Here is a 112669-nt window from a genome sequence, read left to right as displayed (position 1 = left end):
CATGGTGTCGGTCTCTACGCTGGCGGTCAGGCCGAGCGCTTGTCGCGCCACGTCGGTTTCGCTCACGCCATCGATGCGGACCTTCCGGTTGAGTTCGCGCATCTGCGCTTCGTCGATAGTGCCGGCCATGGCGTCGAGTGCGGCAATCGCCTTGGCCGGCAGGTCGCGACGATAGAGTAAGGCGGCGTCGTAGCGCGGGAAGAACGCGCGGTCGTCCTGCAGCACCACCAGGTTGTAGGCGGCGATCTCGGCATCGGTGGTATAGACGTCCGTCACGTCGATCTGGCCGCCGGCGAGCGCGCGATAGGCAAGATCGTGGTCGATGCCGCGCACCTTGACGGCGTCCAGGCCATAGGCGGCCGACAGCGCGCGCCACCCGTCGCCGCGATCGACGAACTCGTTGGAGACGGCGACGTTCAACTCCGGATGGCGAGCGAGGTCGGACAGTTTGTTTACGCCGAGGCGCTTCGCCGTGTCGGCGCGGATTGCCAGAGCATACCCGTCGCTGAACCCAAGGGGACGCGAGAGCGCCAGCCCGCGTTGTGCCAGCAGTGCGGCGAGGGCGGCATCGTCGGTTAGCTTGCGATCGGCGAAGATCTCGTACCGCAGCGTGCCGGTGTACTCGGGGTACGCGCTGATCTCGCCCCCGGATACCGCGTCGAACAGGATGCGACTGCCGCCCAGTTCGCGCCGGTGCTGCGCTGGAACGCCAGCCTGCTCGAGCTTGAGGCGCGCGATCTCGGCGAGGATGATGCTCTCGGTGAACTTTTTCGAGCCGACGGTGACGGTCTTGGCGTATGCGAGCGTGGGCGTGAGGCAGGCGACAAGCAGCAAGGTGAAAAGGACCAGCCAACGCAGGCACCAAACCCCTATCTCGTCATTCTCGCGAGCGCGAGACTCCGTCTGCGAACCATCCGGCGCGGCTATACCCCCGTTCGGGACATCGTGGCAGGATAGGGGTTCTCGCCGTTGCAGGAGTGACGAGGGACAGAGGGCAAGGCCCGAAGCGAACGAGGTCACAACGCCGCCTCAGCTGCGAGGAATTCGGCCACGAAGTCATCCGCCGGGTTTGCCTCCAACGCCTCGATCGAGCCTTGCTGCACCACTCGTCCGTCACGCATCAGCAGCGCGCGCCCGCCGAAGAACCGCGCCTCTCGCAGCGAGTGCGTCACCATCACCACCGTCATGCCCAGCCGCGCGAAGATGTCGCGCAGCTCGCCCGCCAGACGCAGCCGCGTCACCGGATCGAGCGCCGACAGCGGCTCGTCCAGCAAGAGCACGTCCGGCCCCAGCATCAGCGCCCGCATCATCGCGACCCGTTGCCGCTGCCCACCCGAAAGCTCGGCGGGAAAGCGTGCGAGCTGCGCCGCGTGCAGCCCGACCAGGTCCGCCAGCTCGGCGGCCCGCGCATCGATCCGGCTGGCATCCCAACCGAACTCGCGTGCGGCGAGGATCACGTTTCCCCGGGCCGTGAGGTGGGGAAACAGGCCGCCCTCCTGGATCACGTAACCCAGCCGCCGACGTACCGCAGTCCAGTCGCTTACCGGCTCGCCCCTGAACCGCAGCGTTCCCTCGAAAGGTGACAGGCCGATCAGGCAACGCAGGAGCGTGGACTTGCCCGAGCCCGATGGTCCGAGCAGCATCAGGGTCTCGCCGGTGGGGATCGAAAGGGTGGTGGCGGCGAGAGCCTCTACCCCGCCAAATGACACGCGTATCTTGTCGAGTTCATACATCGATAGCGAAGGTAGCAGCATTTTCCCGCAGGCGTCACCGGCAAGCTGGCGCTCGGGCACGGACAAGCTCAGGCTGCGCAAGGATCACAGGTAATAAGCGCCGGCCATAGGATGAGGCCGCGTCCCTATAAAAATCGGCAAAAAGCCTTGTGTGGCTAATCAGCAACACCACATACCGGTCCAGCACATTCCGGCTCAGGAGGAAGCGACCCGCCATGAATCTCGAAAAGTTCACCGATCGCGCCAAGGGGTTCCTGCAGGCCGCGCAGACCACCGCGATCCGCCTCAACCACCAGCGCATCACGCCAGAGCACATCCTGAAGTCGCTGCTCGACGACGGCGAGGGTATGGCGGCCGGCCTGATCCAGCGCGCCGGTGGTAATGCCAAGATCGCGCTCGATGGCGTGAACGCCGCGCTGGAGAAGATCCCCGCCGTTAGCGGATCGGGGGCGCAGACGACGCCGGGGCTCGACAATGATGCCGTGCGCGTCCTGGATCAGGCCGAGCAGCTCGCCACCAAATCCGGCGACGCCTACGTCACGGTCGAGCGCTTGCTGCTCGCCTTCACGCTGGCGCAGACCACGGCGGCGGGTAAGGCGCTCGCGGCCGCAAACCTCACCGCGCCTGCGCTGGAGGCGGCGATCAGCCAGCTTCGTGGCGGCCGCAACGCCGACTCTGCCGGAGCCGAGAACGCCTATGATGCGATGAAGAAGTACGCGCGCGACCTCACCGAGGCGGCGCGCGCGGGCAAGCTCGATCCGGTCATCGGCCGCGACGAGGAGATCCGCCGCACCGTGCAGATCCTCGCGCGCCGCACCAAGAACAACCCCGTCCTGATCGGTGATCCCGGCGTCGGCAAGACCGCCATCGCCGAAGGCCTCGCGCTGCGCATCGCCAATGGCGACGTGCCCGACAGCCTCAAGGATCGCGCGCTGATGTCGCTCGACATGGGCTCGCTGATCGCCGGCGCGAAGTATCGCGGCGAATTCGAGGAGCGGCTGAAGGCCGTGCTCGACGAGGTGAAGGGCGCGGAAGGCCACATCATCCTCTTCATCGACGAGATGCACACGCTGATCGGCGCGGGCGCCTCCGAGGGTTCGATGGATGCCGGCAACTTGCTAAAGCCCGCCTTGGCGCGGGGCGAACTGCACTGCATCGGCGCGACCACCCTCGACGAGTACCAGAAGTACGTCGAGAAGGACGCCGCCTTGCAGCGCCGCTTCCAGCCGGTGTTCGTGAACGAACCCACGGTCGAGGACACGATCTCGATCCTGCGCGGGCTGAAGGAAAAGTACGAGCTGCACCACGGCGTGCGGATCACCGATGGCGCGATCGTGGCGGCGGCGACGCTGTCGAACCGCTACATCACCAATCGCTTCCTGCCGGACAAGGCGATCGACCTGATGGACGAGGCCGCCAGCCGCATCCGCATGGAAGTGGAGAGCAAGCCCGAGGAGATCGAGAAGCTCGACCGCCGGATCATCCAGCTCAAGATCGAGGACATGGCGTTGTCGAAGGAGAGCGACACCGCCTCGCGTGATCGCCTCACGAACTTGCGCGACGAACTGGCGAACCTCGAGCAGCAATCGAGCGAGCTGACGACCCGCTGGCAGAACGAACGCGACAAGATCGCCGCCGAGGGCAAGCTGAAGGAACAGCTCGACGCCGCGCGGCTCGAGCTGGAGCAGGCGCAGCGTCAAGGCGATCTCGCCAAGGCGGGCGAGCTGTCCTACGGCACGATCCCGGCGCTGGAAAAGCAGCTGGCCGATGCCGTGGCGCAAGCCGACAACGCACTGCTGCGCGAGGAAGTGACCGACGACGACATCGCCGGCGTCGTCAGCCGCTGGACGGGTGTTCCGGTCGACCGGATGCTGCAGGGCGAGCGCGAGAAGCTGCTCAACATGGAAGCGGCGATCGGCGCGCGGGTGATCGGCCAGAGCCAGGCGGTGACCGCCGTCTCCAAGGCGGTGCGCCGGGCCCGTGCGGGTCTGCAGGATCCGAACCGCCCGATGGGCTCGTTCCTGTTCCTGGGCCCCACGGGCGTCGGCAAGACCGAGCTGACCAAGGCGCTGGCGAGTTTCCTGTTCGACGACGACAACGCGATGGTGCGCATCGACATGAGCGAGTTCATGGAGAAGCACGCCGTCAGCCGCCTGATCGGGGCGCCCCCAGGCTATGTCGGTTACGACGAGGGCGGTGTGCTGACCGAGGCGGTGCGGCGCCGGCCCTATCAGGTCGTGCTGTTCGACGAGGTCGAGAAGGCGCACCCGGATGTGTTCAACGTGCTGCTGCAAGTCCTCGATGATGGCCGCCTGACCGACGGCCAGGGCCGGGTGGTGGACTTCACCAACACGCTGATCATCCTCACCAGCAACCTGGGCAGCCAGTACCTCGCCAACCTCGACGAAGGTCAGGAAGTGTCGACCGTCGAGCCGCAAGTGATGGAGATCGTGCGCGGTCATTTCCGGCCCGAGTTCCTCAATCGTCTGGACGAGATCATCCTGTTCCATCGCCTGGGCCAAAGCGAAATGGGCCCGATCGTGGAGATCCAGGTCGGTCGCGTGCAGAAGCTGCTCAAGGACCGCAAGATCGTGCTGGACCTGACCGACGCCGCCAAGCGCTGGCTGGGCCGGGTAGGCTACGATCCGGTCTACGGCGCCAGGCCCCTAAAGCGCGCGGTACAGCGCCACCTGCAGGACCCGCTGGCCGAAAAGCTCCTCGGCGGCGAGATTCCCGACGGCAGCGTGGTGCATATCGACGAGGGGGATGGCGCGCTGGCGATTAGGGTGGGTTGAGGCCAAAACAAAATACGGGCGGCTCCTTGCAGAGACGCCCGTATTTATTTTTTCATTCAGCCTAAGCCAAACCGATAATTCTATTAGAACTTTGCGACTCCCGAGATGCGAAACGAACGGCCGACGATCCCAGAGTAGTACGTCGTGTTCTGCTCATAGGCGCCAACGTACGGGAACGGTGCTTTACGGTCGGCGATGTTGTCGACGATGAACTTGAGTCCGAAGTCCTCGTTGACGTCGTAACCGACCGTCGCATTGAATACCTGCCAGTCGCCCACGCCCATGATGTTACGCGCGTTGTCGGCCTCATCCTTGTCGAAGCGGCCCTTGCCCACGTACTGCATCTGGAGAAGCGCGTTGAAGCCGTTCTTCTCGTAAGTGACGTTGACCGTACCGGCATGACGGGGGTTGCCGATCTCTCCTGCGAGGTGATCGATGTCGCCGGTGCCGACGCGGGTCTGCAGCTTGTGGCGATAGAGGTAGTTCACCGCTAGGCCGAACGTGCCGACCGGAGTGGCGCGGCGATAGCTGATGTTCGCCGTAAGGCCCTCAAAGGTATACGAAGCTGCATTGAAGTAGCCTTCGCGGATGAAGCTGATCTGCCCGTCCGAATCGCGATCGATCAAACCGCAGAAGGCGCTCGTGAGGCCGCTGCCATCATAGCAGGCATTGAGGATGTCGTCGCCGGACAGTGACCTGATGGCGTTCTTCAGCTTGATGTTGACCCAGTCGACCGCGATCGCAAGGCCTGGGGTGAAGGGCGGCTGGATGATGGCGCCCACCGTCCAACTGTTCGCCTTCTCGTTATCGAGCGATGGATTGCCCGAGACGCTGACGGGAACCGTGAAGTCCGAATAGTCCGAGACGAAGTTGCTCGGATCGGCGATACCTGCAGCAACGCAGTTCGCGCGACGGTTGGCGGGGTTAGGGCCGCTGTCGACATATCGGCCATCGCAAGGATCCGAACCGTTGTCGAACGCCTGCGAGGTCGGGATGAACACTTCAGTGATCGCAGGGCTGCGGATCGACCGGGTGAAGTTGCCGCGGAAGGTCAAGCCAGTGAAGAAGCCAAGCCGGCCGCCGGCTGTCCAGGTCAGGTCGCCGCCGCTGAGCGAGTTGTTGACATAGCGGGCCGCACCATCGACTTCGACGACCTTGAGGAAGCTGATGCCAGTCTCGGGCGAGACGAGCGGCGCGGTGAGCTCGCCGAAGACTTCGTTCGTGTGGAACTTACCCGCGATCGCACCGATAGGAATGGTGCGGCCATACTGGACGTAGGTGCCATCGTCCTGCAACTCACCGGCGTAATATTGGCCCGGATCGAAGTTAGTCTTCTCACGGCGATGCTCGTAGCCAACCGAGACCTGGAAGTCTCCGCCGGGCAGCGTGAACAGGCTGCCCTGCACGTTGGCGTTGAATACGAACTGCGAATTGGTGGAGACCGGCCGCGCTTCGGCGAAGATGTAGTTGCGTGCGGCCTGGCTCGCATTGCCGACACCGAAGATGTTCAACGGCGCGCAGGTGCTGCTGCCCGTTGCGATCGAGGCGTTGGTGTATCCTGGGCGGCAGGTGATCTGTCCGTCCGCGCCGACAATGGCGTCGAGAGCATTGGCGAAGTTCTGCTGCACCAGCTCGAAGTTCTTGCCGGTGGTCTTCGAATGCCCGTAGTTGCCGGAAACCTCCCACTTGAACTCCCGCTCCCCCACGGCGAAATCACCTGCGAAGCCGCCGACGAAGCGATAGGTCTCGACAGTTGCCTGCGAGCGGCCGGTGGTCAGATCGCTGAGTGCCCGGCCCACGTAGAACGTGTCCTGACCGGGAGCCAGGTTGGCCGAGATCGTCGCGCGATCGGCGGCGCTCAGGTACGGGTTGTTGATGTTGATGGCCAAGTTGCCATCAGCCGAACCGCCGGGTCCGAACAGCGCGGTGTTGTAATTGGGCTGATCGATGATGTTGGTGCCGCTGCTGTGCGAATACCAGGCCTCGCCGAACGCGCGAACGTGATCGCTGAACTCGTAGCTGGCGAGCGCCGTGCCGATGTAGCGTTCGCTGCTCGTCAGCAGGTTGTTCTGCGCCGGCAGGTTGAAGCCGTTGCCGCCGCTACTGATATAGCCCTGGCGCAGCACCGTACCCAGATCGAGCGGTACAAGATTGCCGCTGGGACCGAACTGGAGGGGATTGCCGGCGGCATCCAGAATGCCAGATCGGCTGACGAGGAAATCGTCGTCGTTGAATGGAACGCCACCGGATGTGAAGGCGCTGTAGCGCTGGTCAGGATAGAGCAGGCGAGCGAAAGCACCCGGGGTGGGAGGCGTTCCGAAGCGTTGACCCGCCGCTGAGATCGCACGATCCGAGGCCGTAAAGCCCGTCACCCGATTGTATTCGCCCGAAAGCGTGATGTTGCCACGGCCTTCGGAGAAGTTCTTGCCGACCAGAGCGCTGATGCGGCGATCCGGCGCGTCGCCGCGCTGGGAAATGCCATAGGAAGCACCAAGTTCGATGCCTTCATAATCCTTCTTGAGGATGATGTTGACGGTACCCGCGATCGCGTCCGAACCATAGATTGGCGCACCACCGACGGCCACCACGTCCACGCGATCGATGAGCGTCACGGGGATATTGTTCAGGTCAACCTGGGACCCGGCGGCTACCGGACCGAAGATGCTCGCGGTGTTGGACGAGACAAAACGGCGGCCGTTCACCAGCGTCAGCGTGCGCTGGGAGCCCAGGCTGAAGAAGTCCACGAAGCTTTGTGCCGGGCCAAACGATGATTGGGCGCCGACACCGCTGTTGCCCGGAGGTCCGAAAGCGGGAAGCTGCTGCAACGCCTGGGTCAGGTTGGTGTAGCCGCGGTCCTCGAACTGCTGCGCACCGATTACCGTCGTTGGCTGGATGGTCGAGAGTTCCGGGCGCGCGATACGCGAGCCCGTTACGACGATCGTGTTCTCGGCATCCCCAATGTCTGCACGATCGGTGGGTGTTGTCGCGGCCGCCTCAGCCGGAGTGCTGGAGGCCGTACTTTGGGCACATGCGGCCGTCGAAGCAAACCCCAAAGCAGTCAAGAAGGTTGCGCTGCATAGCGCGGCCCGGGTGATGGATGATGTCACTTACGTGTCCCTTCGAGCGGTCCCGTCGCCTGTTTACGCCTTAGACGGTCGGGCCGGAAATGGCTTGAGTTGCATCAGCACCTCAACAATGCCGTCTGTGTTGCTCTATGGGTACGCCAAGACAATCGCAAAAAGAGCAGCGTGAAAAATGCCCCGATAGGTGTGGCTATCTCGCCACACTGCTGTCGTATTTGCCCGGAATACAAGAGCTTCGGCGCGCTTCGACTTCAATGTCGCTAGTCTTGCTGACCCCGTAAGATGTGAAGCGCGTGATAGACATAGTTCGTCGCAATGGGTCGTGGCGAAATGGCCGCGAAGTGTGATGGTGACCGTATAGTACGCGACGATCCAACCAAACGTCTCGTCGATGCTGACGGCGCTTGGGTTTGCTTGTCGTTCGTACATCAGCGTATTGATTAGGGTAGTCTTCTGGCCAAGGATTTGGCCGCCGGTGTAGTCACGCCCTGCCGGAAATGACGCTGCGCCCATTCGTTAATTGACCAAGCGGAAGGTGCCGCTTAATCGGTCGGTTAAATCAGCTTCCAGAAGACCGTGCGTTCGGCCAAGCCAATCGCATGCGATCTCAGCATAAGGACACACGCATGAATCTCGACAGCAGCGTTGCAGCGATCGTCACGGGTGGCGCGTCCGGGCTAGGTGCGGCGACCGCGAGGGCGTTGGCGGGCCGTGGCGTGAAGGTGGCGATATTCGATCTGAATGCCGAGGCGGGCGAGGCGATTGCGGCGGAGATCGGCGGCGTGTTCTGTGAGGTCAACGTGACCGACGATGCCAGCACCGACGCCGGTTTCGCCAAGGCTCGTGCGGCCCACGGGCAGGAGCGGGTGCTGGTCAATTGCGCCGGTATCGCGCCTGCGTCCAAGACGGTTGGCAAAAACCGTGAAACCGGCGCACCGCGTGCGCATGACATGGGCCTGTTCGAGAAGGCGATCGCGATCAACCTGGTCGGTACGTTTCGCTGCATCTCCAAGGCGGCGGCGGGGATCGTGACTCTCGATCCGGTGGATGCGGCGGGATCGCGTGGCGCGATCGTCAATACGGCTTCGGTCGCGGCGCAGGACGGACAGATCGGCCAGGCGGCTTATGCGGCATCGAAGGGCGGCGTGCTGGCAATGACACTGCCGGTAGCGCGAGACCTGATGAACGACGGCATTCGCGTCAATACGATCCTGCCCGGCATCTTCGAAACGCCGATGATGGCGAGCATGCCGCAGCAGGTGCAGGATGCGCTCGCCGCGATGGTGCCGTTCCCCAAGCGCCTGGGCAAGGCGGACGAGTACGCCAAGCTCGCGCTGTTCATGCTCGAGCACGATTACCTCAACGGTGAGTCCGTCCGCCTCGACGGAGCGATCCGTCTCGGCCCCAAGTAAGCACCGCGATGCCTGAGCGCGTTGTCCAGGGCATCGGTCTCGCCGTTCCTCCAGGGGCGCGCGAGACCTTGCTCGACACCGCCAGCGCCATCATGCGCGAGGGCGATATCGTCGACATCTCGCTGTCGGAACTGTCGTTGCGCTCGGGGCTGAACTCGGCGTTGGTGAAATACTACTTCGGCAACAAGGCCGGGCTGCTCAAGGCCCTGCTCGACCGCGACTGGGCGGCGATCGTGCGCAGCGTCGACGCGCTGGTCGCCAAGGACGACATGGAGCCCGAGGCGAAGTTGCGGCGCCACATATCGAAGGTGATCGATACCTTCTACGCGGTGCCCTACCTCAATCGCCTGACCATGCGGATGGTGCGCGAAAGCGATGATGCCGAGGCGCGCCGTATCGCCGATTGCTACCTCTCGCCGATCTACCGCGCCTACGAACAGCTGATCGGCGACGGCGTGCGGGCAGGAGTGTTCCGCAGCATCGATCCCCAGTTGTTCTATTTCACCGTCACCGGCGCGGTGGACCGGTTCTTCTCGACCCGGCTGGTGATGAAGTACTGCTTTGACCAGGACACCCTGACCGAAGAACTGCGCGACCGCTATCGCGAGCACACGCTCGACATCATCATGGCGGGCATCCTCGCGCGTTGACGTCTCTGCGCCTGTATCGGGCCGGTGCGGGCGTGGCGGCTAGTTCGCGCCAGGACCGCCGCCCGAAAAAGCGTCGGCGATCGAGCAGGCTGCGGGCCCGAGGATGACGATGAACAGGACCGGCAGGATGAACAGGATCAGCGGGATGGTCATGATCGCGGGCAATCGCGCGGCCTTTTCCTCGGCGCGCATCATGCGTTCGTTGCGGAATTCGGCCGAGAGCACGCGAAGTGCGGATGCGAGCGGCGTGCCATAGCGTTCGGTCTGGATCATCGTGGTGACGACGCCCCGCACGGATTCAAGATCGACGCGATAAGTCAGATTTTCAAACGCTGAACGTCGGTCGGTCAGGAATGCCAGCTCGATCGACGTGAGCGAAAACTCCTCACCGAGTTCCGGGTAGGCACGGCCGAGCTCGCGGGCCACGCGCTCGAACGCCGCGTCGACGGTAAGACCTGCTTCGGCGCAGATCACCAGCAGGTCGAGCGCATCGGGCAGACCCTTGCGGATGAGGTGGGTACGCTTTGTGACCTGGTTCTGGATGTAGAGGTCCGGGCCCTTGTAACCCAGGCCGACTGCCGCGGCGAAAGCCATGAAGCGCTTGAAGCTGCTCCATTCGGGAAAGTAGTCGGACCAGTAGACCAATGCGGCCACCAACAGGCCTAGCACGATCGGCGTGATCAGTCGTGCCGCGATGACCGCGACGGCGTATTCCTTCTTGCGGATTCCGGCCTGTGCGAGCTTCTGCTGAACGGCCTTGATCTGGCTGTCCTGAAGCATCTTGAAAGAGCCGAGCGTCTTGGTCAGCTTGTCGGTCGTCTCGTTGCGGCGAACCAGGCTCTGGCGTTTGCGCGGAGCCACGGCGATGCCGGCCTTGAGCTGTTCGCGCCGATCGTTCAGTGCCTTCACCCGGCGCGCCATCGGATCGCGAACGGTGATCGCCGCGTAGATCGCGAGCGCGACGGCGGCTGTCGCTACAGCCACCAGGATGGTGCCGACGAAGACGACATCGAAACCCAGCAGAGTGGGACCGGCGGCTTGGTTCATCATGATGGGTGGTCTCTTCCGCTCAGATCTCGAAGCTGACCATCTTGGCCATGATGAAGACGCCGATGCCCATCCAGGTCAGTCCGCCGAGCCCCGCGATGATCAGGCGGTCATCGAGGAAGAACTTGCCGATATAGCCGGAGTTGACCCAGTAGATCATGAGGAACACGATGAACGGGAGCGATCCGACGATATAGGCGGATGCTTTCGATTCCGAACTCATCGCCTTGATCTTGAGCTTCATTTGCGCACGCTTGCGAAGAACGTCGGAGAGGTTGGCAAGCGTCTCGGCCAGGTTGCCGCCGGTTTCGCGCTGGATCGCCAGGGTTATGCAGAAAAAGCTGAACTCGGCCATGTTGAGCCGGTTGGCGGTGTCCTGAAGCGCATCCTCCATCGATTTGCCGATCTTGATGCGTTCGGTGACGACTTTGAACTCCTCACCGACCGGCCCGCGTACTTCTGTCGCGACGATGCTCAGCGTTTCCGAAACCGGCAGGCCCGAGCGCAGGCCACGCACCAGCAGATCGATGGCGTCGGCGAACTTGACGGTGAATTGGGTCGTGCGCCGGTTGATAAGGAAATTGACCACGAAATGGGGGATCCCGGCCGCCGCGAAAGTGCCGACGACAAGCGCGAGGATCGGCGCGCCTGATTTCAGCAGGACGATCGCGAACACGAAGGCGAAGATGCCGATCGAGGTGTAGATGTACTGCTGCAAGGTCCAAGGCTTGCCGGTTCGATGCAGCCGCAACGCGAGCGCTTCGATCCGCGATGCCGAGCCGGCGACCTGGTGCACCTTGGGCTGGCGCGCGGCGACGGCCTTGCGCATCTGCATCTCGACTCGATCGACCGCACTTTCGGAATGCCGGAAGCGGATCTGCCGAAGCCTGCGCGCCGACTCCTTCTTCGCTGACGGTCCCGAAAAGGCCAACCAAACCAGCGCCATCGCAGCGGTGAGGCCGGTCGCGCCCAACAGGATCGAGATAATGTCCATAGCGGTCGATAGCTTTCAGAAACGACGATCCGAGCGGCAGCCGGGCTGCAAGGTCATGGTAATCAGCGGCTGGTCTTGGGCGCGGCCTTCGCCTTGCCTGCGGGAGCGGGCGCCTTGTCCTTCTTGGCGAGCAGCGACTTGAAGTCGAATTTGCCGGACTTGGGCTTCTTGCCCGTCGTCGGTGCTTCCATGTCGCCTCCGGAGCCGATGACCGCCTGTGCCAGTTCGGTCAGGATGCTGCCGGCCTTGCTGGCGCGGTTCGCTTCCGCGAACGTCTGACCAAGCTTTGCGCAGTTGCTCGCAGCCTTGATGTCGTACGGGACCGACAGGGTGATCTTGCGCTCGATCGAGGCTTCGAAATCCGCCTTGCTGATTTCGGACAGGCCGGGCTGGACCTTGTTGGCCACGATGATGACCTGGGCGTGGGGTGCGTTGTTCTTGAGCCAGGAGAGGAGGCGGATGGTATCGCGCGCGGACGCCAATGTCATCTCGGTCGCCAGAATGACAACGTTCACGTCGCCGATCAGCTGGGGAAAGTTGACCAACATGTTGCGTGGCAGATCGATCACGGTCATGTCGAAGGCCGCGCGAAATTCTTCCTCGAGCTGCATGAACGCTCCGCCATCAGTCAGCAACGGCGTGTGGATCGGCGCTTCTGCGGACAGCAGCGCAAGGTTGTCGTTCGCGCGGATCATCGCGCGTTCGATGAACAGGCCATCGATGCGACTGGGGTTCTCGATCGCATCGGTCAAGCCGCGACCCGGTTCGAGATCCAGGCAGAGCGCACCGGTGCCAAAGTGGATGTCGAGGTCGAGCAGAGCGGTCGATAGCTTGTGGTTGGCGCTGAACAACCAGGCGAGCGACGTCGCGATGGTCGATGCGCCCACGCCACCGCGCGTACCGATGACCGCGGTCGAAACGTGCTGCTTCACCGCCTGGGCATCGAGGTTCTTCGGTGTGGAGAATGTCGTTTGTGCCTGCAACAGGGCATCACGCACGGTTGCGGATGAAAGCGGCTTGAGCAGGTAATCGTGGATGCCGCTGGTGATGAGGTCACGATACAGGCGAACGTCGTTCACCTGGCCGACCGCCAGCACGACCGTTCCCGGTTCGCAAACCTCGGCAAGCGCATTGATGTCATTCAGCGGGTCGCCGCTTTCCGACAGATCGACCATCAGGATATTGGGGCTGGCCGCGATCGACAGTGATTGCACGCCGCTGCGAAGGCCGCCTTTAATGCACTTTTCCGGCTGCCATCCCAATTCGATGACGATCGGACGCAGCACGTCGAGCGAAGCCTCGTCGCACATGTAGGCGGCGAACGAGTCGCGCCCCTGCGAGCCGGCTTTCCAGGGTGCGTTCATGGCTTACTGTCCCGTGCTGGCGGTTTGCTTGAGCTCTTGGGCTCCGGTCGGCGCCTTGGTGCGATAGGCGCCGATCGCCTTGTTCGAGCTCATCGTGACGGTGTCGCCGGTCGAGCCGTCGCCCTTCAGCAGATGCTCGGGGTCGGCGACCATGGCGGCCAAGTTGCTGTTCGTCGCACAGCCATAATTACGCGACAGGGCATTCCCGGGGTTGGCGTCCGAGTGGGCGCTCCAGTCGGGGCAGCCATGCACGACCGCCTTGCTGCGCGTAACGACGACGCGGGTCGTGCCTGCCTCGACGAAGCCGACGCTGGTCGGGATCTCGTCCGTTATCGACAGACTGTATTGCTGCGCGAGAGCCTCTACCGACGCGTGCGTGGCGGGGCTCTGCAGGGGATCCGACAGCGCGATCCGATCGCCGTAGCGCAGGCCGAGCTGCGCGAACCATCCTGCCAGGCGTTCTTGCTCGGAATAGGGGAGGCCACCGTTGCCCGTAGCCAGATCCAGCGTGTAGTTTGTCCGCTCGACCACCGGCTGGTGGATCGAGTTCAGAGTGCGGTTCGTCGGAACGCCCCCGCAAGCGGCCAATGACGGGCTCATCGCCAAGGCGGCGATGGCGAGAATGCGCTTGTTCATCATCTTGTCCCTCAAAACCGGGTCGAGAAGCCGGGCGCGGCGCCGGCGCCGGCGCGCTTGCCGGGTTTGCCCGGCTTGTCGGATGCGACCGGCGCGGCGCCGACACCGGGCGCAGGCACCGGTTCGACGGGCGCGGCACTGGGACGGGCGCGATCGGCGCTTTTTCCGGCGAAGCTGTCGCTTTCCATATGGCCCAGCAGCCGTTGGAGGTCGTCGGGCGCGCTGTAGCCATCGGTGGGCAGCACGATCTGGTTGCCGTCGACAGGATTGACCAAGTACGGCGTGACCACGATCACCAGTTCGGTCTCGCCCTTGCGATAGCTGGTCGAACGGAACAGCGATCCCAGGATCGGCAAGTCACCGGCGCCGGGCAGTTTCTGGATGGCATTCTGCGAATTGTTGCTCAGCAGGCCGGCGATCATGAAGCTCTGGCCGGAACCGAGTTCCACGGTCGTTTCCGTGCGGCGCACCGTGATACCGGGGATGGAAAATCCCCCGAGGGTTACCGAGCCTTGTGTCGTCAGTTCGGAAACTTCGGGTCGGACGCGCAAGGAGATACGACCGTTAGACAGTACCGTTGGTGTATAGCTGAGACTGACGCCGTACTTCTTGAACTCGACCGAGGTGGCGCCAAGACCTTGCGAAAGGGGGATCGGGAATTCACCACCTGCGAGGAAGTCTGCTGTCTCGCCGGAGAGGGCAGTGAGATTTGGTTGAGCCAGCGTTGTCACTAGGCCAACGTTCTCGCCCGCATCAAGAGTGCCAAGTATGTTGAGGCCAAAAAGCTTACCCATACCTGCCAAGGTTGTAAGGCCGTCGACGGGTGTTATGTTCGTGCCCGGCGCGGCAACGACTTGCCCAGTGATCGGACTGATAGTATAGCCTTGAATGGAAGTGCCGCCAGTCCCGAGAGGAAGACCCGGGCTTGTCGTGACCGTTGACGCGGCTCCTCGTCCCTGCCCAAGCCCGAACTTGAAGCCTCCGGTCGTGTCGATCGTGCTCAAATTCGAATTTAGCGTCTTCACCAGCGAGCGGCTGACTTCGGCAAAGCGGACCTGCAGGTTCACCTGCAGCGGCGTCGCGGTGCGCACGCGGCTGATGACGTTCGCTTCCTTACCAACGTAAGCCTGGACGAGGCGCTCCGCCTCGGCCGCATCCTCGGGAGCCTTTACGGTGCCGGTCAGCAGGAAGGTGTTCGATCCCATCGTCGAAACGCCGATCTTGGCATCCGGCATCGCCAGCCGCAGCATCGAATCGACGCTGTCGAGGTTGGAACCGACGCGCACGTTGCCCGACCACACGACATCGCCTCTGGCGTTGCTGGCATAGACCGTAGTGAGCCCGCCGCTCTTTCCGAAGACATAGAACTGACGCTGAGACTTGACCTGAACGTCGGCGACGGCATCGTTCGAAACGAACACGTCGCTCATCGTGCCCGGAATGCTGATCAGCTGGCCGCCACCGATCGACAGCGAGATGTCTTGCGCGGGTTTGTTCATCGCCTGGGCCATGGCTGGCACGGCTCCAAGCAGCGTCACCGGCGCTAGCGCACAGGCAGCGAACAGCGCGGACCTGATGGTACGGAAGGTCATGGTCGAACCCTTTTGGGCGATGGATCGGATGATCGGAGCAGGGCGCATTCTACTTGCCCGCCGCTTCGTCAGTGGTGGTCTTGCCGCGCGAGACATGCACGACGGGTCCCGACGGACGCGCCGCAGCCGGGACGCTGGTGCCGCCATTGGCGGGGGCCGCCATCATCTGCCCGGCCGGAGCGGTCGGGGAAGGTGGGATGTAGCGCGATGGCTGAAAACGCGAAACATCCCCGCCGGTCACGAACGTCGAGGTGCCTTCGATCGGGCGGTTCATGGCGGCGCGCATGAGCTGGTCTTCCTGCTCTTTCGAGGCGCCCTCGGGCACCTTCAACTCGCCGCTGGCCAGCACGCGCTCGAAGTCCGCCTGATTGTCTGCCAGCGGCCGCAGGCTGAGGCTCAGCTGGCCGACGGTTTGCGCCACCGAGATCTTCTCGGCGATGCGCGGGGTGACTTCCAGGGTGACCGTGCGAGAGGTCTTCACCACGCTCTTGCCCTCGACGGTCTCGGTCGAGGTTGCCTGATCGGTGGCGAGCACGCGCAAGTTGCGCAGGAAGGTTTCCGCCGCCTTCAATTCCTGCGAGCCATCGGCGCCACTCTTTACGTTCTGCGTGAGCATCAGATCGACCCGGTCGCCCGGAAAGACGAACCCGCCGACGCCCGAAGTGTCGGAAACCGGGATGGTGATTGCCCGCATGCCCGGTCCCAGCGCCGCGGCAAGGAAGCCACGATCGCCGGGGGCGACGAGCGCTCCCTGGGTCAGCGGCTGGCCGGCGGTGACAGGAAAACGGACGACCGTGCCCAGCAGTTTGGACATGTCCGCCTCACCGTTCAGGAAATAGGCGTCCTTGACGAGTTCCGCGGGCCAATCCTGAAAGGACACCGCATCGGCGGTGAGGATCGTGCCGGTCGGCAAGGCGCGTTGCGCGACCAGGACCTTGGGGCCCATCGGCGTCACCGGTACCGCCTGAGCCATGGGCGCGGCAGAACCTCCCGAGAATACCGATCTCGCTGCAAAGGCTGTCGTCACCGCGATGAGCAGTGCGGCGGCCAACAGCAGCAGCTTCTTCTTATCCATGGTATCCCGGCACCCTCGTAATCCCCGAATTGCAGTGAACAATCTGGCGTAAATTGGTAAAGATCGCGTTCACTGTGGCTCTTATCTTTCAAGCGAGGGCCAGCAGCGCGTCGGGGGCGGTATTTCGAAACAGGACCCACAACCCGGCGGCAGCGATGGCCACGCCATACGGAATGGCGATTTCGCCGCGCTGGCGGCGGAAGATATGGCGCATGCCCATCAGGAACAGGGCGACAAGCCCCAGGCAAAGCGCGATCAGCAGCCAGCCTTGCGGCAGGTGCGCATTGACCGTCCTGGCCGCGTCGATGTCGATGAACGCGCGCCCGGTCGCGGTCGAATAGGCGATGGCGCTCGCTCCCATGACCCACATCGCCGCGACGCAAGTGGACAAGGCGTTGCTCACCGCCTCGCCAGGTAGCCGGCGCATGTTGAAAACCGCCATCGCGATCGAGGCGCCGCCGCCGACCACGCCCATGATGACGATCACCTGGACGAAGCTGCCAGGTACGAACCACAGCGCGAGCGCGGTAAGCAGCTTGACGTCGCCACCGCCCATCTGGCGCATCGCGAACAGCGCGCAGGCGACCGCGAAAGTCAGCAGGGCCAGGCCGATCTGGAACAGCACCGTCAGCCAATCGAGGCCTGCCGCAAGCCAGTAGAGCGGAGCGGCAATTGCGATGGCGGCATTGAGCCAGTTGTCGATTTCACGACGGCGCAGATCGGTTATCGCGGCGTAGAGCAGCGCGGTTGCCAAGGCGGCAAGCAATGCGTACGAAATCAGCCCGCCCAGCATACGAAAACGTCCCCTTTTCGGGCCCTTCATTAGCGATCATGACTTACCGAAAAGTAACCACGCGAAGCAGCACCGTGAGGGACGCGTGACCTCCGCAGCGACTCCGTCGCCATTCGACGGCCGCGCGATCCCTGAGGCCGCGCGTGAAACGCCGTGGAGCGCCGGCGATGGTCACCCGATCCGGCGGATCGACTGGGCTCATCCTGCGGGTTCCGTGGTGCGGGGATCGATCCTGTTCGCGCCCGGCCGGGGCGATTGCTATGAAAAGCATCTGCAGGTGCTCAACCACTGGTATGATGAGGGGTGGAACGTCTCCTCGTTGGACTGGCGGGGTCAGGGCATGTCCGGAAGGTTCGGCGCGGACGCGACCACCGGACACATAGACAGCTTCGATGGCTGGCTTGCCGATCTTGCCGCATTCTGGAAAGACTGGCGCAGTGTTACGCCCGGGCCACATGTCTGCATCGGGCACTCGATGGGCGGGCACATCGTGCTGCGTGCGGTTGCCGAGAAGCTGATAGCACCAGACGCCGTGGTGCTGGTGGCGCCGATGCTGGGGCTCAATCCCGGATGGATCCCCGCCCGTGCGCTTCATCCGCTCAGCCGGCTCATCACCGCGCTGGGAGATCGCCGACGACCGGCATGGAAGGTCAGCGAGCTGCCGCTCTCGCTTGCAGCGACGCGGATGCTGTTGCTGACGCATGAAGAGGTACACTACGCCGACGAGGCATGGTGGTACGAACATCGGCCCGACCTCGTGACAGGTCCGCCAAGTTGGGGATGGATCGCGGCCGCCATCGATTCCATCCGCAAGCTCGACCGCCGGGGGGTGCTGGAAAATGTCACCATCCCCGTCCAGATCCTCGGTACCAGCGCCGACAAGCTGGTGGCCTGGCGTGCCATTCGGCGCGCAGCCGCGCGCTTGCCGCAAGCGGAACTCGTGGCGTTTGGTGCCGAGTCGCGTCACGAAATCCTGCGGGAGAGCGCGCCGGTGCGCGAGAGGGCATTGCAGGCCATTGCCGACTTCATGGACCGCCGAGCGCCGGGTCGGCCCCAGACGTGAGCGATGCTCGCTTCGATGTCGTGGTCATCGGGGCCGGAATGGCCGGTGCTTCGCTGGCCGCCGAACTGGCAAGCCGGGCGCGCGTTCTTGTTCTGGAAGCAGAAGAGCGGCCCGGCTATCACACCACCGGTCGATCGGCGGCGTTCTGGACGGAAAGCTACGGTGGGCCCGGCGTGCAGCCGCTGACCAGTGCGTCGGGACCGCTGCTCCACGATCTCGGCGTGCTGACGCGGCGTACCGCGCTCACCATCGGCAGGTCCGAGCAGGCGAAGCGGGTGGAAGCCTTCGCGCGCACATACGGCGATCTCGGGATCGAGGTCGAACTGCTGGATCGCGATCGACTTCGGTCCCGCGTACCGGGGCTTCGGCCGGAGTGGACGTCGGGCGTTCTGGAACCAAGCTGCAGCGATATCGATGTCGCGCGGTTACACGCGTATTACCTAGGCCGGCTGCAGGAGCAGGGCGCTCAGCTTTGGTGCCGCGCTAGCGTCGCCTCCGCGACGCGAGATGCGTCTGGTTGGCGGTTGGGCCTTAAGGATGGTCGAACGGTCTGGTGCGAGATCCTTGCCGACGCAGCGGGCGCATGGGCGACGCGCATCGCCCATCTTGCGGGTGCCGCACCGATCGACATCGCGCCCTTGCGCCGTACCATCGCACAAGTGCGGGTCGCCCCGCAGGCGCCCGCTGATCTGCCGCTGGTTCTCGACATCGCCGAACAGTTCTACTTCAAGCCCGACGCTGGTCGGCTCTGGCTGAGTCCTCATGATGAGACGCCAAGCGACCCTTGCGATGCGGCGGCCGAGGAGATCGACGTGGCGGTAGCGGTCGCCCGGCTGGAAACGGTCGTGGACTGGACGGTCGAACATGTGGAGCATCGCTGGGCAGGCTTGCGCAGTTTCGCCCCCGATCGCCTTCCGGTGTTCGGCTTCGATACGATGGCGCCGGGTTTTTTCTGGTTCGCCGGTCAGGGCGGCTTCGGCATCCAGACCGCGCCTGCCGCGGCACGCATCGGTGCCGGCCTGATCCTTGGCGAGGCATGGGGCGCGGTCGACCCTGCGCCTTACTCGCCTTCGCGATTTGCTCGGTAGCGATCCACCAGACCGGCTTTGTGCGGTGCGATCGCATGCCAGGCAAGCAGGACAGGTTCGAGCAGGGCCATGCCGATCAGGATGCTCAGCAACCTGTTCACGCCCGGATCCATGCTGGTCTGGCTATAGCTGTCGGGCACCAGCACCACCAGGATCGCCAGCGTAAACTGCAGCCCGATGTAAGGCGCCCGCGCCACGCCCGTTTCGAGATGACGGCCGATGAGGATGCCCAGGCATGTTCCGGCCACGAGTACCGAGACGGAGCCATGGGCCAGCAGCAGAACCGCCACCGCCATGCCTCCACCGGCAAGACAGCCAAGCGCACGATGAACCAGCCTGCGGGTGACCGGCACCAGACCGCTTGCGCCAAGGCCGGTCACCGGGACGATCATCACCGCCATGATCGTGACGCTGGCCTGAGCGAGCTCGGGTATGCCGGTGAACTGGCGCAGGAGCGGCAGCAGGGCCAGCGCGATGCCCGCTTGCGCGGCATGACGGGCGGCGGCCGGGTGCCATCGCATGCGGGGCTGGGTGGGCAGGGGGGCGGATGCGATCCGGGCCCGCGTCAGCCATGCGGCAGCAAGGCTCACCATTACGCAGGCGACGGTACCGGCGGCGACTTCCAGCAGCCGCGTATGCGCAAAGGCGATGGTGTCGAGCGCGGGGTGTTCGAGCTTGTCCATCAGGATCATCTCGAAGGTGAGGCCGAACAACAGCCAGGCATAGGCACGCCGGGCGGTGAGCATGCCGTACAGGCCGATCGCACCCACCAGCGCCGCCGCGGTCATCGCGATCGGCAGCGAGGCGGCGGATGGCGGTGCCAGCAACAGCGCCAGCCCGGCGCCCGATGCAGTGCCGACGATGCGCAACAGACCCCGCAGCATCGTCTCTGACGGCGATCCCCGCATCAGCACGAAGGCGGTGAACGCTGCCCAGCTCACCATTCGCGCGCCGATCCAGTGCGCGAAGACGATCGCCAGCATCACCGAAGCGATGCAGGCGAGTTCGTCGACGAGCCGGGGGCCGGGAGTCACCAGCGCGCGGGCTTCATCCGCTATCTTGCGTCGTGCGCGGGAGGGATCGAGGGCCATTATCGAAGATTGGAATGCTGGTTGCCGTTGGCAGGGCGGCTCGTCCCGCCGGGGAGGTCGAGCAAAGCCAGAATTTTCAGCGGCGCCGCATCACCGACAAGGCGGCATCGCTTGCCAGCTTGTCGGCGCGCTCGTTCTCGGCATGGCCGTCGTGGCCGCGTACCCATTTCCACGACACCTTGTGGCGATTACACGCCTCGATCAGCTCATGCCACAAGTCGGCGTTGCGCACCGGCTGCTTGCTGGCGTTGATCCAGCCCTTCTTTTGCCAGCCCTGGATCCATTTCGTCATGCCATCGATCACATAGCGGCTATCGGTGCACACGGTGGCTTCGCACGGTTCGGTCAGCGCATTGAGCGCTCGCACGACGGCGGTCATCTCCATGCGGTTGTTGGTTGTTTGGGGGTCGGAGCCGGACATTTCCTTTTCGTGCACGCCCATGCGCAGTATGGCGCCCCAGCCGCCAGGCCCGGGGTTGCCCTTGCAGGCACCATCTGTGAAAATCTCGATCGTCTTCAAGTTCGCCCCGGCCGTTTCAGGCATTCCCGAAGACGCCCGCATTGCAGGGCTCGGCGTAGAAGGCAAGTCTGCGGGCGAAGGCCATCGGGTCTTTGGGAGTCACCAGCGCGTCTGCGGGCGTGTTCGTCCAGTCATAGGCCCGTGTCGCGAGGAACCGCATCGACGCCGCGCGCGCCAGCAGCGGCAAGGCAGCGCGTTCTTCGTTCAGAAGGGGGTGGACCGACTCGTAGCCCTCGATCAGAGCCGAAGAGAGTTCGGGCAGGAACTGGGTGCCATCGCTGGTGAAGCACCACGCCGCGTGGGTCACGGCCACATCGAACGCGGTGATGTCGACGCAAGCGAAATAGAAGTCGATCAGCCCGGTGACGCGATCGCCCAGCATCAGGACATTGTCCGGGAACAGATCGGCATGGATGACCGATCGCGGCAGGTGATCGGGCCATTGCGCGGCGATGATGGGCAGTTCGCGATCCACCATCGCGCGCAGTTCGGGGTCGATCGCCGCCAGGCCGGCCGGGCCGCAATCGTCCAGCAGCCGGGTCCACGCCCGATGGCCCATACTGTTGTCACGATGCCCGCCAAAATCGCGACCGGCCAGATGCACTTGCGCCAACGCGGCTCCCACCGCGCGGGCCTGTCCGGGTGTCGGCTCGGTGACCGAGACACCGGACAGAAACTCGATCAACGCCAGCGCCTTGCCGTCGTGCAGCCGATAGGACGCGCCGTCCCGGTCGTGGATCGTGCGTGGGACGGGGCAGCCGTGCGCCGAGAGATGGTCGAGCAAGTCGAGGAAGAACGGCAGATCGTCCACCTCGACCCGGCTTTCGTACATCGTCAGGATGAAGCGGCGGGCATGTTCGAAGCATTGCGTCTCGACCAGCCAGTTGCTGTTCGACACGCCTTCCGCAATGCCCTTGGCAGAGATCAACGTGCCCACATCGAAGGCCGCGATGATGCGTGCCATCTCTTCGGCGCCAAGCCGCGTATAGACCGCCATGTCGGTACTCAGTCGGCGAGTTGACGTGGCAGCTTGAAAGTGATGCGCTCGCGCGCGGTCACCACTTCCTCGCTGCTGACCTCCCGCAGTTCACGCAAACGGGCGAGGACTTCGTCGACGAGTGCCTCGGGCGCGGACGCGCCAGCGGTGATGCCCAGCGTGCTCACGCCCTCGAGCCATGCGGGATCGATTTCTGTCGCTCGCTGAATCATGTGGGATGGCGTTCCGCAACGCTCCGACACTTCGACCAGCCGCAGCGAGTTCGAACTGTTGGGCGCGCCGATGACCAGGACCAGCTCGCATTTGGGTGCGATTTCCTTGACTGCGGACTGGCGGTTGGACGTGGCGTAGCAGATGTCCTCCGCCTTGGGCGCCACGACCTCAGGATACCGCGCCGTTATGGCGGCGATGATGGCCGCTGTGTCGTCGACCGAGAGCGTGGTTTGCGTCAGATACGACAGGGCCGTGTCAGCGGGGAAGGGAAGGCGGGCGACGTCATCCACTGTTTCGACCAGAGTCATGGTGCCTTCGGGAACCTGACCCAAGGTTCCGACGACTTCGGGGTGCCCGGCGTGGCCGATGAACAGGATGTGGCGCTGCGCCTCGATCTGCCGCTCGGCCTGACGATGCACCTTGCTGACGAGGGGGCAGGTCGCGTCGAGCCAATCCAGACCGCGCGACGTCGCTTCGGCCGGCACCGCCTTGGGCACACCGTGCGCGCTGAAGATCACGGGCACGCCGTCCGGCACCTCGTCGAGTTCCTCGACGAAGATCGCGCCCTTGGCTTTGAGGCTGTCGACTACGAACTTGTTATGCACGATCTCGTGCCGCACATAGACCGGCGCGCCATAGCGCTGCAGCGCCAGTTCGACGATCTCGATCGCTCGATCGACTCCGGCGCAAAAGCCGCGCGGTGCGGCGATCAGCAGATGGAGCGGCGGACGGGGAGCTTGAAAGGGCGCGTTCATGCATGGGCCTCTAGCGCTTTGCCGCGCGCGTCGCTAGGGCAAGCGCATATCTGCCAGTCATGGCCGACCAAGGATGCTTCGATGATCGCACGTCGCCTGCCCGCTTACGCCCTCGGCGCCGCTTCGATGCTGGCGCTGCTTGGCGGTTGCGCGAAAAAGGGTGAGATCGTCGTCGACGAGGGCGTCGGCATTACTGCGATCCGATCGAAATGCCCGGCTGTCGGCGTGCCCGACTATACCGGCGACATCACCACCTTTCGCGTGCCCGGCGACAAGACGGCCGGCAACATCGACATCGTCGCCTCGATGACCAACGTCCGGGTTCAATGCAATGAGAACGAAGGCGAGAAGGTCTATGCGACCGTCACCTTCGACGTGCTGGCCAAGCGGAGCGACACGGGTGCCGCGCGCCAGGTGTCCTTGCCTTATTTCGTTACGGTTCTGCAGGGTGGCGCCACGGTGGCATCAAAGAGGGTCGGCACGGTGACCATCGATTTCGCCGCCGGCCAGGATCGCGCGCAGGCGAAGGGCACCGGGGCGGCCTATGTCGATCGCGCCGCGGCGACGCTGCCTGAGGATATCCGCGAACGCATCACGCGCAAGCGCAAGCCTGGCGATACCGATGCTGCCGTCGACCCGCTGGCGGATCCCAAGGTTCGCGCCGCAGTCGCACGTTCCACTTTCGAGCTGCTCGTGGGCTTCCAGCTTACCAACGACCAGTTGACTTATAACGCGACGCGCTGACCGATCTGCGCCGCGATCGCCGCATGGGCGGTGGCGGCGATCGCCTTGCGTCCATTGCGCTGATCGCTGGTAAGCGGCGGCAGCAAATGCGTCGTCACCGTGAAACGGCCGGGGCGCGATAGGATCCGCCTGGCATTGGCCAGTCCCGGTTCGGTGCCCGCCCAGGCGAAGACGCCGGCAAGCGCGCCATAGTCGATATAGACCGGGCGGATCGCCACCAGGTCCGAGCTATGCTCCACCGCAGCCAGAAGTGAGGACTTGAAAACCTGCAGTTCAGGGCCGTCGCCCGTCGTCCCTTCCGGAAACAGGGTTAGCACACCGCTCTTGGAAAGGCCGTCGCGTACCTGATCCACCTGTCCGGCGACGCTTGCCCGATCGCTGCGGGCGATAAAGATGGTCTGGTTCAACCGGCACAGAAATCGCATCGCGCGATTGCCGGCGAGCCCGTCGTGCGCGACGAAGGCGCTGCCGGTCGCCTTCGCAAGCGCAGGGATATCAATCCAACTCAGATGATTGGACAGCAGAATGCTGGGGACCGTCACTGGATCGCCCCGTACCACCAGTTCGCCGCCCACGATCCGCAGGATGCCGCTCAAAAAGAAGCGGGGCACGCGGTTGCGGCCGGGAAGCGGCGCAGCTGCGAAGTACAGAACCAGGCAGACAAGCAGGAACACGGCCAGCGCGGAAGAACGCGCGAAGATGCGGATGTTTCCGATCAAGCCGATCGTTTCAGTAGCGGCTTTACGCATCCGCCGATGTGCTCAGCGGTCTCCGCCTTCGCGCTCTACCTTGACGCCGAACAGTTCCATGCGGTGATCGACGAGACGAAAACCCAGGCGTTCCGCAACCTGTCTCTGCAGGGCTTCCAGTTCGGGATCGACGAATTCGATGACATTGCCGGTCTCGACGTCGATCATATGGTCATGATGCGCCTCGGGTGCGGCTTCGTACCGCGAACGACCGTCACCGAAATCGTGACGATCGAGAATGCCGGCCTCTTCGAATAGGCGCACCGTGCGATACACGGTGGCGATCGAGATACCGGGGTCGACCTGGGTCGCCCGTTCGTGCAGCTTTTCTACATCGGGGTGGTCCCTGCTCTCCGATAAAACGCGCGCGATGACGCGGCGTTGTTCGGTGATGCGCAGGCCACGCTGGGCGCAGAGGGCTTCGATATCGATAGGCTGATGCACGTCGTCTCCATGCGCGATGCGGCGGCGCCATCCTATCTAGGTCGGCGCCGCTACAATCACAACCTTGACGTCATCATTGATCGTGCAAAGCCCTCAGGCGACAGCAGGCGCAGCCTTGGGGCGACGGCCACGACGCACGTTGGGCTTACGGCCGAGGCCGATCTTCTTGGCAAGCTCGCGCCGCTTTTCGGCGTAGTTGGGCGCTACCATCGGATAGTCGGACGGCAGATTCCAGCGCTGGCGGTAGTCCTCGGGCGTCATGTTGTAATGCGTCATCAGGTGACGCTTGAGCATCTTGAGCTTCTTGCCGTCTTCAAGGCACACGATGTAGTCGGGCTTTACCGAAGCACGGATCGATACCGCAGGCTCCGGCCTTTCCTCAACCACCGGCTCCACTCCGCCAAGCCCGGCGAGAGCACCGAAAACATTGCTGATGAGGGCGGGCAGGTCTTCTATTGGCACGTTGTTGTTGCTGACGTGCGCCGCAACGATATCCGACGTGAGTGTGATAAGTGTTTCATTCGTGTCGAGTTCGACGTTCTGCATTTCTATTACCTCAAAGCGACCATTTGGGCATTACCCAGGCTTATACGCCCGTTATGGCCGCCATTGAAGCAGTTTCGCGGCTATGACAAGAGTATTCAGTGTATCAAGGTTGTAACCCGCTCGTTGCTTGGCTGTAACTATCGATTATCAAGCGTTTGGAACAATTTCGCGGGCGAAAGTGATTGCATTGATGCGCTCACCGCTTGCCTTGCGATAATAATCTTTTCTCTCGCCGATCACGTGGAATCCGAACCTACGGTATAGCTGTTCGGCCGGATTGCCTTGGCGCATCTCCAGCAACAGCCGCTTGGCGCCGCGCGCCTCGGCGTTGACAATCAGTTGCTTGAGTATCGAGGATCCTACGCCGAAGCGGCGGTACTCTGGCAGTACCGCGAACAACAGCAGCTCTTCTTCCTCGTATCCGGTACGCGACAACGAGAAGCCGGCGATCAGATCACCTTGCGTCAAGGCGCTTCCGCAGGGGGCGACAAGGTGGGCGTGGCAATTCCCAAGTAGAAGGGCGTCCTCTACTTGCCGGCGTGTCCACGCCTCGCCGTATTGTGGATCGAACGCTGCTGCCATCACCGCCATGATCTGGTCGACGTGATCACCCGGATGATCGGCGGACGTCATGCGCCGGCGACTTTCGCGTCTGGTGCACGGCCATAGATCGGGGCCGGATCGGCCAGCAGCGCGCTGCTTGGCAGCAAGGAAAAGGCGCGCGCATCCGGTAATATATCCAGGGCCTGCCCGAACCCCCTTGCGGCAACCAGCGCCTCCGCTTTGTTGCCGGCCACCAATGTATCAGGACAGGCTTGCGCCGCGTTCGAAGGCGTAAGCGATTCTTCGATCCGGACGACCGAGCCATCGGACGCGAAGCGGGCGGTGAACCACTCGCCATGGCCGCCGGCCATCGCCACCGCCACCGGTTGTCCGCCGGTCCTGGCGCGCGCCATGGCTGCTACGAGTGCCAGAGTGGGGTATCCGACGACTTGTACGTTCCAGGCAAAGCCCAATCCGCGCGCAGCGGCTATGCCGACGCGGACTCCGGTAAAGCTGCCCGGTCCTACCGACACCGCGATGCGGTCGGCCTTACCGCCATCAGGCAGCGCGGCGATCATCGGGATCAGGTTTTCGGCATGACCCCGACCAAGCAGCCGCCAGTCGCCGGCGACATTTTCGGAGCCTTCGATCAACGCGACCGAACAGGCATCGGTAGCTGTCTCGATGACCAGCGTGCGCATGCGAGAGGAGGAGGGCTTGTCCAAATGGCGCCTAGGCCGCGCGGACTTCGGTGACCTCTGGCACGTAATGCTTCAGCAAGCCCTCGATCCCATGCTTGAGCGTGGCCGAAGATGACGGGCATCCCGAGCATGCGCCCTGCATGGTAAGATACACGACACCTTCGCGAAAACCGCGATAAATGATGTCGCCACCATCGTTGGCGACCGCCGGACGCACCCGGGTGTCGATCAGGTCACGGATCTGCGCGACGATATCGGCATCCGCCGGATCGTCCGAGGCTCCTTCGAACGTGGCGTCCTCATCCGCGGGAACGGCGAACCCTGCGGCATCGCCCCCGGCGAACAATGGTGCCCCGGACACGAAATGGTCGAGCAGGATCGACACGACCTGCGGCTTGAGGCTGGGCCAGTCGGAACCGGGGGCAGCGGTGACGGAAACGAAATCCTGACCCAGGAACACGCCCGTCACATCGCCAAGATCGAACAGTGCCTCTGCCAGCGGCGATGTCGTGGCGGCCTCCGGAGACGTGAACTCCCGCGTGCCCACTGTCATCACCTGCCGACCGGGCAGGAACTTGAGGGTCGACGGGTTGGGCGTGGTTTCGGTTTCGATGTACATGAACGTCGATGTAGGCAAAGCCACTCGCGGGTCAAGGGCGCGCAGGCGCGCATCTTGAAGCAGGCCCGGTGCCTATTCACTAGCCCTTAAGCCGGACAGCTCCTATACCGTAAGGATGCACACCTCTTCGCGCGCCGTCCGGTCGCTCGCCTGCTTCCTGCTCCTGTCCACCGCAACGCTCCAGCCGGTCATGGCTCAGGAAGCGAAGCCGCAGCCGGTCGCGACATCGGCTACCAAGCCGGTTCAGGGCACTGTCGCGCCCGGTAGCGTCACCAAGGTGCCGTGGCTTTACAAGGGCAGTGACGTCCCGCCTGACCTTGAATGGAACTTCGGAGAACTGTCGAACGGTTTGCGCTACGCCGTGCGAAAAAACGGGGTACCGCCAGGGCAGGTGTCGATCCGGGTTCGCGTCGATGCCGGTTCCTTGTATGAAACCGATGCCGAGCGCGGCTATGCGCATCTGCTGGAGCATCTGGTTTTCAGGCAGTCCAAGTATATCGTCTCGGGAACGGCGATCGCCACGTTCCAGCGGCTTGGCGCCTCGTTCGGCACGGACACCAATGCCGAGACCAGCACAACGCAGACCGTGTTCAAGCTCGACTTGCCCAATGCGACCCCGGTGTCGCTGGACGAGACCTTCAAGCTGTTGTCCGGCATGGTTGCCGCTCCGACCCTGAGCGCCGATAACCTCAAGGCCGACCTGCCGATCGTGCTCGCCGAGATGCGCGAGCGTGGCGGCGCCGCCAAGCGCGTGCAGGACGCGATGCAGGAGGTGTTCTACGAAGGGCAGCCGCTCGCCGAGCGTTCACCGATCGGCACTGTCGGCTCCCTGCAGGCTGCTACCCAGGAGTCGGTGCGTGCCTTCTACAAGCGGTGGTACCGGCCCCAGAACGTGGTCGTCATCGTTTCCGGCGATGCCGAACCGGCCGAGCTGGAATCCTATGTGAAGAAGTGGTTTTCCGACTGGAAGGTCGCGGGCAAGCCTGCGCCGGCGCCCAGCTTCGGCGATCCCGTGCCACCTGCACAGGGTGCGCCGAATGGCGATGCCAAAAGCCCGATCGGCAAGACCGCGGTTCTTGTCGAGCCCGACCTGCCTCCCGCGATCACCTATGCTATCCTGCGGCCCTGGCGCCAGGTCAACGATACCATCGTCTACAACCAGGGCCTGATGACCGACGCCCTGGCGCAGGCGATCATCAATCGTCGTCTGGAGGCCAAGGCGCGTCTGGGCGGCAGTTTCCTGACGGCGCAGGTCAACCAGCAGGACGTGGCGCGGTCGGCCGATGGCACCTATGTTTCGATCACGCCGCTGGGCGATGATTGGAAAGCGTCGTTGCATGATGTCCGCGCGGTGATCGCCGATGCGCTCACGCGGGCGCCGACCCAAGCCGAGATCGATCGCGAACTGGCCGAGCTCGACGTGGCCTTCCAGGTTCCGGTCGAGCAGCGCCGCCTGCTTCCGGGCGCCAAGCTGGCTGACGATCTCGTCAACGCTCTGGATATCCGCGAGACTGTGGCCTCACCCGAAGCGGTGCTGCGCATCTTCCGCGAATCGAAGCCGCTGTTCACCCCCGCTGCGGTGCTCAAGCATACGCAGCAGCTGTTCCAGGGCACGGTAAGTCGCGCCGTATTCATCACCCAGAAGCCCGGCATCGCCACGGATGCAGCGTTGCGGCAGGCCTTGGCCGAGCCGGTAAAGGCCGATCAGCAGGTTCGCATGGCCTCGTCCGGCCCGCCGGTGTCGTTCGACAAGCTGCCGCCGATCGGCGCGCCGGGCAACGTGGCGCAGTCGCAGGCCACCGGATTGCTCGGTATCCAGCAGCTGTCGTTTGCCAATGGGGTGAAGGCGATGCTGTGGCCCGTGCAGGAAGAGCCGGGGCGCGTGACCGTGAAGGTACGCTTCGGCGGCGGCTATCGCGAGATTCAGCCGCAGGACGCGCCTTACGTCTCGCTGGGGCAGATGGCACTGGTCGGTTCCGGTGTCGCCTCGTTGGGTCAGGACGACCTCGATCGCATCTCGACCGGGCGCAAGATGGGCTTCGATTTCAACGTCGATGATGCCGCTTTCGAATTTACGGCGGAGACGCGCCCCGCCGATCTCGCGGACCAGCTGTATCTCTTCGCCGCCAAGCTCGACATGCCGCGCTGGGACAAGGCGCCGTTCGACCGTGCGAAGGCGGCGGCGAAGATCCAATACGACACGTACTCGACCTCGCCCCAGGGCGTACTCAACCGCGACCTGCAGTTCTACCAGCGTGGTCAGGACGCACGTTTCGAGACCCCGACCCCCGCTGAAATCGACAAGACCGACGCAGCAGGGTTCAAGCGGGTCTGGGAAAAGGCTCTAGCGAGCGGTCCGGTCGAAGTGCAGATCTACGGCGACTTCGATCCCGCGACCACCGTCGCTGCGCTTCAGCGCACCTTTGGTGCGTTGAAGCCTCGCGATCCCGCACCCGTGCCGGCAAACACGGCCGATGTGACCGTTCCCAAGCCGTCCGATCAGGCGATCGTGCTCACGCATCATGGTGATCCGGATCAGGCCGCAGCGGTGATTTCGTGGCCGACCGGCGGCGGAGCGGTCGGTCTGCCGGAGTCTCGCCAGCTCGAGATCCTGACGCAGCTGTTCACCAACCGCCTGCTCGATGCCTTGCGTGAAAAGCTTGGCGCCTCGTACGCACCTTCGGTGTTCTCCACCTGGCCGGTCGATTTCAAGGCCGGCGGATCGATCACCGCGCTCGCGCAAGTCGATCCCAAGGCGGTGCCGGTGTTCTTTCAAACCGCTGACCAGATCGCGCAGGACCTTATCACCAACCCGCCGACGACCGACGAACTGGCGCGCGTGATCGAGCCGCTTCGTCAGCAGATCACGCGTGCTGCATCCAGCTCGGCGTTCTTCATGCAGCAGCTCGAAGGCGCGACCACGGACCCGACGCGGATCAACTCGGTGCGCACGGTGCTGACCGACTATACCGAGACGACCCCTGCGGCGATGCAGGCGCTGGCGGCGAAGTACCTGGGCAAGGATGCTTCGTGGCGCCTCGAAGTGGTGCCCGAAAAGGACGCAAAGGTCGCGGCCAAGTAAGGTCGCGATTACAGTCTTCGTCAAAGCCTACTTTGCATTCCTTGTGCCTGCGGGCTATGGCGCGCGCCTTGCATTGCGCCGGCCCCTGCCGGTGAGGAGTACATGACGTGGCGAGCAATTGGACACCGGAAGGCTGGAAGGCGCACGAGGCACGGCATCTGCCGGCTTATGGCGACGCGGCGAAGCTTGGCGAGGTCGAGGCCACGCTGACTCGGTTTCCGCCCCTGGTATTTGCCGGGGAAGCGCGCGAACTGAAAAAGGATCTGGCCGAAGTCGCGGCGGGACGTGGTTTCCTGCTTCAAGGCGGTGATTGCGCCGAAAGCTTCGCCGAGTTTCATCCGGACAACATCCGCGATACGTTCCGCGTCCTGCTGCAGATGGCGGTGGTGCTCACCTTCGCCAGCAAGCAGCCGGTCGTCAAGGTTGGGCGCATGGCGGGCCAGTTCGCCAAGCCTCGTTCGGCACCCACCGAGACGATCGGTGGCCAGGAGCTGCCGAGCTACCTTGGCGACATCATCAACGGGATCGAGTTCGAAGCAGGCACGCGACAGAACGATCCCGAGCGTATGCTCAGGGCGTTCACGCAGTCGGCCGCGACGCTCAACCTGATCCGCGCCTTTGCCAGCGGCGGCTATGCCAATCTGCGCCAGGTGCATCAGTGGACGATGGATCACATCGGCCGAAGCCCATGGGGCCAGCGCTTTTCCGAAATGGCGGATCGCATCAGCGAAGCGCTCGACTTCATGGCCGCTTGTGGCGTCGATCCGAAGACGGTTCCGCAGTTGCAGGGCACCAGCTTCTACACGAGCCACGAAGCGCTGCTGCTGCAGTACGAGCAGGCGCTGACCCGGCGCGATTCGCTGACGGGCGACTGGTACGACTGCTCGGCGCACATGCTGTGGATCGGTGATCGTACGCGGTTCGAAGGGTCGGCCCACGTCGAGTTTCTGCGCGGCGTCGGTAATCCGATCGGGATGAAGTGCGGGCCCAGCCTTGAGCCCGACGCGCTGCTGCGGATGCTCGACACGCTGAATCCTGGGCGCGAAGCCGGGCGGATGACGCTGATCACGCGTTTCGGTCACGACAAGGTCGAGGCCGGGTTGCCCAAGCTCGTGCGCGCGGTGAAGGCTGAAGGGCATCCGGTGGTGTGGTCGTGCGATCCGATGCACGGCAATATCATGAAGACCGAATCCGGCCTCAAGACGCGTCCGTTCGACCGTATCCTGGCCGAAGTTCGCGGCTTCTTCGCCGTCCACCGCGCCGAGGGTACGCATGCCGGCGGCATTCACATCGAGATGACCGGCCAGGACGTGACCGAGTGCACTGGTGGTGCCATCGCCATCACCGACGAGACGCTGTCCGACCGCTACCATACGCATTGCGATCCCCGCCTGAACGGTGCGCAGTCGATCGAACTGGCATTCATGATGGCCGACATGCTCAATTTGGAAGCGGTCGAGCGGCACAAACAGGCCGCCTGAACCTTTGGCGTCATACCGGTTGGGCGCGGTATGACGCCAATAATTATCGGCCAGATGGGGCGGGTGGCGTTACCTTATCTGCCCGCACGGCCTTGCCGAAAAGAAAGCCCTGACCTTCGTTGCAGCCGAACGCCTGCAGGACGTCACGTTGCTCCGGTGTCTCGATACCCTCTGCCAAGACCGACAGGTCGATGCGCCGACCAAGTTCTATCAAGGTCGACACGATCGCCACGCTTTTTCCGTTGGTAAGCATGTTCGCCACGAAGGTGCGATCGATCTTCAGGCGATTGACCGAGAGCGCGTTGAGAGCGGTCAGCGAGGCGGATCCAGTTCCAAAATCCGCAAGTGCCACTGATACGCCGAGCCGCCGCAGAGCGTGAACGGTAGCTGCGGCGCGGTCCAGATCGTGGAGCGCATGACGTTCGGGGATCTCGATTTCCAACGTCTCGGGGGCGATCGCATGCGTGTCGAGCGTCCGCTTTACGTCGTCGACAAGCGCCGGCCCAAGCCGATCGGGGAAGATGTTGGTCGCCACACGCAGCCGGGGTTTCAGGCCGTTCCACCGCGCCGCCTGCGCGGCGGCGGCTTCCAGAACCCATAAATCGATACGCCGCGCTGCCGACGTCTGCGCGAGGCTCGCGATGAAATCCTCAGGCATCAGGATTCCCAAGACCGGGTGATTCCAACGAACGAGCGCTTCCACGCCGACGATCCTGTCGGTGGTGAGATCCACCTGTGGCTGATAGTGCAACTCGAACTGTCCATCCGCCTCGGCGCGTTGCAGATCCTGACGCAGGCGCGCCCGTCGCATGGCATCCTCCTGCATGTCGGCGCTGAACGTGGCGCAGCGCGTCGTTCGTTGCCGCCTGAGCGATATGAGGGCCAGTTCGGCACGCGAGAGCAGGTCGGCGTAAGTCGAGCCATGGTCGGGTGAGACCGCCAGTCCGCCACGAAGATCCAACGGCACCGACACGCCCTCCGCGCTTTTGACACAAAACGGACTGGCGACAACCTTCTTCGCCAAGCGCTCTGCCTCGTGCAAGCTGGCGAGGGCAGGAAAGATCACGGCAAGGGTTTCGCGTCCGAGCCGGGCGATCCGCGTGTCGACCGGCAAATCGGTCGCCGACGAGAGCAGGGCGTCATCCGCGGCCCGGCAATCGGACCCTGCCGTGCCGCCATCGAAGTGTTCGCTCAGGTGCGGCACGTCGAGGATCAGCAATCCCACCCGGTGATTGCCACTACGTTGGTCTATCGCGTCCTCTATCAGGCTTTTTCCCGCCTGTGAGCTAAGCAGGTCGGCGCCTTGGGCTGCAAAAGGCGATGGGTTGGTTTGGGGCCGACGAGGCCAATTCATGTTCACAGGCGGCGCCTCCTTGCAGGTTGGTTGGAGGTCGCGACCGACACCTTGTACGCCTGAATGCCTGGGAAAGCGGCGGGTCGATGATAACTGGCTGACCTCGTGCGTGATCTCTTAACCGGTCTTTGGTTTATGCCATGTCGGATTGACGCTCGACGTGGGAAATTAAGATATTCCTAAGCCCGTCGGATAACCCGGCCTTAACCATCCGCTCTCTGGTCATAGCCCGCGCGCGATGGCTGACAGCGTCAGGCGCGTGGTTCGGCGAACGTCTTCGATCGCAGATGTTTCCCCCAAAGAGAGGTCGAGCCATGCTGCATGCGCCCGGCCGAACCCCAATGTTCCGCAAAGGCCCGCCAGGCGATGCGCTTCCGCCTTGTCGATCACGATATCGGGGGCTGTAACAGCGACGGTGCAGGCGGCGTCCAATTTGGCTCTTGCAGCATCGAGACGTAACGCCAGACGCTCGATCATGCCGGCGATCGGTCCGGCACCGAACATGCCCGCGATGCGCCGCGTGGACTCCAGCGATACGGGCCTCCAGCTTTCCATGACCGCCACCATCGAGTCGACATCATCGTTGTCCGCTAAAACCGCATCGAGGGCGCGGGGTAATAATCCACTTTCGAGTAATTGATGGGAGCCGATTGCGAGGATGGGTGCTGCTGCGATCGGGGCGTGAGATGCGCGGATCGACGAACTGATCTGCCAGATCTTCGCGGCATCGTCGGTCTGAATCAATAGCAGGGAATTCGGCACTTCTGCGGCGATTTCCTCAGCGTTTCGGGCATCCTGAGCGTATTGTATGCACCACCCCAACCGTTGCAGAGCAGTGAGCATCCCGGCGTGCCGATCTGCTCGATCGGCAACAAGTAACATGACCGGCATATCGCAGGCCAACTGGCAAACTTCCGTCATTATGGCGCAACCCGTTCAGGCGATGTCGTTAACTGCACGCCCACGGAACATTTACTGCTTTACAGCGCGCTGGCAAAACAGAATTCTGCATATTCGATGAATAGGATTGCGGCATCGCACCCGCTATCGAAACGGATGTAGAAACGGGTATGCGCCAGATCAGTATAAATGCGGATATCGATAGGATGGGGTGGCCGCCTGGCTTTGCCTATGCGGTGTCATTATATTTGGGAATTGGCGCGGTTCAACGTCGACCCGGCATTTCACGGCTTCCGACAGTGCCTGCAGCTGCGGCGTGATGGGCCGCTTCTCCTCGCCTGCTTTGCGCAAGCCGCGTTTGTGGATGTATGCGATGGCGGCGGTCTTGCTACCCTGTTTGCTTGTCGCCGTTGGTGTTTGGCTCGATGGCGAATATGCGCGCATGCGCCGCGCCGGCGACCTTGTCGGCGCGATCAGTGAGCGGCGGGTCCGCGCTCTCGATATGTTGGGCAATCTACGCAAGGCAGAGACGGTGCAACGCGGGTTCGTCATCACTCGCAATCGGGCGTTTCTCCAACGCTACGAGCCTTCGCGCGAGGCTGTTCTTGACGATTTGACGAAGCTGGGCACGCAATTCGCAAGCGACAGGTTCTCCCATGATCGGCTCGCCAGCGCGCGATCCCTTATCCTCGCCAAGTTCGCGGAGATGGATGAGGTGATGGAGGTCATGCAAACAAGGGGGCAGGCGGTCGCCGTCGAGCGGGTCGCAGAGGGTCGCGGCCAGGCGCTGATGGATCGGATCGAAGCCGGATTGCAGGCAATCATCATGGTAGATGCGAACCGCCTGGCTCAAAGCGAGGAGACCTACTGGAGTCAGACGCAGCATTCCCGCCATGTCGTGTGGGCACTCATCACCGCGTTCGGCGTCATGCTGATGGCAGGCACTCTCCTGCTATGGCGCTCCAAGCTGGAACGTTGGCGCGTCGCCATCGCGGAATCCGACGCCTCGACCCGAAACCGAGCGATCCTGGACAGCACCAGCGATGCGATCATTATCCTCAATCCCAGCGGCACCATCGAGAACGTGAATGCGGCGGCGCGCACGGTGCTTGGCTACGATCCGCGCGAGTTGCGTCGTCGCGACGTGTCCGTCATCCTCGACATCGCCGACGGAGAGGGCAGCTTCCACGATCGCATCGGCCTCGACCAAGGCAGCTTGCAGCGAACGCTTTTCGTGGACCGCCAGGCCAGAACAAAGGACGGTCGCAACGTCCCTGTCGACGTTGCGCTTGGTCTGATGTCCGTGCCCGACGGATTGCACATCGTCGCTTCGGTACGCGACATCTCGCATCGGCGGGAGATCGAACGCATCAAGGACGACTTCATCGCAACGGTCAGTCACGAGTTGCGAACCCCGCTCACGTCCGTCGTGGGATCGCTCGGCCTGTTACGGGGCGGAGCGGCAGGGGCCTTGCCCGAGGCGGCCAGTCAATTGATCGAGATCGCCGAGAATAACGCGAGGCGGCTGATCCGGCTGACCAACGACATCCTGGATCTGGAGAAGTTTGGCAGCGGGCAGATGTCGCTCGAGCTCGAAACCATCGATCTCATTCCATTGCTCCGACAATCACTGGCGGAAAGCGAGGCGCTGGCGCGGGCGAAGGCGGTCGCCTTGCGGATTGAAGGCCTTCCGCGTCTGCTGGTGCGCGCCGATCGCCAGCGGCTTCTTCAGGTCGTTTCCAATCTGCTGTCCAATGCCGTGCGTCACACTCCCGACAAGTCAGCGGTAACGGTACGTTCCAGCGTCGAACAAGGCCGGGCCAACGTGCGTATCATTGATGAGGGCGCCGGGGTGCCTGACGAATACCGCGAGCATATCTTCGACCGTTTCGTGCAGGCGCCGGTTATCGGCACCGCCGGTGGAACCGGGCTCGGTCTGGCGATAGCGCGCGAGATCATGCAGCGCCACGGCGGGGCGATCTGGGTCGAGCCGGCTGCGATCGGTAAAGGTGCCTGCTTCACCCTGGCGCTGCCCTTGTCAGATGATCCGACTGACCTGGGCGATGGGCGTGGCGACCAGGCGAGCCGCTCACCCTTGATGGGAACACGAGGCCGCCTCACCGGCAGAACACCGACGATCCTGCAAATCGATGACGACGTGGATCTGGTCAAGGTCGTCGCCGCATCCTTTGGCGACGAGGCGCGCGTCATCCGGGCCGATGGACTGGCCTCGGCGCGGGCGATCCTCAATCGTGTCTCGCCCGACGTCGTGGTTCTGGATATCGGGCTTCCGGACGGAACAGGCCTGGATATTCTGCCCGACCTGATCGACGCGGATGGCCGTCAGTTGCCGACGATCATCTTTTCGGCTCAGGACAGTCCGTCGCAGTTGGACGGCCGGGTCGAGGCGGTGCTGACAAAATCACGCAGTTCAATCCCGACCTTGCGGGATACGATCCGGCGCATCATCGCCGATGGAGCGATCGCATGACCACAATGCTTCGCATACTCTACGTGGACGACGACGACGACATCCGGCTGATCGCCAGCATGGCGCTGCGGATCGATCCGGGCTTCGAGGTGACTGCAGTCGCCTCGGGCAAGGAGGCGCTTACCTTGCTTGATCGCGAAATCTGGAAACCCGATGTCATCCTACTCGACGTTATGATGCCAGAGATGGATGGTTTTGCTTTGCTTCGAACGCTGCAAGACAGGGCCGACTTTGGAGACGTCACGACCATTTTCATGACAGCCCGGGCATCACGCGCCGGCTTGGATGAATATATGGCGAGTGGTGCCAGCGGGGTTATCCTGAAGCCCTTTGACCCCATGCGATTGGCAAACGAAGTTCGCGAAATCGCCAGAAAGGCTCTTTAGGTCATCACACGCTATGGCTCAGAAACCGCCCACACCACGCCAACGGCGCAGTATGGCCGACATCCCCGGTCATTTCTTTGCAGCGTTTTCTTCCACAACTGCGCGATGGGCTGAGTCCGTGGCATTGGTATCCTGGTTGGAGTTGAGCGCCCCGGTCATCACGATCACTGTAAACGCGATCACCACCAGCACCAGGCTGATGCCAAGCACATAGCGCACGATACCGGGGGTGCTGCCTGCTCGTGCTTCTTCGCGATCCAGATGAATCTCGTTGTTCTTGTTTTCCATGGCGTGTCCTCGATCCGATACCGCCCCTAGCGGAACTTCACCGATCGCAACGCATCAAGGCTGGACCCGTTCCGCCGTGAAAGGCGGAACGGCCTGCCCTCCGGGGCGAGTTGCGGCCGTTCAGTCGCGCAGCAGTTCGTTGATGCCGGTCTTGGAGCGGGTCTGGGCGTCGACCGTCTTGACGATGACGGCGCAATAAAGCGACGGTCCGGTCGAGCCGTCGGGCAACGGCTTACCGGGCAGCGAACCGGGCACGACCACCGAGTATGGCGGAACCCGGCCGATATGGACTTCGCCCGTGGCCCGATCGACGATCTTGGTCGAAGCGCCGACGAAAACGCCCATGGAAAGAACAGCTCCGGTGCCGACGACGACGCCTTCCGCCACTTCGGAACGAGCGCCGATGAAGCAGTTGTCCTCGATCACCACGGGGCCGGCCTGCAACGGTTCGAGCACGCCGCCGATGCCGGCACCGCCAGAAATGTGCACGTTGCGGCCGATCTGTGCGCATGAGCCGACGGTTGCCCAGGTGTCGACCATCGTATTCTCGCCAACATACGCACCGATGTTGACGAAGCTGGGCATCAGCACCACGCCCTTGCCGATAAAGGCGCCACGCCGGGCGATCGCGCCAGGAACGACGCGGAAGCCGGCATCCTTGAAACGGTTCGCGCCCCAGCCGGTGAACTTCAGCGGCACCTTGTCGAACGCGGGCGCACCGCCGGCGCCATGCTCCATCGGTGCATTGTCGTTCAGCCTGAAGGATAGCAATACCGCCTTTTTCAGCCACTGATTGACCGTCCAGCCGCCATTGCCGTCCGGCTCCGCTACGCGCGCGCTGCCGTCGTCAAGCATGGCGAGCACCTGATCGACCTGGGCTCGCACGTCGCTGCTGGCCGGGGTGACGGTGTCGCGCGCTTCCCAGGCGGCTTCGATGGCGGCGGCAAGATCAGTCATTGCAAAGCGCTCCGGCTATTGGTTCGATTTGCCGCTGCGCCTATCGTCTGTGTCCATGCGGAACAAGGCTCGTGTGGAAAGTCGCGTGTCGAGGAAGGATTAGGTGTCGGGCGAGGTCAGTTCGCGCACGAAGCCGATAAGGCCGGTCTGGCGGGCGCGGCGCATCCGTTCCGCAGCAAGGATCTGCAGCACCTTGGCGAAACAGATCTCGATGTTGTCGTTGACGATCACGTAGTCGTAGCCGTCCCAGTGGCTGATTTCCGCCTTCGCCCGCTCCATGCGGCCGGCGATCACTTCGGCGCTGTCGGTACCGCGGGCGTTGAGGCGGCGGCGCAACTCGTCGATACTGGGGGGGAGCAGAAACACGCGTACGACATCGCTCTGCATCTTTTGATAGAGCTGCTGCGTGCCCTGCCAATCGATATCGAAGAGGTAGTCCTTGCCGTCTTTCAGGCCTGCCTTAACCTCGGCTTTGGGCGTGCCATAGCTGTGTCCGAAAACATGCGCCCACTCAAGGAACTCGCCGGTCTGGGCCATTTCGTCGAAACCGGGTTGATCGGTGAAGTGATAGTCGAGCCCATCGGTTTCACCAGGGCGCGGCGCGCGTGTTGTTACCGACACCGACATTCGCAGCCGCGGGTCGTGATTGAGCAACATCCGCGAGACGGTCGTCTTGCCGGCACCCGATGGCGATGAAAGGATAAACATCAGACCCCGGCGATGCAGTGCATCGGAATCGGGAACAGACAGGTTGGTGGATTCGAGAACGGCCATGCCTGCTAGTGGCGACGGCTTACGGCTAAATCAAGTCGCGGGATGGTGCAGGAATGCCGCCTACTTATCGCCATCCTTGGCTTTCGCGTGAAGTGCCGCTTCACCCTCAACCCGCGCCTGATGAGGACGAGCGCGATCGTAGAGGGTCTTGGCGATGAGTCCGCCGCCGACGATGATTGCGCCGGGGACCGATTGCATTGCAAACCGCGCGATGGCCGAATGGACGAGCGTCTCACTAAAGCTTCGACCCCGCATGATCGCCTTGGCTTTGCGCGGAGCATACTTGGATCCCAGCAGACCGCGTTCAACTGCCCGCCGAGCGAGCAGTGTGCCACCGCGCAGCGCGACGTCGGCGATCAGCAGGTTCGTGTGCGGGTTCGGGCTGGGACCGTGAAGCTCGCTGGGATCGCCGGGTAGCAACGCGCGAGCCTTTTCGGCCACCGGAGCGGTCGACGCCTTTGCCTTACCGATCCTGATCCTGCCCATCGTCCGTCCGATCCCGGGCCAGAGCCCGCTTACTTCTTCTTGCCGAAATCCACCGAGACGACGTTCGAGCCATCTTCCGCGGGAGTAATGCGCGGGCTCCCCTCACGTTCCGCGCCGTCGTTGTCTGGATCGTGATCGGTGTCGTCTTCGTCGGTGACCATCGCCTGGAACTGCAGCCCGAAATCGACGGCAGGATCGACGAAGGCGGTGATCGCGGAGAACGGTACGTGCAGCTTGGCAGGGATCGCATTGAAGCTGAGCCCGACGCTGAACGCATCCTCGGTCACCACAAGTTCCCAGAACTTGTTCTGCAGTACGATCGTCATCTCGTCCGGGAAGCGGGCCTTCAGCTCGGCCGGGATCGACACGCCGGGTGCGCCCGTCTTGAAGGTAATGTAGAAATGGTGGTTGCCCGGCAGGGTGCTGCCGTTGGCGACGACCTGGCCGAGCACACGCCCGACGACGGCGCGCAACGCCTCCTGAACGATTTCATCATAGGGGATCAGGCTGTCGGGCGGAGTTTCGGTCATGGCGCCTAACTGCGCATCGAGTCGAAGCCGGTCAAGTCGCACCTTCAAGCATTTTGGCCTGTATGCCCGTTTTCGGGGTGCCAAGCCGTCGAAATCCTGATGCTGCCAGCCAAGTCGCGCGCCGGGCGCGCTCTGCCGATTGATTCTGCGGGGTCAACGCTTATAGGCCGCGCATGCGCACCGCTCGGATCGCCCGCAAGACCCACGAAACCGACATCGCCGTCGAGGTGAACCTCGACGGGACCGGCGCCTACCAGGTGTCCACCGGCATCGGCTTTCTCGATCACATGATCGAGCAGTTCTCGCGCCATTCGCTGATCGACATCTCCTGCCGCGTGGCGGGCGATCTGCACGTCGACCAGCACCATACGTGCGAGGACAGCGCCATCGCTATCGGCCAGGCCATCGCCGAAGCGCTGGGCGACAAGCGCGGTATCGGGCGGTATGGCTCTGCCTATTCGCCGATGGACGAGACGCTGGCGCGCGTGGCGCTCGATATCTCTGGCAGGCCCTACTTCGTGTGGAAGGCCGCTTTCACGCAGGAAAAGCTGGGCGAACTCGACACCGAACTGATCGAGCACTGGTTCCATTCGATCGGGCAGGCAGTAGGGATCACCCTCCACATCGAGCTGCTCTACGGCACCAACAACCACCACATCTGCGAGGCGATCTTCAAGGGTTTCGCGCGCGCCATGCGCACAGCGGTAGAGCTGGACTTGCGCAAGGGCGACGCCGTACCCTCGACCAAGGGGCAGCTGGGTGGCTGAAATCCTGGCGCTCATCGACTACGGTGCCGGCAACCTGCATTCCGTCGCCAATGCGCTGAAAGTGGCGGGTGCGGACTCCGTCCATGTCACCGCCGATGCCGACGTTGTGCGTGCGGCGGATCGGATCGTCCTGCCCGCTTTCACGCAGGAAAAGCTGGGCGAACTCGACACCGAACTGATCGAGCACTGGTTCCATTCGATCGGGCAGGCAGTAGGGATCACCCTCCACATCGAGCTGCTCTACGGCACCAACAACCACCACATCTGCGAGGCGATCTTCAAGGGTTTCGCGCGCGCCATGCGCACAGCGGTAGAGCTGGACTTGCGCAAGGGCGACGCCGTACCCTCGACCAAGGGGCAGCTGGGTGGCTGAAATCCTGGCGCTCATCGACTACGGTGCCGGCAACCTGCATTCCGTCGCCAATGCGCTGAAAGTGGCGGGTGCGGACTCCGTCCATGTCACCGCCGATGCCGACGTTGTGCGTGCGGCGGATCGGATCGTCCTGCCCGGTGTCGGCTCGTTCAAGGCCTGCGCCGAGGGGCTGCGCGCTATCCCGCATCTGGTCGAAGCGATGACCGAGCGGGTGCAGGTCGGCGGCGCGCCGTTCCTGGGCATTTGCGTGGGCATGCAACTGCTCGCCACGCGCGGGTTGGAGCATGGGGTGACGCCAGGGCTCGACTGGATCGACGGTGAAGTGCGGCTGATGGAGCGTACCGATCCCGCGATCAAGGTGCCGCACATGGGCTGGAACGACGTCGCTCTGGGGCTTCATGATCCAGCCTCCGGACTGATCGCAGCGGGCGAGGCGTACTTCCTGCACTCGTATCATTTCGTGCCCGATGAGGGCGCGGATGTTGCGGCGATGACGGATCACGGCGGCGGACTGGTCGCGGCGGTGGCTCGCGACAACATCGTCGGCGTGCAGTTCCATCCCGAGAAGAGCCAGGCTTATGGCCTTGCCCTGTTGGCGCGTTTTCTGGAGTGGAAGCCGTGATCGTATTTCCCGCTATCGACCTCAAACAGGGGCAGGTCGTCCGTCTGGCCGAAGGCGATATGGCGCGCGCCACGGTCTATGGCGACGATCCCGCGGCACAGGCGATGCTGTTTGCGAACGCCGGATCGCAATACCTGCATGTCGTCGATCTCGATGGATCGTTCGCTGGCTCGGCGCAGAACCGCGAGGCGGTCGAGGGCATCCTCAAGGCATTTCCCGGCCACGTCCAGTTAGGCGGCGGCATCCGCACCCCCGAGGCTGTGTTCGGCTGGTTCGATCTGGGCGTCAGCCGTGTCGTCATGGGCACCGCAGCGCTCAAGGACCCGCAGTTCGTCAAGGACATGGCGAAGGAATACGCTGGCGGCATCGTCGTCGCGGTGGACGCGCGCGATGGCATGGTTGCGACCGAGGGCTGGGCCGAAGTCTCCGACGTCTCGATCGTCGACATGGCCCGCCGGTTCGAGGACGCCGGTGTCGCCAGCCTGCTGTTCACCGACATCGGTCGCGACGGCATGCTCAAGGGCTGCAACATCGAGGCGACGGTCGATCTCGCGCGGCGAACCGACATGCCGGTGATCGCCAGCGGCGGCGTCAAGGGCATCGACGACATCCGCATGCTGGCGCTGCATGCGCGTGACGGAATCGAAGGCGTGATCACCGGCCGCGCGCTCTACGACGGCCGGCTCGACCTCGCCGCCGCGATCGCGATGGCCGAGCGCGAATGACCGTCCGCGTCCGCGTCATTCCCTGTCTGGACGTGGCGAATGGCCGCGTGGTGAAAGGGGTGAACTTCGTCGATCTCAAGGACGCCGGCGATCCGGTAGAGCAGGCGCGGGCCTATGACGCGGCCGGAGCGGACGAGCTGTGCTTCCTCGACATCTCCGCCAGCCACGAAGGGCGCGGCACGCTGCTCGACATGGTGCGACGTACCGCGGAAGTCTGCTTCATGCCGCTGACCGTCGGCGGCGGCGTGCGCACCGCCGAGGACGCGCGTGCGTTGCTGTTGGCGGGAGCGGACAAAGTCGCGGTCAATTCCGCAGCGGTCAGCCGGCCCGAAGTCGTATCCGACATCGCCGCGCGTTTTGGCAGCCAGTGTGTGGTGGCCTCTGTGGATGCTCGGCAAGTCGAGCCGGGCCGGTGGGAGATCTTCACCCATGGCGGGCGCAAACCCACCGGGATCGATGCGCTGGAGCATGCCATCCGGCTGGCCGACCTTGGTGCGGGCGAGTTGCTGGTCACCTCGATGGACGGCGATGGTACCCAAGCTGGATACGACCTCGCCCTGACGCGCGGCATCGCCGATGCGGTGGGCGTGCCGGTGATCGCCAGCGGTGGCGTGGGGTCGCTCGATCACTTGATCGCGGGCGTGATCGAAGGGCATGCCAGCGCTGTACTGGCCGCCTCGATCTTCCATTTCGGCAAACACTCGGTGGCAGAAGCGCATACGGCGTTGCGTGCGGCAGGTCTGCCTGCTCGCGGCTAAGTGTCGACCCGCTTTACACAGGCTAAATGTCGCGCTCGTCCGTTAACCAATAGGTGCGGCCCCGGGCGTTAGTTACGGGTAAATGGCATGGGAGTTGCGTTTACGTTCGCGCAGGTTTCCAAAAGGTTCCGTCGTGCCGCTTCATTCTTTTTTGCCGACGTTGGTTTCGTTCATGATCGTTACCGCATCATCGGCGGTGCCTGCGTTTGCGGGGAGCGGAAGCGTTGCCTTGCCGGAGCCGAGCGCGCTGCTGCTGCTGTCGATGGGCGTGGCCGGAGTTGCCATCGGTCGCCGGTTCTCGTCGAAGCGCCCGCGCGACTGATCGTCGTCTGACCGCGGGGCATGCTTGAGCGCTTGACCCGTTAGATGCGGCAACGCATGGATTTGCGCGAGATGCCCCATGCCGATACCCTTGCCCGCCTCGAAGCGACGATCCTGTCACGCCGTGATGCCGATCCGGATAGCAGCTACGTAGCCAAGCTGAACGCGCGCGGCCTGGGCAAGATCGCGCAGAAGCTGGGTGAGGAAGCGACCGAGACGGTCATCGCCGCGCTCACCGAAGACCGCGCCGCCCTGGTGGGAGAAGCGGCAGACCTGCTGTTCCACCTCACCGTGCTGCTGGCGGCGCGCGACGTGCCGGTGGCAGACGTGCTGGCCGAATTGGACCGCCGCGAAGGCGTGTCGGGCATCGCCGAGAAGGCCGCGCGCTCAACCTGAGGACCAATCATGCCGATCGATCCCAAGCTTCCCTACGACGACACCAACATCTTCGCGAAGATCCTGCGCGGCGAACTGCCGTGCAACAAGGTCTATGAAGACGACCACGCGCTCGCATTCCATGATATCCGCCCACAGGCTCCGGTCCATGTGCTGGTGATCCCCAAGGCGGCGTATGTCTCGTGGGACGACTTCACCGCGAGGGCGGACGATGCGCAGGTCGCCGGGTTCATGCGCGCGGTCGGCAAAGTGACGCGTCAACTCGAACTGGACGCGCCAGGTTATCGGCTGATGGTCAACATGGGCGGGCACGGCCATCAGGAGGTGCCGCACCTGCATGTGCACATCTTCGGCGGGCGCCAGTTCTACCAGATGATCTGCGACGACGTAGGCCTCCCGGCCTAGTATCGGTGCCGCACGATCTTGTTTAGCCGCCGTTCAGGCGCAACGGCTTAGCGTCCGTGCACCATGATCTGAGTGCGATGCCTTTGCAGCGCGAGGAGGCGGCGTTAAGGACTGCGCGCAAATGACGGCTTTTCCCCTTCCTGTCGCGGGCGCGATTGATGGCCCGGTCCATCGCTATGCCTTGCGCGTCTATTACGAGGACACCGATGCGGGCGGGGTGGTCTATCATGCCAACTACTTGCGCTGGTTCGAGCGGGCACGTTCCGACATGCTGGAACTGATGGGCATCGACCAGGCTGCCTCGCTCAATGCGGGCGAGGGCGCCTACGCCGTGGCCGAGGCATCGCTGCGCTATCTGGCCCCAGCGCGACTGGGGGACATCGTGCTGATCGAGACGCGTGCCGGAACAGTGGGTCGCGCCAGCTCGACCTTGCTGCAAAGCGCCTGGCGCGGCGATACCAAGCTGACCGAAGCCAGCGTGCGGGTCGGCTTTATCGGACCGGACGGCCGTCCCCGCCGCCAACCCGCAGCTTGGCAGCAGGCGTTCGACGCCTTTGCCGCCGCGCAAGAGACATCACCTCCGGAAGGACAAGAATGACGTTCGATCTGCTAATGGCCGCCAGCGACGCCGCAGCGGGTGCGCCGACCCGGCTGAACCCGGTCAAGCTGTTCCTGGACGCCGATATCGTGGTGCAGGTGGTGATGATCGGGCTGATCCTCGCCAGCGTGTGGACATGGACGATCATCGTTTCGTTCCTGCTGCGCATGGGCCGCGTTCGCCGCGCTTGCGATGCCTACGAAGGTGGGTTCTGGGATGCCGAGAACTTCGACGCCTATCAGCGCGAGCGACGCCGCGGCGAAGCGCCGATCGGCAAGGTGGCCGGCGCAGGGCTGGCCGAATACAAGCGCAATGCGGGTGCCGGGACCGACCCCGAGGGCGCTCGCCAGCGGGTGGCGCTGTCGATGAACTCCGCCGTGGGTGAAGAGGCGGACAAGCTTTCCGACCGCCTGAACTTCCTGGCGACCGTCGGCTCGGTCGCTCCGTTCGTCGGCCTGTTCGGCACCGTGTGGGGCATCATGAACAGCTTCTTCCAGATCGGCCAGCAGCAGAACTCGTCGCTGGCGGTGGTTGCCCCCGGCATTTCCGAGGCTCTGTTCGCGACCGCGATCGGCCTGTTCGCGGCGATCCCGGCGGTCATCGCCTACAACCGCTTCTCGCACCGGGTGAACGGCTTCGAAGCGCGGCTGCAGCGCTTCGCCGACAAGCTGCACGCGGCGCTGACGCTGCAGTTGGAGCAGCGCTGATGGCGATGGGTCTCTCGGGTGGCGGCAGGCGCGGGCGTCGTGGCCGCGCCGGTGCGCCGATGGCGGAGATCAACGTCACCCCGCTGGTCGACGTCATGCTGGTGCTGCTGATCATCTTCATGGTCACCGCGCCGTTGCTGAAAGCCGCCGTTCCGGTCGAGCTCCCCGACAGCCGCGCCAAGGCGATGAGCGAAGAGGCCGAGCAGGTCACCATCACGATCCAGACCGATGGCACCGTCTACCTTGAAAAGGACCCGCTCGCGCCGGGTGAACTGGCCGATCGCCTGACCGCCATTCCCGAAGGTCCTGATGGCAAGAAGCCGCTGGTCACGTTGCGCGCCGACAAGGCGCTCGATTACGGCAAGGTGATGGAAGTGATGGGCGAACTCAACCGCGCCGGCTTCACCTCGATCTCGCTGGTGACCGGCACCGGCGGCGGTTCAGGGCAGTAAGGGAAGCCACGCGGACAATGGCTCTGGCGTTGCGCAAGGAAGAAGGCGTTGGCCTTGGGATCGCGATCGCGGCGCATGTGGCGCTGGTCGCGGTGCTGCTGCTGCGTCCGCACAATGCGCCGGTGGTGCAGCCGCCCGAGCGAATCGAAGTGACGATCAGCGACCAGGTCGCGCCAACCTCGACATCCCCGCAGCCGCGTAGTCAGGCTGCTCCCGATGAGGCACCGACAGCAGGCGAGCCACAGCCGCAACCGCAAGCCGCACCCGCCGAAAGCGACCCCGAACCCGCGCCCGAGCCGCCAAAGCCCGCTCCTTCGGAACCGGCGCCACCCAAGCCTGCGCCACCCAGGCCGACACCGCCGAAGCCAGCGCCTCCCAAACCGACGCCGCCAAAGCCGACTCCAAAGCCGGTGCCTCGTAAGGTGGAGCGTCCGGCGCCAAGGCCAGCACCTAAGCCGGTCGCCAAGCCTGTTCCACGTGCGCCCGAACGCCCACGTGAGACGGCTCGTCCGACGCCCGCGCGCCCTGTACCGGCGCGACCCACCCCGGCGCGGCCTGCTACGCGATTGGCAGCCAGACCGAGTGCGCAAAAGGCACCCGCCAACCGCCCGGCCACGACCTCGCCGCAGCGGGCGCCCCAGAAGTCCCAGGGGCAGGGCGTCGCCAAGTCGCCGCCGGCAAAAGCTCCGGCAAAGTCGAACGCTCCGGCGGGGGGTAGCAAGATCGGTTCCGACTTCCTGGCTGGCGTGACCGGTGCGAAGTCCGCCGACCGGGCCAGCGCCAACGCGCCTGCCGCTGCGATCGGACCGGCGGTGAAGGCGTCGCTCGCCAGCTCGATCTCGCGTGCGCTCAAACCCAAGTGGCAGGCGCCGCAGGGCCCTGATGCGGAGGAATTGGTGACGATCCTGTCGTTCAGCCTCAATCGCGACGGCTCGCTGGCCGGCGCCCCCACGGTCGTGCGCCAGCTCGGCATCACCGACACCAACCGCAACCAGGCCGAACGCCACGCCGAACAGGCGATCAAGGCCGTGAGGCTTGCCGCACCGTTCGATCTTCCCGTGGAATACTACGACGCGTGGAAGCGCGTGTCGGCGTTCCGTTTCGACAAGAGGCTCTCGCAATGACCGCTCGTTTCTCGACGCTTGCCTTCATGCTGGCGCTGGCCGCCGCACCCGCCATCGCGCAGGACGGTCCGGTGGTGGGTACGCCGCCGCCGCAGCCGGCCACCGCGCAAGCGGGCGAGGCGGACGATGGCGGCCTTACCGGCAGCGTCTCTGATGAGAACGAGTGGCAGGATCTTGGCATCGCGATCACCACGTTCGCCACCGATGCGGACGTGCCGACCCAGACCAATGCCGGCAGCACCGCGCAGCTTGGCCGCGCGATCAGCCAGGTCATTTCCTCCGACCTCAAGAACAACGGCCTGTTCAAGCCGACCGGACCCGATGGTCTGCCACAGCCCACGCTGCCCGAAGTGCAAAGCCCGACCTATGCAACATGGTCCGGCCGTGGCGCCGACATGCTGGTGCAAGGCTACGTCAAGGCGGGCGCAAATGGGCAGCTGACGGTCGGCTGTTATCTCTACGATATTTCGCTCACGCGGCAACTGGTGAAGGCCGGCTGGCAGTTCCAGGCCACCGACTGGCGGCGCGCGGCGCACAAGTGCTCCGACCTCGTCTACTCGCGCCTCTCGGGCGAAAGTCCGTTTTTCGACTCGAAGATCGCCTATATCGCCGAAACCGGCCCCAAGGACCACCGCATGAAGCGGTTGGCGATCATGGATTCGGATGGCGCCAACCACCGCTATCTCACCAGCGGTCAGGCGATGGCGCTGACGCCGCGCTATTCGCCCGATTATTCCAAGATCATGTACCTGTCGTACCTGAATGGCCAGCCGAGCATCTACGCCTACGACATTGCCACCGATCGCCAGACGCTGATCGCGCGCACCGGCGCGCCGACACTGGCCCCGCGCTGGTCGCCGGACGGCAAGTGGGTGCTCTATTCGATGGCGAAGGGCGGCACGACCGACATCTACCGCATCTCCGCAGCAGGCGGCGGCACCCCGCAAAGGCTGACGAACGGGCCGGGCATCAACATCGGTGGCAGCTATTCGCCCGATGGCAGCCAGATCGTGTTCGAAAGCGACCGCTCGGGCTCGCAGCAGGTCTATGTCATGGCCGCGGACGGATCGAACCAGCGCCGTATCAGCTTCTTCGGTGGTCGCGCCGCGACGCCTGAGTGGAGCCCGCGCGGTGACCAGATCGCCTTCACCCACATCGCCGGCGACTTGCGCGTTGCCGTGATGACACCCAGCGGCGGCGGCATGCGCCACCTGACCAACTCGTGGCAGGACGAGGCGCCGACATGGTCGCCGAACGGGCGCATCGTCCAGTTCTTCCGCACCGCCAAGGGCTCGGGGCAGGCCTCGATCTGGCAGGTCGACCTAACCGGCCGCAACGAGCGCAAGCTGCCGACGCCGGTGGGGGCATCCGACCCAGCCTGGGGTCCGGTGCGACCTTGAGCCACGCTGCCGCGTTAAGGCAGGATACAGCGCCCGCCCGCTCTGTTACGAATTGAACGCAAACCCTCGACGGCCGCCTAGGCGGCGCTGCATAGGAAACCCGCGAAATGTCAGCAACCGCCACAATCGGACCTGGCAAGGTCACCACCATGATCCTGCTGGCCGGCGCACTCGCCATCTCTGGTTGCAAAAGCAAGCCACCCAAGGAACTGCCACCCGAGCCGGGTGCACCGACGACTTCGACCGACACTGGGCAGATGGGCGGCGCGGCGACGCCGGGCAGCCAGGCCGACTTCGTGCAGATCATGTCCGGCCAGGACACGATCTACTTCGACACCGACCGCTATGACATCGACTCCAGCGACCAGGCTGCCCTGGCCAAGCAGGCGCAGTGGTTGGCGCGCTACACCTCCAAGCGCGCGACCGTCGAAGGCCATTCGGATGAGCGCGGCACCCGCGAATACAACATTGCCTTGGGTGAACGTCGCGCCAACGCGGCCAAGAACTACCTCGTCAGCATGGGCGTCGATCCCAGCCGCCTGTCGACGATCAGCTATGGCAAGGAGCGCCCGGTGGCTCTGGGTTCGGACGAGCAGGCCTGGGCGCAGAACCGCCGCGCGGTGACCGTTACCATCGACTGAGCTGAGCTGATCCGGTCGCGGTCGGTTCTGACTGTCGTGATCGGCTTGCCCGCCGGGGCAGATTGGCAGCTGCCTTAGTTGCGCGGGCGCGCAGTTCAAGGGTTGCGTCGGCAGCGAGTCGGGGCTTATCGCCAGGGTCATGAGCAAGCCGCGCCGATCCGACAACTGGGGCTTCCCACGCTGGGGGGGCTATGGCGCCGGGCGCGAGGCGATCAATGTCCGCATCTGCGATCGGCATGGCTGCACCGATGGCGGCGATTGTCCGGCGCCCAAATCGCCAAACAATCCCGATCGCTGGTACTTCTGCCAGAAGCACGCTGCGGAATACAATTCCGGATGGGACTATTTTGCCGGTCTGGATGCCGAAGAAGCTGCCGAGCGTGAGACGCAGGAGCGGGCGGACAATGGCGACTTCAAGGAATCGGCGCACTATGGCTGGGCTGGTTCGGGCGATGGTTCGCGCACCCGAGACGAGATGCGGGCGCTCGAAGTGTTGGGGCTTGATCCCGATGCCGATTTCGATGCGGTGAAGAAGGCTTGGCGTACCAAGGCCAAGGAAGTGCACCCTGACGTTCGGCCGGGTGATGATGAGGCTGCCAAGGCGTTTCAGGCTTACCAATTGGCTTACGAAGTTCTGCGCCAGGCGGAAGAACGGCGCGAGTGGCGCGGTTAGACCGACGGCACTCGTTTTCTCGGGCGCGATTTCTCGCCGCGTCGTCTAAGCTATGTGATCGAGCGCTGCGGCAAGATCCGCGATCAGGTCGTCGGCATCTTCCAGTCCGATCGACAGACGTACCCCGTATCGATCGCCGGCCTCCCACCCGGTTGGCGGCCACGGCATGATGCTGCGTAGCGATGCCGGGTCGAGGGGAACCGCCAAACTTTCGAACCCACCCCATGAATAGCCGATGCCGAACAGCGACAGTGCATCGATGAACCGGTTCCGCCGCGCGGCATCCCCGCCATGCAGGACGAAGCTGAACAGGCCGCAGCCGCCGGTGAAGTCTCGCCGCCAGAGCTCGTGACCGGGGCCGCCGGGCAGCATCGGGCACAGCACCCGAGCGACTTGTGGATGTTCGGCCAACCAGCCGGCGATCTTCAGCGCGCTTGCGGTCTCGCGCTCCAGCCGCAGCGACAGGGTGCGCAAGCCGCGAAGCACCAGCGCGGCATCGTCGGGAGACACCACCAGCCCCAGGTTCTGCGCGCGCGTTCGTAGCCGCTTGTAGAGGTCTGCACCGGCGCTGGCGCTACCCATCATCACATCGGAGTGGCCGCCGACATGCTTGGTGAGCGCCATCAACACCACGTCGACGCCGTGGCTGAGCCCGGCGAAGCCGGTTGGACCGGCCCAGGTGTTGTCCAGAACCGACATCACGCCGCGCGCGCGGGCCACGCTGGCGAGGGCGGGCACATCGCACACTTCCATGGTCAGGCTGCCGGGCGCCTCGATCAGCACGGCGCGTGTCCGCTCGCAGAAGGCGGCTTCGTAGGATGGCAGATCGAGCGGATCGAAAAAGCGCGTCTCGATTCCGAAGTCGGCCAGCATGCCCGTGCCCATCGATCGACTGGGATCATAAGCATTGTCGGTCATCAGCACGACGTCGCCGGGTCGCAGCAGCGTGAGGAGCACGCCGGCGATCGCCGCGACGCCTGAGGGGTAAAGTACCGTACCTGCGGCGTCCGGTTCCATGGCTGTAAGAGCATCCGCGAGCGCCCACTGCGTGGGTGCGCCGCGTCGACCGTAAAAGAATCGACCGTCCTCGTTGCGGCGCGGACCTTCGGCCAGTGCGGCGGTATTTTCATACAAATGCGTGCTGGCGCGCCAGACCGGGGGATTGACGACCGGACCTGTCCATTGCGGGCGGCGTCCGGCGTTCACCAGGCGAGTAGCGGCGGCAAGGTCGCGTTGGTCTGGCTTGTCCGTCACTCGCAAGTCCTCGCGTCGCTGAAGCTCGCACGTGCCTTAGCTGTGGGCCAGCTCTGGGTCGAGCGCGAACCCGCGCGCGGCCTCGATCTCACGCGAGGCGAGATCGCGTAAGTTGCGTGGACCGGCATCGAGCCGAACCGAGGCGATGGTAACGCCATCCTGATTGAGCGGCCCGACGGTATAGACCCGGCGTATCCCGGTGCCGTCCGGTGCCAGGATCGCGAACCTTACCAATGGCACGAAGAACTGCGCCGTCCCCTTGGTCACCACGCGCACATGCTGAAGAGGAATGCGCGCCTCGCCTTTGATCGTCATCGTCACACCGGGCGCGAGCGGTTCCAGGGTGCGAGCAGCCTCGAGTTGCGCGGGGGGCGGTGCAAGCTGCTCGCGCGTCCCCAATGAGGCATGCGCTGAAGCCAAATCGGCGCGCATTTCCAGGCTGGGTAGATCGATCGAGCCCGTATTGGCGATCTCGAGCTCGTACTGCACGGTCGCATAGACAAGCGAGAGGCGAACCGCGCGCGCGATGAAAGTGGTCGCGATCGTCAGCGGCTCGCTTATCAACGTCGCGGGCGCTTGCTGAGTTCGGATGGGCTGCGTCGGAGCGGGTGAGGCGAGGGGCGGTGCCGGTACGGGGGCGGGCGCTTCGACGACTTGCGCTTCGTCATCCGGCTCGCCTGCGGCATCGCGCCTGCGGCGCAACGCGAAGAATGCTGCCGCCGCGATCACCAACAGCGCGACGAGAGCGGGGATAAGCCAGTTCGGCGAGGAGGCCGCTGCCGAGGATGCTGGGGTGGTGGCCGGCTCGGTGGCCGGCGCCGAGGATGGCAGCGTATCGAAGCCAGGCTGGACTTCTCTCCCCGCAGCGGGCGTGACCGGAGCAGGCGCGGTTGCGCCAGTGTCGGGTGTGGGCTCTGACGACGGCCGAGCTGTCGGCTGACGCTCCCGGCGCGTCTCGGCAGTCCTTGCGGGTGTGGCCGGCGGCAGGATCACGCGCGGCGGCGGTGCGGGTGTGATTTGTGGCGCTGGCTGCGGGTCCGCCCGCGATGGCAAGGACAAGGGGTTGTCGGTATCCACCGGCCCAAGCACCCGGGGCGTGGGGGTCTTGCCTGGTTCGGGCAACCGGTAGGTCGACACCGGATCAGTGTCTTGCGCGGCCGCGGGGGCGCCGAGAGAAAGCGTGACGAACAGCGCGGCAACCGCTCGACCCGTGTTCTGCGATGGCTTGCCGATGCCCCTCATCTTCAATCCCCTGCGCACCCGATTACCTGAGCGCCGCCCTAGCCGAGCCGCTGCGCGATGGCGACTGAATGCCAACTTAACTTTCCCGATCCGGACCCCGCGTGCACGCGATGTGTTGCCTCGGACACAGGTTGTCGGCATTGGCACAGGGATGAGCGAACCGCTACCCTCCTCACCATCGACCGCGCCGCTGCATCTTGGCCAGCAAAGCGCCCTGCCACTGTCCCCTGAGCAGGCACAACTCGACTATGTGCCCAATCCGCGTGCCGGATCGCTGTATCTCGTACGCTTCGCCGCGCCCGAGTTCACGTCGCTATGTCCGGTCACGGGGCAGCCGGACTTTGCGCACATCGTCATCGATTACGCACCAGGCACGACGATCGTGGAGTCGAAGAGCCTGAAGCTGTTCCTTGGATCGTTCCGCAATCACTGCGGCTTTCACGAGGACGTCACCGTCGGTATCGGCCAACGCCTGTTTGACGAGATGGCTCCGCGTTGGTTGCGCATCGGTGGGTATTGGTACCCGCGCGGCGGGATACCCATCGATGTCTTCTGGCAATCGGACGCGCCGCCCGAGGGCTTATGGGTGCCCGATCAAGGGGTTGCGTCCTATCGCGGGCGCGGTTGAGCGATCACTCGCCCAAGCTCGCGAGGCTGAGCCCGACCTTGCGAAGGTCCACGTCACCGCCGCTAAGGCGTGCGAGCTGCGACTTGGTGAGACACTGGGCGTAGACGCTTGGGTACTCTGCCGCCATCGCGGTGTCGCTGTTCAGAGCCGCATCCTGCGAGGCAAGACATTCCTCCCGCGTCTCATAGCGCGTTGCAGGGCTGGCGATGCGCTGGCAGGATGAACCGTCGTCGGTGCAGCCGAACAAGGCGAGGGCAAAGATCAATCCGCTCATGCGTCGTTCCCTTCGCCTGTTGAAACACGCCTGAGCCCATTAGTATCCCGTCATGCGTGCAAATATCGGGTTCAACGGATAGGTGCTCCCAAAATTGCCTTGGGCATCACGCAAGTTCCGCAAGATCGAGCAGGCGAAGCAGTGCGAGCCGCGCGTCGCGCACGCGACGGCACAAGCCGGCGTCGGCGAGATCGTCAGCCCTTATTTCCTCGGGCCAGAAGCGGCGTACCACATCCTCGACCATCGCGATGCGATCGACCGAAGCGAGGAAGCGCGGATCGACGGTCGCAGGGTCGGCGACGACGCGCAGGCGAAGGCAAGCTGGGCCACCGCCGTTCGCCATCGATTCGCGCAAATCGGCAACGTGCAGTTCGCGGATCGGACCGTTGCCGGCGATCATCCGCTGCAGCCATTGCCAAACGGCGGGGGTCGCCTGCGCTTCCGCGGGCAGTATCAATGCCATGCCACCACCACCGGGAAGCGTGGCCAGCTGGGCATTGAACAGGTAGGCCGAAATGGCATCGGCCAGACTGACGGCGCTCGCTGGCACTTCGACGATCGCGACTTCGGGCAGCTTGGCGCGCAAGGCGGCGTAAAAACCCTCGCGATCTTCGAAGGCTTGTTCGTGCGTGAAGAGGACGGCCTCGTTCGCGACCGCGACCACATCGTTATGGAACGCCCCCGCTGCGATCGCGGCTTCGGATTGCTGGGCGAAGATGGTTCGCGAGGGATTGAGACCGTGCAGCCGCGCGACCGATGCGCTCGCCTCCGGATGCTGCCGGGCGGGGAAAGGGCCGCCGGACAAGCCATAGACGAACACCTCGACCCCGGGCTGCTCGTGGCCGACGCACAGGCGCATGTGGTTGGCCGCGCCTTCGTCGCCAAAAGGCGCGGGTACCGGCTGATGCACCGCGAAGTGCACGCAGTCGGCAAAGGCGATGCGTAGCTGGGCAAGGGTGCCGTGCCACTCGTGGCTGCGATGCGCCATGGTGACGAGGTTGGCGGGGGTGAGATGGCAGCGCCCATCCCTGGTATCGGGCGCGGGGCTGACCGTCGCCGCGTTGGCTGCCCACATCGACGATGCCGACATCGCGGCATAGCGCAGCTGTGGCGATGCCGCGTCCATGTCGATGCCAAGGCGCGCCAACCATCCATCGTTCGGACGGTCCTGCGGCATGAACCAGCCCTGGGCCAAGCCAAGTTCGAGGTTGAGACGCATCTTCGCGAGGCCCTGCAGCGCCGCCTCGCGCGGTCGCGACACGCGGCCGAAGTTGCGCGTGCTGGCAAGATTGCCCTGGCTCAGTCCCGCATAATTATGACTGGGGCCGACGATCCCGTCGAAGTTGATCTCGATCTGCATGGGCACAGCATAGCGGATGGAGTCGCTGCGGGAATGCAGAAATAAGCTGGCTTCCTTGCGGTGCCTGGTCCCGCTAGTCTGGGTAGCAGACCGTCAGACCTTGGAGTTGTCCATGCCATTTGCGACCACCATCAGAAGCTTCGTCGCCTTGGGCCTGTTAGCGGCTGCTGCGGGTGTGCAGGCGGCTCCCGCCCCACAGGTCAGGATCCGGACCCTACAGCAGCTACCGCAACCGCTGCCCTTGCCCTACAGCGAAACCGCCAACGCTACCCAGCAGGTCGCACAAGCCAAGGCGCGCGCGCACAGGGAAGGCAAAAAGCTGCTGATCGACCTGGGCGGCAACTGGTGCCCGGATTGCCGGGTCCTTGCGGGCGTGATGGACCTGCCTGAAATCAAGGCGTTCCTGCGCAAGCACTACGTCGTGGTAACGGTCGACATCGGGCGGATGGACAAGAACCTCGCGATCCCGCGCAAGTACGGCATCGACAAGCTGGACGGGGTGCCCGCGATCCTCGTCGTCGATCCCAAGACCGATCGCCTGGTGAATGGTGGACGCCTGTTCGCGCTGGCGGACGCGCGGCACATGACGCCTCAGGCGCTGGCCGACTGGCTGGCGCAATGGGTTTGAGGGTTATGGGGGTCTGACGATTCAGGCGGGCGCGTAGCTGATGGTGTCACCGGCCGAGACGTCGAGCAGGTCCGCCGCCTCGGCATCGATCACGACGCCGCCATCCACTTGCGTCAGGTTGGCGAGGCAGGCGCGATATTCCGACAGGCGACCGCACGCCACCAGGTGATCGCCGCTGGCAGTGCCCTCGCCAAAACCGACGATCTTGGCGTCGCGTGCGTCCAGGACGGTACGGATGCGATCGGTTTGGGCGATCATCGAAGGGCCGCCATCGAAGATGTCGATGTAGTTCTGGTACGAGAAACCCTCGTTCTCCAGCATCCGCATCGCCGGACGGCCAGAGTAGTGCGGCTGGCCCATCACCTGTCGCGCGCCTTCCGATAGCAGCGCGGTATAGATCGGATGCTTGGGCATGAGGTCGGCGATGAACTGGTTGCCCATGCGCGCGTTGAACTCGTCCGCGTCGCGAAAGCTCATGTCGAAGAAGCGCCCCGCCAACCCATCCCAGAAAGGCGAGTTGCCGGCATCGTCGATCGCGCCGCGCAATTCGGCCAGCGTGCGATCGGCGAAGCGCGCGCGATGGTTGCGAATGAAGAGGTAGCGGCTGCGCGCGAGCAGCTTGCCGACGCCGGCGGATCGCTCGGTGGGATCGAGATAGAGGCCGCCGACTTCGCTCGAACCGTCGAGATCGGTGGTTAGCGTCAGCATCTCGGCGCGGAACGTGCGGTCCAGTTCCTTGGAGTGCTGGGTGATGCGGCCGATGCGATAGGAATAGAAGGGTAACTGGGTGCCGGTCTGCGACATGATCTGGCAGGTGCCGCGGGTGCGGCCGATGCTGGTCCGCTCGGTCGCGGTGTCTTCCAGGATGAAGACGAACAGATCGTCGCCCAAGGTCGAGGGATCGCGCGCGAAGCTGGCGGCGGTGCGCTCCAGCTTGCCGGCGAGTGTGGGCTTGTCGGGCGGCAGGTTGGTGAACCCGCCGCCAGTGCCCTTGGCCATGCGATAGAGTGCGGCGAGATCGTCCTCGCGGGCCGTGCGGACGAGGAAGGTCATGCGGTGGCTCCTGAACCTTGCCGGTCAAGTCGATACATGACCAGCGCGGTCAGGCGGGCGCGGGCATCGAGCGAGGAGGCGATCATGAACTCGTCCGGCGAGTGGATCGCTCCCCCGCACGCGCCCATCGTGTCGATCACCGGGACGCCGCAGGCCGCGATGTTGTTGCCGTCGCACACGCCGCCGGTATCCTTCCAGCCGATCGTGTCGCCAAGATCGCTCGCCGCCTGGGAGACCAGGGCGAACAGCGCCTCGGTCGCGGGCCCGATCGGCTTGGGTGGACGCGCGAAGCCGCCGTGCAAGTGGATCGAGACGTCGTGTAAGGTCGCGACTTCCTCCACCATGGCGGCAATGATCGTCTGCCCGGCGGCCAGGTCGTCGGGTCCGCGTGGGCGCATATTGAAGTGGAGCACGGCGAGATCGGGCACCGTGTTGTTGGGCGACCCGCCCTCGATCCGGGCGGGGTTCACCGTCAACCCGTCGCGCCTGGCGGCATGGAGACGCTGCGCCAGGTCGGCGGCGCCGACCAGCGCGTTGCGGCCATCTTCCGGGTTGCGCCCGGCGTGAGCGGAGCGGCCGGTCACCACTGCGGCGAAGTTGCCCGACCCCGGCCTGGCCCGCGCCATGATACCGCCGGGCAGCGCCGGTTCATAGGTGAGCGCCGCCAGCTTGCCCTGCGCGAGGCTGGCGATCAGCCCGGCGGAGGAAAGCGATCCGGTCTCCTCGTCCGAATTGATCATCACGTCATAGCCTAGCGTCGGATCGGCGCGCTCGTAGGCGACCAGCCCCGCGAGCATGAGTGAAAGACCACCCTTCATGTCGGCGGTACCGGGGCCGTTGAGGGTGTCGGCATCCTGCCACGCGCATGTCTGGAATGGGTGATCGGCGGGATAGACGGTGTCCATGTGTCCAGTCAGCAGCACGCGTCGGGCTGCCTGCGGTCGTACGCTGAGCACCAGATGCCGCCCGGTCTCGATCGGACGGGCCTTCCCGTCGGCGCCGACTTTCTCGACCAGGTCTGGCTCGATCAGCGACACATCGCCGGGCAGGACGGCAAAGGCGTCGGCAAGCCGAGCGGCCATCGCCGCCACGCCCGTTATGTTGCCGGTGCCGCTGTTGATCGATGCCCAGGCAAGCGTGCGATCGAGGATCGGCTGGCGTTCGATCGTTGCAAGGAACGCAGTCTCGTCCGCCGCGATCATGAGGATGCGCCGGGGCGCAGCATGACGGCAATAGCGGCGGCGTTGCCCGCCACATCGGCCGCTTCGAAGCTCGCCATCGGATAGGCGCAGTAATCGGCGGCGTAATAGGCGCTAGGACGATGGTTGCCGCTTTCGCCAAGACCACCGAACGGCATCGAACCCGCGGCACCGGTCGTCGGTCGGTTGCGGTTGACGACCCCGGTGCGGCTTTCCAGCACCAGCCGCTGCCACAGCCCTTCATCGGCGCTGACCAGGCCCGCCGACAACCCGAAGCGGGTGGCGTTGGCAGAGGCGATCGCCGCGTCGAAGTCGGGCACGCGGGTCACCTGGACGATCGGCGCGAAGATCTCCTCGTCCGGCACCACGATGCCGGTCACGTCGAGGATCGCGGGACGAACGAAGGCTGGGCTCATGCAATCCAGCACCTTGAAGCTGCGAACTTGCTCGGCGCCGCGCGCCACCAGTTCATCCACGCGGGCCTTGGCGCCTTGCGCCGCGGCGGGTGAGATCAGCGGGCCGAAGTAAGGTTGCGGGTCGTCGTTCCAGGCGCCGATGATGATTTGCCGCGACAGCGCGTCCACCGCCTCAACGAGTTGGCGACCGAACGCGTTGTCCGGCACGATCAGCCGCCGTGCGCACGAACAGCGCTGCCCGGTCGTGACGAAGCTGGATTGCACGACGATCGACGCGGCCTCGTCGATGTCGCCGTCCCACACGACCAGCGGGTTGTTGCCTCCCAGTTCGAGCGCGAGCAACACATGCGGACGATCCGCGAAGATCCTGCGAAAATGCGCGCCCGCGGCGGCCGAACCGGTGAACAGCAACCCGTCGATCTCGGCTGCGACCAAAGCCTCGCCGGTTTCGCGCCCGCCTTGGACGACCTGGAATACCCCGTCGGGCAAGCCGGCTTGGGCCCAGCATTCGGCCATCGCCGCGCCGGTCGCCGGGGTCATCTCCGATGGCTTGAACACTACCACGTTGCCGGCGAGCAGGGCCGGTACGATGTGACCGTTAGGCAAGTGACCGGGAAAGTTGAAGGGCCCCAGCACCGCCATCAAGCCATGTGGGCGATGGCGCAGCACCGCTTCTCCGAACGGCATCGCGCTGCGGCGCTCGCCCGCACGCTCGGCTTGGGCGGTGATCGAGATTGCCACCTTGCCGATCATCGAGGCGACTTCGCTGCGCGTCTCCCAAAGCGGCTTGCCCGTCTCGCGCGAGATCGTTTCGGCCAGATCCTCGCGCCGCGCCTCCAGTGCGGCGGCAAATGCGCGTGCATGCGCTATGCGCTGATCGAGCGGGAGGGCGCTCCATTTCGGAAAGGCCCGGTGCGCCTGATCGACCGTCGCACGAACCGCGCGGGCATCCGCCTCCTCGCCTTCCCAGACAAGGTCGCCGGTGGCGGGGTCTAACGATTGCAGCACAGTCATGCGCTCCTCGTCACGGCGAAGATGCCGGTGGCATTGCGGCTGTCGAACGTGAGATCGAGCGTACCGCTCGCCGGGTCGATATCGCGACTGATGAATTCGTAGAACGAGCCCGGCACCTCGCGTGCCACTGCGCCTTCCGAGGTGCTGAACCGACGCACCACCTTGTCGGCCAGGATCGCCGTTTGTCGTACGCGGCCATTCGCGGACACTTCGACCGCATCCTTCATTGGATAGCCTTGCGCCTTCAGCCGTTCGGCCAGGGCTTCGACATCGGGCACACGAGTCGTGGCATGGTTGAAGGCGTTACCTTCAGTGGCGATCCAGGCCGCTTCCTTCGAGATATCGAGCAAAGCCACGTAGTCGTTCATCGTCGGCTCTGGGTGATGGCGCCCAAAAGCGGCGAGCAGCGTCGGTAGAAGCATGGTGGCCTGCTCCATTGGCAACGCGCCGTCCTGCGCCAGCTTGTCCAGCAGCGCCTTCGCCTCGGGGCCGACAGGATCGCGCGATGCGCCGAACACCCGCGCGGCGGCCGCCTGTGCCGGCTCGGACAACTGATCGACATGCAACTCGCTGACGAAGAACTGCGGGATCGTGTCGGGCCAGTCGCGATGGACGAAGGCGCGTCCGGTCATCGTCAGGCGGGGAAGCGGGTAGAGCCCGGCGACCGTGTAGCCCAACGGCTCGAGCAGGCGCGCGAATGCCCGGTGCCCGCTGGGTAGCGCGCCCGTCGGCCCGGCGATCGTGCGCAAGGCGCCGTGGTCGAAAACGACCCGCTCGCCCGCCGCATGCAGTTCGGCCACATGGCGGGCCGCGGTGGGAACGCGCGCCAGCAGGTCCGCGAACAAACAGACGTTCAGGGCCATCGCCAACGTGCCGCGCGTGACCGGACGGGCATCGTCACCGAACAACGGCGGGTGGATCGACAGGGTAGCGAGCGCGTCGCTGCCACCGTGCTGGTCCAGCACCAGGGCGGCGAGCGGCGACAGGCCACCGGGTTGATCGAGGCCGGATCGATCAGGAGCGTGGTGCTGGGTCACTTGGATCTCGTCAAACGCATCATGCTTGCCTACGCAATTCGGCGCAGCGCCGCAAACGCGATGGCATCCAGGCGATAACAGGCAAGAGGAAGCAGACATGACCGACACCACGCGCCCGCAAACCGGCTTCATCGGCATCGGCAGCCAAGGCGCTCCGATGGCCGAGCGCATGCTGTTGGCGGGCTATCCGCTGGCGATCTGGGCACGGCGTCCCGACGCGGCGCAGGAGCTCGTCGGCAAGGGCGCGCAATTGGCGCCGACGGTCGAGGCACTTGGCGAGCGGTGCGACCATGTCGGTCTGTGCGTGGTCAACGATCGTGACGTGCTGGACGTAAGTGCCAAGCTGGTTCCGGCGATGCAACCGGGCAGCCTGCTGGCGATTCACTCGACGATCCTTCCCAAGACGGTCGCGACGATCGCGGCCGATTGCCAGGCACGCGGAGTGCATTGCCTGGACGCTCCCGTCAGCGGTGGGTCTCCGGGCGCACTCGCGGGCACGATGACGGTGATGTGCGGCGGAACTCAGGCCGCTTTCGAACAGGCCCATGCGGTACTGGAAAGCTTTGCGCGGCTGATCGTGCTGCTGGGAGAGCCGGGCGCGGGCCAGAGAGCCAAGATCATTAACAACACTCTGATGGGCGCCAACATGGCGCTTGCGCAGGCGGCGATGGTTGCCGGCGAGAGCCTTGGTATCGATCGCGCCAGCTTGGCCGAGTTGATCAATGCCAGCAGCGGACGCAGTTTCGGCTTCGAAGTCTATGCTCGCCTGCCAGCCGCTCAAGCCTTCGCTCACGGCGGCGCTCTGTTGCTGAAGGATGCGGATTTGCTGGGCAAGATACTGCCCGATGATGCCGGATCACGGCAGTTGGTCGGCACGGCGAGGTCCTTCCTCGGGCAGTTCGGCTAGCGCTTGCGGATTGGTGCTCGCTAAGTTCAGAATTGCGCGTAAGTGACGGTTTGATGTGCGAAATCCGCATGTCGACGGCAGACTTCGTTTCGTCATGTTTCGCGCTGCAGCATGGAACCGAATGCCCCCCACGGGCATTTGTAAGCGAGTTACCGATTTCTGAACGGACGCTGCATGAACCACCCTCCAAAAGATCCGATTGTTTCTCGTCCAAAGCGGACTGCTGAGATCCTGTCGATCTTTGAGGGGCCGGACTCGTCGTTGGCCAAAAACCCGGCGAGGCCGATTCGCGTTGCCCTTATCGGGACCTACACGCCGCGAAAGTGTGGCATCGCGACGTTCACGTCCGATATCGCCGACCGACTGCGAGAGTTCCGCAAGGAAGTGGGTGTCGAGGTCTACGCGCTCGATGATCCCGCCGCGCCGCTCGCGTACAACAACGTCACCGAGGTAATCCCGGACACGAGCGCGGAAGCCTACGCTCGCGCAGCCCGCAGCATCAACGAATCGGGCGTCGATGCTGTCTGGCTTCAGCACGAATACGGCATTTACGGACAGGATGATGGCGCGGCGGTATGTGATTTCGTCGATCGCCTGGCCGCGCCACTGATCCTGACGTGCCATACCGTGCTTGCCGATCCATCGGAACGGCAGCACGCCATCCTGTGTCACTTGGTCACGCGGGCATCGCGGATCATGGTTATGTCTCGCCATTCTCGCGAACTGCTGATCAGCAGGTACGGTGCTTCACCTGAAATCCTCGAGGTAATCGAACACGGTGCGCCGGACCGGCCATTCGGGCGGCAGGCCGAGTTCAAGGCGCGCCTCGGCTTGACCAACCGCAAGGTGTTGATGACTTTCGGCTTGCTAAATCCCGGCAAGGGCCTCGAGCGTGCGATCGAGGCTTTGCCGGCGATCGTCGCTGATCATCCGGACGTCGTATATCGGATCGTCGGTGCCAGCCATCCGAACCTGGTCGCCCAGGAGGGGGAGCGGTATCGCGATTCGCTGATGCAACTCGCGAATGATCTTGGCGTCGCAGAGCACATCCAGTGGGACAATCGTTTCCTGGATAACGACGAACTGCTCGATCAGCTCGAATCGTGCGATATCTACATCACGCCCTATCCGAATCTGCAGCAATCAACGTCGGGCACGCTCAGCTATGCGGTCGCGCTTGGCAAAGCGGTGATTTCGACGCCTTACCTCCACGCGGTAGAATTGCTTCGTGACGATATCGGCAAGATCATCGAGCCCGGCTCCAGCGTTGCGATCGCAGATGCAGTGAACGCGCTGCTCGACGATCCGGCCGAGTTGTTGGCATTGCAGCGCCGTTCGTATGCCCGTGGTCGCGAAACGATCTGGCCCCGCTTCGCCGATGCCACCGCCCAGCTTGCGGCCGGTGCGGTGGCGCCGACTCCACGCAGCGCGCCGATTACCGCCACCCCCGGGCTTTCGGGTGTGATCGCCATGTCCGATTCGACCGGCATGCTTCAGCACTCGATCGGCATCGTTCCCGATCGCCGCCATGGCTATTGTCTCGATGACAACGTCCGCGCTCTCATGCTTATGAACGTCGCTGAAGGCATGCATCCGACCGAGCGCATGCGTTGGAGCATGATCTACGCTTCGTTCATTCAGGACGCCTGGAACCCGGAAGCGCGCCGCTTTCGCAACTTCATGCGGTTTGATCGCGGCTGGTGTGAGGATTTCGGTTCCGAGGATTCGAATGGACGCGCGATCTGGACGCTCGGACATACCGCCGAGTGCGCCCCGGATGCTGACATTCGCGATTGGGCCCGCAATCTCTACGAGCGCACGTTGCCACAATTGGGCGATATAGGATCACCGCGCGCGATAGCGTTCCAGATCCTGGGGGCGGCCGCCATGCTGCGGGTCAATCCGGGACATGATACGTCGCTGGCCACTTTGGAGCGTGGAGGAGACTTTCTTGAACGTCTGCTGGGTGGCGGTCGACGCCCCGATTGGGCCTGGTTCGAAGCGGTGCTTGGCTATGACAATCCCCGCCTTTGTCAGGCGATGATCGAAGCCGGAATTGCGCTCGATCGAAGCGACTGGATTGCGTCCGGCATCGAGACGCTGAGCTGGATCTGCAACCGCCAGATCTCGTCCGGCGGCATTTTTCGCCCGATTGGCTCGGAAAGCTTCGGAAAGCCACACACTTACCTGCCGTTCGATCAGCAGCCGCTGGAAGCCCAGGCCGCAATCGAGGCTTGCCTTACCGCCTATCAGGCGACCGGCAACGTGGCATGGTACGATCATGCGATGTCGGCATGGTCCTGGTTCTTCGGACACAACGATCGCGGGGTCCAGTTGGCCGATATGTCGACAGGACGTTGTCGAGACGGGGTGACTCCCAGGGGAGCAAACGCCAATTGTGGTGCGGAGAGTATTCTCGCTTTCCAACTTTCCCACTATGCGATGCTGGCTCTCTATCGGATGTCGACCGACTCGCCCCAAGGAAGCCTGCTTGAACCTGCCCGAGAAACCGCATCGTGAAGCCTTGCATATCTTCGACACCCGGTTGCTTGCCGATCCGTCGAGGGTGGTGCTTCGTCCGTTCCACCTAGGCTGGCAGGGTAAGAACGATCCCGGCGGCCGGGCCAACCGCCTGGTTGCCGATGTGCTGCAACTCACCGAAGATCGCGCCGCGATCGAATATGAGCGGGTCTTGCGCGATTTTGCCGAACGTCATTGGCAGACCGAACGCATCTTCGCCGCTCGCTTCGAAGAGGTAGCGGATAACCTCGACTTGCATCGCGCGGCGTTTTCGCCAACGAAGCAGCGTCTCATCGGCAGCTATTTCTGCCACGAATATACGTTCGCGGCGGCGGCGCTGATGAACCCGTCGATCGTGCCGCATCCCGACCAGTCCGGCATGCAGAACGGCGCGGTGCGGTTCGTGATGTCACTGCGAGCGGTGGGAGAGGGACACATCAGCTCGGTCGCCTTTCGTGAAGGCATCGCCGAGGTCGACGGCAACTTCGAGCTTTGGCCCCAGGCAAGCTTCGGCACATCGGTCGAACTGGACGACGAGGGCCTGGCTTGCGCCGATTGCCCCGTGACCGTGCACCGCAATCCTGATTCGAGCCTGTCGAACACCGTCATCTTCCCGATTACCGAGCAGCAACGAGGTGGTCTTGAGGATTTGCGGCTGGTCCGCTTCGATCACGGTGATGGCGATTACGAGTGGATTGGCACGTACACAGCCTATTCGGGAAGCTCGATCCGCTCGGAACTGCTGCGGACGCGCGATTTCCGCGACTTCGGGCTTGAGCCTATCCGCGGCAAGGCCGGTCGCAACAAGGGCATGGCGCTCTTCCCGGAGAAGATCGACGGTAAGTACGCGATGATTGGACGGCAGGACGGCAAGAACCTGTTCCTGCTGTTTTCCGACGAGATCGATCAGTGGGACGATGATGGCGTGCTGCTGATGGAGCCCGCATATCCGTGGGAGTTTATCCAGATCGGCAACTGCGGCAGCCCGATCCTGACGGACAAAGGCTGGCTGATCCTGACGCATGGCGTGGGCGCAATGCGCAAATACGCGCTGGGCGCGGCGCTGCTCGATCGCAACGATCCGTCCAAGGTGATCGCCCGTTCGCGCGAGCCGGTGCTGACTGCCGAGAACGCGGATCGCTCGGGCTACGTGCCCAATGTGGTCTATACCTGCGGCGCGTTGAAGGTGGGCGAGCGGCTGTTGATCCCCTATGGGATCTCGGACAGCGCGGTAGGTTTCGCCACCAGCCGCATCGACGACCTGCTCGCCCTGCTGGACTGACCGGGCAAGCGCCTATGTGCTGCCCGTCAGCAACGTTGGAAAAACCGGGATCAAACCGGTAATCTCGGTCAGGTGGCGGATACCAGCGGGCGGCGCGTGAAGTAGCCGTAGGTGCAGATGGCCGCATAGCAGACCATCGGCAGCGCCATTGCGATGGAGAGGCTGTGAGCGGTATCGGCCAGGTGGCCTGTCAACGGCGGAATGATCGCGCCGCCGACGATGGCCATGCAGATGACGCCCGATCCATCGGCTGCCTTGTCCCCCAGGCCTTCGCTGGCGATGCTGAAGATAGTCGGGAACATGATCGAGTTCATCAAGCCGACGGCCAGCAGGCTGTAGGCGGCAACGACACCCGTCGAGTTACTAGATACCAGCAACAGCCCGATGGCGCAGGCGGCGCTGAAAGCGAGCGCCTTGCCCGGAGCGACGGTGCGCAGCACCGCCGAACCGATGAATCGACCCACCAGCGCTCCGCCCCAGTACAACGGGATGAGCTTGCCGGCGGCCTGTTCGCCCAGTCCGAGTACGTGCGATTGTTCGAGATAGCTGACGATCAGCGAACCGATCGAAACCTCGGCACCGACGTAGAGGAAGATGCATGCCGTCCCGAATGCGAAGCGTGGCTGGCGCAGCAAGGCGAAACCATCGGCTACCGACCCGCCGTCATGTCGCTCGCCCTTGAGGCGGTTGCGCTGGGTCCAGACGACGGCGGCGACGATCAGCAGCGCTACGGCAAGGCCGATGTACGTCTGTGTAACGACTTGGGTCTCGGCATGGCGATAGGCGTCGAGGGCGCCTCCGGTGAGCTTGCTGGCATCGACCGTCGCCAGGCCGCCCAGGATGAGGATCGATCCCACGTATGGAAAGAGAGTCGTGCCCAGCGAGTTGAACCCCTGCGCGAACGTCAGCCGCGAACCTGCCGTGGCGGGCGGGCCGAGCAGCGAAATCAGGGGGTTGGAAACGACTTGTATGATCGTCACGCCGCTCGCCAGAACGAACAGCGCAAACAGGAACACCCCAAACGTGGCGCTTGCGGACGCGGGGATGAACAGCAGGCACCCCGCCATCATCGCCAGCAGCCCGGCGACCGCACCGCGCATGTAGCCGACTCGTTTGACCAGCAACGCAGCAGGGATGGAGACGAGGAAGTACGCGGCGAAGAACGCCGACTGCACCATCAACGCCTGCGCGTAGTTGAGCGTGAACAGGTCCTTCAGCTTGGGAATGATCACATCGTTGAGCGACGTGATGCCGCCGAAGATGAAGAACAGCGCCATGACGAACACGCGCAACTCCGGCGCATCGATGTGGGCACCGGTGCCTGTGGCAACGTCGGGATCGGTGCTGGTGGCTGCGCGAGCGGGGGTCTGGACCATACACCTCATTGCCAGTGCGATACGGGTGGTGACAAGCACAGACGCGCGCGGAAAACCGATTTTAGGCGTGATGGGACGAGGCGCGATATGCCGGGCCGGTCAAAGCGTGCTTGGCACGGTCGGTCGCTCGGCTATGAGGCATCGATGAGCTTCGATATCGACATCGCGATCCGTCGTGGCGACCGCGAGATCGACGTGGCGTTCCGGGCGGCGACGGGGTTGACGGCGCTGCTCGGGCCATCGGGGGCGGGCAAGACCAGCGTTCTGGATGCGATCGCAGGTCTGATCGTGCCCGACAGGGGACGTATCGCCGTGGCGCAGCAAGTGCTGTTCGATACCCAGGCACGCGTGAACGTGCCGGTCCACGAGCGCGCTTGCGGCTATGTGTTCCAGGACAGCCGGCTTTTTCCACACCGCAACGTATCGCAGAACCTGCTTTATGGCTGGTCTTTAGCTCCCGAGGGACGGCGCTGGATGGACCCGGCCGACGCGGTAGAGTTCCTGGGCATCGGACACCTGCTCGACCGGATGCCGCGCAATCTTTCGGGAGGAGAGGCGCGACGGGTGGCGATCGGCCGGGCGTTGCTGGCTGGCTCGCGGTTCCTGTTGATGGACGAGCCGCTTTCCTCGCTCGATGCCGGGCGTCGCGAGGAGATCATGCGTGTGATCGAGCGGGTTCGCGACGAATTGCGGCTTCCTATCCTTTACGTGAGCCATGAACGCAGCGAGGTGGAGCGTCTCGCCGATCATGTCGTCCAGATGCCGGACTGGTAAAATCAGCGATGCGCAATGCTTGCATCGGCGGCGCAGCGGTCGCATCTGCGTGCGCGTGAAAAGTACCGCATCTTGAAACGGCCCAAGTTTTTGAAGCTGCGCCCCCCAGGGCCAGGTCCGAAGTCGCATGTCGATCTCGATACCGGGTCGACCACGCTGGCGCGCGAGATCGACCGCCGTGCGCCCGACGACGACACCCTAACCGGACACAAGTTGCTGCGTCACGGCAAGGACGCTTTTGCGGCGCGCGTGCTGCTAGCCCGTTCGGCCGAGCGGACGCTGGATGTGCAATATTACATCTGGCACGATGATCTGTCGGGTTCGCTGTTGCTCGACGAATTGAAGGACGCGGCCGGGCGCGGCGTGCGCGTGCGGCTGATCGTGGACGACATCGGCACGGCCAGGCTCGATGCGCGGCTGTCGATGCTGGCGGAGCTGCCCAATTTCGAGGTCCGCCTTTATAATCCCTGCGTCGTGCGTTGGCCCAAGCCGATCAACTACCTCTTCGCCTTTCGACGGCTGAATTGCCGAATGCACGCCAAGAGCTTCACCGTCGACAATCAGGCCACGATCGTGGGTGGGCGAAACATCGGCGATGAATACTTCGCCGCGCGCAAGAAAGGGCAGTTCGCCGACCTCGACGTGCTGGCGGTGGGGGCGGTGGTAACCGACGTGTCGCGCGCTTTCGACCGCTATTGGAACGGCACCGACGTCTATCCCGTGCACGGGGTCGCAAGACGGGTGACCGCGCGCAAACGCCGGCAGGTGGAACAGGCCGCGATCGCGCTGGCGCATAGCGCGAGAGCCCAGCGCTATCGCGACGCCGTGGGCAAGCGCCGGCTGCTGGGCGAGATGATCGACGGCACGGTGTCGATGATCTGGGCCTGCTCGCGGTTGATCAACCACGATTACAGCGACCGCAAGCGGGGAGAGGGCCCCAACGATCTGAGCACGCTGATGCCCGCCGGGCTCGATCGACCACAGCGCGAGCTGGACGTGATATCCGGCTATTTCGTGCCCACGCCCGGAGGCACTGCGCAACTGGCCGCGCTGGCACGAAACGGCGTTAGGGTGCGTGTCCTTACCAACTCGTTCGCCGCTACCGACGTCGGCTTCGTGCACACCGGGTACGCGCCATGCCGTCCCGCCTTGCTGGACGCGGGCGTCAAGCTTTACGAGATGCCGGCGCCTGACGACAAGCCCAAGACGGCGACCAAGTTCGTTCGCACGACTTCGGCCCGGCGGCGGGCCCTGCGCGACGAGGGGCGCAGCCTGCACGCCAAGACGATCGGCGTCGACGGGCGGCAGGTCTATGTCGGGTCGGCCAATTTCGACCCGCGCTCGGCGCACCTCAACACCGAGATGGGCCTGCTGATCGACTCTCCAGAGCTTGCCAGCGGCCTGTCCCGTTCGTTCGATCAGGATATCAGCGAAACCGTCTATTGCCTCAGCAGCGACGGCCATGGGGTTATCAGCTGGACCGACGCGCGCGACGATGATCCCGAACCCGAAAGCACTGAGCCGGGTACGACGATTTTCAGCCGCACGCTGGTTTGGTTGCTGTCGTGCCTGCCGATCGACAGCTACCTCTAGCGTGTCGACCAGCAGGCGTGGCGGCGATCAAAAGGCGAAGTTCACGCCGACGCCGCCCTCGCGCTTGGGCGCGAACTTGACGCTGTCGCCGCGAACGTTGGGCACATAGTCGGTGTAGTATTCCTGGTTCGTCAGGTTGTTGCCCCACACCGAGAACGTGAAGCGACCGCTCGGCTCGGTCCACCCGACGCTGGCGTTGACCAGCACGAAGCCGCCCTCGCGCGAAAAGTTGCCCGGCTGCCAGTATTTGGCCGACGCGTACGAACCGGAGAGCGCACCCTTCAGGCGACCGTCCGCCAGATCGCCTTCGTAGTTGAGCCGCAAGTTGGCGGTCACCTTCGGTGTGCGCACGGTGCGGCTGCCCGAGCTGTCGAACGGTACCAGCACCTGCTGGATCACCGGTCCGGTCGCGCCGGGGATTGGGGCGACGACTTGCGAGGTGGTGAACCGCTTGTACTTGGCGGTCGGTTCCCAGCCGACACCGGCGTTGAACGAGAACCCTGCGCCCAGCTTGCCATCGGCGTTGAACTCCAGCCCGCGCATCTTGGCGCTGGCCGCATTGCTCAGCGTCAGCTGCAGCGTCGGCGGGGTACCCACGAACGAGTAGGCGCTGACCTGGATGTCGGTGTACTTGTAGGCATAGGCGGCGGCGGCGAGGTTGATCCCCGAGACGCGCGCCTTCGCACCCACCTCGAAAGCCGTGATCTTCTCGGGATCGACCGGGATGCCCAACGGCGAGTAGGCGTTGTAAACGCCGCTCTTGAAGCCGGTGCTGGCCGAGGCGTAGACGTTGGCGTTGTCCGAAAAGTCATAGCGGGCCACGGCGCGCCAGGTGGTGCTGTTCCATGTACGCTTGCGATCGACCTGCGGTGCGGCCAGGTTGACCAGATTCTCCCAATGGAAGTCCTTGGTCTCCGAGTTGTAGCGCAGGCCGCCGGTGAGATGGAACTGCCCGAGATTGGCTGTCGCGTCGGCGAAACCGGCGATCGCCTCGCTCTTCATCTTGTTCGTGAAGTTCGACACGATCGTGCCACCGGGCGAATCGCCCGCAATCGTGCGGAAGTACGGATTGCCCGCGTCCGAGTTCCAATAGAACGCGCCGAGCAGCCAGGTGATCGTCTTGTCGGCGCCGCCGGTGACGTTGAACTCCTGACTGAAGCCGTTCTGGTACTGGCTCAGCTGGTTCGATCCGGTGGGCAGGTTGGTGCGGTCGGTATCGGACTGTGACTGCACTTCGACGTGGCGATAGCCCGTCAAAGAGCGCACGCCGATGTCGTCGGCCACCTGCCAGTTCATGTCGAGGCTGAAGCCATAACCCTTGAGGTCGGCCTTGGGCTGGGTGACGCTGGCGTACTTGAACGGCGCGTTGGCGACCGAACCCGGACCGGGAAAGGGGTTCAGCCCGCCCTTTATCATCGAGATGAAAACCGAATCGTTCTGCTGCTTCCAAGTATCGGCTGCGAGTACGGCGGAGAAATCGCTCGACGGTTCTATCAGCAGCTTGCCGCGCACCATGTAGTTCTTCGGCGCGCCGTAATACTCGCCGTCGTTTCCGGCGATGCCCTTGATGAAGCCGCGCCCGCGCCGCACGGCGCCGCTCAGCGATCCCGCCACGCCTTCGGCGATCTTGCCGGTCAGGTATCCATTGGCGCGCACCTCGCGATAGCGAAATCCGTAGTCGAGTCCGAGAGAACCTTGCGTATCGAACGAGGGCCGCCGGGTGACGATCTTGATCGCGCCGCCGGTTGCGTTTCGTCCGTACAACGTACCTTGCGGCCCTTTTAGCACTTCGATCCGCTCGACATCGGCCAGGTCGAAGAAGCCCGAGATCGGCGTGCCAAGCGAAATGTCGTCGAGGTAGACCGCGACGTTGGTCTCATCGCCTGGCGAGGTGCCGGTCGACTGGATACCGCGGATCACCGGCAGAAAGCCGAAGCCATTGTTCACGGTGACGACGCCCGGCGTGGTCTGCTGCAGGTTCACGGTAGAAAACACGCCGGAAGACGTCAACTGGTCGCCCGAGATCGCCGCGACCGACATCGGCACGTCGAGCAATCGCTCGTTGCGTTTCTGCGCGGTGACCACGATCTCGCCGCTATCCGCTCCAGATTCATGCGCTTCGCCCGGCGCAACCTGGGCTGCGGCAATGCTGGCGTGGCTTGCGCAAAGCACGGCTGCGATCATTATCGATGTGCGCATGGTATGTTCTTCCCCCAAACGTCCGCGGCACTTGGGGGGCTTCGCTTTTGCAAATTCGCCCCCGGTGCTCCCACTAGCGCGGAACGGTACGAGCGTGCATCGCCCCAGACGCTTTGTCCAGCCGCATCAGATCGCCCATGCGCTTACGAAGGGCGGTAAAATATGGAGGGGGCATGGAACCGCATGACAGCACTGGTGCCGGCTACAGGATTCGAACCCGTGGCCCCCTGATTACAAATAATCGAACACCGTTCATCTACGTTCACCCTCGTTCAACTATTAGTTGAAAACATTGGAAACTGTTTCCCGTAGTGAGCGGCTCTGAACGGCTATATTTGACCTAATCTGTTACCCGGGGTAACATGTTCGCGACGATTAGGGCGATGGCGGATGCTAACAGATACGAAGCTTCGAGCGTTGAAGGCTCCCGAGTCCGGGCGGGTCGAATACCAGGACGACAACGTCCCGGGTTTGCGTGTTCGCGTGAGCAGCAAGGGAACAAGGACGTTCATCCTTCGTAAGCGGCAGGGCGCAAAGGTCCACAATGTTACGCTTGGCACCTTTTCTCAAAGGTTTGGGCTCGCTGATGCAAGGAGGAAGGCACGATCGCTCCTCAACGATCTTGAGGTGGGCAAAGCGCCGATCGCAGGGAAGCGGGTCACGAATGACGCGCTGACGTTCCGAGCGCTTCTGCCCTTATACTTGCAGAGCAAGGAGCACCTGCGATCGCATGGTGAGGTGAAGCGGATCTTAGAAAAGAACGTGCTGCCCGAGTTCGGCGACAGACTGGCAGACACCATCACGCGTGGCGAGGTGACCAAGCTTACCGATGACATCGCTGTCGCGGCTCCGACGATGGCGCGGGCGGTGCATGCGCAGCTCAGCTCCTTCTTCACTTGGGCGATGCCACGGCTAGAGCGGTTACATGCCAACCCCTGCAGAGACGCTGGTCGACCGAGCAAACCGAAGCCGCGGGAGCGCGTTCTCACTGATCCCGAATTGGCTTTGATCTGGAAAGCGGCCGACGCGCTGCCATCGGCTTTCCAAGCGTTCTACAAGCTGCTGATCGTGACCGGCCAACGCAGAGATGAGGTGGCCGGTATGACGTGGTCTGAGCTGGACCGCGGCGCCGCTGAGTGGGTGCTGCCGACACAGCGCACGAAGAACTCCGTGGCTAACGTTGTGGCGCTAAGCGTGCCCACCATCTCGCTGCTCGACAAGCTGGCAGGCGGAGCGGAGTGGCCGACCACCGGCGCTGTACTGACGAGCAATGGTGAAGCCCAGATCTCAGGTTACAGCAAGGCCAAGCGAACCCTTGATGCCGAAATTACGAAGATCATCCGGAAGGGTCTGCCAGAAGATATGCCTTATGATCAGCTTCCCAAAGTCGACCCGTGGCGTGTTCACGACTTAAGACGGACCGTCGCCACAGGGCTGCAGCGATTGGGAGTCCGCTTCGAGGTAACCGAAGCCGTTCTGAACCATGTGTCAGGGGCGCGGGGAGGGATCGCGGGTGTCTATCAGCGTCATGACTGGAAGGCTGAAAAGGGGGACGCGCTCGTGGCTTGGGGGAGGCATGTTGAGGGTGTGGTCAACCATGTCGGTGTAGGTCGACATCATGCGATGTGACGAGAATGCAATAGACTCTGCGCAATCAGCCTCCGTCCAGGACGATACGCGCCTACGGGCGCTATTTATCAAGTACGGCTTAGCAGATGAGCCCAATTCGGCCGGTAAACTCCGTCGGCGCATGTACCGTGAGGTGCGCAGGCTTGAGCGATTAGGGAGGAAACCGGGCGAAACCGACAGCGCCTTTAGTAGGCGTGTTCGCAATAAAACCGTTCAGTACACGGACGCAATCAGACGCTTGCTCTTCGACCCGAACCAATATGCTGATTGGCACCCATCGTCCGAGCAATGGGTGCAATTGGCTGTGCTGCTTGCACAGCGCCATGAGCCGGGCTTCGAAGTGCCTCTGCCCGCAGCTAACGCGAAGCATGAGAACGTTCATCTGCAGGACGGCTTGATGCAATACTTTTTGGCGCAGGATAATATTGGCTCAGCAGCAAGGGCTGCTGCCATGGCATCAAAAGCGATTTCAGCAGGGCTGAAGGCAGGGCGCTACTCCCATTTGGAAAACGACCTTGGTCCGGTGATCAAGGAAGTGCAGGCAGACTCCCTCGCAAGCGGATACTCGGCAAGGAAGAGCAAACAGGAGTCAGAGCTACCGCCTTCGATACAGGCCCATGCGGACGCGAGGAGTTACACGCGTTTACTGGTAGCGGCTGCCTTGAGGATGACGCGTTGGCCCGAGAAGCGCTTCTACAGTCGGACTAACCTAGATGATACGATTGTGAATGTCTCTGAAGAACACGTTCTTGGCCCTATCGATCGTTAGAGATCGCTGCATGATGCAACCCGGTCAAGTCTAAGGCCGAATCACCTATTCTTCTGTTGTCGCCAGCTTGCTCTGGCGGAACAGGAGACAGGTAGTGCCATCTACTTCAGACGTTTTGCAGGCATGGTCCGGCATTCCGGCCACTGGCCCCTTGCTTAAGCCGCGTGAAGCGGCAGATTATCTCGGCTGTTCGGCCACCACATACTATACCCTTGCTCGCGAAGGGCATCTGCCTCGACCGATCAAGCTGTCGGCCGACGGTCGTGCTGCAGGCGTTCCCCGCCCGTGGCTTGACGCCGTCATCGCTGCGCGAGTTGCCGCATGAGCGGGGCTGTCTCTATCGAGCCGCTTCGCCAAGCGTTCGAGGATGTAACTGCCGCAAAGAGGGAGGTCGCCACAAGCCGAGCGCGCCTTGGAGAATTGCAGGCGACAGAAAGTCAAAACGAGCATGACATTGAAATCATGTCAGCCGAGAAACTTGAGGAAGATGCTAGCCGTATAGTTGATGGTGACCATGCTGTTCCAAAGAAACCACGTCGAGACAATAAGCTCGCAAAGCTAAAGGAGGAGCAACCTGCAATCCTCGCGGCCATCACGCTGCAGGAGCGCAGGGTCAAGGCTGCAGAAGCCGCAGTCGGGCCACTTCGCGCAGCACTTGCACTTCCGTCGCTCCATCTCGTTGCTGAGGTCCAGGGCAGTGCTCTAGATGAGATCCGCACGGCGCTAGCAAGCCTGTCAGCTCCAGCACGTCGGCTCATTGCGGCTGATCAGATCCTTGCGGGTCTACTCGGAACCAGTGGGTTCCCGATTCCCGCAGGAGCACCTGTGCCCATCAACGGATCTCGCCTGCTCTCCGGACTACTCAAGGCGATCCCCGACAACGTTCGTCCAGCGGACCTCACACCTGACGACCTCTTCGCCGAGGCCCGCGCGATCTCGCAGCCAATCCTCGCTGAAATCAAGGGAGAACCCACGTCATGAACACACATCTAATCGCTGTTCACACCGTCGTCATTGCCGATCCGGATGTTGCCATGATCGCCACTGGCACTTGGAATCCGGACGGTACACCAGTCATGCGCAAGGCAACTCGGTGGCTCCAACCCAATACGATGTTTCCGGTGTCGTGGCTGCAAGGCGGTGATGCTGATGCCGTCGAGCTTGTTACGGCCGAGGCCGCTCGGTGGCCCACTGAGGCTGAACTTCTCTCAACCGGGAAGGGCTGAGACCATGGCCAACTATGTCACCATCAACTCGCTCGTTGTGAAAAAGCCAGGTGGGCAACTGAGCCGCCCCGCGAACGACTTCATGAATCAATGGTCGGGTACACGGTATCACGAGCCGCTCACGCTGCTGCCTGGCACGACCTTCGACACCGCAACTTACCCCGAGATGACGACCTCTGAAGTCACCAAGCTTGTGTCTGCCGGCGTCATCCGCCCGGCCTAACTGGAGAACAGAACCATGGCACAGGAATCAACCGCCGCAGAACTGGTCGCACTTGCTCGGGCTGTCGGGCTGAAGGGTTACGCCCACCAGCCGGCTGACGGTGAACAGGGGCGATCGCCATCAGACCCGGAAGCCGCCGAACTGGTACTACTCGCTCGACAAGTGGGCTTGGCTGGCTACCCGCCACTAGCCGATGAGGCACAGGCACCCAACGCGTCCGCGCTCAACCCTGTCAGCGCATCACCTGCTGCGACCGCACCGATGACCGACAAAGAACGAGCAACCAAGCGGCATCGGGAGGAAGCCGCTTCAATGGCCCAGCATGCACGGAAGGCCGCGTCGTGAACGCGCGCAGGCTGGCACGGCTGCCATTTGGAGATCATCGGCTTTCGCAGTCCGATCTGAAGCGGATCAAACGCGTTCGTCGCTCTGACAGTCGCCGGGCCACCCGGGAACATGAGCAGCATCGGCAGGAGATCCAGCCTTGACGCCCCGTCACACGAAGCTGCGAGGCTGGTTGCGACTCTGGCGCCATCTAAAGAAGCGCTTCCGATTGGAGGGAAAGCTTAGCCTATGTGATGCTGCTAACGCCGCACTCCATGAGGTGCGTGTTCGCGATCGCATGGCGAAGGTGATTGGCCGCATGCCCGCCCGGAACATGGCACTTCAGGCATGCGCGCCAGCGGACTTCACGGATGGCTGGCGGTTCGTCATCACGGAACCGATCGACTGGGCAACCTGGAAGCGGTTCGACCACATTCCGGAACTGTTGCTGCCGATCCTGCGAGATGAACCTACGTCCTGAAAAACAAACGCCGCCCGGATCTGCATCACCGGACGACGTTCGCTCATCGAAGTAAGTAAGCGGTATCTAAGTACCACTTCGATGGCCTCAACACAAGGCCTCTGCAAACATGGAACTGCTTACCAGCGGCGATGATGTCGCCTGTCTTCTTGCGTCTGAAGGTCGTGCCCAGAGTATTATCAATGAGATCCGTCCGCTGGTCGAGGCTGGCTTCGCGATGCACTGGCTTTATCCTAAGAAGAAGAGCCCTATCGGTGAAGCTTGGCAGGAGCGTCCGGTTGCGACTGTGGCCGAACTGCAGGCATCCTACACTGCTGGCAATAACGTCGGTGTGCGGCTCGGCGAGCCGTCGCGCGTTGAGGGTGGCTTCCTCCATGTGATCGACATGGATATCCGCAAGCCGGATGAAGCCGACTTAGCATGGGAAACGCTGGGCGCCCTGCTTCCCGGCGTCGATCTTCATTCGCTGCCGACCGTTCAATCCGGCTCGGGAGGCGAGTCGCGGCACATCTATTTCGTTACCGACAAGCCGTTCCGCTCGCGCAAGCTGGCTGTCAGCGGGATCAAGTTCAACGACTCTACCGGTCGGCATTGGACTTGGGAGCTGGAACTGTTCGGCACCGACAAACAGGTTGTACTACCGCCCAGCATCCACCCGGACAGCGGTCAAACATATCGATGGATCACGCCGTTTGACCTTTTGGAATTGGAGCTCGGTGCCGGCCCGATTATCCCATCGGTGGCTATCGCGGCCGCTGGGGCAGACGAAGACAGCAACAAGCCATATACTGACTCGGAGCGGGTCGAGGACTACTCGGTTGCCGATGTTCGGCGACGACTGAGCCAGCTCCTTGAGCATCGGTGGACCGACTACCACAGTTGGCGTGACATCGGCATGGCGCTGCACCACCAGTTTCGGGCGGGTGTCGAAGGTCTCGTTATCTGGGAGGAATATTCCGCGCAAATGCCCGGTTGGCAGAAGGGTGTCACTCGTAAGATGTGGCGTTCGCTTGGACGCCAACGTCGCGGCCGACCCATCACCTTTCGTCGCATAATCAGCTGGGCAAACGAGGACAGTGGCGGCTGCGATCGCACGACTTCTGCCGATGAATTTGAGCCCCTGGATGATGACCAACCAACCATCGACAACTCTCAAATTGACGACGAATTCAGTGCCTTGGAGACCAGTGACTCACCACCCCCTGCTGCACCGGCACCCGACGGCGATTGGGACGGCGGCACAATCGACGAACCTGCGCAAGACGATTGGGTTACCCAGCTGAACGGCAAACACGGGGTGGCAATGGTGGAGGGCAAATGCGTCATCCTTCACCACAAACCATCAGGTGGCACCTCCTATGGTTCGGTGACCGACCTCAACAACTTCTACGAATACAAGCGCTGCAAGACCAAGACGGGCACTGAAGCGATCACGAAGGCCTGGATGCGCCATTCCAAGCGGGCGACCTACCCCAACGGAATCGTCTTCGCGCCGGCCGGAGGACCAGAAGGTGCGTATAATCACTGGCGCGGCTACTCGGTGCGGCCGGATGCCGCGGCATCATGCAGTCTCTTCCTCACTCACCTGCGCGACACGATCTGCGGCCGCGATGATGAAGCTTACCAGTGGCTGATCCGCTGGTTTGCCCACATGATCCAGCGGCCAGGTGAGAAGCCTGGCACGGCTGTCGTTTTGAAGGGGCAGAAGGGCACCGGCAAGGACACGGTCGGCGACTATGTCGGCGGACTGTTCGCGCCGCATCACACGAAGATCGGCAACGCTGAGCATCTTTATGGCCGCTTCAACGCGCATCAGGAGAAAACGCTTATGCTGCACGTGGAGGAGGGCTTCTGGGCTGGCGACAAGAAGGCTGAAGGCGCCCTCAAGCACGTGATCACGTCGGAGCAGGTGCAGATCGAACCTAAAGGCGTGAACGCCTTCCAGGTGCAAAGCGTCCTACGCGTGTTCATCTCGTCCAATGAGAGCTGGATCGTACCCGCCAGCTTCGATGAGCGGCGGTTCTTCGTTCTGGATATACCTGGTCGGAAGCGCGACGCAGCTTACTTCGCGGCTCTGCGCGATGAGATGGTCAGCGGCGGCCGCGCAGCTCTGCTGCACCACCTACAGACGCTGGACCTGGCCGGCTTCGATGTGCGCAACCCGCCGATGACAGGGGGACTGCGAGATCAGAAGCTGGCTTCGCTGAAGGGTGTGGAAGCATGGTGGCATGAGACGTTGCAGCGCGGTCTCCTATCGTCTTTCGACGGGGAGGACGAATGGTCATCTTCCGCAAAGGCGATCGGCCGTGATCAGCTCCGTGCTAACTATGTAGAATGGGCAAAGGGGCGGCGGTTCGATGGAGAGATCGCCAACGATGCTACATTCGGCCGGCGGCTACGCGAGATGCTTCCGGATCTGGAGGATAGCCGGCCTCGTGTCGCAGGGTCGCGCGTGCGCCGGTACATTGTGCCTGCGCTAGACGACTGCCGGGCTGCATTCGATCAGTGGATTGGGATGGTGGTCGATTGGGATATGGCAGAGGGCTGAAGAGATACCATGCACCATGATCAGTAGATGTACGCTTTCGTAATTTCAGCAAGCGTGAAGCCTAATCTTTCTTGGTCAAAATGGAGAGGCATACCCCGTTGTTGCTCTTGACCGCAGATCCAGTAAGACCTGATCGTCGTGGTGAGGGGGAGTGGATATATGGATTGGTTATCACAGCATTCTAGCGAGATCATCTCCTTTGTCGGGGGTGCTCTGGCGGGCGGGATCAGCGTTCGTTTTGCATCTAATCGCCAGTCTGGAAACAGCAAGCGTCAAGACTTTAGCAGGTCGTCGGCGGGCGGAGACATCGTCGGTGGCAACAAGACTGGAAATAAGACGGGCAAGTAGGCCGTGCAAAAAGATCTCGGGCAAGATTTCTCGCATGCTAATGCAGGTGGGAGCGTGGTTGGTGGTAACTTAACGCAAGTCTATAATTATGGAACTGCTACCGCTTTAAGTGGTTCCGTAAGAGATTTAGTCCTCAGGCTTCAAAAGGAGATTGATGACGATAAGAAGGTGAGTGTATGGATCGAGGACTTGTTGTTTTTCGAAGATAATGTACCCGAAGATGACATAGATGGGTTAGAAGCTAAGCTGCGTGCCGCAGGCATGGTAAAGAAGATCAGCTTGGCACTAAAGCACAAAGAGATGTTCGCCAAGTTCCTTGAAAAACGCGCACTATATGGGGCTGCACAGCAGCTTTTAGCGTTGTGTCTCCATCGGATATTCGCCGACTTTGAGGCTTACATTCATCCATCCTGTGGCCGTATTCCGCCCGATCAGCTTAACCTTCAGATACATGAGAAGATAGTTTGTCCCGTCGTAGAAGAATATTGCCAGGGCGCGTTCAATATCAATCATGGTCTCGTACTGGGTATGACTTACTGGCTCGCGGATAGATGCTATGTGCGCTGGCATGAGGCGGCGTGATGGTCGCACTTGTCTATCATCCAGCCTACGACCCTTATGGCTCGGCTCTACGCTGCGTTCAACTCCTACTAGCGGCAGATAGGCCCCTTGTGGAAGAACAGCTTCGTCTTTTTGACTTCGTACTCCTGTTCCCCGAATTTATTACAAGCTTTCGACTAACTACCGGCCTGCGCTCGCAATGGAAAAAAGTTGAGTATCGCCGAAAATTCACATACGAGGAGCGCCCAGCTAGAGCGCGACTTTTCGGAGAAATGGAGCCAACTTTCGATGCGGCCTTTCAGACGCTCAAAGCTAAGGGCCTCGTCGAACTAGCGGACCAGTCTGTGGGTGCTGTTCGAATAAATGAGGGTGCTCTACCATCGGGGCTACGAGCTTTGGCCATGAAGCGTAACAAGTCCGTACAGTCCCTTTTGGCGTATCTCGTTGAACTCAATTTGTCGTTGCCTTTCAGTGGACCAGACGGTCTGAAGGATCGATCAGGCCTATTGGAATATCGGTATGACATCGTCTGATCCAACCTTGATGGTTCGCAGGCTTACGGTCACTCGTGGGAAAAGCACTGCATATGATGCCGATTTCCATCCTGGCGTGAACGTGCTCGCTGGTGAAAATAGTTCAGGAAAGTCAACTATACTTGCCTTTCTGATTCATGCTTTGGGCGGCAATATCTTCCAGTGGAGCGAGCATGCACTTCGATGTGAGCGATCGTATGTCGAGGTAGCTCTCAATGGTCATATCGCAGTACTGAGCCGTGAAATATCCATGCAAGGTCAGCAGCCTATGGATATTTTCATAGGTAACATGGATGCCGCGCTGGCAGCAGCTCGTGCGAATTGGCTCCGATTTCCATACCGCTCATCATCTGAGAAGATCAGTTTTTCGCAGCAGCTTTTTGGTATGCTGGGTCTACCGGAACTTCAAACAGAAGTCTCTGGGAAGATTACGATGCATCAACTGCTTAGGATGCATTACTCTGATCAGATGAGTTCGGTCGATAGCCTATTTCGAGATGAATCTTTTGACTCGCCCGCGTTGCGTGATGCTATCGGGCGCTTTCTGTTCGGCGCATACGACAACCAAATCTATCGAAATCAGTTAGAGATTCGTCAACTGAAGTCACGTCTCGATGAGGTTAATGCAGCGCTGCGCAGCATATATGCTGTTCTGCCACCAGGGACGCCGCTTACTCTTGAGTGGGTTTTAGGTCAGTATCGAATACTTAACCAAGAGATTGACCAACTCAATGTAAGCATAGAAAAGCAAGAGGCTACTGCGGAATCCTCAGACGAACCCTTAAGCTTGGCGCCGCTTGCGGCAGCCCTTTCAACACTTAGTGAGGTGCAAAGGAAAATCGTCGAAGCCGATCAGGAAATTGAAAGCATTAGATTAGAGCATGCAGATTCAGCCATATTTATTGATACGCTTACGGACAAGATCGAGAGTATCGAAGATTCTGCGGCTGTAGCTTCTGATATAGGGGAAGTGCGCTATACTCATTGCCCGAGTTGCTTCGCTAGCTTGATCGAGATCCAAATGGAGGGTGCGTGTCATCTTTGTCAGCAACCATTTGATCATGAACGCTTGCAAGCTAGGATGCTTCGACAACTCGCGAGCATACGCCGGCAATTGAAGCAATCCGCTCAGCTACAATCAGAGCGCGAGGTAGATTTGGCGCGGCTAAAGGGGAAACGCGATGAGCTGTCTTCCGCTTGGCGGGTTGCTAGCGAAGCTGTCAACCGTTTGAAATCGAGACCCACTTCTCCTCTGCGGCAAAATCTTCGACAATCATATGAGAAGATCGGTCGATTGCGGCAGGAGCAGGCAGCGCTAAGCGAACGCGCTACGCTAATTGAAAAGCTCGATCAGATGTCTGCGGAGAAGCAAGACACACAAGCTGAAATCGTTAAACTCGAAGACTTGAACATTCGGTTAATCTCGGCAGAGTCCGACCGTCTCTCTCGGGGCGTATCGGCTGTATCGCACGAAATACTTTGGTTCCTCAAGAAGGATCTTCTGCGGCAAGACACGTTCGAGGAAGCTAAGGCAGTAAGCTTCTCATTTGAGCGCGACAAAATATCTGTAAACGGCGTTGACTACTTTTCGGCAAGTTCACAAGTCTACCTCAAGAACTCATTTATTGCTGGGTTTTTGTTTGCAGCTACTGAGATCCCTGCGTTCCGTCACCTTCGCTTAGCAGTTATTGATACGATCGAGGACAAGGGTATGGAGCCTGAGAGAAGCCGGAACTTTCAACGTCTCCTTCTACAGCGATCTAAGCTGGCTAAGGTGGATCATCAGATCATTTTCGCGACGGCAATGATTGATCCGACCTTGGACAGCCCTGCTTATATTGTAGGTCGCAAATCGACCCACTCCGATCGGACACTTAGTCTACTCGGCTAGAAAAGCTAGCGACAGTGTCACTGCTGACCTCGGACATTTCCTTATTTAGGCACAGTTGAGATCTTAAGTTCAAGTACCAGTTTTCTGCCCAAAGACATCTGAGCGTTGAAGGCGATCCAAGGACGCTGCTTTGACCCAGCGCCCCCAGTTGTAAGTCACTACCTTGCACGATCAGCAGCAAACGCTTCCACTTGATCCAACGTCGCTTCGTACGGTCGGCGCCAAATCCCGTAGATTACCTCATTGTGGTAGTCGTCGACTACTTGGTACCCTGAGCCATACCAGGTCCGCAGGTGTGACCGGGCAGGCGTCTTACAAAGACGAAGGCCAACCCGTCCTAGCCGACGACGAAGACGTGTTTCACGGTTGATGATATCCATATCCTGTTCCTCAACGCACATAAAGGTTTGCGCACCCGACATCATGCCGAGCCGCCCGTTTGCTGTGCGTTGACGGAACACATTCGCCATAACGGGAGAGCGAAGGAGCCGTGGGCCACTGAGGACTTACGACGGTGATACTCAGAGCCGCGATGCCGTGCAAGTCAGATCTTGGGACGCTCTGCACATCGGAAGACCTTTAGCGGTTTGGCTTGCTGCTGATCGCGTTGGACCGTTCACCCGCTTGCATGGACCGAATTACCGGCTTGTTGGACCACAATTTCAATACATTCTAATAAGATAGAGATAAAGGTCCAAGAGATCCAAGTGGTCCAGGCACATTGCACCATGCGCGCCCAAGCCGATGCGGCCAGTAAGCGAAGGTGATCGTTAAACATACCTCCCGCGTCAACTGCACGCTGTGGGGATAAAAAGCGTCAAATGCATGGATCACTTGGACCTGCGTTTGATTACAATGGCTTAATGGTGCTTTTGTGGTGGACCATCGCATGGGTCATCGTGGACCAACGTGGACCGCGCGGCCAGACTGCTCAAGTTACTTTACGGCTCCCAGCAGCTTGGGCGCGGAGCGCTGAGCCGCCTTGTCGAAGAGATCTCAAACATCTCGATAGGCCCATTTGATGATATAACGTCTCCTGAAATCCTGTCTACTTCGCTCCCGCACTAAGCTGCATCGAGCGATGATTTTGCTTGCCGAATCCGGAAGTACCGTTGAAGTAAGCCATCGCTCGGGCAGGGGCGATAAAATGGGGGTGTAATGAAATTAACTGGCCTTTTGGCAACAGCAGCGCTGTTGACCTTGAGTACTGCGTGCGGCGCGTTCGCGCAGGAGCGGACCGCTATCAAGCAGGGCTTCGAGCTACCCGCAAATAGCGGCAAACGGATCATGGTTTTCCGACCGAAGGTAAGCGTAGGGGCGCAATCGACCGGCGGATTGTTTGAACCTAATGCAGAGTGGACCGATCAGGCTCGTAAAAACATTGAGACTGCACTCAGGAAACAGCAAGCTGGGCTTGGCAACGTCGTGTTGCTCGCGCCTGAAAGCTACGGGAACCAAGCGCAGCTGGTGGAAGAGTACACCAACTTGTTCGATGCAGTGTCTCAGGCAGTCGTCAACTATCAGTTCTTCGTTGGAAATCGCCTGCCTACAAAGAAGCGCGATAACGAGGCAGGTGTTTTTAGCTGGTCGCTGGGCGAAGGCGTCCGCGATCTTCCTGGCGCCAAGGATGCCGATTACGCTCTCTTCATCTTCAACAAAGATGCATATGGATCAACCGGCCGGAAGCTTCTGCAGGTAGTCGCGTTGCTTGGGCCTGGCCTGGCAGTCACGTCTGGTGAGCACAAAGGTGCAGCTGGGCTTGTGGACCTCAGGACCGGCGATCTCGTTTGGCTCAATGCCGACTTCGCCATGGGCGGCGACGTGCGCGAAGTTGATGGTGCTGAAAAGCGCGTGGTTCAGCTCTTGGAAGAGTTTCCGGGCAGCGTCGCCAAGCGTAGCGCGGAAGCCAAGCCTTGAGGGCGCTATGCTTCGGTATGGCGGCCGCGCTGGCTTTAGCGACCCCTGCATGGGCAGCTACAAGCTACAAGCCGGCTCCCCCGCCGCCGCCCTATGCCGGTGTCTACCAGCCGCAAGGCGTGGATGAACTAGGTGCTTGGCGAGAGGATGACGAAAGCGAGCGCAAGCTGGCTAACTCTCCGATCGTCATCCGAGACGAGGCGCTCACCTCCTACGTCAAAGGTGTGCTCTGCTCTGCGGTCGGGGCTGATCGCTGCAACGCTGCGCGTGTGTATATCGTTCGCGAACCAAGCTTCAACGCGTCGATGTCACCAAACGGCACCATGCGTGTTTACAGCGGGCTGCTTCTGCGAGCCCGGAGTGAGGCCGAATTAGCATCCGTGCTGGGGCACGAATTCGGCCATTTCGAAAAGCGCCATGGACTGGCGTTTTTCAAGGCACACCGCAAAGGGACTGATCTGCTCAGCTGGGCAGCAGTGCTCGCTTCGATGTCGAACGGCTACAATGTCCAGCGCAGTTTCAACGACATGGAGCTCTCCGTCTACGGATCGCTCTATCGCTTCAGTCGAGACAACGAACGTGAGGCTGATCTTGTCGGTTTGGGGTATCTGAACTCAAGCTCTTTGTGCCCGCAGGCCGCCTCGCGGATCTGGACGAACCTGATGGCTGAGACAGAGGCTTCAGCCAACGCGCGCGGCTTGAAAAAGCCTAGGTTTGACCAGGTCGCATTCTTTGCCAGCCATCCACCGGAAGCTGAGCGCGCTGCTTATCTTGGCGCTTTGGCAGCTCCGGAGGGTGCGACCCGCGATGAGGGCGCTGATCGGTACAAGCAAGCGCTCAGCAAGTGGATGCCCGTCTTTCTTGACGACCAGATCAAGCTCAATGATTTTGGTGGGAGCGAGTACCTGATCAATGAGCTTGCTGAGGGTGGATGGACCGGCCAGCTGTGGTTCTCACGGGCAGAGCTCTTTCGCACGCGTGGCGCCCCTCGTGACGTTGGTCACGCGGCAGAGTTCTACACCAATGCGATCTCCCTCAATCCAGAAATGGCAGATGCGCATCGCGGACTCGGACTGTCGCTGATTAAGGCTGGTCGAAGCACCGAGGGTGTCGCGGCTCTACAACGATATCTTCAGCTGCGGCCGGCTGCCTCGGACGCGGCTATGATTCAAACGACGATCGCATCAATGGGAGTAAGCTCGTGACCAAGAACCGAGGCCGCGCGTTCGCGTGCACAGTAGCCTCTATGGCGCTCGCCAGCTTTGGTGTCGCGCATGCCAATGCATACCGTGAAAAGGGCAAGGAGGCACAGGTAACGAAGGCGGGCATCATCGTTACACCGCCGCGCGACTGGAACAGGCTTGATGCTAAACTAGGCAAGTTCGCAGAGGTCTGGACGCTGGATGGCGAACAGTTGAACGACGTGACGTTTTACGGCGGTGTGGAGGCAGGTTCTCCGCTGGTGAAGGAACGTGACAAAAAGCGCGATCCGCTTCCAAAGTTTACCACGACGACCCTGCTCATCGAAGTGCCAGAGCTGCTCGAAGGAACCTATCGCTCCTACAAGCAGATCGGCAGCTTCAGTGTTACAGGATCAAAGCCTGAGAAGTTCCTTGGACAGGCCGGTGTACGGTTCACCTACGAATACCGGGATGACGATGACCTTCCGAGGAAAGGTGAGGCTCGCGCGGCACTCATCAAAGGCAAGCTCTACATGGCCACGTTCGACGCTCCGCGGTTGCACTATTTCGATAAGGCGATTGATGAGGCCAGGGCGTTGGTCGATACGGCGAGGTTCGGTGGGTGATATAATCTGAGCTGTGGCGGTCGCGTGATGTCGCGTTGCTTTGTTGTTATCGCCGCGATGTTCGGTGGAGTAGCGGCGATTCCCGATGCCCTCGCCCATCCCGGCGGCCTGAACGCAGAGGGGTGTCACAACAACCGCAAGACCGGTGATTATCACTGTCATCGGGGCGGATCACGGCCGAGCCCTGTTCAGGCTCAAAGCTTTCTAGGCAGGGCCGGGGGCAACGCCTATTACCCGAACTGTGCTGCGGCGCGTGCGGCCGGTGCAGCACCAGTGCGAAGAGGGCAGCCAGACTACCGGGCTGGCCTAGATCGCGATGATGATGGTGTTGGGTGCGAGTGAGCGCCACGTTGATCTTACAGTCCTGCAACTCCTCGACGAGATTGAGAGCGGGAAGGCCTATAAGGCGAACTGAGCCTTAAGCAGTCGCGCGAGTTATGCTCAACTTGGTGCGAGTTGAGCTTCGAGCAGAGCACAAGCGGTTGCAAAATTCTCAACTAACTATCGAGCATTCGCACTTGCAGCATTACGTATTCGTCAGCATAAGGGGTGTGCCTTTCAGGCATCCTCTCCCAAACTTCGATGGCTCGATCGGCAACGATCGGGCCTTTTTTCTTGATCGCCAATACATCGCTGCTACGTAGCTGAGGCCTCGTGGGCTGGCGCTGGGAGAGGATGCGAAGACATCCGGCCAGCCCTGAGGGTAGCAATTAGCTGGATATGTCGCCGAAGGTTAGCCTATAAGTCGATGGATGGTCGCCGCCATGATCGGGTCGCGTCCGACATCATGCGAGTCCGCTCGACCTCGCTTTAACCCACGGCTCAGGGGATCGATCAACGCCGAGTGGAAGCTCGCACACCTGAGCCAGTGCAATCGCTTCCTCCGGCGTTCCACCAGTCCACTGCTCCCATTGATCCCGATGCAGAATCGTCGGCATGCGATCGTGCACATCGGACATCTGTTCGCAGCCATTGACCATGACCATAGAGTACGCGTCGCCCCACTCAGCTGTCGGGCGCCAGACGCCGGCGACTGCAAACAGCTCCTCGCCATGCAGCGAGTACCACGTGCGTGTCATGCTGCCTTTCTCACCCTCAGCTTCGGCCCAGGCAGTCACCGGGATTAGGCAGCGACGCTTGGCGAAGCTGTCGCGCCAGAATGCGGTGCTGAGCTTATCCTCGCGAGCATTGTTCACGGGCTTGGGCTTTAGTGGCAGCCCCGTTTTCTTGCTCTTGAGCACCAGCGGGAAGCCCCAACTCATCGCGCGCGCGTGCCCATCGGCAACCACCACGCCGGGATAGCCAGGATAGATCTCGGCGGCAAAGTTGGCGCCGATGTCGGCCTGCACTGCGAAGAGGCGGGCGACTTCATCCATGCCCTTGGTCATGCGGTAGAGGTTGCACATGCCGGCATGATGGCGCAGCAATGAACGTAGTCAATGCACTTCCGATCCTTTAATCCTTACGTGGATCTTGGTTGCTGGATCAAGTGGGCATAGCTAAAATCGAAGTGAATTATGAGTTCAGGACAGAGGTCGAACTACTCGCTGAAGCTATCGACAGCGCCGCAATCGGTTCGGCTGCGATCGGCAATGAGGGTCGGGCAAAATCATCCGAGACCGATTGCCTGCCAACTGCCGCCCAGTCTTTTTATCTGCTGGCAGATAAGGATCTCAGCGTTCGATGATGCGACCTGTGTTCCGAGCACGCTCTGCATACTCGTTTAGCACCGAAATCGGCGGACTTGCGGTCTGATAGCGGTTCTCATGTAAGATTTGAAACTCTCTCGCAAAATACTCCACAACCGGACCAGTCCTGTCATTATGAATAATCTCGGGAAGCGGTAGCGTTGCAAGCTGGAAGAACTCACCATAGCTCTTAGAGCCGTTTGTAGTTGCTTTCGCTACTGACCTTTGTCCGGGAGAGAAGCTCTGATAATAGAATAGCCAGCCATTGAGCGAGAATGTGGATGGGGGGTTCCCAGCTTTCATAGCAGCAAAGTCATTCCAATGCGCTCTGTAAGCGGCCCACAAAAGTGGCAATAAAAGCACCAGCGCGATCTCCATCTTGTGCGGCCAAGATGTTACGAACGCCTCAAGCATGTCCATCATCTGCTCGACATCTCGGTTTGATGCTTCAACGATATCAAAGAAAGTAGTTATTTGGTAGACAGGTTGTTGGCCGGCGAAGACAAAGAACTGCTCTAAAGAGATTCCAGCCTGTTTAGCGAAGTTCTCGATGATGCGCTCTCGGGCAGGCGTTGGAAACACAAAGGTTCTGTCAAAGAACCTCCGCAAATAACGACGGCCATCGAAGTCGGAACCATAGACTGCTTTGATCGAGTGCGAGAGTTGCTCACTATCTGTTGCAACTACAAAGACAATGCCGTCTATGTCAAAGAGATGTTTGATTTGCTCTAGAAGTTCGATAGCGTAATTCGGCCTGCACCTATCAAGCTCGTCTACAAAAACAAACATAGGTTCAACGATGTTGCCATCTTCATCCCAAGCCGCACGAAGGGCGAGCGACACGTCTTTCTTGAACCCAGCGATTGCCTCTCGGGATACTCGTAGTCGCTGAATACGCTTTTCGATAAGCCCTGCTGCGTCGCCTTCTAGTTTCGCGAGATCATCTGCGAGATCGTCGCCACGACCTTCAGACGCGCCAAGTTTTTCCGCAATGGCATCTACTGAGATGCCGAGACCGAGCTTGGCTGCATGTTTAGCAACCTGCTTTCCGCCCTCGATTGCGATAATGCCAAGTTTCCGTTTGGCATCTCCGATCTTCTCGGAGACGGTTTTAGAGTTTGCGGCAATGGGGCTCACAGACTCGTCGATAGCCTCAATCATGGTCGAAAGAGGCTCATCGGATAGATCGTCGCGCCAAGCGTTAATGAGTGCGGTTAGATGACCATGATCACTCAACTGTGTGCGGAGCGCATCAAGGAAGAATGATTTCCCATCTCCCCACTTGGCATCGATGTTGAGAATGTAGCTAGCGGTCCGACCTTCTTCCTTGCGCTGGAAATATCGTCGGGTCAGCACAGACACGAGATGTTCAGCATCTCGTTTCCGGTCAAGGAGATCATGCTTCCAAGGTTCAATCGGCACAGTGAATCTCCGCTAAATTAATAGTGGCATGAAACGCGGAGCCAAATCTCGCAATCCCCTTACCGCATCTTCGGTAATTCAGAGTGCATTTCAGAGTGCATGACTGCGGCCAATCAACTTCCGCATTCCATTAGATCAATAGGGTTGGCGGCCCGATGGCAAGGCCGGGCTGGTGTAGCCAGCAGAGGCGGTGCCATCCGCTAACTCGGCACCGGGAAATGCATCAACGAAACGCTGGGCATCGGCCACACTGCGAAAGTAGACCGCGAACGCCTCATGGAAGCTTGAGCCTGAGTCTGGATGCTGAGCGAAGTTCCCTCGCAGGAGGTTCGCTTGCATCCAGGCGGTCATCCTGGCGCCATCTGGAAAGCCCATCCCATCGGCTGGCAAGGCGAACCTAACGCGGATAGGGAAGCATCGTTCGTCCATGGTGCGTTGCGATGTGCTTCTGCGAGCCATCGCTATAGACCAAGCGGAAGTTGGCGAGCAACGGACTGCTCATTCGGTTCGATCGCATCGATGATCACGGCCGCTATAGCGTCGGCGGCTCGGCGTCTGAGATCCGGATCAGGCATGGTCAGGCCTACCCGAGCCCAGCCGGGGCTTTGTGTTTCTACCAGGTCAGCGATGAGGGCTCGGTCGATTCGTTCCATGTCTCTGATTGGAACAAACATGGAACATAACGCAAGTGAGATGCTATGGGTCTGGCTCAACGATTCGCATCGAGGTGCTATATGACTGCCAGCAAAACCCGCGAAGTGCTTGAGAACGTGCAGCGTGAGATCGGCCGTATCGCGGCTGGTGGCGGCGCCTTTCAGGACATCACCAAGCCAACAGACTTCGGCGCTTTCACACCGGCACCCGCCGACAGCCGGCTCAAGGACGAAGGCAGGACAAAGACGGCTGAGGAGAAGCCGGCCTTCGCGCGATGGCTGTTGCTGCAGGTCGACAAAGACGGCTTCCTTGGTCAGCTCGCACAGGCGGCAAGGGGCGATCGTGGCTTTCCGAAGGACGGCGATGCAGAGGCGGTGCGTAAGCGACTGAACACGCTCAGCGCTGATCCTGACATGCACGAGGCGCTGGACGATGCGGAGCTGGAGTGGTCGAGCTTTTGAGGGGCAGCGTTTGCCTGTTGGCAGACCTTATCGATATGGGCTTTTTGTGACGACCATCTTCCGATCCGGTCTACTGCAGGAGATCAGCACCGATCCATCATCTGTCGGGAACCTGGCCATGCGTAGGACGCTCGTCTCTACGATGTTGATTGGTGCCCTTTCGAACTGCTCAGACAGTCGCTCAATGCGCCGCACGCATTCATCAAAGTCCACCGGTTCGGAGTTAGAGACGACTTCGCCACTGCCGACCCTCTCAACAGGAGTAGCTATTGCCCCGGGCGAAAAAGCGCTGGAGCCGGGGCCTGGGCTTGGACTTGGGCCGGGGATTGAAGATATAGCGGGTGCCAGCGGTGCTTCGTGTTTCGACGATGGTATCGGCTCGCCCTGCACTAGAGCGCCCACCGCAATACCAACAGCGAGTGAAGGCACCGCACCGACTAATGTGCCTAAGCCGAAGCCAATCTTCCGTCGGAACCATCGCCCTTCAGCTTTGCGAACGCTCTCTTCCAGTGCTCGAACCGACTCTTCACGGGAGGTAACCGCGGCTTCGCGCTTTGCGACTGCTGCATCCCGGCCATCCAGCCTGTCGTCCTTCCAAGCTTTGTGAGCGTCAGCTATCGCATCGTTCGCTACGTTCAGCTTTCCACGTATCCCGTCCAGCAAACCCATGAATCCCCCTTTGTCTACCCTTAGCCAAGCCTCAATATGCGGTCTTGTCGGCCCGGCAAACTTCCAATCGCTGGCTGTGGCTTATGCGCTCAGCGGCTTGATTTACGAGGCTGAGGGATGGCTAACGTCGTTATGCACGGGAATGTCGATATGGTCGCTGTGAGCGAGGACGTGGTTTCGGCGTTGGGCAGAAACGGGTCGCACCCGCGGTGATAGCGCTGCTACCGGTGCTCGCTGCCGCCATTGTTCCAGCTGGTCAAATGTTCGCCTGCACTCCTACTGCGGTTTACGATGGCGATGGTCCTGTCTGGTGTGCAGAAGGCCAGAGGATCAGGCTCGCTGGCATCGCTGCACGTGAGATCGACGGCACGTGTAGGACAAACCAGCCATGTCCAAGTGTGAGCGCCGATCGTTCACGTGACGAGTTGGTGATGCTGTTGGGCGTGCCGATCGGCCGCAAGCGCGAGGGCCATGTCGTTGTGCGCGGCCCGGTCATGCGGTGCCGATCGGAAGGGAATGGCAAAGGGTCAAGAACGGCAGCTTGGTGCGTGTCGCCCCGCAGCGGCGATGTATCATGTGCGATGGTGCGAGGGGGCTGGGCGCTGAGGTGGCGGCGATACTGGCGAACGCATCGGTGCTGATGCGTAAAGCGATCATGGCTTCCGTCTTACCGACCAGATCAGGGCTGACAGGCTGGTAATCAGGGCTGAGACTGCAGCGACGTAGGCTGGGATAAGGTTCATCATGGAACGCCTCCTCTTGTCGTCTGATAACCCCTCCGGTTCTCTGTAGGAAAGTTGTTTGTCACAGCATAAGAGTGCGTTGCAGGGCAACCAGGCAATCGTTGGCAGGCATCAGCCTCAATGGATCAATCGCCAACACAGTGCCGATCATCCAGAAGGAGGTCTCCAAATGCGCATCGTTCAGACGCGCATTGTTCCAACCCAGATCGCTACCGGTAATTGCTACAAGCCAGCGGTGCAGGTTAGCGTTTCGGTCACATCGCAGCCAGCACCACTTCCTGGATCGGAACTAGGCGAAAGAACGTAAAGGGTCGAGCTTAGAGATCATCTAACCGTGGGTGATACAGTTAACATACACTATTTACGCCGGCGCCGATGCTGGTACTATCGACATCAATCAGCACTCTGAGTGAAAGAGCAGACTTACTTAGTACTGAAAATATCAAGCGTTACGGCAAGAAACGATGGGGAGGCAGTTATGGCCGCTTGGGTTCACCGCATCTTGGCGGTCATCGGATTAGGTTTTCTTTACATGGCCTTAGTTCCAACCTCCGCAAAGGCTGAGAGTTGTCATGAGATCTGCATTGGCCATCTTCCGTTTGGTGGCTGCATATCGAAACAGCGAATCTGCAGGCCAGGGCCACCACCTCCTATTTCGTTGCCGGACCCTGAAATCGTAAAAAATCGGTGCCTCGCCGATCTCGGCAACTGTTCTGGTGAGATTATACAGCGGATTAGTCCGACGGAATTGATCAATGCGTGTGGTCAAAATCTAGCAAGGTGCCCGGAGGAAGTTTTGAAGCGAGCTCCAGTGCAACTCGTGCGGCCGCTAGTACAAGACTATATTCTTTCGCTGCGTGCACAAGCGAACACGAAATGGCAGTCAGTACCTCCCCACATTAGCGCTGCATTCGCGAGTAAGTTCCCTGAGATCGGTCTGCAGCAAGTAAGGTTCGCAACCGGGATCAACACGATCCATGGTCAGGCGATAACTATTGGTGACGAGATATTTTTTCCGCAAGAGGAGATAGATCTGTATTCATATAGTGGTCGTATGCTTCTGCTTCATGAACTGAAACATGTTGTTCAATACAAGAATAAAGGCGGCGTAGATGCCTTTATTAGCGAATATATTCTTCATGCGCCCGGAAAGGTTGTTCAGCTAAAATCCTTTAATGTACACGACGAGATTGGAACTGAGCATGAGGCAATCTCTTTTTCGGAGGCCATCATGGGGCAGTACGGGCGCATTTTCAAAGTTGACAATCGCTGCGCTCAAGACATTCGACTCTTCATGGAATTTTACGACAGGGAAGCTGGCGAGTGGATTCAAGGTGGCTGGTGGTCGCCTGCAGCAAATCATATCACTCGCCTTAGAACCGATGGTGCTCTCATACATTCTGCAAATGGCTCATTCCTTTTTTATGCGGAAGACCAAGATGGTAATCTCAAATGGGCAGGAGATTACATGAGGGATTTCAATGGTGAGACATATGGAATGAAACTATTCGAAACGGATGCAACCTCAGAGTTTCACACGTTAGAATTAAGTTGCTAATCGATCTGAGCCTGTAAGAAGACTATCATTGATATTGAGAAGGTCATCGTAAGCTCGGCCATCAATCTACATTAGATGTTTCATGATGAGATAGGGCCGGGCAGTCGAGCCGAAACCTCCGGGGTCTTCAAGCGTCATCTACCCAATTGTCACAGGCCCAGCGCCGATCGATATGCGCCGGCGTTCGCGCGGACGTGGGTCAGTTGAGCCTTTTCGCCGACCTTCGTGTTCAGTGCCGCCGCGAATGCTTCGGCCGGATCAAAGAGGACGATGTTCTTCACGGTTGCCCCTGCACCGCCGCCGCCACCGTTATCCACGTGCCGCGGATCATCGCGCGTCAGCACTTCCTCGCCACGTTCCAGCACCGCCGGAATCTCGTTCGGACGCAACCCGGCTATCCCACCTTCGTGATACCGGACGGCGCTGGCGACCCATGCCGGGTTGAACGCACGCGGAGTGCCACCTGCGCCGACCACGCCGCCGCTGTGGAACTGGAAGCCGCCGGTGCTGAAGCCTGAGCCACTGGTATCCAGGCCCCCGCCGCCACCCGCCGCGCCCGCAGCCGCCTTCAGCAATCCTGACACCAGATTGAAGATCACCTGCTGTTCAATCATGTTAGCAATCTGCCGCAGGAAGTCTGCCGCGAACTGCAGGAACGCCTGGCCGAGCGACTTGAACGCGTTGCCACCTTCAGCCACCGACTGGGCGAACCGGTCGAGCGCCGACACCGCGCTGCTGGCGAACTGCTGGGCGATCTGCTGCCCGGCGATGCCCATCACATAGCCAAGCTGCTGTCCGGCGGCGACAGATGCATCGAGGCCCAGCTTGATGTTGTCGATCTGCGCTGCGGTCAGCCCCAGCGCGGCCATGGCTTCCGGGTTTCCGGCGAGCGCGGTGTAGAATGCCTTCGCCTTACCAATGGCAGTTTCCAGGCGCGCGTTCACGGCATCGAGTTGCGGCTGCAACTGGTTCGCCATGCCGGTCTGCCCGGTCTCCTGGAAGAACTGGATCTGCTGCTGCAGGGACGCCCGCAGCGCGGTGAGATCGTCCACCGGCTGCTGCACGTCTCGGCGCTGGTTTTCGAACGTGTCGCGGGCGTGCTGGGCGTCGAAGTACGCGCCTTCCACGTCCCGCAGTTTATCCAGACGCAGCTTCAGTGCAGGATCGTCAGCCGCAATGCCGGCCTTGTCGGCATCCGCGCGTGCCTTGGCGATCGCGTCTTCAATGGCGGCTTGGCGCTGGGCAGCCAGCAGCGCGGCACCGGTAAGGCCCGACTGTTCCTTGAGCTGCTTGGTATCCAGTTCACGCGTCGCGGTCGTCCGGTCGACGGCAGCCAGGATCTCCTGCTGCTTTTCCAACTCCCGATCATAATCGGCCGCGGCATCCACGATGTTGGTCTGGAAGCGCCCCGACCCATCTGCCGGGAATACGCCCTTGCGCGGGTCGACCGGCTTACCGTTGACCTCGACCTGGTAGTGCAGGTGCGCGCCGGTGCTGTTGCCGGTGTTCCCACTCTTGGCGAACGTCTCGCCCTGGCGAACCACCTGCCCCTTACGGGCGGTCGAATTGTCGCTGAGATGGCCGAACTTCGAGACCGTGTTATTGCCGTGGTCGATGTAGACGAACTTGCCCAGCTTGGAGTCAAAGCCGGACTCGATCACCACACCGTCAGCGGGCGCACGGACAGCCGTGCCTACCGGTACCGCGAGATCGATCCCCTTATGGACGGTCGACGCACCTGCCTTGGGTGCCTTGCGCAAACCGAAGCCGGACGTGACGGGCGCCCCGGCCACCGGCGAGATGAACTGCGTCTGCTTGGCGATCCGCTCGCGCTCTTTGCGTTCACGTTCAGCTTGGTCAGCAGCGCGCTTGGCTTCGTCGGCAGCACGCTTCTGAGCAGCCGCGCGGGCCTCGGTCGCCTTCTGGTTGACGTATGCCAGCTTCGTGGCTTCGTCGGCGGCTGAAAACTCCTTGTCGACGAACGCGCGCGCTTTGCGACGGGCTTCCTCGGTCTCCTCGGCGATCGTCTTCTGGGTCCGCTGTTCAGCCGTGGCATCGCGAAGGTCGGCGTTCGCTTTCTGCTGAAGCTGAGTGTTCCGAGCGACCGTGTCGCCTTGTGCCTTCACCTCGGCGGTGGACGATTCCAGTGCCTTCAGTTGCCCTTCGGCGGCGGCCTTTTGGGTTTGGAAAAATCGAAGGCTCGCTTCTAGCTGGCCACGCGTAGCACTGCCCGCTGCTGCCAATTGCCGTTCCGTGATGCCGATCTGATCGCCCGACGCCTTGATCTGTCGGCGAAGGTCATCAGCTGTCGATACGCCCCGCAGTGCGCGGATTGCCTGAGCTGCATCCCGCCCAACTTGATCAAGCAACCCAGACACGCCTTTGATCGGTGCCGTGTCGGACAGGTAATCCAGAAACTCACGCCAAGCGCCGCCCAGTTCGCGGATGGCCGACGCCCATGGTCCGCGGGCTTTCTCGGCAGCATCGCCCATTTTCTCCCGGAAAATGTCGAGTGCGAGGTTGCGCGCCTCACCAGCGCGACCTTCATCGAACAAGACTTGGATCTGCTCGCGCTGCGAGGCGGTCAGAAAGTTGTATGCTGCATCCAGCTTCTCGACGGCATCACGGCCGCCGGTGAACGCCTCGCTGACTTCGCCGACAGCCTGCTTCAGATCAACGCCCATGACCTCCGACAAGTCGCTTGCAGCTTGGCCAAACTCGGTGATGTGGGACTGGTCGACGCCGTCTTTGGCAAACTGGCGAACCGCGGCAACCGCATTGTCCGCCGACAACCCGTAGGCATCTAGCGCCTCGGCAGCGCGGTTAAGTTCAGGTGCGCCATAGGACGACCCGTCAGCCGATGCCGCCAGTTGGCCCATGAACCCGCGCAACCGCTCAGCTTCGTTGCCGGCCTCGTTCATGCCGATCACAATCGTGCCTATTGTTGCAGCGAAGGTGAGCACAAGCGGATTGGAAAAGGCACCCGCGATCGCGCCGCCGGCCTTCGGGAAGATCTGGAGGATCTGGCCGCCCTGTTGCGCCAACGTCTGGGTCAACGAGGTGCCGGATGCGAGCTGGGTGACGATATCGTTTAGCTGATAGCCAAGGTTCTGCAGCTCATGCGGTCGGAGGCCCAAGGCGCTGCCACCGCCCACGTTCTGCTGACCCAGCGACTTGGCGGCCCGGTCGGCGTTGACCCGCAACAGGTTCTGCGCGGCGGCCAGTTCGGTCGCGCTGATCTTGCCCCGTTTGTAGAGGTTGTCGGCTTCTGCGAGTTCTTTGTTCAGACGATCTTGGATGACGCCCAGCGGGTTTAGTGCAGCCCGCAGCCGGTTGGTCGCCTCAACCAGTTCCTTCTCAGCAGCGGATGCCTTCTGTGCTGCGGCTTCCTCTTCGCGCAGTTGCTGGGCGAATGCCGTCTCGGATGCACGTACGCCGGCACCACCGTTGCCCTCAATCCGGGCACGGGCACGCATGGCAGCCTCGGTCATGCGGACGGATGCCGCATAGTCGCGCTCGGCCTGCTGCGCGCGTTCCGTGGCAGCGATCTGACGTTCGATGTCCGTCAGCCCGGATGACCGGAACACGGACGCTGAGTCAGCCGCCGACTTCCCGCTGACCGATTGCGTGCTGCGCGCGATCGCCTGTTGGACCTGTGCGACCCGTTCGGCGGCGATCTCCTGCTGCCTTAGAGACTGGGTGAACTTGTCGCTCTCAGCGGCCGCGAACGTGCTGACGGCACCGGCCAGCTTGGTCTGCCGTGCAAGATCGCCTAGTGTCGACGCGCTACGGTCGAACCCGTTTTCCTGGGTGGCGATGGTGCGCGAGAGACCCTTGATCTGGGTCTCCAGGTTCTTCACCTCAACCGCGACACCGGCATACCGGGCGATCGCGTCGCGCGTGGGCGGGCCGACGAACTTCCCGCTCGCCGTGTTCATGCGCTCTTGGGCGACACGGGCAGACTCTAGCGGGGCCTCCATGCTGCGCAGTTGATCGCGGTTGGCGACCAGTGCCGCCTCTTGCCGCTTGAACGCATCGACACCCTTGTCCGCAGCGCCGGCAATCTGGCTGTAGGCACGATCGAGACCGGCCAGCGCGGTGACGGCTTGCTGGATGCCGGTTGCCGATGACTTGGAACCGGCTGCGACATCTTTTTGGGTCGACAGGAGATCAAGGAGCGCGGACTCGATGGCGCTGACGACCTTGGAAGCCTCGTCGCGTGCCCTGATGACGAGGGTCGAATCTATGGTGCCGGACTTACCCATGTGTCATTTCTCCACGCAGGACCGCGGAGTGCCTGCAAAGTTCTTCCCCTATGGTGTCGAGGATAGCCTGGTGATCGTGGCTAGCGATTGTAGCCGCGAAGATTTGCATCGCTCTGACTGCGATCACTGTCGGGTGCGTTTCGGCCGTAGTCTGCGGGTATATCTCCGAGACGATGGCTGAGTTTAGAGCCTGATCTGTCGCGATCACATGCACTGCGACGGCGAATACATCATCAGGATGATCCAAGCCTAACGACGGCTGATCAATCATCGGGCCGAAGCGCGGCGCAACGGTGGCAGCAATGAAACGGATTTGATCTAAGGATAGATGTGGGGATGCCATGGGCGCTTACTCCTTCGGAACCTATCTCCCGTTTACCACAAGATCCTTATCTTCCCAACGTCACGTGTTAGTTGAGATTCACGGATAAAGGAATATCCTTCAACCGTTACTTGAATATAGCAAAAGGAGTGTTTAAGCGTGAAGTATATACTGTTGACTGCCCATGATTTGTTTGAGCATAACGAGGCCGCGCCAAGCTTGGCGCTTGGAGATGATCAATGCCCGAAACTGACAAGATGGCCGCTCTGACCTTCGTAACCCGCCTGAGTGACGGTCATCTGGATCTGTGGACCCCGGAGTGTCCCGCAGACTGGGCAGCCGGCAACGCCATGGGGCGCGACTATGCTGCCGAATGCCTGGCGTATGCCAGGAGTGAAGGTGACGTGACGATGTTCGCCGCAGTCATGCGGGCGATTACCCTGAAGGGCGTCTATGGCGCCGTGGAGACTGGGTTCTGTACGCAGGTCGGCATCGAGGCCGCCGACATCGGCGCGATCGCTGCATCGCCTGACGCGCAACCGACCAGAGACGTGGTCTAACCCAGCGTTTGAAGCGCGGGATGTCGGTAGCGGTGTAGATCGCTTTGAACCGCCCAGAGGCCAACTCGATCCGCATCCGGCCCTACGCTGGCTGGCGAATCAGGGTCGAGTGAGATTGCCATTAGATTTGTGAGTGGGTGGATACGGTCTGCGAGAGGGCAGGGCGGCTTGTTACCCGCCCTGTTACCCGCCGCTGCCAGTGCCTCTCGAACGACCTGCTAAGTCATTGATTTGTGGTGCCGGCTGCAGGGTTCGAACCCGCGACCCCCTGATTACAAATCAGGTGCTCTACCAACTGAGCTAAGCCGGCCCGCGCTTTGCGGATACGGCGCCCCTTACCGCGTTGTGGGGGCGCCGGTCCAGTGGTGTTGTGGTCTGGATCAGAAAACCGCGCGGGGGGTGCGTTCCTTCATCATCGCCTGGCGGATCAGCGGGATGGGCGCCCCGCCGAAATCGAGGAAGGTGTCGTGGAACGCCTTCCAGCTCTTGCGGCCACCGCGAGTGGCAGTCCAGTCGTCGCGCAGCTTGCGGATCATCAGCTTGCCCAGCGTATAGTTGAGGTAGGCCGGATCGTAGGTGCCGCGCGCCGCCTGCTGCTCGGCGGTGCCTTCGGTCTGGTAGCACTCGTTCTGAAACATGGCTTGCGATTGTGCCTGGGTCATTGTGCCCGAATGCAGGCCCACGGCCGAAAGATAGCGACAGTCGCGCAGCAGCGCGTTCGAGATCTGGCCGACGTGGACACCAGGGTCGCCGTTACCCAAGCCCGCTTCCCACATCATCTCTTCCGAGTAATGCGCCCAGCCTTCGGCATAAGCGTAGCCGACGAAGATGCGCGCGATCCACGAGGGCGCGCGGTTGGAGTGGAGAAACTGCAGGAAATGGCCGGGCATGACCTCATGCACGCTGGTGAACAGCAGGTCGTTCTTGCCGGGGATGTAGTCGAGCTGCTTTTCCTTGGACCAAGCCGGATCCGGCGGCGAGATGTAGTAGATCGACGGGATGCCCTTCTCGAACGGTCCCGGGGGATCGATGTAGGCGCTGTTCTGCCGGTTGTAGGGCGGACTTTCACGCACCAGCGCCTGTTCGGTGCCTGGGATCGTCGCCAGGTCCTTGGCGCGCACGAAGGCGGTCAGTTCGGGGATCTGCTTCGTGGCGGCGGCGACCGGGCCATCCGCCGGCTTCTCGGCGTTGAGCTTGTCGAAGCACTGCGCGATAGTCTTGCCGGGAGTGTACTGCGCGCAGGCTGCCTTCAAGGCTTCTTGATTGCGCTTGAGGTCGGCGCGGCCGATCGCTTCGATCTGGGCGAGTGGCAGGTCGACGCCTTCGGTCTCCTTGAGCATGCGCGAGAACTTGGCCGCACCCAGCGCGTATCCTTGCGTGGCGGTGGGCTGCTGCGTCTTGAGCCACGCTGTCAACGCGTCCATCGCCGCTGCCGCCTTTTCCGAGGACGCCTTGAACTGCGCCTGCAGGCTCGCGTCCTTGACGTCCGCGAAGGCGGTGCGCGCGTCGCCGCGGTAGTATTCGCCGAACCCACCGAAGCCGGCGATGCCGTGCTTGATGAAGCTGGCGGGCAGCGGCGTGCGCAGGTTGGCGCGGATGTTCGCGGCGGCGGCGGGGATCGCGTCGAAGAAGCTGATCATCGCCCGCATGCGGGTCGGCTTGTCGGCATATTCGCGGCTGACGTAGACGTTGGGATCGAGCCCGCCGTCGATGTACCACGCCGGGTTGGTGTGCGGTCGGTCGGCGTCGACGATCCAGAACAGCTCGCGCCGGGCGACCGCGACCAGGTTGTCGCGCTCCATCGCGTCCTGTTGAGAGAGGGCGGTGTAGGCGCCGGCATCGGTAACGATCGAGCGCAGGAACGCCACCCGCTTGGCAAGGCCGGCTTCGCTCCAGTCAGGCAGCTTGCCATCGAAACGGTGGTCGCCCTGATAGACGGCAGTCGAGGGATCGAGCGTAAACCACTGGGTGATGGTGGCTTGCACGTAGTCCTTCCACGCGGGCTTGGTTGCCGGCGCGGTTGCCGCGGGCTTGGGTGGAGCGGCAATAACCGCCGCGCTGCTGCCCAGCGCCAGGCAGGCGATTCCTGCCAGCAGCCTTTTCCGGATCGTCATCGCGTCCCCTTTTCCTGTTTTGGATGAGAGTGTTGCCACATCGGACAACCCCTTCGTTGCCGCAAGTGTGAGCTAAGCCGCGCCGAACGTCCAGCCTTCGGTGCAGGCGGTCTCTTCATCGAGCCCGGAGGGTTGCCACAAAGCATGATCGTCGGCGTGGCGACGCAGCCAGGCGGCGGTGAGCAGGGCGTCGGTGGTGTGATCGTCGAGTGCGCCCACCAGCAGCGCCGGGGGGGAGCCGAGTGCGGTGAGCGCAAGATCGAGGGCGGCGCCATCGCGGATCTTGGATCGGCCGACAGTGCGTTGCGCGGCCAGCGCCGCGATGGCGGTGTAGATTTCCACCACGACCGATCCTCGCGTTGGGATTGCGAGGCCATCGACCGGCCAGACGAATAGGCGTCGGTCGAGCCGGTGGAGCAGGCGCATGCCGGTGAGGCTCGACTTGCCGACTTGCGCCGCGCCCACGAGGTTGAAGTTGCTGTAAGGCTTGCAGCCTGCGCGCTCTTGGGCAGCCTCGGTCACCCGGAAACGGCCGCGCCGGTGCGTGGCGTGTGGGTGATGGAACAGCGCACCTTCGCGTCCCCCATGGCGTCTGAAGTAGGGGCTGGCTTGTGGGTGATCGACGAAGCTGGCCGCGGCAAGGTGCGGGTCGTGCGCGCAGATCTCGTCGATAAAGCGCCACAGGGCCCGGGCGTCATGCGGGCTTTGCAGCCAGTCAGGGAAGAAGGCGCCAGCGTCGGCGAAGGGTAAGGAGATGCCGAGGTCCATGCCGACGAGCGTGTCTGCGGGCAGGTCGGTCACGAGGTAATCGAGCACGCCTTGTCTCGACCAGTGGCGATGGTCGGGAGGCGATAACAGGCGCGGGGCTCCGCCACTAGCCGAGCAGATGCCAAGCGCGATGCCGGGGTGACGCTCACCAGCGGCGCCGGACCAGTCGATCGCGAGGAAGTGGGAGAAGCGAGGTACGGTGCTATCCACCCATCACTCGCCCTGTCGCTCGCGCCGCTTCTTGTCCCACCATTCCATCCGCTCGATAACCTGGCGCTCGAAGCCGCGTGGTACCGGCTTGTAGTACGTCTGCGGCGGCAGCGTCTCGGGCCAGTAGTCGGCGCCCGAAAAGCCCTCGGCATCATCGTGATCGTAAGCGTAGTTCTTGCCATAGCCGATGTCCTTCATCAGCTTGGTCGGCGCGTTGAGGATGCTGGGCGGCGGCATCAGCGAACCGGTTTCGCGCGCGGACTTGAAGGCGGCTTTTTGCGCGGCATAGGCGGCATTCGATTTGGGCGCGGTGGCGAGATAGAGGCAGGCCTGAACGATCGCGAGTTCACCTTCTGGAGAACCCAGAAACTCGTAGGCGTCCTTCGCGGCAAGGCATTGCACCAGCGCCTGCGGATCGGCCAGGCCGATGTCCTCGCTGGCGAAGCGGACCAGCCGGCGCAGCACGTAGAGCGGTTCTTCGCCTGCCGTCAGCATCCGCGACATGTAGTACAGCGCCGCCTGCGGGTCCGACCCGCGCAAGGATTTGTGCAGCGCGGAAATGAGGTTGTAGTGTCCCTCGCGATCCTTGTCATAGACCGCGACGCGCCGCTGCAGGAACTGGCCAAGCGCGGCAGGGTCGAGCGGTTGGGCCAGTTGCGCGGCATAGAGCGTCTCGGCCTGGTTGAGCAGGAACCGCCCGTCGCCATCGGCCGAGGCGACCAGCGCCTCGCGCGCTTCGGGGGTGAGGGGCAGGGCGCCCTCCAGTTCCTCGGCGCGTTCCAGCAGCGACGACAGCGCGGTGGCATCCAGCCGATGCAGGATCAGCACTTGCGCGCGGCTGAGCAACGCCGCGTTGAGTTCGAAGCTGGGATTCTCGGTGGTGGCGCCGACCAGGGTGACGGTACCGCGCTCGACGTAGGGCAGGAAACCGTCCTGCTGGGCGCGATTGAAGCGGTGGATCTCATCCACGAACAGCAGCGTGCGCTGGCCGGCTTTGGCCGCGACGTCGGCTTCGGCGAACACCTTTTTCAGGTCCGCCACGCCCGAGAACACCGCGCTGACAGCGGCGAAGCGCATGCCCACAGCATCCGCCAGCAGGCGGGCGATGCTGGTCTTGCCGGTGCCGGGCGGTCCCCACAAGACGATGGATGACAGGCGGCCCACCGCCACCATCCGCCCGATCGCGCCTTCCGGCCCCGTCAGGTGCTCCTGCCCGACCACTTCGGCCAGATTGCGCGGACGCAGACGATCGGCGAGCGGTGCGTCCGCGCGTACTGGATCGGCGGCGGGAACCGGCTGGGCGGGCATGTCGTCGGCAAAGAGATCGGCCATGTCGCGCATCTAGCGATTGTTGCGCCCGATTGCATCGGTCTGCCGCGCCCCCTACAGGCGCGCGATGACCGAGCGCCCGCAGCCCGCCCCAGTGGGGACGCCGATCCACCTGTGGATCATCGGCGGCCTCGGAACGGTATGGGGTGCATTTGGCTGCGTCGACTTCCTGCTGATCAACATACGGCATCTGTCGTACATCGCCAGGCTGTCACCCGACGTGATCGACGCTCTCGACGCCTTGCCGGGCTGGGTGGTCGTCAGTTGGGCCATGCAGATGGGTTTCGGCCTGTTGGGCTCGCTGCTGCTCCTGGCGCGTTCCCGTTGGTCGGTGCACGCCTTCGTGGCGGCTCTGTTCGGCCTGGTCGCGCACCAAGGCTATCAATTCGCGGTCGGATTGCCGGCGGGCATGATTTCGGTAGGCGCGATAAGCATGCTGTCGGCCACCTGGATCATCGCGATCGCCCGGCTTGTCTATTCCCGCGAAATGCGCGCGCGCGGCGTTTTGCGCTAGCACGCCGTCGGCTTATCCCAGCGTGCGTTTGCGAAGGACCAGCCGCAAGTATGTATCGGCTACGGCCTGATTGATCCGATTCCAGCTGAAATCGAGCGCGCGACGTTCGCCAGCATCGCCGTGGCCTGCACGCAGGCCGGCGTTTTCGATGTAGCCGCGCAAGGCTTCGGCGAACTGATGGACGGCGCCCGGGCGGATCAGTCGACCCGAGACATGATCTTCGACCAGGCTTTCGCTACCTGTCGCTGCGGCGGCCACCACGGGCAGGCCGCAGGCCATCGCCTCCAACGTCACGTTGCCGAAAGTCTCGGTGACGGACGGGTTGAACAGCACGTCCATGCTGGCCACTGCACGGCCCAGGTCGTCGCCTGCCTGAAAGCCGACGAACGATGCGCCCGGCATCCGGCTGTGGAACCATTCGCGCGCCGGCCCTTCGCCGATAACCAGCACCTTATGGTCGACGCCACGCCGGCGCAGTGCGTCGATCGTGTCGCAGAATACGTCGAGGCCCTTTTCCATCACCAGTCGGCCCAAAAAGCCGATGACGATCTCGTCGTCGGCTATGCCAAGGCCCTGGCGCCAGGCAAGATCGCGCGCGCCGGGATGAAAAACGTCGCGGTCCACCCCGCGTGACCAGATCGAGATGTCATAGTTCATCCGCTGCTCGCGCAGCACCTGGGCCATGCTCTCGGACGGGGCAACCAATGCGTCGCAGCGGCGATAAAAGCGGCGCAGGAACGCCTCCATCACCGGTTCTGCCCATGCCAGGTTGTAGTAACGCAAGTACGTTTCGAAGCGGGTGTGCACCGACGCAAGCACCGGCAACTGGCGCTTGTGCTGCCGTGCCCAGGTCAATGCCTGATGCGCGACTGGATCGGGCGACGACAGGTGCACCACGTTCGGTGCAAACGCCTTGAGGTCACGCCGGGCGCTGTTCTGCAGCGACAACGGCATGCGGTACTCTCCCCGACCGGGGATCGGCAGGGCGCGAATGCCCACGAGATCCCCGGTCGCTGGAAATGCAGGCTTGGAGACGACAGGAGAATAGACCCGCACCGCCGCGCCCTGTTCGAGCAGATAGCCGGCCAAGCGGTTCAACGCCTGGTTCGCTCCGTCCCGCACATAGTTGTAATTGCCCGAGAACAGGGCGATGCGCAGGTCGGATATTTCCATAATGGCGAGCGCCATAGCCGGGCAAGGCACGCTTGGCGAGCCCGCGCGCGGGAGTTGCGGCGCACCATGCCCGGAACGGACCGGACCCGCCGTTCGCCGGGGCCGATCCGTCCGTCAGCGTATCAGGAAAGCCACGATCAACGGCGATCGTCGCGGCGCCAGTCGCCGCGACCATTATAGCCCCGGTCGTAATTGCGGCGGCCATAGTTGCGGCCGTCACGATCCCAGCGCCGTCCATCACCGCGGCCATACCCCCGGTTCCAGCGGTTGTCGTTGTACCCACGGTCCCATCGGTTGCCGTAATAGCTGCCACCGTAGAAGTTGGGCCGGCCGTAATACCGATCCTGGTAATAGCGACGCGGCGCACCTTCGTAGTAGTAGTAGTAACCTGGGCGTTCGCGTACCGTCACATAGCGCCGGCTGCCATAGTAGCTGCGATCGTAGTACCGGCTGTCACCACGATCGGCGATAGCCGCGCCTACCGCCAGGCCGAGTATGCCGGCCCCGATCGCGATTGCGGCATCATCGCCGCCTCCGCGACGATCCCAGCGATCCTGCGCTTGCGCGCCTTGGGCGAAGCCCAGCGTCGTAGCAGCCAGCGCCGCCGCGACACCCAATGTCCTGAGGTATGCTTTCATCCGAATACTCCCTTGCGGGGCCTGCCAAGTACGGCGGAAACGGCGGGCACCTCGACACCATCATCGAGACGCGCAATTGAGCAGAACGGCGCTGAACCGGGTCTTAACCTATGCTTTGGAGCCAACCGGCCGGTAGTGGCGCGAATGACACACAGGCCGGCTATAGCGAAAGTGCTTATGCAACCCCGAAGGCCGGCAAGGCTTTAGCGCGTCGAGGGAAGACGCCTAAATCAATTGCTACACCTTCTTGGGAAGACATGATGACCAACACACGGCAAATACTGGCGACGGCGACCCTCGGTCTGGGCCTGGCACTCGCGATGCCCGCAACCGCGCAGCAGCGCGACACCGCGGGCGATTTCAGCGGACCTTATATCGAGGGCTTCGGCGGCCTGGCCGCCCGCGGCAGCGACGGCGGTTCGCGTCTGGAATTCGATTCCAATCAGGACGGCACTTACGGCGACACGCTGATCGCCGCGAACCGCGACGCATTTTCACCCGGCTTCTGTGATGGCCGCGCGCTCGGCCGGCTGCCGGAGAACGGTTGCAAAAGTGACAAGGATGGCGTCGAGTATGGCGGTCGCATTGGCTACGATTATCGCATGAACAATTTCGTTCTGGGCGGTCTGGTCGAGGCTACCAAGAACGAGGCGCGCGATGCCACCAGCGGCTTCAGCACCACGCCCGCCAGCTACACGCTGCAGCGCGATCTGGACTACAACGTCTCGGCCCGCTTGCGTGCCGGCTATACCCCCGGTGGCGGCATGCTGTTCTACGTGACTGGTGGCGGCAGCATGGCGAAGATCAACCATAGCTTCTTCACCACCAACGGCGCGAATTCGTTCGATCAGGTTCGTGACAATAAGCGGATCTGGGGCTGGCAGGCTGGCGGCGGCGGTGAGCTGATGGTCACAAACAACGTCAGCCTGGGCGTCGAGTACCTGTACAATCGCTATTCGGACGACAAGAGCTATGTGCTGGTTGGCCGTGGCACCGCGCCGCTGACCAACCCGTTCGTAGCGCCATCGGGTGCGACCCGGATGCGGATCGCCGACGATCGTTTCGACTATCACTCGCTGCGTGCAACCGTCGGCTTCCACTTCTAGGCCATGCGCTTCGCAATGATGAGCTAAGACAAGGCGCCCGGTTCAGTACGAACCGGGCGCCTTTCGGTTGTCGGAGCGGGCAAGGGGATGCCGCCCCGAGCCGATTCCCTCAATAGCCGCGGCGTCCATAGTAGCTGCTGTCATAGTTCGGGCCGCGGCGCTGCCAGTCATAATTATCATAGCGCCGTCGCTCGTCGTAGGCGGATCGATCATAGTCGCGATCATCGCGATTGATCGTGGCATCGTAGCGGTGATCGCCTTGACCGGTATTGCCGCTCGACGCGACGATCGCCCCCAGCGCAAGGCCGATAACACCGGCGCCGATGCCGACAGCCGCGGTGTTATCGCCGTGGTGGCGGTAGTAATCACGCGCTTGAACCGGAGCGATCGATGCCATGGCACTGGCTGCCAACGTCGTTGCGACGATGCCCTTCGTGACGGGGTTCATGTATGATCTCCAGAAAAAGAAGGTGGCGGCCTGATCGAAGATTCGCACACCGTCCTGCGATGAAAATCTATCTGCACCCCCGTGACTGAACCAAGGCAGGACGAGGCCGGCAGCCTTCGTTCATAAAAGGTGGTGACATAATGAATGGCAGCACTGGGGAATTTTTCGCGCTTATCAAAGGTAAAGCATCGAGAAGCCCCGTCGCTGAAATGATTTACGGGCACGTCAGAGTGAAGGTGCAGGCCGGAACGGGTTACCGCTTCGAGACGATTAATGGGCAAGGCAGTCAAAGGAGTATGCCCGTGTCTATCCTCGACAAGATCGCCGCCGCCGTTACGCCCATGGCATCTGATGCCGAACGAGCGCAGGCCCGCCGTGATGCTGAACAACTATCTCAAGGTGATGACTGGCTTGGTCAGGTGCTCGCTCACCATCGCCAGATTGAACACGCCTTCGATCGTGCGCTGAACGCGGATGGCGGCGCGGAGAGGCGCCAGGCGGCAAGCAACCTAGCCGTGATCCTCATGGCGCATTCCAATGCCGAAGAAGCGGTACTGTACCCTGCGTTGGTGGAAGCCAGCAGCAAGGCGCACACGACCATGGCTTACGAAGAGCAGGCCGCGGCGAAGATCAACATGGCGATACTGGAAAGCCTCGATCCGATGAGCCGCGAATGGCGCGACAAGCTAGAGCACATCCAGGGTGCCGTTCTCCAGCACGTCTATCAGGAGGAAAGCTCTTGGTTCCTCGACGTTGCCAGGAATGTTTCGGCCGGCCAGCAGCAAGTGCTGACAAAACGCTATTCCGAAGAGTTCGGACGTAATTCCGGGGTGGCGCAACCCGCCACAGTCGCTTCGATCGCCTGACCATCAGATCGGCTGAACGAAAAACGGGCGCTCGCATCGCGAGCGCCCGTTGTCCTGTTTCAATCAGGCCGCGTTTTTCTTGCGGCTGGCCTTCTTGCGCTCGTTCGGATCGAGCAGCGCCTTGCGAAGACGGATCGACTTGGGGGTGACTTCCACCATCTCGTCATCGTCGATGTATGCGATGGCCTGCTCCAGCGTCATCACGCGGGGAGGGGTGAGGCGAATCGCGTCGTCCTTGCCGGTCGAACGGAAGTTCGTCAGCTGCTTGGACTTCATCGGATTGACTTCGAGATCGTCAGGCTTGGCGTTCTCGCCGATGATCATGCCCTCGTAGAGCGGCTCGCCAACGCCGACGAACAGGATGCCACGCTCTTCGAGTGGGCCAAGGGCGTAGGCAACGGCTTCACCGGCCCCGTTCGAAATCAGCACGCCGTTCTTGCGGCCAGCGATCGCACCACGGTGCGGGCCATACTTCTCGAACAGGCGGTTCATGATGCCGGTACCGCGCGTGTCCGACAGGAATTCGCCATGATAGCCGATCAGGCCACGCGACGGCGCCGAGAAGGTGATGCGGGTTTTGCCGCCGCCCGAGGGGCGCATGTCGGTCATCTCGCCCTTGCGGGTCGCCATCTTCTCGACGACGGTGCCGGAGAACTCATCATCGACGTCGATCACGACAGTCTCGTAGGGCTCAGTCGGCTTGCCGTTCTCGTCAGTGCCGAACAGAACGCGTGGACGGCTGATGCCCAGCTCGAAGCCTTCGCGGCGCATCGTCTCGATGACGACGCCCAGCTGAAGTTCGCCACGACCGGCGACTTCGAAGCTGTCCTTGTCCTCACTTTCGGTGACACGGATGGCGACGTTGGATTCCGCTTCGCGCGCCAGTCGGTCGCGGATCATGCGGCTGGTGACTTTGCTGCCTTCGCGACCCGCCATCGGCGAATCGTTCACGGCGAAGCGCATCGACAGTGTCGGCGGATCGATCGGCTGGGCGTGCAGCGGCTCGGTTACCGACATGTCGGCGATCGTGTTCGAAACGGTAGCGGTGGTCATGCCGGCGATGGAGATGATGTCACCGGCCTTGGCTTCGTCCACGGGGATACGGTCGAGACCATGGAACGCGAGCAGCTTCGACGCGCGGCCGACTTCGACGATGTTGCCGTCGTTATCCAGCGCGCGGATCGGATCGTTGACCTTGACGGTGCCCGACTGAACCTTGCCGGTCAGGATGCGGCCAAGGAAGTTGTCGCGGTCGAGCAGGGTGACGAGGAACTTGAACGGGCCATCGACGTCCGCTGCCGGTGCCGGCACATGCTCGACGATCTTCTCGAACAGGGGCGTCAGCGTGCCTTCGCGCGAATCCGGATCTTCGCTGGCATAGCCATTGCGGCCCGACGCGTAGAGCGTCGGGAAGTCGAGCTGCTCATCGTTGGCGTCGAGGCTCACGAAGAGGTCGAACACCTCGTCGAGAACTTCGGCGTGGCGGCCATCGGGACGGTCGATCTTGTTGACGACGACGATCGGCTTGAGGCCCAGGCCCAGGGCCTTGCCGGTGACGAACTTGGTCTGCGGCATCGCGCCTTCCGAGCTGTCGACCAGCAGGATCACGCCGTCGACCATCGAGAGGATACGTTCAACCTCGGCGCCGAAGTCGGCGTGTCCGGGGGTGTCGACGATGTTGATGCGATAGCCATTCCACTCGACCGAAGTCGGCTTGGCGAGAATGGTGATCCCGCGCTCCTTCTCGAGATCGTTGGAATCCATCGCACGCTCTTCGACGCGCTGGTTGTCGCGGAAGGTGCCTGACTGGCGGAAGAGCTGGTCAACCAAGGTGGTTTTGCCGTGGTCGACGTGCGCGATGATCGCGATGTTGCGCATCGGTAGGGGGGCGGACATGTGAAGCCTGTACGTTCGAGGATAGGTCAGCCGGCGCTACGCTGCGCCGCACAATCGCAGGCGCCCTTACTCGTATTCTGTAGTTTGAGCAAGCGCAGCGAAAACGCAGCCAATTCGTTTCACATCCCGCACCGCTCACAATAAGGTGCGGTTGCAAGAGCCACAACAGGGGAAACAGGCATGCTTGAATACATGATCCTGCCGTTCAAACGGTATGCACAATTTTCTGGCCGGTCGCGCCGGATGGAGTTCTGGGCGTTCGGATTGCTGAACGTGATCGTCTATGCGGTGCTGGGCGGCATCGCGATTGGCACCGGCGCGTCGATGGCATCACTGGCCCAGGGCGGCAGCAACCCCGGGGCGGCAATTTCCGGTCTGTTCTTCAGCGGTTTCGGCTTGTTGCTGGGTATCTACTGGCTGGCGACGATCGTCCCGACGATCGCGGTTACGGTGCGTCGTCTACACGATCGCGACATGAGCGGCTGGTGGTATCTGGGCTTCATCGTGCTGTCGTTCATCCCGCTGGTCGGCTTCATCGTAAGCATCGCGTTCCTGGTCATCATGTTCCTGTCCGGAACGCCTGGGCCTAACCGCTTTGGGGAAGATCCCAAGGATCCGGCCAACGCGCAGGTTTTTGCCTAAGACATGGCCGGCTCGCAAGACGATGAGCGTCCGCGAGCCGGCTTCATGCAGAACGCAAGGGCTACTCGGCGGTCCGCTATCACGAGGATTGCGTTTGCGAGTATGGCCATCGTGCTTGGTGCCGCAGCTTCGGGTTGCGATGGCAAAGCACCTTCGCAAGAGCCCGAAAACAGACCGGATGCCGAGCAACCGCCGGCCATTCCGGTAATGGGGCCGGAGCGGGCAATCCTGGCATTCGGCGATTCCCTGCTGGCTGGTTATGGCCTGCACGATGGCGAAAGCTATCCTGCGAAGCTTGAGGCGGCTTTGCGGGCACGAGGCGTAAACGCGCGGATCACCAACGCCGGTGTTGCGGGCGAAACAACCGGGGAGGGGCTGGCTCGGTTGCCTGCCTTGCTCGATGCCCAGCCAAGCACGCCAGATCTGGTCATCATCAGTCTGGGTGCCAACGATATGCTCCAAGGCCTTCCGCCGATTGAGACCCGCGCTGAACTGGGCCAGATTCTGCGCATTCTCAAGGATCGGCATATCAGCGTACTGCTGCTCGGAATGATGGCGGCGCCCGATCTCAATCCGCAATATGCACGCGATTTCAATCCGATCTATCCCAGCCTCGCGCACGAGTACGGAGCTGCATTGGTGCCGTTCTTTCTCCAGCCTTTGCAAGGCAAACCCGATCTGGTGCAACCTGACCGCGTGCATCCAACCGCACTTGGGGTCGAGGAGATCGTCGCCGCAACCGTGGATGATGTGGCGCAAGCCCTGCCGAAGCGCTGAAGCACGATCGGGTTGTCCGATGCCGCCCGTCGTTGCGCTATCTTCGTTGGGTTGCCGTCCCGCCGTCGACATTCCAGACAGCGGCTTCTCTCAGGATCGCGGCGAAGGGAGGAGGCTCGGTTCCTGTCAGCCAGACCTGAGCCGACCCGGCCCGCAGACGTTCGAACAAGGCCTCTCGCCTCAGCGGATCGAGGTGAGCGGCGACCTCGTCCAGAAGCAACAAGCGGGGACGCCGCTCCCCGGTGCTTTCCAGCAACTGCGAATGAGCAAGCACGATGGCGATCAGCATCGCTTTCTGTTCGCCGGTTGAACATTCCGCCGCTGGCTGGTCCTTCGTCGCAAGCCTGACTTCCAGCTCGTCGCGATGAGGCCCGATCAGCGTTCGCTGCGCTGCGCGATCGCGCGGCCGCCCATCTCGCAGCGCCGCCGCCAGTTCGTCGATGCCGGTCGGACCGCCTGCGCGATAGGCAAGCGTCGGCTGCGCGAACGGTGAGTCCGGCAGGCTCGTCAATACAGCGCCGAGCCCCTCGACCATGTCGCGCCTTGCCTGGGCCACTATCGCCCCCGCCGCGGCAAGCTGTTGTTCGATCGCGTCCAGCCAGCGCGGGTCGGGTTGGCGGTCATCCGAGAGCAGGCTGTTGCGCTCGCGCAAGGCGCTCTCCAACCGCGTCGCGTTGGCCGCGTGACCCGGGCTGTCCGCCAGTACCAGCCGGTCAAGGAAACGTCGCCTTGCACCTGCGCTTTCGGAAAACAGGCGATCCATCGCCGGGGTCAACCAGCCGATCGACAGCCATTCCGCCAGACGAACCGCAGGGGCTTCGGCGCCGTTGATCTGCACCACGCGCCGGCCGGGGCGTTCGGCCAGAACCCCCGTACCAAGTCGCACCGGATCGCCCCGGCCAGCCAAGTCCGCGCTGACCGTAAAGCCACCGCGCCCGGTCTGTGCCGGCATGTCCGACAGCGCTGCGCGTCGCAGTCCCCGACCGGGCGCAAGTAGCGAAATCGCTTCGAGCACGTTGGTCTTTCCAGCGCCATTGTCTCCGACCAGAAGATTGAACTGCGCCGTATCGTCGACGCGGGTGTCCCGGTGATTGCGGAAATCGGCAAGCTGGATGCGGTCGAGCGCCATTGCCTGCGGCCTAGCCGCGTCGCGGGGGCGGCGTCAAACAGGTCGGTCGATCAAGAGGTTCGCGTCTTGGCGAAGGGTGAAAAGTTCACGTTTTCGTCGAACACATCCACGCCTTCGCGCCGTTTGAGATAGCCGACGACCAGATACGTCACCGGCGTAAGTACCGCCTCCCACACCGTCTTGATGAGCCACTGGGTCACGATCAGCGACAGAATCAAATGAAGCGGAAATCCGGGTACACCGAGGAAGGCGAGCGGGTAGAACAGCAAACTGTCCATACCTTCGCCGAAGATCGTCGATCCGATCGTGCGGGACCACAGGTGCTTGCCCTGCGTCATGATCTTCATCCGCGCCAGGACAAAGGAGTTGACGAACTCACCCGCCCAGAATGCCACCAGCGAGGCGAATACAATGCGCGGCGTCTGGCCGAAGATCGCCATGTAGGCCGCCTGGTTCGGTGCGGTCACATGCTGACCGGCTATGCTATAGGTGGCCGAAGCGAGTGCCCATTCCGGGTTAGCCGGGATGTTTACCACCACGACGCTCATGGCGACCATGAACAGCAGCGCGAAAAAGCCCGCCCAGATGCAACGTCTGGCGTTCGCATAACCATAAACTTCGGTCAGCACGTCGCCGATGATGTAGCTGACGGGAAAGAACAGCACTCCTGCGCCGAACGTGACCGGACCGACCAGTGGTAACGTGATCTGCGCCTGTTTAGCCGCGCCGATCAGGTTAGACAGCAGCAGGATGACGACAAAGCCGGTCATCACGAAATCGAAAAAGCGGAAATGGCGCCGGGATCGGGACGATCCATCGATACGGGAAAGTTGCGCGTCGTTCATCGTCACAGCCTAACTCGGTGCCGAAAGGCCGCCTAGAAGTTTTCCGTCATCATGGTCCCTAATGCGTCGATCAGTTTGCCTGACGCTGGATACGCGCTATGGGCGATGGCCTGCGCGCCCGTAGTTCAACTGGATAGAGCACGAGCCTTCTAAGCTTGGAGTTGCAGGTTCGAGTCCTGCCGGGCGCGCCATCGCTTTCTCATGCCAAGCTGCCGCGCATATTGCAGCTACATTCCCCATCCATCGAAAGCCGAGGGGACGCCGAATTTTTCGCTGGCGATAATCACGGTTTCGGGGGCCGAGATGACACTCCGATCGGACCCATGCAGGCACTTTGCGGCCAGCTCATATCGTGGACCTTTTGATGATCTGATGGGACGCCGGCGGATTGGCGCGTCAGGCGCGTCATAGGTCCGATCGCTTTTTCCGCAATTTGGCCTGCAGCTCACCGTGCGAAGACCTCGCATTGCGGGGGCAGCGTATTCGCCTTTGCCGGGTGAGGTTCCCTTGGTTGGGTGGGGATGTGTCGGTTTTTTCAAAAAGTGTGTTGACCGACTCAAGAGGTCTGCATATATGCCGCTTCACCGGAGGGAACGACGCGTTGGTGTTGTTCTTCTGGTCGCCCAGATAGACGGACAGCTTGTCTCCCGACCTGAAAAGCGGGGGGTTATGGTTGTCCGGCTTTACTGTTCGGCGCGAGGCATTTGGGCTTTTGGTCTGGGTGTTTTGGTTCTTTGACATTGTTGGTTTAGATGAAGGGACATGTGGGCGACGGCGCCCGGTCCGGGGGTCTTTGGGCTCCGGTAACCGGTATTAAGTCGATGCCTTAAAAGTCTTCTATGTGGCGTTTGCGTCATATGGATGACAAGCATGTCCTTCGTATCCATTACGTTTGAAATGCAGGTATCGGCTCCCTGAAGT

Annotated in this window: 108 protein-coding genes and 2 tRNA genes (1 of these 110 only partly in view); 58 read left to right on the top strand and 52 right to left on the bottom strand. The window is 62.2% G+C overall.

Annotation, left to right across the window (positions count from 1 at the left end; translation table 11 throughout):
- Both ACXJ1Z_RS02925 and ACXJ1Z_RS02920 read right to left on the bottom strand, forming a co-directional pair.
- Positions 1-834: the 5' portion of a glycine betaine ABC transporter substrate-binding protein gene (locus ACXJ1Z_RS02925; protein ID WP_463779416.1), read on the bottom strand. Its footprint begins 618 nt before the window's first position; the window shows 834 of its 1452 coding nt (coding positions 1-834); its start codon is at positions 832-834; its stop codon lies off the left edge, out of view.
- Between the two features lie 182 nt (positions 835-1016).
- Positions 1017-1814 carry an ATP-binding cassette domain-containing protein gene (locus ACXJ1Z_RS02920; protein ID WP_463779415.1) on the bottom strand — a complete coding sequence of 266 codons (798 nt, stop codon included), beginning with the start codon at positions 1812-1814 and terminating at the stop codon, positions 1017-1019.
- Positions 1815-1948: 134 nt separating this feature from the next.
- On the opposite strand from ACXJ1Z_RS02920, the gene clpB reads away from it, so the two are divergent.
- Entirely contained in the window at positions 1949-4528 is a 2580-nt protein-coding gene (clpB, locus tag ACXJ1Z_RS02915; RefSeq protein ID WP_463779413.1) for an ATP-dependent chaperone ClpB, read from the top strand.
- Between the two features lie 83 nt (positions 4529-4611).
- Here clpB and ACXJ1Z_RS02910 read toward each other — a convergent pair whose 3' ends face one another.
- Entirely contained in the window at positions 4612-7635 is a 3024-nt protein-coding gene (locus ACXJ1Z_RS02910; protein WP_463779412.1) for a TonB-dependent receptor domain-containing protein, read from the bottom strand.
- A gap of 602 nt (positions 7636-8237) precedes the next feature.
- On the opposite strand from ACXJ1Z_RS02910, the gene ACXJ1Z_RS02905 reads away from it, so the two are divergent.
- On the top strand, positions 8238-9023 hold the full coding sequence (locus ACXJ1Z_RS02905) for an SDR family oxidoreductase (RefSeq protein ID WP_463779410.1): 786 nt from the start codon (positions 8238-8240) through the stop codon (positions 9021-9023).
- A gap of 8 nt (positions 9024-9031) precedes the next feature.
- Positions 9032-9673 (top strand): TetR family transcriptional regulator, encoded by a 642-nt coding sequence (locus ACXJ1Z_RS02900; protein WP_463779409.1) that lies wholly within the window; start codon positions 9032-9034, stop codon positions 9671-9673.
- A gap of 39 nt (positions 9674-9712) precedes the next feature.
- On the opposite strand, the gene ACXJ1Z_RS02895 is transcribed toward ACXJ1Z_RS02900, so the two are convergent.
- From ACXJ1Z_RS02895 to ACXJ1Z_RS02865, 7 genes are all read right to left on the bottom strand, one after another.
- On the bottom strand, positions 9713-10723 hold the full coding sequence (locus tag ACXJ1Z_RS02895; RefSeq protein WP_463779408.1) for a type II secretion system F family protein: 1011 nt from the start codon (positions 10721-10723) through the stop codon (positions 9713-9715).
- A 19-nt stretch (positions 10724-10742) separates the two neighbouring features.
- Positions 10743-11714 (bottom strand): type II secretion system F family protein, encoded by a 972-nt coding sequence (locus ACXJ1Z_RS02890; RefSeq protein ID WP_463779406.1) that lies wholly within the window; start codon positions 11712-11714, stop codon positions 10743-10745.
- 62 nt (positions 11715-11776) lie between these two features.
- Positions 11777-13078, bottom strand: coding sequence for a CpaE/TadZ family protein (locus tag ACXJ1Z_RS02885; RefSeq protein ID WP_463779405.1), 1302 nt, complete (start codon positions 13076-13078; stop codon positions 11777-11779).
- A gap of 3 nt (positions 13079-13081) precedes the next feature.
- A complete protein-coding gene (locus tag ACXJ1Z_RS02880; protein WP_463779404.1) occupies positions 13082-13717 on the bottom strand; it encodes a CpaD family pilus assembly protein in 636 nt (211 codons plus the stop codon).
- 8 nt (positions 13718-13725) lie between these two features.
- Positions 13726-15306, bottom strand: a complete 1581-nt coding sequence (locus ACXJ1Z_RS02875) for a type II and III secretion system protein family protein (RefSeq protein WP_463779402.1) — start codon at positions 15304-15306, stop codon at positions 13726-13728.
- Positions 15307-15355: 49 nt separating this feature from the next.
- On the bottom strand, positions 15356-16381 hold the full coding sequence (gene cpaB / locus ACXJ1Z_RS02870; protein ID WP_463779400.1) for a Flp pilus assembly protein CpaB: 1026 nt from the start codon (positions 16379-16381) through the stop codon (positions 15356-15358).
- Between the two features lie 88 nt (positions 16382-16469).
- Complete coding sequence (locus tag ACXJ1Z_RS02865) at positions 16470-17174, bottom strand: A24 family peptidase (protein WP_463779399.1); 705 nt, start codon at positions 17172-17174, stop codon at positions 16470-16472.
- An 85-nt stretch (positions 17175-17259) separates the two neighbouring features.
- Between ACXJ1Z_RS02865 and ACXJ1Z_RS02860 the strand changes: the two genes are divergently transcribed.
- Positions 17260-18237: an alpha/beta fold hydrolase gene (locus ACXJ1Z_RS02860; RefSeq protein ID WP_463779398.1), complete on the top strand. Its 978-nt coding sequence runs from the start codon at positions 17260-17262 to the stop codon at positions 18235-18237.
- A complete protein-coding gene (locus ACXJ1Z_RS02855; RefSeq protein ID WP_463779396.1) occupies positions 18234-19325 on the top strand; it encodes an NAD(P)/FAD-dependent oxidoreductase in 1092 nt (363 codons plus the stop codon). Before ACXJ1Z_RS02860 ends, ACXJ1Z_RS02855 begins: the two co-directional genes overlap by 4 nt.
- On the opposite strand, the gene ACXJ1Z_RS02850 is transcribed toward ACXJ1Z_RS02855, so the two are convergent.
- The 4 genes from ACXJ1Z_RS02850 to ispH form a co-directional block, all read right to left on the bottom strand.
- Positions 19298-20416 carry an FUSC family protein gene (locus ACXJ1Z_RS02850; protein ID WP_463779395.1) on the bottom strand — a complete coding sequence of 373 codons (1119 nt, stop codon included), beginning with the start codon at positions 20414-20416 and terminating at the stop codon, positions 19298-19300. The genes ACXJ1Z_RS02855 and ACXJ1Z_RS02850 overlap by 28 nt on opposite strands.
- 76 nt (positions 20417-20492) lie before the next feature.
- Positions 20493-20936, bottom strand: coding sequence for a ribonuclease HI (rnhA, locus tag ACXJ1Z_RS02845; RefSeq protein WP_463781148.1), 444 nt, complete (start codon positions 20934-20936; stop codon positions 20493-20495).
- A 16-nt stretch (positions 20937-20952) separates the two neighbouring features.
- Entirely contained in the window at positions 20953-21933 is a 981-nt protein-coding gene (gene thrB, locus ACXJ1Z_RS02840; RefSeq protein ID WP_463779394.1) for a homoserine kinase, read from the bottom strand.
- Between the two features lie 8 nt (positions 21934-21941).
- On the bottom strand, positions 21942-22901 hold the full coding sequence (ispH, locus tag ACXJ1Z_RS02835; RefSeq protein WP_463779392.1) for a 4-hydroxy-3-methylbut-2-enyl diphosphate reductase: 960 nt from the start codon (positions 22899-22901) through the stop codon (positions 21942-21944).
- 81 nt (positions 22902-22982) lie between these two features.
- Here ispH and ACXJ1Z_RS02830 point away from each other — a divergent pair, with 81 nt between their 5' ends.
- A complete protein-coding gene (locus tag ACXJ1Z_RS02830) occupies positions 22983-23645 on the top strand; it encodes a hypothetical protein (protein ID WP_463779391.1) in 663 nt (220 codons plus the stop codon).
- Here ACXJ1Z_RS02830 and ACXJ1Z_RS02825 read toward each other — a convergent pair.
- From ACXJ1Z_RS02825 to ACXJ1Z_RS02800, 6 genes are all read right to left on the bottom strand, one after another.
- A complete protein-coding gene (locus ACXJ1Z_RS02825) occupies positions 23627-24364 on the bottom strand; it encodes a lysophospholipid acyltransferase family protein (RefSeq protein ID WP_463779390.1) in 738 nt (245 codons plus the stop codon). The two genes, ACXJ1Z_RS02830 and ACXJ1Z_RS02825, sit on opposite strands and share 19 nt — an antisense overlap.
- A 42-nt stretch (positions 24365-24406) precedes the next feature.
- Positions 24407-24838 (bottom strand): Fur family transcriptional regulator, encoded by a 432-nt coding sequence (locus ACXJ1Z_RS02820; RefSeq protein WP_463779388.1) that lies wholly within the window; start codon positions 24836-24838, stop codon positions 24407-24409.
- 93 nt (positions 24839-24931) lie between these two features.
- A complete protein-coding gene (locus tag ACXJ1Z_RS02815) occupies positions 24932-25384 on the bottom strand; it encodes a Ros/MucR family transcriptional regulator (protein ID WP_463779386.1) in 453 nt (150 codons plus the stop codon).
- 147 nt (positions 25385-25531) lie between these two features.
- Positions 25532-26017: a GNAT family N-acetyltransferase gene (locus ACXJ1Z_RS02810; RefSeq protein WP_463779385.1), complete on the bottom strand. Its 486-nt coding sequence runs from the start codon at positions 26015-26017 to the stop codon at positions 25532-25534.
- Complete coding sequence (gene tsaB, locus ACXJ1Z_RS02805) at positions 26014-26628, bottom strand: tRNA (adenosine(37)-N6)-threonylcarbamoyltransferase complex dimerization subunit type 1 TsaB (protein ID WP_463779384.1); 615 nt, start codon at positions 26626-26628, stop codon at positions 26014-26016. Before tsaB ends, ACXJ1Z_RS02810 begins: the two co-directional genes overlap by 4 nt.
- A gap of 31 nt (positions 26629-26659) precedes the next feature.
- Positions 26660-27247: a NifU family protein gene (locus ACXJ1Z_RS02800; RefSeq protein WP_463779382.1), complete on the bottom strand. Its 588-nt coding sequence runs from the start codon at positions 27245-27247 to the stop codon at positions 26660-26662.
- A gap of 115 nt (positions 27248-27362) precedes the next feature.
- Here ACXJ1Z_RS02800 and ACXJ1Z_RS02795 point away from each other — a divergent pair, with 115 nt between their 5' ends.
- Together ACXJ1Z_RS02795 and ACXJ1Z_RS02790 are read left to right on the top strand one after the other, a co-directional pair.
- Positions 27363-30329 (top strand): M16 family metallopeptidase, encoded by a 2967-nt coding sequence (locus tag ACXJ1Z_RS02795; RefSeq protein ID WP_463779381.1) that lies wholly within the window; start codon positions 27363-27365, stop codon positions 30327-30329.
- Positions 30330-30436: 107 nt separating this feature from the next.
- Positions 30437-31810 (top strand): class II 3-deoxy-7-phosphoheptulonate synthase, encoded by a 1374-nt coding sequence (locus tag ACXJ1Z_RS02790; protein ID WP_463779380.1) that lies wholly within the window; start codon positions 30437-30439, stop codon positions 31808-31810.
- A gap of 43 nt (positions 31811-31853) precedes the next feature.
- Here ACXJ1Z_RS02790 and ACXJ1Z_RS02785 read toward each other — a convergent pair whose 3' ends face one another.
- Together ACXJ1Z_RS02785 and ACXJ1Z_RS02780 are read right to left on the bottom strand one after the other, a co-directional pair.
- Positions 31854-33164 (bottom strand): putative bifunctional diguanylate cyclase/phosphodiesterase, encoded by a 1311-nt coding sequence (locus ACXJ1Z_RS02785; protein WP_463781147.1) that lies wholly within the window; start codon positions 33162-33164, stop codon positions 31854-31856.
- Between the two features lie 222 nt (positions 33165-33386).
- Complete coding sequence (locus tag ACXJ1Z_RS02780; protein ID WP_463779378.1) at positions 33387-34085, bottom strand: hypothetical protein; 699 nt, start codon at positions 34083-34085, stop codon at positions 33387-33389.
- A 376-nt stretch (positions 34086-34461) separates the two neighbouring features.
- Here ACXJ1Z_RS02780 and ACXJ1Z_RS02775 point away from each other — a divergent pair, with 376 nt between their 5' ends.
- A complete protein-coding gene (locus ACXJ1Z_RS02775) occupies positions 34462-36555 on the top strand; it encodes an ATP-binding protein (protein WP_463779377.1) in 2094 nt (697 codons plus the stop codon).
- Positions 36552-36941 (top strand): response regulator, encoded by a 390-nt coding sequence (locus ACXJ1Z_RS02770; RefSeq protein ID WP_463779375.1) that lies wholly within the window; start codon positions 36552-36554, stop codon positions 36939-36941. The genes ACXJ1Z_RS02775 and ACXJ1Z_RS02770 overlap by 4 nt, the downstream gene beginning before the upstream one ends.
- A gap of 69 nt (positions 36942-37010) precedes the next feature.
- On the opposite strand, the gene ACXJ1Z_RS02765 is transcribed toward ACXJ1Z_RS02770, so the two are convergent.
- The 5 genes from ACXJ1Z_RS02765 to ACXJ1Z_RS02745 form a co-directional block, all read right to left on the bottom strand.
- On the bottom strand, positions 37011-37229 hold the full coding sequence (locus tag ACXJ1Z_RS02765) for a hypothetical protein (protein ID WP_463779374.1): 219 nt from the start codon (positions 37227-37229) through the stop codon (positions 37011-37013).
- 120 nt (positions 37230-37349) lie between these two features.
- Positions 37350-38186, bottom strand: coding sequence for a 2,3,4,5-tetrahydropyridine-2,6-dicarboxylate N-succinyltransferase (dapD, locus tag ACXJ1Z_RS02760; protein ID WP_463779372.1), 837 nt, complete (start codon positions 38184-38186; stop codon positions 37350-37352).
- Positions 38187-38285: 99 nt separating this feature from the next.
- Positions 38286-38960, bottom strand: a complete 675-nt coding sequence (gene gmk / locus ACXJ1Z_RS02755; protein ID WP_463779371.1) for a guanylate kinase — start codon at positions 38958-38960, stop codon at positions 38286-38288.
- A gap of 60 nt (positions 38961-39020) precedes the next feature.
- Positions 39021-39446 carry a hypothetical protein gene (locus ACXJ1Z_RS02750; RefSeq protein ID WP_463779369.1) on the bottom strand — a complete coding sequence of 142 codons (426 nt, stop codon included), beginning with the start codon at positions 39444-39446 and terminating at the stop codon, positions 39021-39023.
- Between the two features lie 29 nt (positions 39447-39475).
- Positions 39476-39976 (bottom strand): SspB family protein, encoded by a 501-nt coding sequence (locus ACXJ1Z_RS02745; protein WP_463779367.1) that lies wholly within the window; start codon positions 39974-39976, stop codon positions 39476-39478.
- A 173-nt stretch (positions 39977-40149) separates the two neighbouring features.
- On the opposite strand from ACXJ1Z_RS02745, the gene hisB reads away from it, so the two are divergent.
- The 15 genes from hisB (at position 40150) to ACXJ1Z_RS02670 (ending at position 49938) form a co-directional block, all read left to right on the top strand.
- Positions 40150-40743 (top strand): imidazoleglycerol-phosphate dehydratase HisB, encoded by a 594-nt coding sequence (gene hisB / locus ACXJ1Z_RS02740; protein ID WP_463779365.1) that lies wholly within the window; start codon positions 40150-40152, stop codon positions 40741-40743.
- Positions 40736-41116 carry a hypothetical protein gene (locus ACXJ1Z_RS02735; protein ID WP_463779364.1) on the top strand — a complete coding sequence of 127 codons (381 nt, stop codon included), beginning with the start codon at positions 40736-40738 and terminating at the stop codon, positions 41114-41116. The genes hisB and ACXJ1Z_RS02735 overlap by 8 nt, the downstream gene beginning before the upstream one ends.
- Positions 41109-41738 (top strand): imidazole glycerol phosphate synthase subunit HisH, encoded by a 630-nt coding sequence (gene hisH / locus ACXJ1Z_RS02730; RefSeq protein WP_463779362.1) that lies wholly within the window; start codon positions 41109-41111, stop codon positions 41736-41738. The genes ACXJ1Z_RS02735 and hisH overlap by 8 nt, the downstream gene beginning before the upstream one ends.
- Complete coding sequence (gene hisA / locus ACXJ1Z_RS02725) at positions 41735-42463, top strand: 1-(5-phosphoribosyl)-5-[(5-phosphoribosylamino)methylideneamino]imidazole-4-carboxamide isomerase (protein WP_463779360.1); 729 nt, start codon at positions 41735-41737, stop codon at positions 42461-42463. Before hisH ends, hisA begins: the two co-directional genes overlap by 4 nt.
- Positions 42460-43221, top strand: coding sequence for an imidazole glycerol phosphate synthase subunit HisF (hisF, locus tag ACXJ1Z_RS02720; RefSeq protein ID WP_463779358.1), 762 nt, complete (start codon positions 42460-42462; stop codon positions 43219-43221). Before hisA ends, hisF begins: the two co-directional genes overlap by 4 nt.
- Positions 43222-43303: 82 nt before the next feature.
- Positions 43304-43543 (top strand): PEP-CTERM sorting domain-containing protein, encoded by a 240-nt coding sequence (locus tag ACXJ1Z_RS02715; protein WP_463779357.1) that lies wholly within the window; start codon positions 43304-43306, stop codon positions 43541-43543.
- Between the two features lie 71 nt (positions 43544-43614).
- On the top strand, positions 43615-43938 hold the full coding sequence (locus ACXJ1Z_RS02710; RefSeq protein ID WP_463779356.1) for a phosphoribosyl-ATP diphosphatase: 324 nt from the start codon (positions 43615-43617) through the stop codon (positions 43936-43938).
- 9 nt (positions 43939-43947) lie between these two features.
- Complete coding sequence (locus ACXJ1Z_RS02705) at positions 43948-44343, top strand: histidine triad nucleotide-binding protein (RefSeq protein ID WP_463779354.1); 396 nt, start codon at positions 43948-43950, stop codon at positions 44341-44343.
- 121 nt (positions 44344-44464) lie between these two features.
- Positions 44465-44941, top strand: a complete 477-nt coding sequence (locus ACXJ1Z_RS02700) for a YbgC/FadM family acyl-CoA thioesterase (protein ID WP_463779353.1) — start codon at positions 44465-44467, stop codon at positions 44939-44941.
- Entirely contained in the window at positions 44938-45648 is a 711-nt protein-coding gene (gene tolQ, locus ACXJ1Z_RS02695; RefSeq protein WP_463779352.1) for a protein TolQ, read from the top strand. The genes ACXJ1Z_RS02700 and tolQ overlap by 4 nt, the downstream gene beginning before the upstream one ends.
- Positions 45648-46100, top strand: coding sequence for an ExbD/TolR family protein (locus ACXJ1Z_RS02690; protein ID WP_463779351.1), 453 nt, complete (start codon positions 45648-45650; stop codon positions 46098-46100). The genes tolQ and ACXJ1Z_RS02690 overlap by 1 nt, the downstream gene beginning before the upstream one ends.
- A 17-nt stretch (positions 46101-46117) precedes the next feature.
- On the top strand, positions 46118-47224 hold the full coding sequence (gene tolA, locus ACXJ1Z_RS02685; protein WP_463779349.1) for a cell envelope integrity protein TolA: 1107 nt from the start codon (positions 46118-46120) through the stop codon (positions 47222-47224).
- Positions 47221-48624 carry a Tol-Pal system beta propeller repeat protein TolB gene (gene tolB / locus ACXJ1Z_RS02680; RefSeq protein ID WP_463779347.1) on the top strand — a complete coding sequence of 468 codons (1404 nt, stop codon included), beginning with the start codon at positions 47221-47223 and terminating at the stop codon, positions 48622-48624. The genes tolA and tolB overlap by 4 nt, the downstream gene beginning before the upstream one ends.
- Before the next feature lie 107 nt (positions 48625-48731).
- Positions 48732-49265: a peptidoglycan-associated lipoprotein Pal gene (gene pal, locus ACXJ1Z_RS02675; protein ID WP_463779346.1), complete on the top strand. Its 534-nt coding sequence runs from the start codon at positions 48732-48734 to the stop codon at positions 49263-49265.
- A gap of 139 nt (positions 49266-49404) precedes the next feature.
- Positions 49405-49938, top strand: a complete 534-nt coding sequence (locus ACXJ1Z_RS02670; RefSeq protein ID WP_463779344.1) for a J domain-containing protein — start codon at positions 49405-49407, stop codon at positions 49936-49938.
- Between the two features lie 45 nt (positions 49939-49983).
- On the opposite strand, the gene metC is transcribed toward ACXJ1Z_RS02670, so the two are convergent.
- The gene (metC, locus tag ACXJ1Z_RS02665) at positions 49984-51192 is read right to left on the bottom strand and encodes a cystathionine beta-lyase (RefSeq protein ID WP_463779342.1); all 1209 of its coding nucleotides are present in this window, start codon (positions 51190-51192) and stop codon (positions 49984-49986) included.
- Positions 51193-51228: 36 nt separating this feature from the next.
- The gene (locus ACXJ1Z_RS02660) at positions 51229-52434 is read right to left on the bottom strand and encodes a hypothetical protein (protein ID WP_463779340.1); all 1206 of its coding nucleotides are present in this window, start codon (positions 52432-52434) and stop codon (positions 51229-51231) included.
- Between the two features lie 151 nt (positions 52435-52585).
- Between ACXJ1Z_RS02660 and queF the strand changes: the two genes are divergently transcribed.
- A complete protein-coding gene (gene queF, locus ACXJ1Z_RS02655; RefSeq protein ID WP_463779338.1) occupies positions 52586-53062 on the top strand; it encodes a preQ(1) synthase in 477 nt (158 codons plus the stop codon).
- A 4-nt stretch (positions 53063-53066) separates the two neighbouring features.
- Here queF and ACXJ1Z_RS02650 read toward each other — a convergent pair whose 3' ends face one another.
- Both ACXJ1Z_RS02650 and ACXJ1Z_RS02645 read right to left on the bottom strand, forming a co-directional pair.
- Entirely contained in the window at positions 53067-53336 is a 270-nt protein-coding gene (locus ACXJ1Z_RS02650; protein WP_463779337.1) for a hypothetical protein, read from the bottom strand.
- Between the two features lie 106 nt (positions 53337-53442).
- Complete coding sequence (locus ACXJ1Z_RS02645) at positions 53443-54696, bottom strand: N-succinylarginine dihydrolase (protein WP_463779335.1); 1254 nt, start codon at positions 54694-54696, stop codon at positions 53443-53445.
- A gap of 112 nt (positions 54697-54808) precedes the next feature.
- Between ACXJ1Z_RS02645 and ACXJ1Z_RS02640 the strand changes: the two genes are divergently transcribed.
- Positions 54809-55324: a thioredoxin family protein gene (locus tag ACXJ1Z_RS02640; protein ID WP_463779333.1), complete on the top strand. Its 516-nt coding sequence runs from the start codon at positions 54809-54811 to the stop codon at positions 55322-55324.
- Between the two features lie 21 nt (positions 55325-55345).
- Here the strand turns inward: ACXJ1Z_RS02640 and ACXJ1Z_RS02635 are convergent, their stop codons facing one another.
- Genes ACXJ1Z_RS02635 through ACXJ1Z_RS02620 form a run of 4 tightly spaced genes read right to left on the bottom strand, consistent with a single transcriptional unit; the run spans position 55346 to position 59992 of the window.
- Entirely contained in the window at positions 55346-56377 is a 1032-nt protein-coding gene (locus ACXJ1Z_RS02635) for an arginine N-succinyltransferase (protein WP_463779332.1), read from the bottom strand.
- The gene (locus tag ACXJ1Z_RS02630; protein WP_463779331.1) at positions 56374-57579 is read right to left on the bottom strand and encodes a hydrolase; all 1206 of its coding nucleotides are present in this window, start codon (positions 57577-57579) and stop codon (positions 56374-56376) included. The genes ACXJ1Z_RS02635 and ACXJ1Z_RS02630 overlap by 4 nt, the downstream gene beginning before the upstream one ends.
- Positions 57576-59006, bottom strand: coding sequence for a succinylglutamate-semialdehyde dehydrogenase (astD, locus tag ACXJ1Z_RS02625; RefSeq protein WP_463779330.1), 1431 nt, complete (start codon positions 59004-59006; stop codon positions 57576-57578). Before astD ends, ACXJ1Z_RS02630 begins: the two co-directional genes overlap by 4 nt.
- Positions 59003-59992, bottom strand: a complete 990-nt coding sequence (locus ACXJ1Z_RS02620) for a 2-oxoadipate dioxygenase/decarboxylase family protein (RefSeq protein WP_463781146.1) — start codon at positions 59990-59992, stop codon at positions 59003-59005. Before ACXJ1Z_RS02620 ends, astD begins: the two co-directional genes overlap by 4 nt.
- A gap of 148 nt (positions 59993-60140) precedes the next feature.
- On the opposite strand from ACXJ1Z_RS02620, the gene ACXJ1Z_RS02615 reads away from it, so the two are divergent.
- The 3 genes from ACXJ1Z_RS02615 to ACXJ1Z_RS02605 all read left to right on the top strand — a co-directional run bounded on the left by ACXJ1Z_RS02615 (position 60141) and on the right by ACXJ1Z_RS02605 (position 64752).
- Positions 60141-60950: an NAD(P)-dependent oxidoreductase gene (locus ACXJ1Z_RS02615; protein ID WP_463779328.1), complete on the top strand. Its 810-nt coding sequence runs from the start codon at positions 60141-60143 to the stop codon at positions 60948-60950.
- Positions 60951-61211: 261 nt separating this feature from the next.
- Positions 61212-63470: a glycosyltransferase family 4 protein gene (locus tag ACXJ1Z_RS02610; protein WP_463779327.1), complete on the top strand. Its 2259-nt coding sequence runs from the start codon at positions 61212-61214 to the stop codon at positions 63468-63470.
- Entirely contained in the window at positions 63442-64752 is a 1311-nt protein-coding gene (locus tag ACXJ1Z_RS02605) for a glycoside hydrolase family 130 protein (RefSeq protein WP_463779325.1), read from the top strand. The genes ACXJ1Z_RS02610 and ACXJ1Z_RS02605 overlap by 29 nt, the downstream gene beginning before the upstream one ends.
- A 68-nt stretch (positions 64753-64820) precedes the next feature.
- Here ACXJ1Z_RS02605 and ACXJ1Z_RS02600 read toward each other — a convergent pair whose 3' ends face one another.
- Entirely contained in the window at positions 64821-66128 is a 1308-nt protein-coding gene (locus tag ACXJ1Z_RS02600) for a sugar MFS transporter (RefSeq protein ID WP_463779323.1), read from the bottom strand.
- Positions 66129-66272: 144 nt separating this feature from the next.
- Between ACXJ1Z_RS02600 and ACXJ1Z_RS02595 the strand changes: the two genes are divergently transcribed.
- Positions 66273-66902: a molybdenum ABC transporter ATP-binding protein gene (locus tag ACXJ1Z_RS02595; protein ID WP_463779322.1), complete on the top strand. Its 630-nt coding sequence runs from the start codon at positions 66273-66275 to the stop codon at positions 66900-66902.
- A gap of 90 nt (positions 66903-66992) precedes the next feature.
- On the top strand, positions 66993-68495 hold the full coding sequence (locus tag ACXJ1Z_RS02590) for a phospholipase D-like domain-containing protein (protein ID WP_463779320.1): 1503 nt from the start codon (positions 66993-66995) through the stop codon (positions 68493-68495).
- A 27-nt stretch (positions 68496-68522) separates the two neighbouring features.
- On the opposite strand, the gene ACXJ1Z_RS02585 is transcribed toward ACXJ1Z_RS02590, so the two are convergent.
- Positions 68523-70694 carry a TonB-dependent receptor gene (locus ACXJ1Z_RS02585; protein WP_463779319.1) on the bottom strand — a complete coding sequence of 724 codons (2172 nt, stop codon included), beginning with the start codon at positions 70692-70694 and terminating at the stop codon, positions 68523-68525.
- A 390-nt stretch (positions 70695-71084) separates the two neighbouring features.
- On the opposite strand from ACXJ1Z_RS02585, the gene ACXJ1Z_RS02580 reads away from it, so the two are divergent.
- The 16 genes from ACXJ1Z_RS02580 to ACXJ1Z_RS02505 all read left to right on the top strand — a co-directional run bounded on the left by ACXJ1Z_RS02580 (position 71085) and on the right by ACXJ1Z_RS02505 (position 85293).
- On the top strand, positions 71085-72323 hold the full coding sequence (locus tag ACXJ1Z_RS02580; protein WP_463779317.1) for a tyrosine-type recombinase/integrase: 1239 nt from the start codon (positions 71085-71087) through the stop codon (positions 72321-72323).
- A 121-nt stretch (positions 72324-72444) separates the two neighbouring features.
- Positions 72445-73092, top strand: a complete 648-nt coding sequence (locus ACXJ1Z_RS02575) for a hypothetical protein (protein ID WP_463779316.1) — start codon at positions 72445-72447, stop codon at positions 73090-73092.
- 94 nt (positions 73093-73186) lie between these two features.
- Complete coding sequence (locus ACXJ1Z_RS02570; protein ID WP_463779314.1) at positions 73187-73417, top strand: helix-turn-helix transcriptional regulator; 231 nt, start codon at positions 73187-73189, stop codon at positions 73415-73417.
- Complete coding sequence (locus tag ACXJ1Z_RS02565) at positions 73414-74073, top strand: TolC family protein (protein WP_463779313.1); 660 nt, start codon at positions 73414-73416, stop codon at positions 74071-74073. Before ACXJ1Z_RS02570 ends, ACXJ1Z_RS02565 begins: the two co-directional genes overlap by 4 nt.
- Positions 74070-74318, top strand: a complete 249-nt coding sequence (locus ACXJ1Z_RS02560) for a hypothetical protein (protein ID WP_463779311.1) — start codon at positions 74070-74072, stop codon at positions 74316-74318. The genes ACXJ1Z_RS02565 and ACXJ1Z_RS02560 overlap by 4 nt, the downstream gene beginning before the upstream one ends.
- A gap of 4 nt (positions 74319-74322) precedes the next feature.
- Positions 74323-74541: a hypothetical protein gene (locus ACXJ1Z_RS02555; RefSeq protein WP_463779309.1), complete on the top strand. Its 219-nt coding sequence runs from the start codon at positions 74323-74325 to the stop codon at positions 74539-74541.
- Positions 74542-74556: 15 nt separating this feature from the next.
- Positions 74557-74886: a hypothetical protein gene (locus tag ACXJ1Z_RS02550; RefSeq protein ID WP_463779308.1), complete on the top strand. Its 330-nt coding sequence runs from the start codon at positions 74557-74559 to the stop codon at positions 74884-74886.
- A 277-nt stretch (positions 74887-75163) separates the two neighbouring features.
- A complete protein-coding gene (locus tag ACXJ1Z_RS02545; protein ID WP_463779306.1) occupies positions 75164-75346 on the top strand; it encodes a hypothetical protein in 183 nt (60 codons plus the stop codon).
- A 109-nt stretch (positions 75347-75455) separates the two neighbouring features.
- A complete protein-coding gene (locus ACXJ1Z_RS02540) occupies positions 75456-77894 on the top strand; it encodes a DUF5906 domain-containing protein (protein WP_463779305.1) in 2439 nt (812 codons plus the stop codon).
- Positions 77895-78245: 351 nt separating this feature from the next.
- Entirely contained in the window at positions 78246-78824 is a 579-nt protein-coding gene (locus tag ACXJ1Z_RS02535) for an ABC-three component system protein (protein ID WP_463779303.1), read from the top strand.
- Positions 78824-79336, top strand: a complete 513-nt coding sequence (locus tag ACXJ1Z_RS02530; protein WP_463779302.1) for an ABC-three component system middle component 5 — start codon at positions 78824-78826, stop codon at positions 79334-79336. The genes ACXJ1Z_RS02535 and ACXJ1Z_RS02530 overlap by 1 nt, the downstream gene beginning before the upstream one ends.
- A gap of 10 nt (positions 79337-79346) precedes the next feature.
- Positions 79347-81227: an AAA family ATPase gene (locus tag ACXJ1Z_RS02525; RefSeq protein WP_463779300.1), complete on the top strand. Its 1881-nt coding sequence runs from the start codon at positions 79347-79349 to the stop codon at positions 81225-81227.
- Between the two features lie 1158 nt (positions 81228-82385).
- Entirely contained in the window at positions 82386-83144 is a 759-nt protein-coding gene (locus tag ACXJ1Z_RS02520) for a hypothetical protein (RefSeq protein ID WP_463779299.1), read from the top strand.
- Positions 83145-83161: 17 nt separating this feature from the next.
- Positions 83162-84349 carry a M48 family metallopeptidase gene (locus ACXJ1Z_RS02515; protein WP_463779297.1) on the top strand — a complete coding sequence of 396 codons (1188 nt, stop codon included), beginning with the start codon at positions 83162-83164 and terminating at the stop codon, positions 84347-84349.
- Positions 84346-84951, top strand: a complete 606-nt coding sequence (locus ACXJ1Z_RS02510; RefSeq protein WP_463779296.1) for a hypothetical protein — start codon at positions 84346-84348, stop codon at positions 84949-84951. Before ACXJ1Z_RS02515 ends, ACXJ1Z_RS02510 begins: the two co-directional genes overlap by 4 nt.
- Before the next feature lie 27 nt (positions 84952-84978).
- Positions 84979-85293 carry an excalibur calcium-binding domain-containing protein gene (locus ACXJ1Z_RS02505; protein ID WP_463779294.1) on the top strand — a complete coding sequence of 105 codons (315 nt, stop codon included), beginning with the start codon at positions 84979-84981 and terminating at the stop codon, positions 85291-85293.
- A 443-nt stretch (positions 85294-85736) separates the two neighbouring features.
- Here the strand turns inward: ACXJ1Z_RS02505 and ACXJ1Z_RS02500 are convergent, their stop codons facing one another.
- Positions 85737-86357, bottom strand: coding sequence for an SOS response-associated peptidase (locus tag ACXJ1Z_RS02500; RefSeq protein WP_463781145.1), 621 nt, complete (start codon positions 86355-86357; stop codon positions 85737-85739).
- Positions 86358-86428: 71 nt separating this feature from the next.
- Between ACXJ1Z_RS02500 and ACXJ1Z_RS02495 the strand changes: the two genes are divergently transcribed.
- Positions 86429-86638 (top strand): hypothetical protein, encoded by a 210-nt coding sequence (locus ACXJ1Z_RS02495; RefSeq protein ID WP_463779293.1) that lies wholly within the window; start codon positions 86429-86431, stop codon positions 86636-86638.
- Here the strand turns inward: ACXJ1Z_RS02495 and ACXJ1Z_RS02490 are convergent.
- A complete protein-coding gene (locus ACXJ1Z_RS02490) occupies positions 86625-88061 on the bottom strand; it encodes a KAP family P-loop NTPase fold protein (protein ID WP_463779292.1) in 1437 nt (478 codons plus the stop codon). The genes ACXJ1Z_RS02495 and ACXJ1Z_RS02490 overlap by 14 nt on opposite strands.
- 461 nt (positions 88062-88522) lie before the next feature.
- Entirely contained in the window at positions 88523-88714 is a 192-nt protein-coding gene (locus ACXJ1Z_RS02485) for a DUF6771 family protein (protein WP_463779290.1), read from the bottom strand.
- Positions 88715-88795: 81 nt separating this feature from the next.
- Between ACXJ1Z_RS02485 and ACXJ1Z_RS02480 the strand changes: the two genes are divergently transcribed.
- Both ACXJ1Z_RS02480 and ACXJ1Z_RS02475 read left to right on the top strand, forming a co-directional pair.
- Complete coding sequence (locus ACXJ1Z_RS02480; protein WP_463779289.1) at positions 88796-89176, top strand: hypothetical protein; 381 nt, start codon at positions 88796-88798, stop codon at positions 89174-89176.
- Positions 89177-90997: 1821 nt separating this feature from the next.
- Positions 90998-92146, top strand: coding sequence for an eCIS core domain-containing protein (locus ACXJ1Z_RS02475; protein ID WP_463779287.1), 1149 nt, complete (start codon positions 90998-91000; stop codon positions 92144-92146).
- 149 nt (positions 92147-92295) lie between these two features.
- Here the strand turns inward: ACXJ1Z_RS02475 and ACXJ1Z_RS02470 are convergent, their stop codons facing one another.
- The gene (locus tag ACXJ1Z_RS02470; RefSeq protein WP_463779286.1) at positions 92296-96411 is read right to left on the bottom strand and encodes a peptidoglycan DD-metalloendopeptidase family protein; all 4116 of its coding nucleotides are present in this window, start codon (positions 96409-96411) and stop codon (positions 92296-92298) included.
- Entirely contained in the window at positions 96404-96754 is a 351-nt protein-coding gene (locus ACXJ1Z_RS02465; protein WP_463779285.1) for a hypothetical protein, read from the bottom strand. The genes ACXJ1Z_RS02470 and ACXJ1Z_RS02465 overlap by 8 nt, the downstream gene beginning before the upstream one ends.
- A gap of 218 nt (positions 96755-96972) precedes the next feature.
- Between ACXJ1Z_RS02465 and ACXJ1Z_RS02460 the strand changes: the two genes are divergently transcribed.
- On the top strand, positions 96973-97293 hold the full coding sequence (locus ACXJ1Z_RS02460; protein WP_463779283.1) for a hypothetical protein: 321 nt from the start codon (positions 96973-96975) through the stop codon (positions 97291-97293).
- A gap of 234 nt (positions 97294-97527) precedes the next feature.
- Here the strand turns inward: ACXJ1Z_RS02460 and ACXJ1Z_RS02455 are convergent.
- The 4 genes from ACXJ1Z_RS02455 to ACXJ1Z_RS02440 all read right to left on the bottom strand — a co-directional run bounded on the left by ACXJ1Z_RS02455 (position 97528) and on the right by ACXJ1Z_RS02440 (position 101717).
- Positions 97528-97603, bottom strand: a tRNA-Thr gene (locus ACXJ1Z_RS02455).
- Between the two features lie 70 nt (positions 97604-97673).
- Positions 97674-99407 (bottom strand): DUF885 domain-containing protein, encoded by a 1734-nt coding sequence (locus ACXJ1Z_RS02450; protein WP_463779282.1) that lies wholly within the window; start codon positions 99405-99407, stop codon positions 97674-97676.
- A 72-nt stretch (positions 99408-99479) separates the two neighbouring features.
- The gene (locus tag ACXJ1Z_RS02445) at positions 99480-100385 is read right to left on the bottom strand and encodes a hypothetical protein (RefSeq protein WP_463779280.1); all 906 of its coding nucleotides are present in this window, start codon (positions 100383-100385) and stop codon (positions 99480-99482) included.
- Positions 100386-100388: 3 nt separating this feature from the next.
- Positions 100389-101717, bottom strand: a complete 1329-nt coding sequence (locus ACXJ1Z_RS02440; RefSeq protein WP_463779279.1) for a replication-associated recombination protein A — start codon at positions 101715-101717, stop codon at positions 100389-100391.
- A 64-nt stretch (positions 101718-101781) separates the two neighbouring features.
- Here ACXJ1Z_RS02440 and ACXJ1Z_RS02435 point away from each other — a divergent pair, with 64 nt between their 5' ends.
- On the top strand, positions 101782-102228 hold the full coding sequence (locus ACXJ1Z_RS02435) for a hypothetical protein (protein ID WP_463779278.1): 447 nt from the start codon (positions 101782-101784) through the stop codon (positions 102226-102228).
- A gap of 12 nt (positions 102229-102240) precedes the next feature.
- Here the strand turns inward: ACXJ1Z_RS02435 and ACXJ1Z_RS02430 are convergent, their stop codons facing one another.
- Positions 102241-103401, bottom strand: a complete 1161-nt coding sequence (locus ACXJ1Z_RS02430) for a glycosyltransferase family 4 protein (RefSeq protein ID WP_463781144.1) — start codon at positions 103399-103401, stop codon at positions 102241-102243.
- A gap of 137 nt (positions 103402-103538) precedes the next feature.
- Positions 103539-104039, bottom strand: a complete 501-nt coding sequence (locus ACXJ1Z_RS02425) for a hypothetical protein (RefSeq protein WP_463779276.1) — start codon at positions 104037-104039, stop codon at positions 103539-103541.
- A gap of 257 nt (positions 104040-104296) precedes the next feature.
- On the opposite strand from ACXJ1Z_RS02425, the gene ACXJ1Z_RS02420 reads away from it, so the two are divergent.
- Positions 104297-105145: an outer membrane protein gene (locus ACXJ1Z_RS02420; protein ID WP_463779275.1), complete on the top strand. Its 849-nt coding sequence runs from the start codon at positions 104297-104299 to the stop codon at positions 105143-105145.
- A gap of 109 nt (positions 105146-105254) precedes the next feature.
- On the opposite strand, the gene ACXJ1Z_RS02415 is transcribed toward ACXJ1Z_RS02420, so the two are convergent.
- The gene (locus tag ACXJ1Z_RS02415; RefSeq protein WP_463779274.1) at positions 105255-105593 is read right to left on the bottom strand and encodes a hypothetical protein; all 339 of its coding nucleotides are present in this window, start codon (positions 105591-105593) and stop codon (positions 105255-105257) included.
- A gap of 140 nt (positions 105594-105733) precedes the next feature.
- Here ACXJ1Z_RS02415 and ACXJ1Z_RS02410 point away from each other — a divergent pair, with 140 nt between their 5' ends.
- On the top strand, positions 105734-106459 hold the full coding sequence (locus tag ACXJ1Z_RS02410; RefSeq protein WP_463779272.1) for a hemerythrin domain-containing protein: 726 nt from the start codon (positions 105734-105736) through the stop codon (positions 106457-106459).
- A 63-nt stretch (positions 106460-106522) separates the two neighbouring features.
- Here the strand turns inward: ACXJ1Z_RS02410 and typA are convergent, their stop codons facing one another.
- Positions 106523-108355, bottom strand: a complete 1833-nt coding sequence (gene typA, locus ACXJ1Z_RS02405; RefSeq protein WP_463779271.1) for a translational GTPase TypA — start codon at positions 108353-108355, stop codon at positions 106523-106525.
- Positions 108356-108535: 180 nt separating this feature from the next.
- Here typA and ACXJ1Z_RS02400 point away from each other — a divergent pair, with 180 nt between their 5' ends.
- On the top strand, positions 108536-108997 hold the full coding sequence (locus ACXJ1Z_RS02400; RefSeq protein WP_463779270.1) for a DUF805 domain-containing protein: 462 nt from the start codon (positions 108536-108538) through the stop codon (positions 108995-108997).
- 3 nt (positions 108998-109000) lie between these two features.
- Entirely contained in the window at positions 109001-109774 is a 774-nt protein-coding gene (locus ACXJ1Z_RS02395) for an arylesterase (protein WP_463779268.1), read from the top strand.
- A gap of 37 nt (positions 109775-109811) precedes the next feature.
- Here the strand turns inward: ACXJ1Z_RS02395 and recF are convergent, their stop codons facing one another.
- Together recF and ACXJ1Z_RS02385 are read right to left on the bottom strand one after the other, a co-directional pair.
- Positions 109812-110903, bottom strand: coding sequence for a DNA replication/repair protein RecF (gene recF, locus ACXJ1Z_RS02390; protein WP_463779267.1), 1092 nt, complete (start codon positions 110901-110903; stop codon positions 109812-109814).
- A gap of 50 nt (positions 110904-110953) precedes the next feature.
- Positions 110954-111748, bottom strand: coding sequence for a queuosine precursor transporter (locus ACXJ1Z_RS02385; protein ID WP_463779265.1), 795 nt, complete (start codon positions 111746-111748; stop codon positions 110954-110956).
- Between the two features lie 114 nt (positions 111749-111862).
- Here ACXJ1Z_RS02385 and ACXJ1Z_RS02380 point away from each other — a divergent pair.
- Positions 111863-111939 (top strand) — tRNA-Arg (locus ACXJ1Z_RS02380).
- Positions 111940-112669 lie beyond the last annotated feature (730 nt).

The organism is Novosphingobium sp. TK46 (genome assembly GCF_055361525.1).
This window is presented reverse-complemented; position numbering and strand designations above follow the sequence as displayed.

What these genes read in the sequence shown, in the direction of transcription:
- ACXJ1Z_RS02410 (WP_463779272.1), top strand. Translation starts at nt 105,734, where the DNA reads ATGAATGGCAGCACTGGGGAATTTTTCGCGCTTATCAAAGGTAAAGCA.
- ACXJ1Z_RS02900 (WP_463779409.1), top strand. Translation starts at nt 9,032, where the DNA reads ATGCCTGAGCGCGTTGTCCAGGGCATCGGTCTCGCCGTTCCTCCAGGG.
- ACXJ1Z_RS02460 (WP_463779283.1), top strand. Translation starts at nt 96,973, where the DNA reads ATGCCCGAAACTGACAAGATGGCCGCTCTGACCTTCGTAACCCGCCTG.
- ACXJ1Z_RS02830 (WP_463779391.1), top strand. Translation starts at nt 22,983, where the DNA reads ATGATCGCACGTCGCCTGCCCGCTTACGCCCTCGGCGCCGCTTCGATG.
- hisF (WP_463779358.1), top strand. Translation starts at nt 42,460, where the DNA reads ATGACCGTCCGCGTCCGCGTCATTCCCTGTCTGGACGTGGCGAATGGC.
- ACXJ1Z_RS02745 (WP_463779367.1), bottom strand. Translation starts at nt 39,976, where the DNA reads ATGACCGAAACTCCGCCCGACAGCCTGATCCCCTATGATGAAATCGTT.
- ACXJ1Z_RS02435 (WP_463779278.1), top strand. Translation starts at nt 101,782, where the DNA reads ATGACCGAGCGCCCGCAGCCCGCCCCAGTGGGGACGCCGATCCACCTG.
- cpaB (WP_463779400.1), bottom strand. Translation starts at nt 16,381, where the DNA reads ATGGATAAGAAGAAGCTGCTGCTGTTGGCCGCCGCACTGCTCATCGCG.
- ACXJ1Z_RS02545 (WP_463779306.1), top strand. Translation starts at nt 75,164, where the DNA reads ATGGCGAAGGTGATTGGCCGCATGCCCGCCCGGAACATGGCACTTCAG.
- ACXJ1Z_RS02520 (WP_463779299.1), top strand. Translation starts at nt 82,386, where the DNA reads ATGAAATTAACTGGCCTTTTGGCAACAGCAGCGCTGTTGACCTTGAGT.
- ACXJ1Z_RS02670 (WP_463779344.1), top strand. Translation starts at nt 49,405, where the DNA reads ATGAGCAAGCCGCGCCGATCCGACAACTGGGGCTTCCCACGCTGGGGG.
- ACXJ1Z_RS02770 (WP_463779375.1), top strand. Translation starts at nt 36,552, where the DNA reads ATGACCACAATGCTTCGCATACTCTACGTGGACGACGACGACGACATC.
- ACXJ1Z_RS02465 (WP_463779285.1), bottom strand. Translation starts at nt 96,754, where the DNA reads ATGGCATCCCCACATCTATCCTTAGATCAAATCCGTTTCATTGCTGCC.
- ACXJ1Z_RS02595 (WP_463779322.1), top strand. Translation starts at nt 66,273, where the DNA reads ATGAGCTTCGATATCGACATCGCGATCCGTCGTGGCGACCGCGAGATC.
- ACXJ1Z_RS02450 (WP_463779282.1), bottom strand. Translation starts at nt 99,407, where the DNA reads ATGACGATCCGGAAAAGGCTGCTGGCAGGAATCGCCTGCCTGGCGCTG.
- gmk (WP_463779371.1), bottom strand. Translation starts at nt 38,960, where the DNA reads ATGGCCGTTCTCGAATCCACCAACCTGTCTGTTCCCGATTCCGATGCA.
- tolB (WP_463779347.1), top strand. Translation starts at nt 47,221, where the DNA reads ATGACCGCTCGTTTCTCGACGCTTGCCTTCATGCTGGCGCTGGCCGCC.
- ACXJ1Z_RS02515 (WP_463779297.1), top strand. Translation starts at nt 83,162, where the DNA reads ATGGCGGCCGCGCTGGCTTTAGCGACCCCTGCATGGGCAGCTACAAGC.
- ACXJ1Z_RS02580 (WP_463779317.1), top strand. Translation starts at nt 71,085, where the DNA reads ATGCTAACAGATACGAAGCTTCGAGCGTTGAAGGCTCCCGAGTCCGGG.
- ACXJ1Z_RS02565 (WP_463779313.1), top strand. Translation starts at nt 73,414, where the DNA reads ATGAGCGGGGCTGTCTCTATCGAGCCGCTTCGCCAAGCGTTCGAGGAT.
- ACXJ1Z_RS02505 (WP_463779294.1), top strand. Translation starts at nt 84,979, where the DNA reads ATGTCGCGTTGCTTTGTTGTTATCGCCGCGATGTTCGGTGGAGTAGCG.
- queF (WP_463779338.1), top strand. Translation starts at nt 52,586, where the DNA reads ATGAGCGAACCGCTACCCTCCTCACCATCGACCGCGCCGCTGCATCTT.
- ACXJ1Z_RS02500 (WP_463781145.1), bottom strand. Translation starts at nt 86,357, where the DNA reads ATGTGCAACCTCTACCGCATGACCAAGGGCATGGATGAAGTCGCCCGC.
- ACXJ1Z_RS02650 (WP_463779337.1), bottom strand. Translation starts at nt 53,336, where the DNA reads ATGAGCGGATTGATCTTTGCCCTCGCCTTGTTCGGCTGCACCGACGAC.
- tolQ (WP_463779352.1), top strand. Translation starts at nt 44,938, where the DNA reads ATGACGTTCGATCTGCTAATGGCCGCCAGCGACGCCGCAGCGGGTGCG.
- ACXJ1Z_RS02885 (WP_463779405.1), bottom strand. Translation starts at nt 13,078, where the DNA reads ATGAACGCACCCTGGAAAGCCGGCTCGCAGGGGCGCGACTCGTTCGCC.
- ACXJ1Z_RS02875 (WP_463779402.1), bottom strand. Translation starts at nt 15,306, where the DNA reads ATGACCTTCCGTACCATCAGGTCCGCGCTGTTCGCTGCCTGTGCGCTA.
- ACXJ1Z_RS02530 (WP_463779302.1), top strand. Translation starts at nt 78,824, where the DNA reads ATGGTCGCACTTGTCTATCATCCAGCCTACGACCCTTATGGCTCGGCT.
- ACXJ1Z_RS02750 (WP_463779369.1), bottom strand. Translation starts at nt 39,446, where the DNA reads ATGGGCAGGATCAGGATCGGTAAGGCAAAGGCGTCGACCGCTCCGGTG.
- ACXJ1Z_RS02690 (WP_463779351.1), top strand. Translation starts at nt 45,648, where the DNA reads ATGGCGATGGGTCTCTCGGGTGGCGGCAGGCGCGGGCGTCGTGGCCGC.
- ACXJ1Z_RS02890 (WP_463779406.1), bottom strand. Translation starts at nt 11,714, where the DNA reads ATGGACATTATCTCGATCCTGTTGGGCGCGACCGGCCTCACCGCTGCG.
- tolA (WP_463779349.1), top strand. Translation starts at nt 46,118, where the DNA reads ATGGCTCTGGCGTTGCGCAAGGAAGAAGGCGTTGGCCTTGGGATCGCG.
- ACXJ1Z_RS02555 (WP_463779309.1), top strand. Translation starts at nt 74,323, where the DNA reads ATGGCCAACTATGTCACCATCAACTCGCTCGTTGTGAAAAAGCCAGGT.
- ACXJ1Z_RS02640 (WP_463779333.1), top strand. Translation starts at nt 54,809, where the DNA reads ATGCCATTTGCGACCACCATCAGAAGCTTCGTCGCCTTGGGCCTGTTA.
- ACXJ1Z_RS02905 (WP_463779410.1), top strand. Translation starts at nt 8,238, where the DNA reads ATGAATCTCGACAGCAGCGTTGCAGCGATCGTCACGGGTGGCGCGTCC.
- ACXJ1Z_RS02550 (WP_463779308.1), top strand. Translation starts at nt 74,557, where the DNA reads ATGGCACAGGAATCAACCGCCGCAGAACTGGTCGCACTTGCTCGGGCT.
- thrB (WP_463779394.1), bottom strand. Translation starts at nt 21,933, where the DNA reads ATGGCGGTCTATACGCGGCTTGGCGCCGAAGAGATGGCACGCATCATC.
- ACXJ1Z_RS02850 (WP_463779395.1), bottom strand. Translation starts at nt 20,416, where the DNA reads ATGGCCCTCGATCCCTCCCGCGCACGACGCAAGATAGCGGATGAAGCC.
- ACXJ1Z_RS02425 (WP_463779276.1), bottom strand. Translation starts at nt 104,039, where the DNA reads ATGAAAGCATACCTCAGGACATTGGGTGTCGCGGCGGCGCTGGCTGCT.
- ACXJ1Z_RS02540 (WP_463779305.1), top strand. Translation starts at nt 75,456, where the DNA reads ATGGAACTGCTTACCAGCGGCGATGATGTCGCCTGTCTTCTTGCGTCT.
- ACXJ1Z_RS02710 (WP_463779356.1), top strand. Translation starts at nt 43,615, where the DNA reads ATGCCCCATGCCGATACCCTTGCCCGCCTCGAAGCGACGATCCTGTCA.
- ACXJ1Z_RS02895 (WP_463779408.1), bottom strand. Translation starts at nt 10,723, where the DNA reads ATGATGAACCAAGCCGCCGGTCCCACTCTGCTGGGTTTCGATGTCGTC.
- ACXJ1Z_RS02585 (WP_463779319.1), bottom strand. Translation starts at nt 70,694, where the DNA reads ATGCGCACATCGATAATGATCGCAGCCGTGCTTTGCGCAAGCCACGCC.
- ACXJ1Z_RS02785 (WP_463781147.1), bottom strand. Translation starts at nt 33,164, where the DNA reads ATGAATTGGCCTCGTCGGCCCCAAACCAACCCATCGCCTTTTGCAGCC.
- ACXJ1Z_RS02600 (WP_463779323.1), bottom strand. Translation starts at nt 66,128, where the DNA reads ATGGTCCAGACCCCCGCTCGCGCAGCCACCAGCACCGATCCCGACGTT.
- ACXJ1Z_RS02395 (WP_463779268.1), top strand. Translation starts at nt 109,001, where the DNA reads ATGGCCGGCTCGCAAGACGATGAGCGTCCGCGAGCCGGCTTCATGCAG.
- ACXJ1Z_RS02630 (WP_463779331.1), bottom strand. Translation starts at nt 57,579, where the DNA reads ATGATCGCGGCGGACGAGACTGCGTTCCTTGCAACGATCGAACGCCAG.
- ACXJ1Z_RS02575 (WP_463779316.1), top strand. Translation starts at nt 72,445, where the DNA reads ATGTACCGTGAGGTGCGCAGGCTTGAGCGATTAGGGAGGAAACCGGGC.
- ACXJ1Z_RS02780 (WP_463779378.1), bottom strand. Translation starts at nt 34,085, where the DNA reads ATGACGGAAGTTTGCCAGTTGGCCTGCGATATGCCGGTCATGTTACTT.
- ACXJ1Z_RS02800 (WP_463779382.1), bottom strand. Translation starts at nt 27,247, where the DNA reads ATGTACATCGAAACCGAAACCACGCCCAACCCGTCGACCCTCAAGTTC.
- ACXJ1Z_RS02660 (WP_463779340.1), bottom strand. Translation starts at nt 52,434, where the DNA reads ATGAGGGGCATCGGCAAGCCATCGCAGAACACGGGTCGAGCGGTTGCC.
- dapD (WP_463779372.1), bottom strand. Translation starts at nt 38,186, where the DNA reads ATGACTGATCTTGCCGCCGCCATCGAAGCCGCCTGGGAAGCGCGCGAC.
- ACXJ1Z_RS02700 (WP_463779353.1), top strand. Translation starts at nt 44,465, where the DNA reads ATGACGGCTTTTCCCCTTCCTGTCGCGGGCGCGATTGATGGCCCGGTC.
- hisB (WP_463779365.1), top strand. Translation starts at nt 40,150, where the DNA reads ATGCGCACCGCTCGGATCGCCCGCAAGACCCACGAAACCGACATCGCC.
- ACXJ1Z_RS02485 (WP_463779290.1), bottom strand. Translation starts at nt 88,714, where the DNA reads ATGGAACGAATCGACCGAGCCCTCATCGCTGACCTGGTAGAAACACAA.
- ACXJ1Z_RS02430 (WP_463781144.1), bottom strand. Translation starts at nt 103,401, where the DNA reads ATGGAAATATCCGACCTGCGCATCGCCCTGTTCTCGGGCAATTACAAC.
- pal (WP_463779346.1), top strand. Translation starts at nt 48,732, where the DNA reads ATGTCAGCAACCGCCACAATCGGACCTGGCAAGGTCACCACCATGATC.
- ACXJ1Z_RS02810 (WP_463779385.1), bottom strand. Translation starts at nt 26,017, where the DNA reads ATGACGTCCGCCGATCATCCGGGTGATCACGTCGACCAGATCATGGCG.
- ACXJ1Z_RS02400 (WP_463779270.1), top strand. Translation starts at nt 108,536, where the DNA reads ATGCTTGAATACATGATCCTGCCGTTCAAACGGTATGCACAATTTTCT.
- ACXJ1Z_RS02645 (WP_463779335.1), bottom strand. Translation starts at nt 54,696, where the DNA reads ATGCAGATCGAGATCAACTTCGACGGGATCGTCGGCCCCAGTCATAAT.
- ACXJ1Z_RS02815 (WP_463779386.1), bottom strand. Translation starts at nt 25,384, where the DNA reads ATGCAGAACGTCGAACTCGACACGAATGAAACACTTATCACACTCACG.
- ACXJ1Z_RS02560 (WP_463779311.1), top strand. Translation starts at nt 74,070, where the DNA reads ATGAACACACATCTAATCGCTGTTCACACCGTCGTCATTGCCGATCCG.
- ispH (WP_463779392.1), bottom strand. Translation starts at nt 22,901, where the DNA reads ATGAACGCGCCCTTTCAAGCTCCCCGTCCGCCGCTCCATCTGCTGATC.
- ACXJ1Z_RS02420 (WP_463779275.1), top strand. Translation starts at nt 104,297, where the DNA reads ATGATGACCAACACACGGCAAATACTGGCGACGGCGACCCTCGGTCTG.
- ACXJ1Z_RS02415 (WP_463779274.1), bottom strand. Translation starts at nt 105,593, where the DNA reads ATGAACCCCGTCACGAAGGGCATCGTCGCAACGACGTTGGCAGCCAGT.
- ACXJ1Z_RS02635 (WP_463779332.1), bottom strand. Translation starts at nt 56,377, where the DNA reads ATGACCTTCCTCGTCCGCACGGCCCGCGAGGACGATCTCGCCGCACTC.
- ACXJ1Z_RS02440 (WP_463779279.1), bottom strand. Translation starts at nt 101,717, where the DNA reads ATGGCCGATCTCTTTGCCGACGACATGCCCGCCCAGCCGGTTCCCGCC.
- ACXJ1Z_RS02715 (WP_463779357.1), top strand. Translation starts at nt 43,304, where the DNA reads ATGGCATGGGAGTTGCGTTTACGTTCGCGCAGGTTTCCAAAAGGTTCC.
- ACXJ1Z_RS02385 (WP_463779265.1), bottom strand. Translation starts at nt 111,748, where the DNA reads ATGAACGACGCGCAACTTTCCCGTATCGATGGATCGTCCCGATCCCGG.
- typA (WP_463779271.1), bottom strand. Translation starts at nt 108,355, where the DNA reads ATGTCCGCCCCCCTACCGATGCGCAACATCGCGATCATCGCGCACGTC.
- tsaB (WP_463779384.1), bottom strand. Translation starts at nt 26,628, where the DNA reads ATGCGCACGCTGGTCATCGAGACAGCTACCGATGCCTGTTCGGTCGCG.
- ACXJ1Z_RS02865 (WP_463779399.1), bottom strand. Translation starts at nt 17,174, where the DNA reads ATGCTGGGCGGGCTGATTTCGTACGCATTGCTTGCCGCCTTGGCAACC.
- ACXJ1Z_RS02615 (WP_463779328.1), top strand. Translation starts at nt 60,141, where the DNA reads ATGACCGACACCACGCGCCCGCAAACCGGCTTCATCGGCATCGGCAGC.
- clpB (WP_463779413.1), top strand. Translation starts at nt 1,949, where the DNA reads ATGAATCTCGAAAAGTTCACCGATCGCGCCAAGGGGTTCCTGCAGGCC.
- ACXJ1Z_RS02480 (WP_463779289.1), top strand. Translation starts at nt 88,796, where the DNA reads ATGACTGCCAGCAAAACCCGCGAAGTGCTTGAGAACGTGCAGCGTGAG.
- ACXJ1Z_RS02880 (WP_463779404.1), bottom strand. Translation starts at nt 13,717, where the DNA reads ATGATGAACAAGCGCATTCTCGCCATCGCCGCCTTGGCGATGAGCCCG.
- ACXJ1Z_RS02795 (WP_463779381.1), top strand. Translation starts at nt 27,363, where the DNA reads ATGCACACCTCTTCGCGCGCCGTCCGGTCGCTCGCCTGCTTCCTGCTC.
- ACXJ1Z_RS02525 (WP_463779300.1), top strand. Translation starts at nt 79,347, where the DNA reads ATGGTTCGCAGGCTTACGGTCACTCGTGGGAAAAGCACTGCATATGAT.
- astD (WP_463779330.1), bottom strand. Translation starts at nt 59,006, where the DNA reads ATGACTGTGCTGCAATCGTTAGACCCCGCCACCGGCGACCTTGTCTGG.
- recF (WP_463779267.1), bottom strand. Translation starts at nt 110,903, where the DNA reads ATGGCGCTCGACCGCATCCAGCTTGCCGATTTCCGCAATCACCGGGAC.
- ACXJ1Z_RS02705 (WP_463779354.1), top strand. Translation starts at nt 43,948, where the DNA reads ATGCCGATCGATCCCAAGCTTCCCTACGACGACACCAACATCTTCGCG.
- ACXJ1Z_RS02765 (WP_463779374.1), bottom strand. Translation starts at nt 37,229, where the DNA reads ATGGAAAACAAGAACAACGAGATTCATCTGGATCGCGAAGAAGCACGA.
- ACXJ1Z_RS02470 (WP_463779286.1), bottom strand. Translation starts at nt 96,411, where the DNA reads ATGGGTAAGTCCGGCACCATAGATTCGACCCTCGTCATCAGGGCACGC.